This window comes from Micromonospora avicenniae, assembly GCF_900156065.1.
GTDB lineage: Bacteria > Actinomycetota > Actinomycetes > Mycobacteriales > Micromonosporaceae > Micromonospora > Micromonospora avicenniae.
Map to the genome: position 1 here is coordinate 57,672 of NZ_FTNF01000013.1, position 113,906 is coordinate 171,577.

A 113,906-nucleotide genomic window follows, 5' to 3' on the forward strand; every position below is an offset into this window, starting at 1 on the left:
GTCGGGCTGCTCGGCCTGGGACTGCTCGCCGTCCCCACCTCTGACATGCGGCTCGCCCTGCCGGACGCCGGCACGGCCGCGGGCGGCTCACCGGCCCGGGTATCGAACGACCTGATCACCGAGGGTTTCGGCCCGGGCTTCACCGGCCGGCTGGCCGTGGTGGTGGCCGGTGACACGCCGCAGGCCACGGCGGCCGCCGTACCGCAGGTCACCGCCCTGGTCCAGCGCACCGACGACGTGCTCGCGGTGGCCCCGCCGCAGCTCAGCCCCGACGGGCGCACGGCCCTGCTCGGCGTGGTACCGAAGACCGGGCCCACCGACGCCGCCACGGAGACGCTGGTGCACGACATCAGGCACGCGGTCGGCGGAATCCAGGACGTGGACGTGCTGCTGACCGGCGCCACCGCGATCGGCATCGACGTCTCGGAGAAGCTCGCCGACGCGCTCCCGATCTACCTGGTGCTGGTCGTCGGGCTCTCCGTCCTGCTGCTGATGCTGGTCTTCCGCTCGCTGCTGGTGCCGGTCAAGGCCGCGCTGGGCTTCCTGCTCACCGTAGCGGCGACCTTCGGCATCACGGTCGGGGTCTTCCAGCAGGGCCACCTCGCCGACCTGGTCGGCCTCGACACCCCGGGGCCGCTGATCAGCTTCCTGCCGATCCTGTTGATCGGCATCCTGTTCGGCCTGGCCATGGACTACGAGGTCTTCCTCGTCTCCCGCATGCGGGAGGACTTCGTGCACGGTGACACCGCGCAGCAGGCGACGATCAACGGTATGGGGCACGGCGCACGCGTGGTCACCGCGGCCGCGCTGATCATGATCTCGGTCTTCGGTGGCTTCGTCTTCTTCCTCCACGACCCGGTGATCAAATCGATCGGCTTCGCGCTCGCCGTCGGTGTGGCCATCGACGCCTTCGTGGTCCGGATGACCATCGTGCCGGCGGTGATGTCGCTGCTGGGCAGTCGCGCCTGGTGGCTGCCGAAGTGGCTCGGGCGGGCGCTGCCGAACGTCGACATCGAGGGTGAGGGTCTCCGGGCCCACCTGGCCGACCGCGAGCCCGCCTCGGTCGGCCGTCCTGGCTGAGCCCGCGGTCCAGCCGGCGTCGCGACGGCGCCGGCTGGTGTCGGCCGGTGGGCCGGTCACACCCCGGCGGGGTAGGTCTCCAGCTCGCCGGTGGTGCTGACCGCCGGCAGTGGGTGCAGCGCCGTGGTGTCGTCGCACCAGATGAAGGCGTCATACCGCTCGCCCAGCCGGGTCGGCACGTAGTTGCCCCACGACTCGAAGGTCGGGTCGTAGACCACCCCGATCGCCCGATGGTCGGCGGTGTCGGTGGCCCACCCGGGTTGGTCGCCGCCGCCGAAGACGAGCACCGCCCGCTCCGGCATCAACTCGTGCAACCGCCGCTCGATCGAACCGGGCCGGGCCGGTGGCACCACCATCGCCTCGGCCGGTGAGCCCCAGCGCGGCGCGGCGATCACGGCGCCCTGGTAACAGCCGAAGCCGACCAGGACCACCGCGTCGGCACCGTGCCGTTCCCGGGCCAACTGCCCGATGTTGACCATTCCCTCCGCCGTCATGTCGGTGGCCCGCGCGTCGCCCACGTGCGTGTTGTGCGCCCACACCACACCCCGCGCGCCCCGGCCGTACCGGTCGAGCAGTCGGTCCAGGGTGTCCTGCATGTGGATGTCCCGGATGTTCCAGGACTCCGGGCCGCCGGCCACCATCGCCCGGTAGTACCGCTCGGCGCCGGCCACCACCTCGGCGTTCTGCCAGGCCGAGAAGCGGTCCGGGCCGTCGGCGAGCGCCTGCTCCCGCGTACGGGCCAGCAACCGGACCACCTCCTCCTCGCACCGGGAGGAGACGAACCGGCTCGCGATGCCGTACTCCTCGGGGCGCCTGCCGTACGGCTCGAAACAGCGGTACGCGTCCTGTGCGACCTCCAGCCCCGCCGGGTCCTCCTCACCCAGGTAGTCGAAGATCGCCTGCATCGACTCCCACAAGCTGTAGACGTCCAGCCCGTGGAAGCCGGCCCGCTGCCCCTCCGGCCGCTGCGCGTTCCAGGCTCGCAACCAGCCGGAGAAACGCGCGACCTCGGCGTTCGCCCACATCCAGGTGGGCCAGCGCTCGAACCGCTCGAGCGCGACCAACGGCTCGAGGATCCCACCGGGCGCAGCGGTGACCGAACGGTGCACCCGGTCGCAGTCCGGCCAGTCCCCCTCGACGGCCACGAATGAGAACCCGCACTCCGCGATGAGTCGCCGGGTGAGCTGCTCCCGGAGCCGGTAGAAGTCGTGAGTTCCGTGGGTGGCTTCGCCGATCATCACTATCCGGGCGTCCCGGACGCGCTCCAGCAGGGGGTTGAAGTCGCTCGGCGCGCCGAGCCGCTGAACCAGCATGCCAGCGGCTACCCGGCGGGTCGGCGGGCAAACCGGCGGTGCGCCGAGGTACGGCGGGCGGCCGCGCGCGGCCCGCCGGCGCACCGTCCCGCTCAGCGGCCGGCACGGCGGTGTGCCGGCCCGCTGAACGGGTAGCCGCCGGACATGACCGTCACCGGGGTGCAGTGGCAGGAGCTCCTGGCCGGGCTCGACTACCCGGTCTCCCGCGAGGACCTGATCCGCTGGGGGCAGGAGAACGGGGCCAGCACGGAGATGTTGCAGATGCTGCGGGCCCTGCCGGCCGAGCAGTTCGACTCACCCGCCGAGCTGCACGAGACGCTCGGCACGCTGGCCTGACCCGCGGTGGTCGGCCCGGCCGGCGGGCGGGCGGCCTCAGCGTGCGTGCAGGAGGCGAAACAGCACCAGCCACTGCTCCGGCCAGACGTAACCGACCGGGGTGCTCGGGTCCAGCCGGGTGGCTCGCAGCGCCGCCGACACCCGACCCGGCGGGTACCGCCGTCTCAACGAGGCCGCGAGCGAGCCACCGGTGCCGCCGAACCCCAACTCCACCATCCGGCGGTACGCGGGCAGCCCGGCCGGCGCGACCAGCGGCTCCGGCCGCCGTTCGATCCGCAGGATGCCGGCGTCCACAGTGGGCACCGGACGGAACGCCGTACGCGACAGCCGCCCGGCGAGCCGCCAGGAGAACTCCGGCCAGGTCAGCACGGTGAGCCGGGACCAGCGGCCGTAGTCGCCACTGCGCCGGCGCGCGTACTCCAGTTGGGTGAGCAGCGTCGCGGCGCGCAACTGCGGGGCGGCCAGGCACCAGCGGACCACCGCCGAGGTCAGCGACCAGGGAATGTTGCCGACCACCGTGAACGGCTCGCCGGGCGGCTCGGCGGTGAGGAAGTCGGTCTGCCGGTGCCGGACGTTCGGCAGTTCGGCGCAGACGGCGGCCAGTTCGGCTCCGGCGGCGGGGTCGACCTCGTACGCCACGAGCCGCCCGCACCGGGCGGCGAGCGGACGGGTCAGCTGGCCTCGACCGGCGCCGACCTCCAGCACGAGGCCGGCCGGGTCGGGGGCGGCCGACCGGACGACCCGAGCGATGGCGGTCGGATCGGCGAGGAAGTTCTGCGAAAGTACGCGACGGTTCCGGTCGCGTTCGGTTGCTCGGGTACGGCGGGGCGCCACGTGTCGTCGTCCTGTCTGTCGCCCTTGCGGCGACGAGCGGACAGGCAGCCCGGAGCGGGGCCTGTCCGAGTGGATGGGGACTCGGACGGCCCTGGAGAGTGGCGCGGGAATGCGCCCTGCGTCAGAGGCGGGTCGCGTCCCGGCCCACCAGGGCCGGACGCCGGACTCGCGGACGGGACACCAACAGGGGGCCCCGGGCGGCCGGCGTGCCGACCACCTGGATCAGGGCGTGCGTGAACATGGCCGCACGCTAACTCGTGCGATCCCGCTCCACCACCGAATTACCGCAGGGAGCAGTGCTGTCCTGCCGGACGCGTCGCGTCCGACAAGGGCCCCGACGACTGCGCTCAGGCGGGAACGCTGACCGTACGGGACTCGGCGCGGGCGGTCTCGGCGGCGGCCAGCACGGCCACCACCTCCCGGCCGAAGCGCACGTCGCAACGGTGGTCGCGGGTACCCGCGGCGATCTCCTCGAGCAACTGGTCGATCGCCACCCCGAAGGCGACATGCGGCTCGTACTGCCCGTTCGGCACGGTTTCGATGCCGCTCTCGCCGTAGAAGACGAACTCGCGGGTCACCGCCTCGGGCGGGGCGTCCAGCGTCAGCGAGGCGCTGCTGGTCGCGCCGCCGGCGTGGGTGAGCAGCAGGTGCACGAGGCCGTCCGGCCCGTCCACCGCGGCCACCTTCTCGACCCGCCCCAGCACCGGCAGGATGATCGACAGGGCGTGCGGGCCGACGTCCCAGAGCGCGCCGTGGTCCCGCCGCCACTGGGACGCGCCGTACGGGCTGCCCGGCTGGTAGATCGAGGAGAACATGATCGTCTTCGCGTGCTGCCAGCCGCCGGCCGCGGCGGTGGACGCGACGAAGGCGGCCACGTTCGGCTGGAAGCGCTGGGTGAAGAAGACCACCGAGGCGACCCCGGCGGACTGCGCGGCCTCCACCACCCGGTCGGCGTCGGCGAGGCTCAGCGACAGCGGCTTGTCCAGCAGCAGGTGCCGTCCGGCGGCGGCCGCTCGGGTCGCGATGTCCGCCTGGATGTCCGGCGGCAGGGCGACGGCCGCCGCGTCGCACGCCTCGATCAAGGCATCGACATCGTCGAAGGCCGGTACGCCGTACCGGTCGGCCAGCGCTGCGGCCCGCTCCGGGTTCCGCCCCCACACCCCGGCCAACTCGGTGCGCGGGTGCGCGTCGAGCGCCGCCCCGTGCGTCTCCGCCGCCCAGTGACCGGTGCCGAACAAACCGAATCGCAGCACGTGAACCCCCGCCCTAGTCATCCCCGCGGCAAGGCCGCGGCCGTGATCCACGCTAGTCGCCCGATCCGGCCCGCGCGGCCGCGGGGGCAGGTCGGGGCGGGGTCGAGCAGCCGTTACTACGGCGATTAGTAGGCTGTGCCGGTGACCGAGCCATGGACCGAGGTGGTCCCGATGACCGTCGCCGCCGCGACGGGATCGCCGGTGGACGGGCTCCTCGCCACCGCGTCGATCGTGCTGTCGCTCCTGCTCGCGGTCTGGAGCCTGGTGTCCGCGACGCGCAACCGGCCGCCGGACCGCTGGCAGCTGATCGGATTGGGCGTGCTGGAGCTGCTGCTGCTCGCGCTGGCGGTGGTGGCCCTGGTCGCCATCGCCGGAGGTGACCGACCGGGCGAGCCGGGTGCCTTCTTCGGCTATCTGGTGACGCTGGTCTGCCTGCCACCACTGGCGGCGGTGCTGGCCCGGATGGAGCCGACCCGCTGGGGTTCGGCGATCGTCTGCGCGGTCTGCCTGGTGACCCCGGTCGTCGTGGTCCGGCTACAGCAGACCTGGGAGGTACTCGGTGGTTGACACGGCTACGCCGCGGCGTACCACGAACCGGGGTCCCGGCCGGCTGCTGATCGCCGTCTACATCCTCTTCGCGATCGCGGCGACCTCCCGGGCACTGCTCCAGATCATCACGAAGTTCGACGAGGCGCCGGTGGCGTACGCGCTCTCCGCGGTGGCCGCGCTGATCTACATCGTGGCGGCGATCGGGCTGGCCCGGGCCGGTCACGCCGGCCGCCGGCTGGCCCTGGTGTGCTGTTCCGTGGAGCTGGTCGGCGTGGTGGTGGTCGGCATCCTCAGCCTGGCTGACAAGGATCTTTTCCCGGACGAGACCGTCTGGTCGCAGTTCGGCAGTGGCTACGGCTACATCCCGCTGCTCCTGCCCCTACTCGGCCTCTTCTGGCTCCACCGCACCCGCCCCACCCGCTGACCCACCCCCACCCCTCGATCGGCCTCTTTCACGGAAAGAGTGGCCTTGGCGAGCGGAGTGGCCACTCTTTCACGGCAAGAGTGGCCATTCGCGTTGCGGGGTGAGGGTGGTGGGGGGTGGCGTTCAGGCTTTGGGGCCGCCGGCTACGTAGATGACCTGGCCGGAGACGAATGACGAGGCCTCGCCGACGAGGAACGAGATGGTGTGGGCGACGTCCTCGGGACGGCCCACCCGGCGTACCGGGATCTCCGCGATCGCGTGCTTCTGCAGCTCGGCGAAGTCCACCTTCATCCGGGCGGCGGTCGCCGCGGTCATGTCGGTGACGATGAACCCGGGTGCGACGGCGTTGACGGTGACGCCGAACGGGCCCAGTTCGATGGCGAGGGTCTTGGTGAGGCCCTGCAGCCCGGCCTTCGCGGCCGAGTAGTTGGCCTGGCCACGGTTGCCCAGCGCTGAGGTGCTGGAGAGGTTGACGATCCGGCCCCACCTGCGTTCGACCATGTGCCGCTGGGCGGCCTGGCTGAACAGGAAGGCACCGCGCAGGTGCACGCCCATCACCGTGTCCCAGTCGGCGTCGGACATCTTGAACAGCAGGTTGTCCCGGAGCACTCCGGCGTTGTTGACCAGCACGGTCGGCGGTCCCAGCTCGGCGGCGACCCGATCCACGGCCGCCTTAACCTGGCCCCGGTCCGCGACATCCGCACCAACGCCGAGCGCACGACCGCCGGCTGCCACGATCGCGTCGACCGTCTCCTTCGTAGCCGACTCCTCGATGTCGACCACGGCGACGGCCATGCCGTCGGTGGCGAGCCGGCGTGCGGTGGCCGCGCCGATACCACGCGCGGCTCCGGTGACGATGGCGACGCGGAGCTCCTCCGACATGCTTACCTCCCGGTAACTTGGGCTCGATCGAAGGAGCTTAACCCCCGCCCGCCCTCGGGCGTCAGGCCGAGAAACGCCGCTGCTCGTCGCCGGGACGGACCGGCGGGCGCTGGCGCTGCCGCACCGACGACCACCGACCCGCGCCGCCGCCCAGCGAGTCCCACCTATGTACTGGATGATCTTTCCCGCGTAGCGTGACCTGCCGTCCCCCGACAGAAACGCCCCGCCCTGCTGTGCCCGTACCGGCATCAAGACACTCCGCCGGCGTGCCCGCAGCGACCGGAGCGGACGACGAAGCAAGGAACGACATCACGTGACGATCTCGCGTACCCGTGGAGGCTGGCTGGCCGCCGTGGTCTCCGCGGCCCTCGCGGCGACCGGTGGCGCACCCGCCCTGGCCGCCCCCGGCTCGCCGGCCGATCCCGGCACCACATCCCCGCGCGCGGCCGACCTGCCCACCCCTCCCGGCGCCCACTCGGTCACTCTCATCACCGGTGACGTGGTGACAACCCGGCGCACCCCGAACGGCGGCACGCTCGACGTGCGGAGTCCCGACGGGGCCCGCACGCCGGTGCGCGTGGTGGAGGCCGGCGACGACCTGTACGTCTACCCGCAGTCCGTGCTCCCCTACGTGGCCGCGAACACCCTCGACAAGCGACTGTTCAACATCACCCAACTGATCGCCGACGAGTACGACGACGCGCACTCCGACCACCTGCCACTGATCGTGTCGTACGCCGACGCCGAGACCGGGCTGCGCGCCTCCGCCTCCCCGGCCGGCGCGACGCGCACCCGCACGCTGAGCAGCATCGCCGGCGCGGCCCTGCAGGAGGACCGCGACCGGGCCGACGACTTCTGGGCCGCGGTGACCGGCACCGCCCACACCGCGAAGTCCACCACGAGCGGCGGCGCCGGACGCTTCGGCGGCGGGATCGCGAAGATCTGGCTGGACGGGCGGGTGCGCGCGGACCTCGCCGACAGCACCGCGCAGATCGGCGCCCCCGACGTGTGGGCCGGCGGCGACACCGGCGAAGGCGTACGCGTGGCGGTGCTGGACACCGGCGTCGACGCCGCCCACCCGGACCTGGCCGACCGGATCACCGAGTCGGCCGTGTTCGTCCCCGGTGCGCAGATGGCCGACCGGGTCGGGCACGGCACCCACGTCGCCTCGACCATCGCCGGCACCGGCGCCGCGTCCGAGGGCGCGGAGAAGGGCGTCGCCCCCGACGCCCGGCTCGTCATCGGCAAGGTGCTCGACGACAAGGGCTCCGGGCAGGACTCCTGGATCATCGCCGGCATGGAGTGGGCTACCCGGGAAGCCCACGCACGGATCATCAACATGAGCCTCGGGGCGGGCCAGCCCAGCAACGGCGAGGAACTGCTCTGCCTCGCGGTGAACTCGCTGAGCGCCGAGACCAACGCCCTCTTCGTCGTCGCCGCCGGCAACGACGGCGGAGCGGGCACCGTCTCCGCCCCCGGCTCCGCGGACGCGGCGCTGACCGTCGGCGCGGTCGACGCCGACGACAAGCTCGCCCAATTCTCCAGCCAGGGGCCGCGGGGCGGCGACGACGCCATCAAGCCGGAGCTGACCGCGCCCGGCGTCGGCATCCTCGCCGCCCGCTCGCAGTACATGGACGGTGAGGGCCTCTACACGACCATGGACGGCACCTCGATGGCCACGCCGCACGTGGCCGGGGCCGCCGCCCTGCTCGCCGCGAAGCACCCGGACTGGACCGGCCAGCAGCTGAAGGACGCCCTGGTGAGCACCACCCGGCCCACCCCGCAGTACACCGCGTACCAGGCCGGCACCGGCCGGGTCGACATCGCCGCCGCCACGAAGGCGCCGGTCGTCGCCACCGGCACCGTCCACACCGCCATCGGCGCGGACACCGCGAGTGGGGGCGACAGCACTCATCCGGTCACCTACACCAACACCACCGCGCAGGCGATCACGCTGGACCTCGCGGTCGACGCCCCGACGGCGCCGACCGGGCTGTTCCGCCTCTCCGCGGCGCAGGTGACCGTACCCGCCAACGGCACCGCCACGGTCACCCTCACCACGGACACCACCCGCGCCGCCACCGGCAGCCGGTACACCGGGCAGATCACCGCCACCGGGCCGGACCGGGCCACGCTGACCCGCACGGCGATCTCCGTGGGCACGTACGTCCCGTACCACTGGCTGCGGCTGGAGGTGACCGACCGGGCCGGCAAGCCGGTCCCCGGGCTGATCGAGTTGGGCCGGGTGGGCAGCTACGAACCGGACTTCATCACCACCGACGACAACGGCATCGCGCAGCTCCACGTGCCCGAGGGCGTCTACTCGGCGATGAGCTTCCTGAACGTCACCGGTAGCCACGGGCCGAACTCGTTGGGCGTGGCCCTGCTCGGTGACCCCGACATCGACCTGCGCGAGGACACCGTGGTCCGGCTGGACGGCACCGCCGTCCGCCAAGTCGAGTCGCGGGTGCCGCAGCAGGCCGCCGACACGTACACCCGGTTTGACTACCAGCGGTCGCAGGGCGAGGGCCGGTGGCGCTCGTTCATCGAGGGCGACGTCTACTACGACAGCTTCTGGGCCGCACCGACCGAGGACGACGTCGAGCACGGCGACTTCTACGTCGGCGCTCGCTGGCGCAAGGAGCAGCCGGTGCTCAGCGTCGGCACCGGGACCGTCGACTTCGACGACGTGGTCCGCCAGCGGGGCACCACCCAGCTCCCGGAGGGCCGATGGAGCCTGCCCGCCGTGTACGCGGGCAACGGCGCGCCGAGCGACTACACCAAGCTCGACGCACGCGGCAAGGTGGTCGTGGTCCGGCACAACGACGACGTCCTCGACTTCGAGCAGGCCGCCGCGGCGAGCGCCGCCGGCGCGAAGATGATGCTCGTCGTCAACGACTACCCGTGGCGCGAGGTGCGCGACTACTCGATCGAGTGGAACCAGCCGGCCCCCTTCGAGGTGGCGCTGCTCGGCATGGACGAGGGCGAGGCACTGATCGAGCAGATCCAGCGCGGGGCGACGACGGTCGACGTGACCTCCAAGCCCGTCGCCGACTACGTGTACGACCTGGTCCAGGCGTACCACAACCGGATCCCGGCCGAGCTGACCCGGACTGAGACGACCCGGAGCCTGGCCCGGATCGACGTCGGCTTCGCCTTCCCGTCGACGCAGAGCCGGGGTGGCGAGTTCCGGTTCGACTGGCCGTCGTACTCGAACTGGGGCATCGGCCGGACCAGCGACCGACCGCTCGCCCCGGTCCGCACCGACTGGGTGTCCACGGGCAGCGACCTGTACGAGTGGGGCCAGGAGGCGTACATCGGCTTCGACAACTACCAGGTCGACAGCAGGACCAGCTACCGGGCGGGCAGCCGCGGGAAGGAGCAGTTCTTCGAGCCGATCGCGCGGCCGCACCTCAACAACAACTGGACCCTGCCCACCCGCTCCGGCGACACCCTCGACATCGACGTGCCCGGTTGGGGCGGCGACGACCACGTCGGCATGGCGATGAACGACGCCACCCAGGTCAACGAGCTCTACCAGGGCGACACGCGTCTCGCGGAGGAGACCACCACCTGGATCAGCGGCACGGCGCCGAGCGCGGGCGAGTTGCCGTACCGGCTGGTGGTCCGTACCACCCAGGACCCGAACGGGAGCCGGTACTCGGCGAAGACCGAGACGCAGTGGCGTTTCCGGTCGAAGGCGCCGGCCGCCGGCGTGGAGTCGAGCGTGCTGCCGCTGCTGCAGCTCGACTATGCGGTCGACACCGACACCGCCGGCACCGCGAGGCGCGACACCGCCCTGACCGTCTCCGCCGCGCACCTGCCCGGCGTCACGGGCGGCGGCGACGTCGGGGCGGTCCGGTTGGAGGTCTCGTACGACGACGGCGCGCACTGGCAGAAGCAGTCGTTGACCCGGACGAAGGACGGTTCCTGGACGGCGAAGCTGAAGGCGCCGAAGGGTGCGTCGTACGTGTCGCTGCGGGCCGGTGCCGCGGACGGCTCGGGCAACGCGGTCGACCAGACCGTCATCCGCGCCTTCGGGCTGCGCTGACCGCCTGACGGTACGAACCCGGGGGTCACGGCGTGTGCCGTGGCCCCCGTGGCTTTCCGCCGGTCGTCCCGGCCCGCAGCCCGCTGAATCCCGCCGGGCGGCGAGGGTCGGGGCCGTCCATTCCGGTGCGGACCGGCCGGGGTCAGTGGCCTCGACGCAGCCGGATCCAGCGGTAGCCGTGACCGGCCAGTTGGAGGCGCTCCAACTTTCCCACCTCGCCGTAGCCACGGTCGGTCAGCACGTCGATCGGTTGGTCCGCCTCCGGCTGGAGCAGGCTGAGGTCCACCTCGACGTCGTCGGTGCCGAGGTTGTGCAGGAAGACCATGGTGCCGGTCGGTCCGTCGGCCCGGTGGGCGAGGACACCGGGTGGCATCGGCACGTCGATGTGGGTGGTCGAGCCGGACCCGATCTCCGGGGCCTCACGCAGGGTACGGATCATCCGCTCGAACCAGGCGAGCAACGACCTCGGGTCACGACGCTGGGCGGTGACGTTGACCTTCTCGTAGCCGTACTCACCCTTGTCGATGACCGGCCGGATCAGTTTGTCCGGCTCGGCGGTGGAGAAGCCGGCGTTCTCCTTGAAGGACCACTGCATCGGGGTACGGATCGCCTGCCGGCCGGGCAGGGACAGGTCCTCCCCCATTCCGATCTCCTCGCCGTAGCGCAGCACCGGCGTGCCGCGCAGCGAGAACTGCAACGCGTACGCCAGCTCGATCCACCGCCGGTCGTTGCCGAGCATGGGCGCCAGCCGGCGACGGATGCCCCGGTTGTAGAGGCGCATGTGCTCGTCCGGCCCGAACCGCGCGTAGACCTGGTTCCGTTGCTCGGCGGTCAGCCGGGACAGGTCGATCTCGTCGTGGTTGCGCAGGAAGGTGGCCCACTGAGCGCCCGTCGGAAGCAGGGGTGTGTCGCGCAGCGCCTCGATCACCGGCTCCGGGTCCTGCCGGGCCAGGGCGAGCATCAGGCGGCCGTTGAGCATGAAGTCGAAGAGCATGTGCAGCCGGTTCGCCGAGCCGCCCCCGTCGCCGAAGTAGACCGGCAGCTGGTCCGGTTCGACGTTCGCCTCGGCCAGCAGGATCGCGTCGCCCCGGCGCCACTGGACGTGCTGACGCAGGTCGGTGAGGAAGTCCAGGTCCTTCGGCGAGTTCGGGTTGCCCGGCTCGGTGAGCTCGATGATGAACGGGACCGCATCCATCCGGAACCCGGAGACGCCGAGCTGGAGCCAGAACGACATGATCTTCTTGACCTCGGCGCGTACCGCCGGGTTCGCCATGTTGAGGTCGGGCTGGAACCGGTAGAACCGGTGGTAGTACCACGCTTTGGCCGTCCGGTCGTAGCTCCACGTCTCCTTCTGCTCACCGGGGAAGACCATGCCCTGCCGACGGTCGGGCGGCTCCTGCTCGGACCAGACGAACCAGTCCCGGTACGGCGAGTCCGGCGAGGATCGGGCGGACTGGAACCACGGGTGCTCGTCGGAGGTGTGGTTGACCACCAGGTCGATGATCACGCGAATGCCTCGGTTGCCGGCCTGGTGCAGCAGCTCGGCGAAGTCGCCGAGGGTGCCGAAGCGCGGGTCCACGTTGTAGAAGTCGGTGGCGTCGTACCCGTCGTCCCGGTTCGGTGACGGGTGGATCGGGTGCAGCCAGAGACAGGTCACGCCGAGCCGGGCGAGGTAGTCGAGCCGGCCGATGAGTCCCGGGATGTCACCGACTCCGTCGCCGTCGGAGTCCGCGTACGTGTCGATGTCGAGGCAGTAGACGACCGCCTCGGAGTACCACCTGTCGCCCATGCCCGTTCATCTTTTCCGATCCGCCGCCCGGGCAAACCGGTTCGCTCTCCCGCGGGTAGCGTGCCGATCATGCGCGACGCATCCCACACCGAACCGGTCGACTGGTCCACCGGCAGTTGGCTGCACCAGCCGGTCCGCGCGGACCGTACGCCGGAGGGTGAGCTCGTGGTGGAGCCGACCGCCGGCACCGACCTCTGGCGGCACACCAGCTACGGCTTCGTGCACGACGACGCTCCGGCGCTGCTCGCCCCGTTGCCCCCCGGCACGGCCGTCGAGGTGAGCTTCCGGTTGGAGTGGACCGAGCAGTTCGACCAGGCCGGCGTGCTGGTCCGGGTCGACGAGCGGAACTGGATCAAGGCCGGGGTGGAGGTCAGTGACGGTCAGCCACAGGTCGGCGCGGTGGTTACCCGGGAACTGTCGGACTGGTCGGTCGCTCCGGTGCCGGAGTGGGCCGGGCGCGAGGTGACCGTGCGGGCCAGCCGCGCGGGCGACGCGCTCACCGTACGGGCCCGGGTGGCCGGGGAGCCGTGGCGGCTGGTGCGGCTCGCCCCGCTCCCGCCCGAGGCCGAGGTGAGCGCCGGCCCGTTCTGCTGCTCGCCGACCCGGGGCGGGCTGGTGGTCCGGTTCACCGGTTGGCGTCAGGGGCCGGCCGACGCGGCTCTGCACCCGGAGGAGTGACGGGGCGCGGCCCCGAGGTGTGGCGCCCCCGTCGGCGGGTACAGGAAGCGATCCCCTCCCGTAGCGGAAAGGATCGACCATGGCGAGCGCCCAGGACGTCGACCCGACCCAGCTCGGCGGGTTGACCGGCTGGGTGGCCGGCGTCATCGACGCGATGGGCGTCCTCGGCGTCGCGCTGCTCGTGGCCCTGGAGAGCGTCATTCCGCCGATCCCCAGCGAGATCGTCCTGGCGATGGCCGGCTTCCTGGCCGGCGAGGGACGGTTCAACGTACTCGTGGTGACGCTCGCCGCCACCGCCGGCTCGCTGCTGGGTGCGCTGATCCTCTACTGGGTGGGCGCCGCGGTCGGCGAGGACCGGTTGAAGCGTTGGCTGGACCGGCTGCCTCTGGTCGACCTGGACGACCTGGAACGCGCCGACAGGTGGTTCGAGCGGTACGGCCGGTGGGCGGTCTTCTTCGGCCGGATGATGCCGGTGGTGCGCAGCCTCGTCTCGATCCCCGCCGGGACGAACCGGATGCCCCTGGTGCAGTTCGTCGTGCTGACCACGCTCGGCAGCGGCCTCTGGAACGGGCTCTTCGTCGGCGGCGGGTACGCACTCGGCTCGCGCTGGCAGCACGTCGAGAGCTACAGCACCTGGTTCGACTACGGCATCCTCGCGTTCTTCGCGCTCATGATCACAATCTGGGTGGTGAAGAAGGTCCGCCGCCGCAGTGGCCGCGATGACCGTCCGAAGGTCACGGCCGGAGGCTGAGCCCGTACCGGCCGAAGGAGCGCCCGGCCGACGTCGCCGGACACCGGGCGCTCCTCAGTCACTCGTCAACGTCGGGCTGTTGCGGTGTCCGCGGGGCTTGCCTGGGGCCGGCGCAGCACCGCCCGCTCCAACGCCGTCCAGGCCGTCGTGGTCACCAGGTAGAGCACCGCGGCCAGCGGGAGCACCAGCGCCACCAGCACGGTCGTGTAGGGCAGCAGCGGCAGCAGCCGGCCGAGCAGCGCCGCGCCCGGCAAGCCGGCCGCCGCGCCGTCGCCATCCCGGGCCGACCCGCCACCCGCGGGCACCGGGACCGGCGTACCGGCGCCCGTCCCGGCTGCGGCGCGGCGCATCCGCCGCGACGACAACCAGGCCAGCACCGCGAGGGCGGTCAGCAGCAGCGCGAAGAGCGGCCCGGCGGCCCCGGCCAGCCCGTCGCCGAAGTGGTGGCCGAGCGACACTCCCGCCAGCCGCTCGTCGAGCAGCCCGGTGCCGCCCTCGGCCGTGCTGAACAGCCGGTACATCACCAGCAGGAAGGGCGCCTGGAGCAGCATCGGCAGGCAGCCCGCGACCGGGTTGGCACCGGCCGACCGGTAGAGCGCGAAGATCTCGCTCTGCAGGCGGGTCGGGTCGTTCGCGTACCGCTGCTGGAGCTCGCGGACCTGGGGCGCGAGCGCCGCACGACGCCGCTCCCCGCAGACCTGCGCGACGGTCAGCGGGGAGATCAGCAGCCGGACGGCCACGGTGAAGAGCACGATCGCGGCGGCCGTGGCGGCGCCACCGGCGATCGGTTCGAGCAGGGCGGTGAGGTGGGCGAGCGCGGTGCCGGCGACGCCGACCGTGGCGTGCAGGGGCGCGAAAGCGAGCATGGCAGATCCCTCGGTCGATTCCGGGTGGTCCCGACCGGGTTGTCAGGCCCGGGCGGAACGGATGACTGCGGAATCGGCCGCGCACGCAGGGTGTCCCGGAACCGTCAGCGGTCCCGGTGGGAAGGCCGGACGGGCCGGCTGCGCTACGCGGCCGAGGGTCGGCGGCCGGGCGCGCGGGGGCGCGGTCGCCCGGGCGCGTCCGGGTCCAGCTGGCGGGGCACCCGCCGGGACCGGAACCGGGCCCGCAGGCCGGTGGCGCGCGCGCCGGCGTGCGGCGCGACGTCGAGCAGCAGCGCCCGCGCGGCGAGCAGGGTGGCCAGCAGCATCGCCGCGCCGAGCGCGGCTCCGGCGAGCAGGCCGGCCGGCTGGTCCGCGAGCATGGCGAGTTGGGTGCAGGCGTACGCCCACAACCCCAACGCGAACCCCGACCCGAGCACGGCGCCACCCTAGGACCGGGCCGCAAGCCCCGCGCTCCGGGCGCGCGCCGGCGGCCGGGGCACGTGCTCGGGCCACCGGCGGCGGGCGGCGGCGCCGACGGGCCGGGCCGGCGTCCGCACGTCGACGACACGCCGGTGCGACACGCCGCACACCCGCCGAGCCGCGTTTTCCGCCTTCGCCACCCTGGGTAACCACCGGGACGAAGCCGGCGCGGACGTACCGCGACCAGCAGGAACGGACGGTGATGGCATGACGGGCCAGTTGGCGGAGGCACCCGAACGGGCGGCGGACGGGACCGACCTGCTCACGGTGGGTGTCGAAGAGGAGTTCCTGCTCGTCGACCCGCACACCGGTGCGGCCGTGCCCGCCGTCGACCTGGTGCTCGAGCAGGTGCCGCCGGAGCTGCGTGGGCAGGTCGAGCGGGAGTTCCAGACCAGCCAGATCGAAATCGGCAGCCCGCCCGGGCTCGAGCTGCGCTCGATCCGGCACTCGCTCGGGGTACTGCGCTCCGCGCTGGCCGACGCCGCCGAGCGGGCCGGCGTACGCCTGCTGGCCATCGGCACCGGGCCGGTGGACGGCCCGGTGCCGCCCGTGGTCGACAAGCCCCGGTTCGATCGGATGATCGAGCGGTTCCGTCTGCTCGTACCCGGTCCCGGCAACAACGGCATGCACGTGCACGTCGGCGTCCCCGACCCGGAGATGGGCGTCCAGGTGCTCAACCACGTCCGGCCCTGGCTGCCCACGCTGCACGCGGTGACCACGAACTCCCCGTTCGCCCGGAGCGAGGACACCGGCTACGCGAGCTGGCGGTCGGTGGAGTGGGAGCGCTGGCCATCGGTCGCGCCCACGCCGTACCTGGATTCGCACGAGCACTACGAGCGGCTGATCCGCCAACTGATCGCCAGCGGGGTGATGCTCGACGAGGGGATGCTCTACTGGTACGCCCGGTTGTCGGCGAAGTATCCGACCGTGGAGATCCGCATCGGGGACGTCTGCCCGTCGGTCGACGACTCCGTGCTCGTCGCGGCGCTCGTCCGGGCGATGGTGGCGACCGCGATCGAGGACATCGGGGCCGGACGTCCCGCCCTCCGCACCGACCATCACCTGCTGGTGGGCGCGCACTGGCGGGCCGCCCACGACGGGCTGGAGGGCGACGGGGTGGACGTGACCACCGGCGAGCTCCGACCGGCGTGGGAGCTGCTGGACCGGTTCGTCGAGCGGATGCGCCCGGCGTTGGAACGCCACGGCGACTGGGCCGAGGTGGCCGACCTGCTCGGCGGGTTGCGCCGGCACGGCACCGGCGCGGCGCGGCAGCGGGCGGTCTTCGCGCGCACCGGGCAGCTCTCCGACGTGGTGCAGGACGTGGCGAGGCAGACCCGCGGCACGCACGTAGCGTGACAGGATGAATCCGTGGCGCAGCGGTTGATCGTGATCGGTGGGAACGCCGCCGGGATGTCGGCGGCGTCCCAGGCGCGGCGCCGCTGCGGCCGGGACGAGTTGGAGATCATCGCCTTCGAGCGGGGACACTTCACCTCGTACTCGAGCTGCGGCATCCCGTACTGGGTCAGCGGGCTGGTGGACGGGCCGGAGAAGCTGGTCGCCCGCGACCCGGAGACGTTCCGCCGGCGGTTCGAGGTCGACGTACGCATGCGACACGAGGTGGTGGGGATCGACCTGGACCGCCGCGAGGTGATCGCCCGGGACCTCGTCGGTGGCGGCGAGGTCCGCGAACGCTTCGACGATCTGATGTACGCCACCGGCGCGCTGCCGATCCGACCGGCGTGGGCGGAGACGAACGTCCATGGCGTGTTCGGGATGCAGACCCTCGACGATGGTGCGGCGCTGATCGACTGGCTGGAGGGCGAGCCGAGGCCGCGCCGGGCGGTGGTGGTCGGCGGCGGCTACATCGGGGTGGAACTCGCCGAGGCGATGCTCCAGCGCGGCCTCACGGTGACCCTGGTCGAGAAGGCCGACCAGCCGATGTCCACGGTGGACGAGGACATGGCGGAGCTGGTCGTCGATGCGATGCGCGAGTTGGGTGTGCACGTCCGCACCGGGATCGGTGTGACCGGGATCGAGGAACGGGACGGACGGGTGAGCGCGGTGGTCACCGAGGAGGGTCCGATCCCGGCCGACGTGGTGGTGCTCGGCCTGGGCGTACGCCCCGACACCGGCCTCGCCGAGGCGGCCGGCATACCGCTCGGGCCGTCCGGAGCCATCCGGGTGGACCGGCGGATGCGGGTGCCGGGGCTACCCGGGGTCTGGGCGGCCGGCGACTGCGTCGAGTGCCTGCACCGGATCAGCGGTATGCCCGTGCACGTGCCCCTCGGCACGCACGCGAACAAGCAGGGCCGGGTGGCCGGCACGAACATCGGCGGCGGCTACGCCACCTTCATGGGGATCATCGGCACGGCGGTGACCAAGGTCTGCGACCTGGAGGTGGGACGCACCGGCCTACGGGAGCGGGATGCCTCGGCGGCCGGATTCGAGTTCGTCTCCGTGGTCGCCGAGTCCACCAACCGGGCCGGCTACTACCCGGGCACCCGCCCGATGACGGTCAAGCTGATCGCCGAACGGCCGAGCGGCCGGCTGCTCGGCGCACAGATCGTGGGCTGGTCCGAGGCGGCGAAGCGGATCGACACGCTGGCTGCGGCCCTGTGGAACGGCATGACGGTGGACGACATGACGGCCCTCGACCTCGGCTACGCACCCCCGTACGCGCCGGTCTGGGACCCGGTGTTGATCGCCGCCCGCAAGGCCGTCGACGTGCTGCACCACCCCTCGCGGTAACCGGCGTGGGCCCGCGCCGACCGCCCGATCTTGTCGGGGGTGCGGGTTAGCGTGCTTCCGTTGTCGCGCCGGTGATCCGCCGGTCGCCCGCCACTTCCCCGGAGGCATCCCCCCATGGCTCAGGAGACGACCTACCTCGAACTGTCCGAAGTGGACGGTGGGGCACACAAGTTCTACGAGGTGGTGGTCGAGGACACTGCCATGACCGTCCGCTACGGCCGGATCGGCGACCAGGGGCAGGTGAAGACCACCGCCTACCCCGACAACGTCCGCGCCCGGGCGGCCGCCGCGAAGAAGATCGGCGAGAAGATCCGCAAGGGGTACGCCCCGGCGGTGCGCGGCGTACGGCAGAAGCGCTCGGTCTCCCGCCGCCAGATCGTCAGCACCCGCTCCACCGCGCGCACCGCGCCGGTGCTCTGGCGTTACGACTCGGGCGCACCCGCCTTCGGCATCTTCGTCGACGGGCAGAGCTGCATGGTGGGCAACGAGCACGGCGTGATCACCACCCTCGGTCACGACGCCCGGGTGCTGAACCAGGTCCGGCTCCCCGATGGGGTGAAGTGCATCGTCGCCGACGACGCCTGGATCTACGCCGGCTGCGACGACGGCAACGTCTACGACCTCTCCGGGAAGGTGCCCCGGGTGGCATACGCGATCGCCCCCGACATCGACATCTACTGGCTGGACATCCACGACGGCGTGCTCGGTGTCTCCGACCGCGAGGGCGGCATCGCCGCGATCGACCACGAGGACGAGTTCCTCTGGCGCCGCCCGGGCCGCGGCCGCTCCGCCTGGATGGTGCGCTGCGACACCGACGCGCTCTACCACGGCCACTCGCGGGGCGTCACCGGCTACGACTGGCGCACCGGCCGGGAGCTGTGGCACACCGACACCGGCTCGGTCCTGTTCGGTTGGCAGGAACGGGACACCGTCTTCGCCGGCACCGGCACCCGTGAGGTGGTGCGGCTACGTAAGAACGGGCGGGCCGAGCGGACGTACCGCTGCGACGCCGCGGTCTTCTCCTGCGCCACCGCCGAGGGCGGCCGCTACGTCTTCGCGGGCGACAGCGCCTCCTCGATCTACTGCTTCGACGAGGCCGGCAACCGGCTGTGGAAGCTCGGCACCGGCTGCGGCTCGGCCTACTCGATGCAATACCACGAGGAACGGCTCTACGTGGTCACCACCAGCGGTCACCTCGCCTGCATCGACGCCAGCGAGCCGGCGATCCGGGCCGCCGAGGCGGGCAGCGTGCCGGACGTCGTCGACGTGAAGGCCCCGGCCCGGCTGCCCGAGCCGGCCGCCTGGACCTCGGTCGAGGTGACCAGCGACGACCGGTCCGGCGTGGTGGTGCAGTGCGTCGAGCACGGCGGCCGGCTGCGCATCCAGGTGCTCTCCGACGGTTACCACCGCGACTGGTCGGTGCAGTTCCCCAAGGGCATCCGCGAGCCGGGGGCCCGCTACCTGGTCACCGAGGTCCGGGAGTCCGGCCGGGGCGGCTTCTACCGGGCGTACGGCGACATCCGCCGGTTGCGCTGACGGCTCCGGTCCGGGGGCGGAGCGGGACCGCCCCCGGACCGGTCTCACCGGCAGGTCCAGCGCACCGCGTGACCTCTTTTGTTCAGGTAGAGCTGCCCACCGAGCACCCGCCCGTCGTCACTGAGGCTCCTGACCCAGCCGTGGGCACTGCCGGCTCTGCCATCCGGTCCCGGCAGGGTCACCGACGTCTTGTCGGTCACCAGCGTGGGAATGAGGGACGACGGAACTCCGGCCATCCAGCCCCGACCGTTGCCGGCCCCTGTGGTCACGGCGGCCGGTAGCACGTCCACCTCCCCGGTCCGCACGTTGATCCGGACCGGGTAGCTCTTCGCCGCACTTCGGGGCTTGCCCGGCAAGTTCCGGGCAGCGCTCCCGGTCACCCAGCCACCGGCGAACGACCCGGGCCAGAACGTGGAGGCGACTCCGCCGGGCACCCGTGGTTGCGGCAGCACCTCCGGTCGGGAGGCCCCCGGCCGCCACACGGCTAGGCGCTGTGGCTGGTACGGCCCCGGCTGGCTCATGTCAGCCACGCGGCCCACGATGGTGCCGCCCTCGTCGATGCCGATCGCCGAACCCGTCCACTCCGGCCCGGGCAGCGGCAGGTCGACCGCTCGCGCCTGGTACGAGTCCCACACCACCGGCCTCTCTTCAACAAAGGGTTCCCGCGCGCTCTCCTCGAACCGCCAGCCGACGATCCGGCCAGCGTCGTTGATCGCCCTCGCGGCACCACGGTCTATCCCCAGCAGGGGGACAGCGACACCGTCATGAACCGCCCGCGGCTGCAACCCGCCGCGCATGGCCATTACCGAGCCCACCGCCAATCCGGCACGGTTTACGTCATAGAGCTGTGCATCCCTGCCGGGGAGCTCGACCTCCCGCACCTGCTCCTGGTCCCAGATCAGGAGGCGGTAGTCCATGGGGGACTGACCGCTCTGGCGGCCGACCAACCACCGGCCGTCGGGGTCGCCGCCTGTCACCTCAGTCCCTCGATCACTGTTCGGTACCGGCAGCAGCGTGGCCCTGCACTCGCCTAGAAACGGTCCGGTCGGCGACGGCGTCGACGCACTCGGCGTCGCTGCCGGTGCGGGTGCCGCCCGCTCGCTCCCGTGGAGGGCCACCGGTAGGACGGCCACCGCCAGCACGCCGAGCGCCGCGGCTCCGGCCGCCGTCACGCGGCGGTTGCGGCGGCGTCGCCGCGCCTCCCGGATCGCCACCCCAAGGTCGACCCGGGGTGGGCGGGTCGGTTCGTCGTCGAGCCGCCGCAGCAGGTCAGCGACCCGGTCCTCGTCAATCCTCATCGTCACCGCTCCTTTCCGGTACTACCGGCCAACTCACGGTCGCCGAGCAGCCGGCGCATCGCGGCCAGCCCGTGTGAGGTCTGGCTCTTCACCGTTCCGGCCGAGCAGCCCAGGGATCGGGCCACCTCGTCGACCGGCAGGTCGTACAGGAAGCGCAGCACCAGCACGGCCCGCTGGCGCGGTGGCACCTGCGCCAGCGCGTCGCGCAGCACCGTGCGCTCCTCGACACCGCGGTCCTCGCTGCGGCGCACGTCGGGCGGGGCCGCGAAGAGCCGGATCCGCCACCAGCCCCGGCGTCGGCCGTCGAGGAAGAGCCGCACCACGATCGCCCGCACGTACGCGTCGACGTCATCAGCCCTGGACGCCCGGGACCAGCGCTCGAAGAGCCGCGTCGCCGCCTCCTGCACCAGGTCGTCGGCCTGGTCGGCGTTGCCGCACAGCGAGTACGCCAGCCGGTGCAACGCCGGCAGCCGCGCACTCAGGTACGCGACGTATTCCTCATCCGATGCATCCGGCATCCAGTTACCTCCGTCGGTTCCACGGGCGTGCCCCGGACGCGTCGATTACGCCGAACCGCGTCCGCCTCCGAGGCACGCTCCTTAGACGGGAACCGGCCGGGATCGGTTGTACGGGTCCCGCACGCGGGGTCCAGGATGGTCGCATGACGGACCGCCTGGAGATTCCCGACGGACTGCGCTGGGTCGAGGGGACCGGGGCGGGGCGGGCCTGGTTGGCCGAGCTGCCGGACCGGGTCGCAGCCTGCGTCGCCCACTGGTCGCTGCGGGTCGGTCCGCCGTTCCCGTACGCCTACGCCTCGCTGGCGATGCCGGCCGAGCTGCCCGACGGTACGCCGGCGGTGCTCAAGCTCCAGTACCCGGACGCCGAGAGCGAGCACGAGGCGACCGCGCTGGCGCGATGGTCGGGTGCGGGCGCGGTCCGGCTGCTCGAACACGACCCGGCGCGGCGGGCCCTCATGGTCGAGCGGGCCGTTCCCGGCAGCCCGCTGCACGAACTTGCGGCCGACGCGGCGTTGGACACGATGGTCGCGCTCCTGCCTCGGCTCTGCGTACCGGCCGGCCCGCCGTTCGCCACGCTCGCCGAGGAGGCCGCCGGCTGGGCGGAACGGATGCCGGGCAAGTGGGAGCGGGCGAACCGGCCGTACGAGCGGCGGCTGCTGGACGCCGCTCTCGGCTTCCTCGCCGACCTGGTGCCGAGCCAGGGCGAGCAGGTGCTGGTCAACCAGGACCTGCACGCCGGCAACGTGCTGCGGGCGACCCGGGAGCCGTGGCTGGTCATCGACCCGAAGCCGCTGGTCGGCGAGCGTGAGTTCGCGGTGGCGCCGGTGGTGCGTGGCGCGGAGCTGGGGCACTCCCCCGCGGCGGTCCGGCACCGGCTCGACCGGCTCAGCGCCGAGCTGGGCCTGGACCGGGACCGGGTGCGGGGCTGGACGATCGCGCAGACGCTGGCCTGGAGTATCGGCGAGGGTGCCGTCTTCCCCGCTCAGGTGGACGTGGTCCGCTGGCTGCTCGACGACCCGCGGTGAGCCTGGACCCCCGTCACCGGCCTGGCGGGCGCGACACCGACCCCGGCTGGCGGGACACCGGCCTCACCGGCCCCGGGGGGAGCCCCGGCAGGCGGACACCGGCCTGATCGGACCTGGGCGGCGGGACCGCCCTTACCGGGCCTGGCAGGTCGAGCACCAGTAGAGGTTGCGGCCGGCGAGCTCGCCGCGGCTGACCGCCGTGCCGCAGACGTGGCAGGGCGCACCGGGACGGCGGTAGACGTACACCTCACCACCGTGCCGGTCTACTCGCGGCGCCCGGCCCATCGTTTCCGGCAGGTGCTCGTCGCGCACGGTGTCGATGCGGCCCTGCCGCACGGCGAGGGTCATCAGCGTCACCAGGTCGCCCCAGAGCCGATCCCAGCCGGCGCGGTCCAGGGCCTTGCCGGGCAGCGTCGGCGGCAGGCCGGCGCGGAACAGCGCCTCGGTCACGAAGATCAACCCCGTGCCGGCCACCACCGACTGGTCGAGCAGGAGAGCGGCGAGCGGCGTCGCGCTGCGGGAGATCCGGGCGTACGCCCGATCCGGGTCGGCGTCGGCGCGCAGCGGATCGGGCCCCAGCCGGGCCCGTAGCGCCGCCACCTCGGGCGGGGTGAGCACCTCGCAGGCGGTGGGACCGCGCAGGTCGAGCCAGTGCCGGTCGTCGGGCCTCGCCCGGGAGCCGTCGTTGCTGAGCCGCAGCCGCACCTGGCCGACCGGCTCGGGCGGCTCCCCGACGCCGTCGGTCACCTTGCCGTAGAGCCCGAGGTGCACGTGCAGGGTCAGCTCGCCCGCGTGGTGGTGCAGGAGGTGCTTGCCGTACGCCTCGGTGGCGTGGAGAACGGTTCCGGTGAGCCGGGCGGCGCCGTCGGCGAACCGGCCCTGCGGGCTGCTGGCGTGCACCGGGCGGCCGGCGAAGAGCTCGGCGTGCCGGGCCGCCAGGCGGTGGATGGTGTGTCCCTCTGGCACGGGCGCAAGGGTAGTCAGCAGGGCCCGCACCTGCCATGTGCCCTGATCGTCGGGGTCGTGTAACGCACTCGGGACCCTTGGTGGCCCCTGACCGCACGAGACGTGTCGGAAAACACCCAGCCGGGTACTTGGAGGGACGTACCGCGTGGGTGCCATCCGTTCCACGGCCGCCCCGCATTACCGAGGAGGTGTGTTGTGGTCAGAATTCCTTCGCTGTCGCGCCGCCCGACGCGCGACGACAACCTCGACGGCGGTGACGCCTCGGTCGCCACCGCCCCCGCGCCGGAGGGCGCGGACCGTCCGGACGCGACACAGGCGGCGGTGACCGACCGGACGTCGTACCGCGACGGCACCGCACCCGCCGGCGTCGCCCGCACCGAAACGCCGTCCACCGACACGCGGGTGGCCGCCCCGACCGCCGGGTCCGCGGCCGCCACGCGTGGGGCGGTCGCCCGCGCCGCCACCGCCCGGCCGACCGGCGAGCTTCGGCCCGTTCCGGCCGCCGCCCGGCCCGACCGCGACGGAGACGGAGACGGAGAGCGGACCGTACGCCCGGAGCGGGACCGTCCGGTCGACGCGGACGCGGGCCGGATCGAGCCGGACCGACCGGCGGCGCTCGGACCGAAGCCCCGGGCCAGCCTGCTCGCGACCCTCGGCCTGGTGGTCGCGGTCGCCGGAGCCCTGTTCGTGCTGACCGGAACCCTCGCCGGCTACGGGATCGGACTGGGCGCGATCGGTGCGGCCCTCTCGGTGCTGGGCCTGATCGCCACCCGGCGACGGCACGTCGCCGGCAAGACCGACGCCCTGTTCGGCATCGCCCTGGGCCTGGCCGCGGTGGTCGCCGGGGTGTTGGCGATGACCGGCCTGTTCGACTGGCCGAGCACCGACGGCGACTGGGTGCAGCGGTTCCGGGAGTGGCTCGACTCACAGTTTGTGAATCGTTTCTAGCGGGCACTGTCCGGCTCGCCGGCGGTGCGCCGGCCACCAGGGCCGGTGGTTCACCGGCCGGGCCCGACCAGTCTGGTGGTTCACCAGCCGGGCGACACAGTTTCAGGGGCGGCGGTTCGCCGCCCCTGATGTGTTTCCCGCCCGCACCCGTCCCGCCGCCCCCGGCGACGACGCGCGCGAGCTTCGTCGATGTCGTCTCGGTCCCATCCCGTCGAGGCCACCGCCCTCGTTGCGCGAGCGTGACCCCGCCCAGCTCCGTGACGGCCGCCACCCGGCGGGCGCGCCAACGCTCACACGCAACGAATCGTCGGTGGTGATGACTCAGACGCAACGAACAGACGTCCTGCGCAATCCTCTGCGGTGGATCCTGCCGGCCCGGGCCGCATAACGTTGACCAACGGCGCCAGCCCGTGGGCCGACGGTGGCCGGGCGCGCCCGACCCCTGGGAGCAGGACAATGACGATGGACGCGACGCGCCAGCGCTTCCTGATGTGCCGGCCGACGTACTTCGCCGTGGACTACGCGATCAACCCGTGGATGGACCCGACCGCGCCGGTCGACACCGACCTGGCCGTCCGGCAGTGGGAGCAGCTTCGGCAGGTCTACCGCGACCTGGGCCACACCGTCGAGGAGATCGCTCCGGTGCCCGGCCTGCCCGACATGGTCTTCGCCGCCAACGGCGGCACCGTGATCGACGGCAAGGCGATGGCGGTGCAGTTCCGCGACCCGCAGCGCGCCGACGAGGCCCCCGCCTACCGGGCCTGGTTCGAGGCCGCCGGCTTCGAGATGTACGAACCGAAGCACGTCAACGAGGGCGAGGGCGACATCCTCCTCGCCGGTGACCTGTTGCTCGCCGGCACCGGCTTCCGCACCGCGCACGCGTCGCATGCCCAGTTGCAGGAGGTCTTCGGCTACCCGGTGATCACCATGCAGCTGGTCGACCCGCGCTTCTACCACCTGGACACCGCGCTGACCGTGCTCGACGAGCGCACGGTGGCGTACCTGCCGGAGGCGTTCTCCCCCGGCAGCCAGGCCGTGTTGCGCCGGCTCTTCCCGGACGCGGTGCACGCCACGATGGCCGACGCCGAGGTCTTCGGCCTGAACTCGGTCAGCGACGGCCGGCACGTGGTGCTGCCGGCGCAGGCCACCGACCTGGCCGCGAAGCTGCGCGACCGGGGCTACGAGACCATCGGTGTCGACCTGTCCGAGCTGCGTAAGGCCGGCGGCGGACCGAAGTGCTGCACGTTGCGACTCCGACAGGGAAAGGCAGACAAGTGATCGTCGACGACATGCTGCGGACGCCGGGCGCGGTCCGCGACGCGGAGCGCTGGACCGCGCACAACTACCACCCGCTGCCGGTGGTGATCTCTTCCGCCGAGGGCGCCTGGCTGACCGACGTGGACGGCCGCCGTTACCTCGACTTCCTGGCCGGCTACTCGGCGCTGAACTTCGGCCACCGCCACCCGCAGTTGATCGCCGCGGCGCACGCGCAGCTCGACCGGCTCACCCTCACCAGCCGCGCGTTCATCCACGACCAGTTCGCGGACTTCTGCCGGGAGCTGGCGGAACTCTGCGGCAAGGACCTGGTGTTGCCGATGAACACCGGCGCCGAGGCGGTGGAGACCGGGATCAAGGTCGCCCGCAAGTGGGGCTACCAGGTCAAGGGCGTACCGGCGGGGCAGGCCAACATCGTGGTCGCCGAGGGCAACTTCCACGGACGCACGACCACGATCGTGAGCTTCTCCACCGACGAGGACGCCCGGGCTGACTTCGGGCCGTACACCCCCGGGTTCACCGTGGTTCCCTACGGCGACCTGGACGCGTTGACCGCCGCGATCGACGAGAACACCGTCGCCGTGCTGATCGAGCCGATCCAGGGCGAGCAGGGCGTCGTGGTGCCGCCGGAGGGCTACCTGCCGGGCGTACGCCAGGTCTGCACCGACCGCAACGTGCTCTTCATCGCCGACGAGATCCAGTCGGGCCTCGGCCGCACCGGGGCGACGTTCGCCTGCGACCACGAGGGCGTGGTCCCGGACATGTACCTGCTCGGCAAGGCGCTCGGCGGCGGCATCGTGCCGGTCTCCGCGGTGGTCGCGAACAACGACGTGCTCGGCGTGCTCAAGCCCGGCCAGCACGGTTCGACCTTCGGTGGCAACCCGCTGGCCTGCGCGGTGGCCGTCGAGGTGGTCCGGATGCTGGCGACCGGCGAGTTCCAGCGCCGCTCCGCCGAGCTGGGCGAGCGGCTGCACGCCGGCCTTCAGGAGCTGATCGGCAAGGGTCTGGTCGCCGTGCGGGGCCGGGGCCTCTGGGCCGGACTGGACATCGACCCGGCGCTGATGACCGGCCGCGAGGCCTGCGAGCGGCTGATGGAGCGGGGCCTCCTGGCCAAGGACACCCACGGCTCGACGATCCGCCTCGCCCCGCCCCTGGTCGTCACCGAGGAGGAGATCGACCACGCGGTCGCACAGCTGGCCGCCATCCTCACCCCCTGACCCCCACCCCACCCCAACCCTGGACCCAGTGATCAAGAGGTTTGCGTCACGAACCAGCCGCTTCCTGACGCAAACCTCTTGATCAACTGCTTCGGGTGGGTGGGTGGGTGGGCCGGGTGGGGGTGGGCCGGGTGGGGGTGGGGGTTAGGGGCGGGGGAGGCGCATGGCCATGGTGGGGGCTTCCGCCATCACGGAGGTGGGGGTGAACGGCGCGCCGGCGGGCAGTTCCTCGGCCCGGCCGATCTGCACTCCCGGGTAGAGCTCGACCATGTCGTTCTCACCGAGCACCCGCGACTGCTTCGGCGCGAGCGGGATCCGCTCCGCCTCGGTCATCGACCCGCCCGGGCGGATGCCCGAGCCGTTCGTGCTGACATCGGTCACGATCACCTCACCGACCCGCAGCTCGAGATGAAGGTGGTTGCGGCTGATCCAGCGCCGCGCCTCGTCGTTCAACCACTGGCCGAGCACGATCCCGCCCTCCCCCTCGGGGGCCCGGCCGACCAGCACCGGCTGCTCCTCACTCACCACGAACCGGCGACGCACGAGCCCGCCGATCCGCACCGCGAGGACCTCGGTACGCGGACGCGGGCCCACGTCCCGGAGCCGGGTGCCGTGCCGGGGGCAGGTCGGCACGCCGTTACGCAGCGCCGGTGGTGCCTGCTCGGCGGGGCTGCGCTGTACCCGGGCCAGGTCGGCGAAGGACCCGCCACCACCGCCGCCGAAGAGAGCGCAGCCCGACTCCGGGCACCGCCACTGCCGGGTGAGCAGCTTCGCCCCGGCCGGGGATCGGTGCCCCGCGACCGGTTTGTCGCCGCCCCCGACGTGCGCCACGAGGTTCGGCCCACCGGCACCCGGCACCGGCGCGAGGACCCGACCGGGCTCCTCCGCCACCCAGGGGAACCGCCCACGCAGCCCGTCGAGACGGGCCCGGGTGAGCACCGGAAGGCCGAGCAGGTCGGCCACCTCCAGCATCCGGTCACCGGGATTGTCGAGCACCTCGACCAGCCCGTCGTCGGCCCACCGGCGCACCACCATCCGCTCGTTGGAGGTGAGGTCGGCGTCGGAGAGCAGGGCCCGGTGTACCACGGCGTAGACCTGGACGCTGTCCTCCTCCAACTGCCGGGAGAGGGCGTCGATCACCATGCCGAGCCGGAGCAGGCTGGCCGGCCGGCCACCGTCGATGTCCTGGTAGCGGATCACCTCGGCCAGGTCGAGGACGGCCCGGGCCAGCGACGGGTCGACGCAGACCCGCCCCTCGATGGCGTCCAACACCTTGCTGATCTCGAATCTCATCGGGCGCTCCGAACGATCTCGTCAATGCGACGGGCCAGGTCGAAGTCACGGCGAGTGACCCCGCCGGCCGAGTGGGTGACGCATCGGAACGTCACGGTCCGCCACCGGATGTCGATGTCCGGGTGGTGGTCGATCTCCTCGGCCGTCACGGCGACCCGGTCCACCACCGCGATGGCGGCCGGGAAGCTGGCCAGCTCGACGCTACGGTTGATCCCGGTCGGGTCACCCGACCATCCGGACAGCCCGCCCAGCTCCTGTTCCACCGCCTCCGCGGTGAGCACGTCTGCCATGGGGTGACCCTACCGGGGCGGGAAGCCCCGGCAGGCGGAGCCCGACGGCGCGTACGGGCGGAGTGCCGAACCGGGGTGGAACCTCCCGGCCTCAGCCCCGCAGCGGACGCCCCACCTCGTGCAGGTGGGCGAGCGCCTGCCGGTACGAGTCGACGAGCCCGGTCTCGGCGTACGGGATGCCGCGTTCCGCGCAGTACGCCCGCACGATCGGCTGGGCCCGGCGCAGGTTCGCCCTCGGCATGTTCGGGAAGAGGTGGTGCTCGATCTGGTAGTTGAGCCCGCCCAGCGCCGCGTCGACGAGTGCGCCACCCCGTACGTTGCGCGAGGTGAGGACCTGCTTGCGCAGGAAGTCCAGTTCGTCGTCGGCCGTCGGCATCGGCATGCCCTTGTGGTTCGGGGCGAAGGAGCAGCCCATGTAGAGGCCAAACAGTCCCTGGTGGACGGCCGCGAAGAGCAGCGCCTTGCCCGGCGACATGGCCAGCAGCAGCGCGGCGAGATAGCCCGCCGTGTGCACGCCCAGCAGCAGCGCCTCGACCCGCCGGTGCCGCATCGGCGTCTGGTACCGGCCGTCCGGCTCCCGCCCGACGATCGCCCGGATGCTCGCGACGTGCAGGTTGAGCCCTTCCAGCAGCAGCATCGGGAAGAACAGGTACGCCTGCCGCCGGGCCAGCCAGCGCCCGAAGCCGCGAGTGTCGAGGGCCTGCTCGTACGTCCAGACCAGCGCGCCGGCACCGACGTCCGGGTCCTCGTCCTCGTGGTTCGGGTTGGCGTGGTGCCGGTTGTGCTTGTCCACCCACCAGCCGTAGCTGAGCCCCACCGCGAGGTTGCCGGCGAGCAGGCCGACCGCCTCGCTCGGGCCACGCCGGCGGAACATCTGCCGGTGCCCGGCGTCGTGGCCGAGGAACGCGACCTGCGTGGTGGCCACCGCCAGCACGACCGCGACCAGCGGCTGCCACCAGGAGTCGCCCAGCGCGAAGACCGCCACCCAGCCGGCGGCGTAGGCACCCAGCGTGAGCGCGATCCGCGCCGCGTACCAGCCCGGACGCCGCTGCAGCAAGCCCGCCTGACTGATCCGTCGGGACAACTGTGCGTAGTCACTTCCTCGCCGTACCGGCGGATCCGCCACCGCTGACAGCACCATCGCCGCTCCCGTTTCGTCGACATACGGCCGGCCATGACGGCTCGACCTCCGCCATCGAGTCTCCGGAGATCGGTAGCGTTGAGTAACCCTGTCAGCCCCCGAGTGGGGGTAGGGAGGGCCCTACCCCGCTCGTGACCCCGCTCGTGCTACGGCGCGCGCCGGGCTGCGGGAAGTCACGGGCGGGTGTGCTCGTACACCCAGGCCGCGTACCCGGGATCCCCGCTCTCCACCCGGGTCACCAGGATCTCCGGCACCTCGTACGGGTGGTTGACCCGGATCTGGTCGACCAGCGCGGCCACCCGGTCCGGGGCGGTCTTGAACTGCACCGACCACTCGGTGCTGGTCTCCACACCGGAGCGCCACCAGTACGTGCTGTCGACCTGCCCACCGACCTGCGCGCAGGCGGCGAGCCGGCCGGCCACGGCGGCCGCCGCCAACACGTCGGCGACCGAACGGGCGTCCACCACCGTCGTCACCACGCTGATCCGGTCCACGACCGCACCCTACGCGGCGGGGTCACCGTCGCTCATGACCACACCGTCCCGATTCGCCGCGATCCACTCGTCGATCCGGGCCCACCAGTCGAAGAGCCAGTCGATGCGTTCCTGCCGGGCCTGCGGAATCTCCTCGGGCGGCACCGACCAGAACCGCATCACGATCCGCTTGTCCATCGGCAGCTCACGCCAGACGTCACCGACGGTCAGCATGCGGTCCAGTCCGGTGTGCGCCACGAAGACGACCCCGGCCTCCGGGGCGGCGTCCAGCGCGGCCAGCAGCCCACCGGGTTGCGGGGCGAGCACGTGCCGCATCCGCTCGGCCCGCAGTGCCATCCGCTCCAGGCCCAGCGACCGCAGGCGGGCGATGGCGTGTAACCGCCGCCTGGGCGTGAAGTTGCCACCCTCCGGGAAGATCACGAAGGCGTCGTCGTCGTCCAGGCCGACGGCCAGGTTCCCGATCTGGCGGATCGCCACCTCAGCCCGGTCGTGGTCGGGTGAGGGCGCGATGAACCGGCTCGGCAACCGGTTGAGCAGCACGTCGATCGCTGGGTCCCACTGGAGGCTGTCCTTGAGCACGATCCGCGGCTCGCGCTTGAACCAGTTCACCAGGGCGTGGATCAGGATGAACGAGTCACCGGGCCCGGCATGCCGGCAGAGCACCAGCTCGGGGCGGCCGGGCAGGGCCGTGTCCGGGTCGGCGCCGGTCACGTCGATGCGCAGCCGCAACGTCCACCGGGCCTGCCAGAAGAGCGCCCGCAGGAACCAGCCGGCGAGCACGTAGTGGGCCCGTTGGAAGCCCGGCGAGCGGACCCGGGCACCGAAGCCGGACCCGACCCAGAGTCCGAAGAGCGCGATCAGCGCCGCCGCGTCCCAGGCCAGGTAGACGCAGCCGATCCAGAGCAGCCGTAGCGGGCGCAGCCGACCGGGAACCAGTGGTGACAGGGCCGCCGCGAGCAGGGCCCAGACCGGCAGGGTGGTGACCACCACAACGGCGAGCAGGACCACGGCGGGTGCCAGCAGCACCCGGCGCACCCACCGTGGCGGCAGCGGCATCAACGCTCCAGGTTGGCCAGGTACCGCCGGGAGGCCGTGTACGCGCGGCTGATCCGCCGTCCCACCGCCGCCACGTCCCGGTACGCCCACGGCGTGTCGTCGCGGGGGTTCAGCCCACCGGTCGGCAGCACGTGCACCTCGACCCCGTCGGGCAGCGCGGCCATCTCCCGGAAGAACCGGTGCCGCCGGGCGATCTCGAACGCGACCTGGGCGATCTCCCAGGGCCGGCGGGGCGGGGAGAGCTCCCGTTCGATCCGGCCCACCTGGAGTACGAAGATCCGGGTGGCGCCGGCCGTGACCGCCTCGCCGATCGGGATCGAGTTGACGATCCCGCCGTCGATGTAGTGCGCGCCGTCGATCTCGGTGGGCGGCAGCAGTCCGGGCACCGAGGCGGAGGCGAGCACGGCCGGCACCACCGGTCCGCTGTCGAACCAGTGTTCGGCGGCCCGCTCGATGTGCGCCGCACAGCACCGGAACGGCACCCGCAGGTCGGCGAAGGTCGTCTCGGCCCCCAACTCCGACTCGAGCAGCCGGCGCAGCGGGCGCGGTGAGTGCAGGTGCGTGCGGGCGGCGAACCGGCGCAGCTGGCGCGCCACGGAGTCGCCGTACACCTCGCTCGCCTCGGGCGACGACCACAACTTGACCAACCGGTCGGTGACCGCTTCGGACGGGTCCGCGGCGACCAGCGCGCCGTTGACCGCGCCGATGGAGGTGCCGAGCACCAGGTCCGGCTGGATGCCCGCCCGGAACAGCGCGCGGAGCATGCCCACCTCGACCGCGCCGAGCACGCCACCGCCGCCGAGCACGAACGCCACCGGTCCCGCCGCCATGCCGTTCATCCTGGCACGACCACGGGGCCCGGCCCGCCGGTCAGCCGGGTGAGCCCGGCCACCCCGGCCACCGCCGGTCCGCATCGGACGCCGGGCGTCCGGAAGCCGGCCGGCCCGGGTACGCGCGCGCCGGGACGGCGCCGCCCGGAACAGCGAGCCGGGCTACGCGCGTCGACCGCCGCGCGTCGGCGTGACCCCGCCACCGGCGGCCGAGTCAACGACCGGTGAGCCGGACCGGCTCCCGGACCGTACGCCAGGGCGCGGCCACCACGTGCCGGTAGACCGCCTCGTAGCCCAGCGCCATCCGGGTCGTGGAGAAGTTGGCCTCGACGTGCGCCACACAGTCGGCCGGGTCGAGCCACTCCACGGCCCGCAGCGCCGCCGGCAGCTCCTCCGGCCCCTCGCACACGAGGCCCGTCACTCCGGTCGTGACCAGCTCCGGCACCGCCCCCCGGGCGAGCGCGACCACCGGGGTGCCGGTGGCCATCGCCTCGACCATCACCATCCCGAACGGCTCATCCCACTGGATCGGCATGATCAGGCATCGGGCGTCGAGGAGCATCCGTAGCGTGCTCTCCCGGTCGGCGTTGAGCACCACCTCGACGTCGTCGCCGAGCATCGGCGCCACCACCTCGTCGTAGTACCGGCGCTCGGCGGGCTCGTTGCACTTGCCGGCCAGCAGCAGTGGCAGGCCGGCGGCGCGACAGGCCCGGATCGCGACGTCCGGCCCCTTGTCCGGGCTGAACCGCGCCAGCCACAGCACCGGGCCCGGAGCGGACACCGATTTGCGTGGCAGGTCCCGCAGGTCCAGGCCGTTGTGCACCGTCCCGACCCAGGGCAGCCCCGGGTTCAGCCCGCGCTGCGTGTGCGAGATGGCGACCAGCCCGACGCCGTGGTCGGTGTCGCTGAGCACGCTGCCGTACTCGCCGACCGGATTGCCGTGCACGGTCGCCACCGTGGGCACGCTGCGCCGCCCCGCGACGAGCGGGCCGATCGTGGTGTGGTCGTGGATGACGTCGAAGTCCGCACGATCGATCAACTGGCGTACCCGGGCCAGGTGGGCCAGTTCGGGAAGGGACTCACCGAGCCGCGCGTACTGCAGCTGCGACCCGGTGGAGACGAAGGCCTGCGCGCTGGTCCCGTGCCACTCGCCGGCGCCGAAGAGGGTCACCGCGTGGCCCCGGCGCACGAGGGCGTCCACCAGACCCGCCACGACCTGTTCCAGCCCGCCGTAACCGGGCGGCGGTACGGATAGCCACGGCGGCACGACCATCGCGATCCGCAGCGGCCGGCCGGCCGGCCGCTCGCTCGTCAGATGGGTCGCGCCCAAGGGTCCTCCCGTCGGTTCCCGGTGCGCGCGGTACGCCGGTGCACGGCCCGCTTTCCCGCGCCGGGCGCGGATAAACCGGACAACCGGGACGCTCCACTCGTCCGCCCCTGCGACGTCTCACTCCCCGACGAGCAGTTGGGTTTCCACCTCCCGTACGCCCGGCGCCGACCAGGCCACCCGTTCGGCCTGGTCCCGTTCCCACCAGGACCGCACCACGCCGCTGAGCACCAGCGTGTCCCCGTCCACCGCCACCGACACCTGCCGGGTGCCGAGAGCGCGCCCGAGCGCCCGCCGGACGTCGCGGAGCATCCGGTCGGTGTCCGTCGGCGCGGGCGGGCGTACCTCGATGAGGTTCGTGATGCCGCGTACGCCCCGCAGCCGGCGCAGCTCGCGCTCGGCGCTGCGGCGCTGCCAGCCGAACTCCACCTCGCCCCGGAGCATCACCCAGCCGTTGGCGACTGTCACATCCAGCCGCTCGGCGGGGACGAAGCTGTCCCATTCCAGCGCCCGGCTGGCGGCGATGGCGATCTCCGCATCGGTGACTCCGGGACTGCCGGGGAGGCGTACCTCGATGTCGTCGGCGACCGCGCGCACCCCGCGTACGCGCTGCGCGCACCGGGTCGCGGCCCACCGCCGGGCGGAGCTGTCGACCCAGCCGGTCAGGTTGACCACCCCCTGCTCGACGCTCACCCCGATCTCGTTCGGCTGCACCTCGGCGTCCCAGGCCAGCTCGGCCAGGACGTCCTGCTGGATCCGCTGGTCCTCGCGGGCGGCGGCTGCCGTGCTCATCGCGTCCCTCCCCTCGCCGGTGCTGCCGAGACTGCCCCCGATACGGGTGACGGCGGTTCACCCGTACCGGGTGAACCGCCGTCTTCAGCGGAGGCGGCGGCGGGCGACGGAGCAACCCCCTTGTCTCCGTCACCCGCCGCCTGGAGGAGGAGGCAGGTTCAGTTGTCGGTCAGGACGTCTCGGTGAGCGTGACGGTCGCGGTGGCCTCGGCGCCGTTGCGCTTGTAGTGCACCTCGACCCGGTCACCCACCTTGCCGCCCTGGACCGCGCCGACCAGGTCGTCCGAGTCGTTGATCACCTTGTCGCCGAAGCGGGTGATGACGTCGCCCCGCTGGAGGCCGGCCTTCTCGGCCGCGCTGCCCGGGGTGACGTCGCGGACCATCGCGCCGCCGCCCTCGGCCATGCTCACGCTGACCCCGAGCGACGGGTGGCTGACCTTCTCGCCGCGCTGGAGCTTCCCGGCGACGTCCTTGGCCTTGTTGCTCGGGATGGCGAAGCCCACGCCGATGTTGCCGGTGCTCTGCCCGGAGGTGGCGATCGCGGTGTTGATGCCGATCACCTCACCCCGGGTGTTGACCAGCGCACCACCGGAGTTACCGGGGTTGATCGGGGCGTCGGTCTGGAGCAGCCCGGCGATCGAGGAGGCCGTCTGGCGCGGGTCCTGCTGCTGGCCGTCACCGGCCTGGATCGTACGGTCGCGGGCGCTCAGGATGCCGGCGGTGACGGAGCCCTGCAGCCCCAACGGGCTACCCAGGGCGAGCACCTGGTCGCCGACCTGCATTCCGTCGCTGTCGCCGAACTTGGCCGCCTTCAGGTTGCTCACCCCGTTGGCCTTCACCACGGCGAGGTCGGTCTTCGGGTCGGTACCGACGATCTTGGCTTCGGCGTTCGTACCGTCGGCGAAGACCACCCGCACGGTGTCGCCGTCGGCCGAGGCCACCACGTGGTTGTTGGTGAGCACGTAGCCGTCGGCGGTCAGGATCACGCCGGAGCCCTCGCCGTTCTCGGTGGCGATGGAGACGACGCTGTCCTGCACCGAGGCGGCGATCTTCGGCAGGTCCGCGCTGTTGATCACCGGCGCGGCCGAGTAGGTGCGCGTCACGCCGCCACCGTCACCGTCCAGGGCGAGCGCGAGCGCACCGCCGCCGACACCGGAGCCGAGCATCAGCGCGAGCATCACGACTCCAGCGCCGGCGAACTTGGCGATCCGGCCCATCCGCGGCGCACCGGGATTGGCGTCGGGCTGGGTGTTGACCGCCCACGGCGGCAGGGGCTGGCCCGGCTGCTGCCCGTACGGCTGGGTTCCGGCACCCGGCTGGCCCCCGCCCGCCCAGCCGGAGTGCTGGTTCGGGTACCAGTGGCCGCCCGGGTAGCCGGCGGCCGGCTGCGGGTACCCGTGCTGGCCCGGCACGTGGTGGCCAGGCTGGCCCGGCATGTGCTGGCCCGGCATGTGCTGGCCCGGAGCCGGGTGGCCGGCATATGTGGGCGTACCGGCGTACGGCTGGTAGCCGCTCCCGGCGGTCGTGGTCGCCGCCTGGGTCGCGTCGGCGTCCGCGTTCGCGCCGGACGGCGTCGCCACCGGCTGGGTCGCGTCGGCGTCCGCGTTCGCGCCGGACGTCGTAGCCATCGAAACGGTCGCGTCGGCGTCCCGGGCGGCGTCGGTTCCGGTGCCGGCCAGGGCGGCGGGCTCCGGGGTGACGGCGGCGGGAGCCGCGGACTGATCTGTGTCCCGGGCCGCCGGATCGGCACCCGGGTCGGTGGTCGGGGAGTCGGACTGCGCGCGCTCCACGCGCGGCAGCTCGGCGGTGAGGTGCGACGGCTCGGCGTCTGCGGGGGCCGGCCGGCGCTGCGGGTCGGACTCGTACTCGGTCATGACCTAACCTTCTCCCGTTGCTCTGCGATCAAGCTGGAACCGACCTGGAAGTTGCCTGAAAGTCACTCGCCGTCCGCGTCTGTCGCCGGCACCAGGGGCAGCCGGACCCGGAAGGTGGCCCCACCGCCCGGCGTCTCAGCGACCTCCACGTTCCCGTGGTGGGCGCTGACCAGGGCCGCCACGATGGCCAGGCCGAGGCCCGTACCGGTGTTTCCGCCGGCCCGGCGGGTACGGGCCGCGTCGACCCGGTAGAACCGCTCGAAGACGCGTTCGGCCTGCTCCGGGGTCAACCCGGGGCCGGTGTCGGCCACCTCCACCACGGCCAGGTTCCCCCGCTCGGCGCGCAGCCGGAGGGTCACGGAGGCGTCCGGCGGGGTGTGGCTGAGCGCGTTGGTCATGAGGTTGCCGATGATCTGACGCAGCCGGGCGTCGTCGCCGAGCACCACCAGCGGACCGGCGCCGGGTTCGATCTCCAGCTCGATCCTCCGGTCCGGGGCGACCGCCCGGGCGGCCTGGACCGCGTCACCGGCGAGCACCGGCAGCTCCACCGGGGCCAGGGTGATCGGCCGTTCCCGGTCCAGCCGGGCGAGCAGCAGCAGGTCCTCCACGAGCAGGCCCATCCGGGCCGCCTCGTCCTCGATGCGGCGCAGCAGCCCGGCCGTCTGCTCCGGGTCGCGGGCGGCGCCCTGCCGGTACAGCTCGGCGAAGCCGCGGATGGTGGTCAACGGGGTACGCAGCTCGTGCGAGGCGTCCGCCACGAACTGCCGCATCCGCTCCTCCGAGCGGCGCGCCCGGGCCTCGGACGCCTGGGCGGCGACGGCCGCGTCCCGGGCGGCCACCTCGGCCGAGCGGGCGGCGCTCTCCGAGGCGGCCCGGGCCGTGAAGGCGGCCTCGATCTGGCTCAGCATCGCGTTCAGCGCGCGGGAGAGCCGGCCCAGCTCCGACGTGGGGTACTCCTGCCCCTGCTCCGGATCGGGCACCCGCTGGGTGAGGTCGCCGCCGGCGATGGCGGCAGCCGTCCGCTCGATCTCGACAAGCGGCTTCAGGCTGGTCCGCACGATCGCCGCGCCGACGGAGGCGAGCAGGATCAGCACCGCCCCGCCGACCAGCACGTCGATCCAGAGCAGCTGCCGCACAGCGACGTCGACGTCCGCGAGGTTCTGACCGACGACTGTGAACTGGTCGTCGCCCACCTGGCGCACATTGATCCGCCAACGGACGCGCTTGTCGGCCCCGTCCGTGGTGAAGGCTTCCCGGCCGGCGTGCCGCTCGTACCAGCCAGGGTCGTTCAGGCCCGCAGGCAGGTCGTTCTCGGCGAGTGACGGATCCCGCAGCACGAAACGAAGGCGGAGATTACGGTCGAAGTTGACCACCAGGTAGTCGGTCGGCAAGTTGTTCGCGGTGGTCTCGTTGGCCACGATGCCGCGATCCAGCTGCGTGGTGAGCTGACCGTCGATCCGACCGACCAGATAGCTGTGCAGGAAATAGGCCGTCGCCACGCTGATCACCACGAGTGCGAGGGTGACCAGCGTGAGGACAGCGGTGACCAGCTTCACCCGCAACGGAACGCTGCGCAGCCGTCCCTTCGCCTGTCCGACCGCGTTCACGCCGCCGGCTTGCGCAGCACGTACCCCACGCCGCGGAGCGTGTGGATCAACCGGGGCTGGGTGGTGTCGACCTTGCGCCGCAGGTACGAGATGTACGACTCGACGATGTTGTCGTCGCCGCGGAAGTCGTAGTTCCACACGTGGTCGAGGATCTGCGCCTTGGACAGCACGCGGTTGGCGTTCAACATCAGGTAGCGCAGCAGCTTGAACTCGGTCGGCGAGAGCTGCACCCGCTGGCCGGCCCGGTAGACCTCGTGGGTCTCCTCGTCCAGTTCGAGGTCGGCGAAGGTCAGCCGGGAGGGCGGCTGCTCCCCGCTGCTCGTACGGCGCAGCACCGCCCGGATCCGCGCGGTCAACTCCTCCAGGCTGAACGGCTTGGTGACGTAGTCGTCCCCGCCCAGGGTGAGGCCGCGGATCTTGTCGTCGGTGGCGTCCCGTGCGGTCAGGAAGACCACTGGCGTACGGGTGCCGGCCTCCCTGAGCATCCGGATGACCTCGAAGCCGTCGAGGTCGGGGAGCATCACGTCGAGTACGACGAGGTCCGGCCGGTGGTCCTTGGCGGCGGTCAGCGCGGTGCTGCCGCTGGTCGCGGTGGCCACGTCGAAACCCGCGAACCGCAGGCTCGCGGAGAGCAGTTCGAGGATGTTGGGGTCGTCCTCGACGACGAGCAGTCGCGCCTCGGTCTGGGTAGCGGGCATGTGCCCCATCATCCGCGAAGTGACTGCGCCCGCGCTGGACGCTTCCTGCAAAGAACCTGTGAGCGGGGAGAGCGGCGTTCGGGCCGGGTACCGCGCCCGGACGCGTCCACCGGCCGGTCAGCGCAGCAGCCGGCGGAGCCCGTCCAGGGCGCCGTCGAGCAGCCGGATCGCGGTGCCCAGCTGCGAGTCGGTGAACCGGCGGGCGCGTACCAGCCGGCCCACCTCGGCGGTGAACTCGGCCAACCGCTTGTCGAACTCGGCAAGCGCGGCCGGAGCGGGCTCCGCCCCCCGCGGCGGACCGGGCGGGAACGGCGGCGGCCCGGAGGTGAACGAGGGCGGTTCCCACCTTGCGCGCCGCTCCTGCCGGGTTTGCCGCGTGGCCTCCCGCAGCTCCCGCTTGAGGTCACGGACGGAGCCACGTACCTCGTTGCGGATCTCGCCGGCGAGCGCGGAGAGATCCTCGACCGAGGCCGCGATGTCCGACTCCAGCGCGGCCAGTTCGTCGGCACGTTGCCGCAGCTCGGCCCGGCCGGCGTCGGTGATCTCGTACGTCTTCCGGCCACCGGCGGCGGTGTGCGTGACCAGCCCCTCCGCCTCCAACCGCTGGAGGCGGGGGTAGATGGTGCCGGCGCTGGGTGCGTAGAGGCCGAGGAAGCGGTCCTCGAGCAACCGGATCAGCTCGTAGCCGTGCTTCGGGCCGTCGTCCAGGAGCCTGAGCAGGTACAGCCGGAGCCGCCCGTGACTGAAGACAGCCGTCACGGCAGCTCATCCTCCTCGTCGTCCACCGGGCGGGCGAGCAGCGCGATGCTGCCGGACGTGGCGGACGCCCAGAGCTTACCGTCGCCGGTGCCGAGCACTCCCTCGCTGTTGGCCACCGAGCCGATCGTGGACTCGGTGCGCACCTGCTGGAAGCCGCTGGTGATCCGGCCGGAGGTGGTGTGCAGGCGTACGGCGAGGTCGCTGTCCTCGCGGACCCGGACGGTGATGCTGCCGGAGATGGTGTGCAGCCGGATCTCGCTGCTGCGCGGATTGTCGAGATCGCAGGTGATCGCACCCGACACCGTCTGCGCCCGTACCTGCGCGGCGGCGCTGTCGGCCAGGATGACCTCGCCGGAGACGGTCTCCATGTGCAGGTCGCCGCCGACGCCGAGCGCCTCGACCGGCCCGGAGACGATCTTCGCCATGGTGCTGCCGCGCAGGCCCATCAGGGTGATCTGCCCGGAGGTGACGTCGGCGCGGGTCTGCCGGCGCAGCCCGGAGGCGACCAGCGAGCCGTCGACCAGGCGCAGGTCGGCCCAGACGTCGGCGGGTACCGCGATGGAGACGTCCACCCGGGCCCAGTGCCCGAACGGCCCGCTCCACCGGAAGAGGTCCCGCCAGCTCCAGTTCCGTTCCTGCCGGACGGAGAGCCGCCCGTCGTGGTGGTCGACCAGGATCGGCCGGCGGCCCACCCGGGTGATGTCGACCCGGGCCGGCCCGTCGGTGGCCACCACGTTCAGCCGCCCGCTGAACAGGCGCACGTCCAGCCGGTTCACCGGCCCGTCCAGGCTCAGCCGCTGTGGGCTGTCGACCGTCCAACCGGCCATGGCATCCTCCCCCTCCGACGACACGCCGGCGGCGCGTCGATGAGGGAGAGAGTAACGCGATACATCGCGACAGCACAAGACTGTCGCGTTTCCCTCAGGCCGCCAGGTCGAGCCCTCCGGCGCCGATCCGGTCCGAGCGGTCCACCACGCGGCCGGAGAGCGGCGAGGCCGGGCCGAAGTCGCCCGACCGACGTGCCGGGACGGCGACAGCCGGCACGAGATGCACGGCGGACTCGGCCGCCCGGGCCAGCAACCGACGGTCCGCGTCCCCGCTCGGGTGCAGCGCGGCGGTGATAGTCACCGTGACCTCGAGTCCCCGGGCCGCGAGCACCCGGCGTACCGAGCGCAGCAGGCTCTCCTCGCCCAGGAAGGCGGCCGCCGTGGTGCCCGCCCCGGTCGCCGCCGAGCGGTAGACGATCCGCAGCGGGACGATCGGGGCGCCGGCGTCGATCGCCGCCTGGAACATGGCCGGCCGGAAACCGCCGCCGGGGCGGCAGTCGACCGCACCGTCCCCCGCGCACCAGGTCGTACCCTCCGGGAAGACGGCGACCGCCCGACCGCCACGCAGCGCGTCGGCGACCCGGCGCACGGCGACCGGTAGCTCGCGGGGCCGGGACCGGTCCACGAAGAGGGTGCCCGCCGCGGCGGCCAGCAGGCCGATCAGCGGCCAGGATCGGACCTCCCGCTTCGCCATCATCCGGCTCGGGGCGGCGGCCAGCACGACCAGGATGTCGAACCAGGACATGTGGTTCGCGACCAGCAACGACCGCCGCCGGGGTGGCCGACCGCGCACCACCAGGCGCACCCCGAAGGCTCGGGCGGTCCACCGGGCCCAGGCACGCACCGCCGCCTGCCCGTCCCGGCCCGGGAGCATCGGCAGTACCGCGGCCAGTCCGGCGCCGAGCAGCAGCATCCCGACCCCGGCGAGCAGCCTTCCCACCTGCTGGACCACCGGTACACCCGGCGTCTCCCCCGCAGCCGGCAGGCACTGCTCACCACAGCCGGAGGTGGGGCGCCACAGGTCGTTCGTCATAGCGGTCACTGCTCCGACCCACCGAGGAAGTGCCGCAGGTAGCGCGGGTTCATCCGGTCCAGGGAGAGGAGTACGTAGAAGTCGGCGACGCCGAAGTCCGGGTCGTACGACGGCTCGCCGCAGATCCACGCGCCGAGCCGCAGGTAGCCGCGGAGCAGCGGTGGCACCAGACTCGAATCGTCCGGCCCACCGGTCGGTGCGGCCGGCGCCTCGGCGAACCAGGGCCGTCGCGGACGTACCCGCAGCGGCGGCGGAGCCAGGTGCCGGGCCTGCGCCCGCGACCACACCTCCGCCACGGCCCGGCCACCGTCGTCCACCGGCACCGAGGCACAGCCACCCAGCCAGCGGGATCCGCGCAGGTGCAGGTAGCGAGTGATACCGGCCCACATCAAATTGATCACCGCGCCGGTGCGGTGGTCCGGGTGCACGCAGGAGCGGCCCGCCTCGACCAGGTCGTCGCACATCGGGGCGAGCGCGGACAGGTCGAACTCGTCCTCGGCGTACCGGCGGTCGGTCCGGCCGGGCGGCAGCAGCCGGTACGTACCGACCACCGCCCCGGTGCTCTCCTGCCGGACGATCAGATGGTCGCAGTACGCGTCGAACGGGTCCACGTCCAGCCCGGTGACGTCCGGGCGGAGGTTGGCACCGAGCTCGGTGGCGAACACCTCGTGACGCAGGCGTTGCGCGGCCGCGACCTGAGTCGGGTCGTCGGCGATCAGCAGGGTGTAACCGCTGGTCGTCAGGGAGGTCCCAGCGGCATGCAGAACAGCCATGTGATCTGTGTAGGCGTCCCGGGTTGCCGGCCCGGGTGGCGAGGAGTGTCGATCCGGTGAACGCCGGTCGGCCACCGGTGTGCGTCGCGCTCACCGGTCGTGCGAGGCTGCCGGACGGGACCCGGCGGCGGTGCCGGGTCGTGCCCCCACGGAGGTCAGCCGGTGCGCATCGAGTCCCGCTACAACGGCCCGCCCGGCTCCGGCAACGGTGGCTGGAGCGCCGGGATCCTCGCCGCCGAGGCCGGTCCGGGGCCGGTCGAGGTGACACTGCGCCGGCCGCCGCCGCTGGAGACGCCCCTGGCCCTCGTCGACGGCGAGGTCCGCGACCCGACCGGGCTGGTGGTCGCCGAGATACGCCCGACCCCACCCGTCGACGCGGTGGTGCCGCCGGTGGACCGGGCCACCGCCGTCGACGCCGCCGCCAGGTACCCCGGACTGGTCGATCATCCGTTTCCCGGCTGCTACGTCTGCGGGCCACAGCGGGCGGACGGGCTACGGATCTTTCCCGGCCGGCTGCCGGACGGCCGGACCGCCGCGCCGTTCCGCGCTCCCGAGCAGGTCACGGGAGCGACCGTCTGGGCGGCGCTGGACTGCCCCGGAGGCTGGTCGGTCATCGCGCCCGGCCGCCCGTACGTCCTGGGGCGGATCGCCGCGCGCGTGGACGCGCTGCCCGAGCCGGGCGACGAGTGCGTGGTGACCGGTGTGACGGTCGCCGTCGAGGGGCGCAAGGCACTGGTGCACAGCAGCCTGTACGGGCCGGACGGCGGCCTGCTCGCCTGCGCCCGAGCCACCTGGATCGCCCTGCCGACCGGCCCGGACCGGGCCTGACCCGACCGCGGCCGATCGACGGGGCGTAGTCCTCGCGGATGACCGGACTCCTGCCCGAGGCGGAGGCGTGGGTACGGATCGCGCCTGATTGACCTTGCCGCGCGTGCCCGCCACGCTGTGCAACGGCGTACCTCGACGCCATCGCACGGGAGGAGAACGATGTCTGACGGGCAGCGAAGCCCCACCAGCGGTCAGATCGTGGTGTCCGGCCTGACGAAGCAGTACCGCAACGTCCGGGCGGTCAACAACCTGTCCTTCACGGTCGAGCCGGGTCGGGTGACCGGCTTCCTCGGCCCGAACGGCGCGGGCAAGACCACCACCCTGCGCATGCTGCTGAACCTGGTGACCCCGACCAGCGGCACGGCGACCATCGGCGGCCAGCGGTACGCCGACCTCGTCGAGCCGCTGCGGCACGTGGGCGCCGTGCTGGAGGCGTCCAGTGCGCACAAGGGCCGGACCGGGATCAACCACCTGCGGGTGCTCTGCGCGGCGGCGGGGCTGCCGAGGCAACGCGCCGACGAGGCGCTCGCCCTGGTCGGGCTGACTCCGGCGGCGAAACGGAAGTTCAAGGGCTACTCGCTCGGCATGAAGCAGCGGCTCGGCATCGCCGCGGCGATGCTCGGCGACCCCCGGGTCCTGGTCCTCGACGAGCCGGCGAACGGGCTCGACCCGGAGGGCATCCGGTGGATGCGCGGGTTGCTCAAGGGCCTGGCCCACGAGGGACGCACCGTCCTGGTCTCCAGCCACCTGCTGTCGGAGATGCAACTGCTCGCGGACGACGTGGTGATCATCGCGGCCGGTCACCTGGTCCGTCAGGGGCCGGTCGACCAGGTGATCGGATCCATGACACAGGGCGTGCGGGTCCGCGTCCGCACTCCGCAGGCCGAGGCGCTCGTCGCGGCCTTGAAGAGCCAGAACGCGACAGTCGACGGCGACGGGCAGGGCGCCCTGCTGGTCGCCGGTGTGGACGCGGCCACGGTCGGCCGGGTCGCTCTCGGGGCCGGCGTCGAGCTGCACGAACTCACCACGGAACGACCCGACCTGGAAGGGGTCTTCCTGGAGTTGACGGCCGGAAAGGCGGGCATCCGATGAACCTGGTCAGAGCCGAGCTCCTCAAGATCCGCACCACCAGCACCTGGTGGTGGCTGGCCATCGGCGCCTTCGTCTCGATCGTCCTGGCGTTCGCCTTCAACGCGTGGGTCGCGAGCACCGTGCTCGGCGGCGACGCCGACACCGTCGGGTTGAGCGGGGAGCAGTCGACGCCGGCGGCGCAGGCGGCGAACATCTACACCTCGGGCCAGTACCTCGGGCTGATGTTCGTGATGCTCATCGGCATCCTGATGGTCACCAACGAGTTCTTCCACCAGACGGCGACCACGACGTTCCTGGCGACCCCGCGGCGGACGTCGGTGATCATCGGAAAGCTCGTCGCGGCCAGCCTGCTGGGCTTCCTCTTCTGGCTGGCGACCACCGTGATCGACCTGGTGGCCGGCGCGGCGTTCCTCACCATCACCGACCACGGCACCCAGCTCGGTGAGTGGCCGGTGCAGCGGGCCCTGCTGTTCAACCTGCTCGCGTACGCGATCTGGACGATCCTCGGGGTGGGCATCGGCACGCTGATCACCAACCAGCTCGGCGCGGTGATCACGGCCGCCGTGCTCTACCTGATCGGCACTCAGGTGGTCGGTCTGCTGTTCCTCCTGCTCTCGAGCCTGCTCGACACGCAGGCGGTCGTGAAGTGGCAGGTGATCTGGCCCGCCGTGGCCTCCCAGGTAATGATCAGCGAAGGCCAGTCGCCGTTGACCCCCGCCTGGTGGGTCGGCGCGCTGGTGCTGGCCGGATACGCGCTCGTGAGCGGTGTCGCCGGTGTCCTGATCACCCGTCGGCGCGACATCTCCTGACCCGCGTCCGTCCGCCGTTCCGACGACCCCGGCCGACTGGCGACCAGCCACCGGACCGGGGTCGTCGCGGGCGGGGTTCCCCGCGGTCACCTGGACTCTTCGGCCATAGCAGGAGTCAATGGGACGCGCAGCGCTTCTTGAACTTCTGGCATCTTCTGTGAAACCGACCACGCGATGGAGGCGGAAATGCCGTAGGGATCCGCACGGCGTAGCCTTGTAGCGTCCCGAGCAGACCCGTGATAACAGGGGTCCAGCGGGCGCCGCGTGACACACCAAACCCGCGTGAAAGAGGCGATTACCGGCCGTGTCGACCCAGCAGACTTCGCAGGAGAACCCACTGGCGGGTTTCGGCCCGAACGAGTGGATCGTCGAGGAGATGTACCAGCGTTATCTCGCCGATCCCAAGAGTGTCGACTCGGCCTGGCACGACTTCTTCGCCGACTACCGCCCGGCTCCGGGTGCCGCGACCCCGCGCCCCGAGGCGAAGCCGGCGCCGACCACCACGCCGGAGCCGGCCGAGCAGCAGGAGCCGGTCGCCGCGGTCGCCCAGCCCGCCACCAAGCCCGCCGAGGCCAAGCCGAGCCCGGCCGCGCCCGCCAAGGCGGCGGCCCCGGCGAAGCCGGCGGCCACCTCCGCCGCCAAGCCGGCGGCCAAGCCGGCCGCGTCCGCCCCGACGGCGACCGGCCCGCAGACCACCCCGCTGCGCGGCGTCGCCGCGAAGATCGTCCAGAACATGGACGCCTCGCTCAGCGTGCCGACCGCGACAAGCGTGCGTGCCGTCCCGGCCAAGCTGCTGGTCGACAACCGCATCGTGATCAACAACCACCTCGCCCGGGGCCGCGGCGGCAAGGTCAGCTTCACCCACCTCATCGGGTACGCGCTGGTCCGGGCGCTGGCCCAGCACCCGGAGATGAACAACTCCTACGCCGCGGTCGACGGCAAGCCGACGCTGGTCCGTCCCGAGCACGTCAACCTGGGCATCGCGATCGACATGACCCGGCCCGACGGCAGCCGCAACCTGGTGGTCCCGTCCATCAAGTCCTGCGAGCAGATGGACTTCCGGCAGTTCTGGCAGGCGTACGAGGACGTGGTCCGGCGGGCCCGCCGTAACGAGCTGACCATGGAGGACTACGGCGGCACCACCATCTCGCTGACCAACCCGGGCGGCATCGGCACCGTCCACTCGATGCCGCGACTCATGCAGGGGCAGAGCGCGATCATCGGCGTCGGCGCCATGGAGTACCCGGCGCCGTACCAGGGCATGTCCGAGGCCACCCTCGCCGAGCTGGCGGTCAGCAAGGTCATCACGCTGACCAGCACGTACGACCACCGGGTCATCCAGGGCGCGCAGTCCGGCGAGTTCCTCAAGGCCATGCACGAGCTGGTCCTCGGCGAGCACGGCTTCTACGACGAGATCTTCACCTCGCTGCGCATCCCGTACGAGCCGGTGCGCTGGATGCGCGACGTCGCGGTCGACAGCGAGGGCCAGATCAACAAGACCGCCCGGGTGCACGAGCTGATCCACGCCTACCGGGTGCGGGGCCACCTCATGGCCGACACCGACCCGCTGGAGTTCGAGATCCGCAAGCACCCCGACCTGGACGTGCTCCAGCACGGGCTGACGCTGTGGGACCTGGACCGCACCTTCCCGGTCAACGGCTTCGCGGGCAAGCAGCGGATGAAGCTGCGCGAGATCCTCGGGGTGCTGCGCGACTCGTACTGCCGCCGGGTCGGCATCGAGTACATGCACATCCAGGACCCGGAGGAGCGGCGCTGGCTCCAGGAGCGGATCGAGCGCAAGTACGAGAAGCCCGTTCCGGACGAGCAGAAGCATGTGCTGAACCGGCTCAACGCCGCCGAGGCGTTCGAGACGTTCCTGCAGACCAAGTACGTCGGCCAGAAGCGTTTCTCGCTGGAGGGCGGCGAGTCCCTGATCCCGCTGCTGGGCGAGGTGCTGGAGTCCGCCGCCGAGGGGGGCCTGGACGAGGTCGTCATCGGCATGGCGCACCGGGGCCGGCTCAACGTGCTGGCCAACATCGTCGGCAAGCCGTACGAGAAGATCTTCTCGGAGTTCGAGGGACACCTCGACCCGCGTTCGACGCAGGGCTCCGGCGACGTGAAGTACCACCTCGGCCAGAACGGCAAGTTCACCACCCCGGACGGGGCGAACTCGGTCAAGGTCTCGGTGGTGGCCAACCCGTCGCACCTGGAGGCCGTCGACCCGGTGCTGGAGGGCATCGTCCGGGCCAAGCAGGACCGGATCGACCTGAAGCTGGAGGGCTACACCGTGCTGCCGCTGGCGGTGCACGGTGACGCGGCCTTCGCCGGCCAGGGTGTGGTGGCCGAGACCCTGAACCTGTCCCAGCTACGCGGGTACCGCACCGGCGGCACCGTGCACGTGGTGGTCAACAACCAGGTCGGCTTCACGACCGCGCCCGAGTACTCCCGGTCCAGCCTCTACAGCACCGACGTGGCCCGGATGATCCAGGCGCCGATCTTCCACGTCAACGGCGACGACCCCGAGGCCGTGGTCCGGGTCGCCCGGCTGGCCTTCGAGTACCGGCAGGCGTTCAACAAGGACGTCGTGATCGACATGGTCTGCTACCGCCGGCGTGGCCACAACGAGGGCGACGACCCCTCGATGACCAACCCGCAGATGTACAAGATCATCGACTCGAAGCGCTCGGTGCGGAAGCTCTACACCGAGGAGCTGATCGGTCGCGGCGACATCACCGTGGAGGACGCGGAGGAGCTGCTGCGCGACTACCAGGCGCAGCTCGAACGGGTCTTCAAGGCCACCCGGGACGCCGCCACGATGCCGCGGCAGCTCAGCCGGCCCCGCCGCGAGGAGGAGCCGGAGCCGCAGGTGGACACCGCGATCGACGCGTCGGTCGTGCGGGCCGTCGGCGACGCGCACGTCAACCTGCCGGACGGCTTCACCCCGCACAAGCGGATCCAGCAGCTGCTCGACCGGCGGGCCAAGATGTCCGTCGAGGGCAATATCGACTGGGGCTTCGGCGAGATCATCGCGTTCGGCTCGCTGCTGAACGACGGGGTGACGGTCCGGCTGGCCGGGCAGGACTCCCGTCGTGGCACCTTCGTGCAGCGGCACGCCTCGATCGTGGACGCGCGCACCGGCGAGGACTACCTCCCGCTGAAGTCGCTGACCGGCGACGGCGAACGCTCCCGGTTCTTCGTGCACGACTCGCTGCTCAGCGAGTACGCGGCGATGGGCTTCGAGTACGGCTACTCGGTGGAGAACATCAACGCGCTGGTCTGCTGGGAGGCCCAGTTCGGCGACTTCGTCAACGGCGCCCAGTCGGTGATCGACGAGTTCATCTCCTCCGGCGAGGTCAAGTGGGGCCAGCGCTCGGCGGTGACCCTGCTGCTGCCGCACGGCCACGAGGGCCAGGGCCCGGACCACACCTCCGGCCGTCCCGAGCGGTTCCTGCAGCTCTGCGCCGAGGACAACATGCGCGTCGCCATCCCGACGACCCCGGCGAACTACTTCCACCTGCTGCGCCGCCAGGCGCTGTCGCCGAAGCGCAAGCCGCTGGTGGTGTTCACGCCGAAGTCGCTGCTGCGGCACAAGCTCTGCGTCTCCGACGTCGAGGAGTTCACCACCGGCACCTTCCAGCCGGTGCTGGCCGACTCGGCCGCCCCGGCACCGGAGTCGGTGAAGCGGGTGCTGCTCTGCTCGGGCAAGGTCTACTACGACCTGTTCCAGGCCCGGCAGGAGCGCGGCATCACCGACACCGCGATCATCCGGATCGAGCAGCTCTACCCGATGCCGGTGGAGGAGATCCGGGCCGCGCTGGCGCAGTACCCGAACGCCGAGGACTTCGCCTGGGTGCAGGAGGAGCCGGCCAACCAGGGCGCCTGGTCGTTCGTCGCGCTCAACCTGCTCGAGCACCTCGCGGACGTACGGCTGCGCCGGATCTCCCGGCCCGCCGCCGCCGCCCCGTCGGTCGGCTCGGCCAAGATGCACGAGGTCGAGCAGAACGCCCTGATCGAGGCGGCTCTCCCCCGCCCGTGATCTGATCGCGTCGCAAGCCGGGGCAGGACCGTCATGGACGGCCTGCCCCGGCTGCGTCGGTAGCAGAACCGCCCGGCGCGCGTCGGGCCTAGAAAGAGGACGTACGCATGTACTTCACCGACCGAGGCATCGAGGAACTCGTCGAGCGCCGGGGCGACGAACAGATCAGCGTCGAGTGGCTCGCCGAACGCCTGCGCGACTTCGTCGACCTGAACCCGGAGTTCGAGACGCCCGTCGAACGTTTCGCCACCTGGCTGGCCCGCCTCGACGACGAGGACGAGGACTGACGACCGTCCGCCCCCGACGAACGGACCCCGCGTGTTGCCGCCCCGCCCCCTGCTCGCCCGTCAGTCGGCCGTGACGGTCGGCGCCGCACTCGCCCTCCTCCTGTCCGGCTGCGGTGCCGAACCGAAGCCTCCGGCGCCCACGGCCCCGGTCGGCCCCCAGGTCTCCGCACCGCCCCTGCCGCCGGTCTTCTACGTCGATCCCGACAACCCGGCCGCTCAGGAGGCGGCACGCCGGTCGCAGCAGGGCCGGGCCGAGGACGCCGCCCTGCTGAACGAGATCGCCACACGGCCGACGGCGAAGTGGCTGACCGGCGAAGAGGACCCGGTGCGCGACGAGGTGGACGGGTTCCTCCAAGAGGCGTACCTGGCCGGGCAGACGCCCGTACTCGTCGCGCACAACGTGCCGGATCGCAACTGCGGGCGGGAGGAGACCGGAGGCGCGGCGAGCGCCGTGGAATACCAGCGCTGGATCCGGGACGTGGCGTCCGGCGTGAACGGCCGGCCGGTCATCGTGATCCTCGAACCCGGCGCGGTGCCGGACGCCGTCGACGGCTGCCCGCGGGATGTCGGTGGGAGGTTCGCGCTGCTGCGGGACGCGGTGGCGGTGCTGCGGAGCACCGGCAGCGCCCGGGTCTACATCGACGCCGGCCACCCCGCCTGGATACGTGACGTCGGCGCCCTGGCGGCGGCGCTGCGCAAGGCGGGCGTGACGGAAGCGGACGGGTTCGCGCTCAACGTGGCGAACTTCGTCGGCACGGACGAGAACGTCCGCTACGGGCAGCAGATCTCCGACAAACTCGGCGGCAAGAGCCGCTTCGTCATCGACACCAGCCGCAACGGCAACGGCGCGTACCCGGCGGCCACCGTGAACGGCGCGCCGAGTTGGTGCAATCCGCCCGGCCGGGCGCTCGGCGAGGAGCCGACGGCCGACCCGGGGCCGGATCGGGTGGACGCGCTGCTGTGGATCAAGTACCCGGGAGAGTCGGACAGCGACTGCCGCCCCGGCGAGCCGGAGAGCGGCGAATGGTGGCCGGAGTACGCCCTCGGACTGGCCCGGAAGGCACGCTGACCAGGTCCGGGGCGGCCAGCCGTCAGCGGTTCGCGTTCGTCAGGGTCGGCTCCAGGCCGGTACGCCGCAGCTTCTGCCAGCCCAGCCGGCCCCCGGTCAGCGCGGTGACGACCGACTGGACCATCACCAGGTACATCAGCTGCCGGTAGACGAACTGCTGCAACGGGAGGACCCAGAGCACGCCGAGCTTCTCCCGGTCGAGCCGGAACGCCACGGCCGCCGTCACCGTCTGCACCACCAGCATGATCAGCCAGGCCACCACCGTCTCGGTCCGGTCGAGGAAGAACAGGCCGTAGAGCGCCAGCAGGTCGATCACCGGCGCCACCAGCGGCAGCAGCACCCCGAACAGGCTCAGGAAGAGCAGGCAGCGCCGGGTGTACCGGCCGGAGGCGCCACGGTCGAACAGCGAGCGGCGGTGCTTCCACATCGCCTGCATGGTGCCGTAGCTCCACCGGTAACGCTGCTTCCAGAGCTGACCCATGGTGGCGGGCGCCTCGGTCCACGCCCGGGCGTCCTCCTCGTACACCACCTTCCAGCCGGCCCGGCCCATCGCCATCGTGATGTCGGTGTCCTCGGCCAGCGTGTCGTCGCTCATCCCGCCGGCGTAGCGCAACGCCTGCCGCCGGAAGGCGCCGATGGCTCCGGGGACGGTGGACATGCAGCGCAGGGTCTCGTAGAGGCGGCGGTCGAGGTTGAACCCGATGACGTACTCGATGTGCTGCCACTTGGCGATCAGGCTCTTGCGGTTGCCGACCTTGACGTTCCCGGCGACGGCGCCCACCTGTGGGTCGGCGAACGGCTGCACCAGCCGCCGCACCGCGTCCCGCTCGAGGATCGTGTCACCGTCGACCATCACGATCAGCTCGTGCCGGGCGAGCGCGACCCCGGTGTTCAAGGCGCTGGCCTTGCCGCCGTTCGGCTTCCGGACCACCCTGACGTTCGGCAGACCCAGGCCGTCGGCGATGTCGGCCGTCCCGTCGGTCGACCCGTCGTCGACCACGATGACCTCGATGCCGCCCGGGTGGTCGCCGCCGGCCAACGACCGGACCGCCGCGGCGATCCCCTCCTTCTCGTTGTAGGCGGGGACGATCACCGACACCGGGTCCGTCACCGGTGACCCCCAGGCCCAGTCCGGGGAGCGACGGCGGCGGGCGTGCCGGACGGCGAGCACGAACAGCATGACGGTACGTCCGATGGTGAGCACACCGACGACGACGAAGAGGAACCCGAAGAGACCCAGCATGCCGTCGGCGCCCTGCACCGCCCAGACGAGGAACCTGCCGCGCCACCGGTCCGCCTGCGAGGCCGCCGAGTTCCCGACCACCCGCTGGTCGATCCCGGCCGCCGCCAGCGCCAGGTTCATGCCCTCCGACACGGTGGTGAACCGGTAGCCACGCTCCTTCATCAGCGGGATGTAGCGGTCCAGCGCGGCGACCGTCTGGCTACGATCACCGCCGGCGTCGTGCCAGAGGGTGATCGCGCCGGAGTAGCCGGGTGGGATGGCGTTCGCGATCGCCTTGTCCGCACCGGGCCGCTCCCAGTCCAGGCTGTCGGTGTCGTTGAGCACCGTCAGATAGCCCAGCTGTCCCGCCTCCGTCACCAACGGCCAGTCCCGGTCGTCGATCGCGTTGGCGAAGGAAGAGTACGGAAAGCGGATCAGCGAGGTCTCGACTCCGGCGGCGCTCGCCATCGCCAGCTGGGTCTGGGCGTACTCCAGCCGTCGCCGCCAGCTGGGCAGGTTGGCCAGGTCGGGGTGGGTGAAGGTGTGCACCCCGAGCTCGTGCCCCTCGTCGGACATCTGGCGGACCAGCGCGGGATGCCGGGCGACCTGTGAACCCATCACGAAGAAGGTGGCCTTGACGTCGTACTTCGCCAGTACCTGCAGGATCTCCGGGGTCCACGTCGGGTCGGGCCCGTCGTCGAAGGTGAGCGCGATGGTCCGGGCCGGCAGACGGTAGGAGCGGACCTTGCCGTCAGCGGCGCCGATGATGGGACCGCCGTCCACGACGGCGGCGGGGACCTGGGTCTGGTCGTGGTCGGTGTGCTCGGTGTCGGGCACGAAGGCGGCGTTCGCGTACGCCGCCACGAAGAGAACGCCGGCCAGAACCACGAGCAGCACGCCCAGCACGGCCCAGCTCGGCGACGGCACGACCCGCCGGACCCGCCGGACGGCTGCGGAAGGCGCGACGGCGGAGAGCCGGTCAGCCATGGTGAAGTTCGGTGCCCGGGGCCGCGCCGAGGGCGAGCGGCTCCCGACCGCCGGCCGACGACGATCCGTCGGAGGGCTCCACGGCGGGGTCCGAGGTGACGGTGGTGCCCTCGGAAGCCGGAGCGGAACTCGTGGGGGTCGGGTCCGGGATGATCGCCGGGATCGGTGGCGGCTGCCAGGGCCGCTCCGTCGACTCCACGAAGGGGAGGATGGAGCCGGGACTCACCGACGCCCCGGCGAAGCTCGCCCCGACGAGCGCCGTGTAGGCCAACCCCAGCGCCCCGAGGGCGTACGCGACCAGCCGCAGCCGCGACCGTCGCCGGCCGGTGGGGTCGACGAAGACGGGTGGGAGTCGCGGCACCACCGCCATCAGCATGGTCGGACTGTCGGCCCGTCTGGCGGCGGGCGTGATGATGATCGTCGTGTCGTCGGAGACCGGCGGCGCGGCCACCGGAGTCCGCACCGACCGCGACACCACGGGCTTGATGATGACTGTGTCGTCCGTCGAACTCTCCGGCGTACCCGGCACCACCTCTGGATCCTCGGCAGTGGCCGCGATCGGATTCCGGGTCACGGCCTGGACGAGGGCGGGGCGGTCGGTCACAGGTCGCGAGTCTAGCGAGGGGCCTTCACGTCTCTGCCGCCGTACCGCCCCTGTTCGTCGATCCCGCCGCCGCGGCTCCGCGGCCCGCACCGGATCGGCCTGCCGCCGGCCCCCGGTGGTGACCGTAGGGCCGGATGGCTCCGCTCCGACCAGCGCGGATGCGGATGCGTCCGCCGGAGCGGACCCGGGACACGAACCGACGAGCGACACCGCGATCTTGTAGCGTGAGGTCGTGGCGCAGAGCGTGTATTTGACCAGCGTGGGGTCCGGCGGTGGGAAGTCGACCATCGCACTCGGGCTGGCCGAGCTGCTCTCCCGCCAGGTCGGCCGGATCGGCGTGTTCCGACCGTTGATCGCCGGCACCGGCCCGGACCCGATCCTCGCTCTGCTCAGCGAGCGCTACCGCGTCGACCTGCCGCTGGCGGACCTGGCCGGAGCGACGTACGCCGAGGCCACCGCCCTGGTCTCCGACGGCCGCCGCGAGGAGCTGATCTCCCTCATCGTGGAGCGGTACCGAGCCGTCGAGCGGCACTGCTCGGCGATGGTCGTGGTGGGCAGTGACTTCGACGACACGGGGGACCCGGCCCGCCCCCGCGAGTTGGCGTTCAACGCCCGGCTGGCCACCGAGTTCGGCAGCGTCGTGGTGCCCGTGGTGGACGGGTTCGGCCAGGAACCCGCCGCGATCGCCGCGGCCGCCCGTGGCGCGTACCACGACCTCGCCGACCTGGGCGCCACCGTGCTCGCCGTGATCGCCAACCGGGTGCCCGAGCCGATGCCGCTGCCCGAGTTGCCCGTGCCCGCGTACGCCATCCCGGAGGTGCCGAGCGTCTCGGCGCCGACGGTGGCCGAGGTGGCGGCGGCGCTCGACGGCACCGTGCTCGCCGGTGACGAGGCCGCGCTCAGCCGGGACGTGCTCGACTTCGTGGTGGGAGCGGCGCAGGTGCCGATCCTTCTCGACCACCTGACCCCCGGAGCCCTGATGATCACCCCGGGTGATCGGGCCGACCTGCTCGTCGCGGCGAGCGCCGCGCACGTGGCCGGGCAGGTCTCCCTGGCCGGCCTGGTGCTCACCCTCGGCGAGCGGCCGGACCCACGGGCGATGCGGTTGGTGGAGCAGCTGAACACCGGCCTCGCCGTGCTCTCGGTACGGACGGACAGTTACGACACGGTCGCCGCGTCGAGCCGGATCGAGGGGCGGCCGAGCGCCGACAACCCGCGAAAGGTCGAGGCGGCGCTCGGCGCGTTCGAGGCGAACGTGGACACCGCCGACCTGGCCAGCCGGCTACGGGTCAGCCGGTCCGAGCGGGTCACCCCGCTGATGTTCGAGAACGAGCTGATCGACCGGGCCCGCACCCGGCGCCGTCACCTGGTACTGCCCGAGGGCAGCGAGGAACGCATCCTGCGCGCGGCGGAGATCCTGCTGCGCCGGGGCGTCGCCGAGCTGACCCTGCTGGGCCGCCCGGACGAGATCGCCCGGCGTGCCCGGGAACTGGGCGTCGACGTCGGCGACGCGCACGTCGTGGACCCGACCGCGAGCGAATGGCGGGACGAGTTCGCCACCGAGTACGCGCGGCTGCGCGCCCACCGGGGGGTGACCGCGGAGCTGGCGCACGACATCGTGGCCCAGCCCAACTACTTCGGCACGCTCATGGTGCGGGCCGGCTTCGCCGACGGCATGGTTTCCGGTGCGACCCACACCACCGCCGCCACCATCCGTCCCGCCTTCGAGATCATCCGGGCCGTGCCCGGCGTCTCGGTCGCCTCAAGCGTGTTCTTCATGCTGCTCGCCGACCGGGTGCTGGTCTACGGCGACTGCGCGGTGAACCGCGATCCGGACGCCGCTCAGCTCGCCGACATCGCGATCTCGTCGGCGGACACCGCGGCCCGGTTCGGCATCGAGCCCCGGGTGGCCATGCTGTCCTACTCGACCGGCAGCTCGGGCGCCGGCGCGGACGTGGAGAAGGTCGCCACAGCCACCGAACTGGTCCGCGCCCGCCGGCCGGAGCTGCTGGTGGAGGGCCCCATCCAGTACGACGCGGCCATCGATCCGGCGGTGGCCGCCACGAAGCTGCCGGGCAGCCCGGTCGCCGGTCGGGCGACGGTGTTCATCTTCCCCGACCTGAACACCGGCAACAACACGTACAAGGCGGTGCAGCGCTCCGCAGGTGCGGTGGCGGTAGGGCCGGTCATGCAGGGGCTGCGCCGCCCCGTCAACGACCTTTCCCGGGGAGCCACCGTGCCGGACATCGTCAACACGGTGGCGATCACCGCGATCCAGGCCGCCGCGCCGGCCGAGGAGGCCGAATGAGTCGGGTGCTGGTGCTCAACTGCGGGTCGTCGTCGGTGAAGTACCGGCTCTACGACGGCGACGAGGTGCGGGACAACGGCACGGTCGAGCGGATCGGCGAGCCGGGCGGTGGCCCCGCCGACCACGAGACCGCCGTCCGGCAGATCCTCGCCGGCCTGGACCTGACCGGGCTGGCCGCCGTGGGGCACCGGGTGGTGCACGGCGGCACGCGCTTCGGCGAACCCGTGCGGATCGACGAGGCGGTACTCGCCGCGATCCGTGACCTGGTGCCGTTGGCGCCGCTGCACAATCCGCCGAACCTGGCCGGCATCGAGGTGGCCCGCCAGGCGCTACCGGGCGTGCCGCAGGTCGCGGTCTTCGACACGGCGTTCCACCGCACGATGCCGGAGGCCGCCGCGACGTACGCCGTCGAACGCGACACCGCGAAGCGGTACGGCATACGCCGGTACGGCTTCCACGGCACCTCGCACGCGTACGTGTCCCGGCGCACCGCCGAACTGCTCGGCCGCCCGTACGACGAACTGAACACGATCACCCTGCACCTGGGCAACGGGGCGAGCGCCTGCGCGGTCGCCGGGGGCCGTAGCGTGGCGACCTCGATGGGCATGTCACCGCTGGAGGGCCTGGTCATGGGCACCCGCAGCGGCGACCTCGACCCGGCGGTCATCTTCCACCTGCGACGCGAGGGCGGGCTCTCGGTGGACGAGATCGACGACCTGCTCAACCACCGCAGCGGCCTGCTGGGGCTGGCCGGCGCCAACGACATCCGGGAGGTGCTGGCGCGCCGGGCAGAAGGCGACGAGGCCGCGGCCCTCGCCTTCGACGTCTACTGCCGCCGTATCACCAGCTACGTCGGGGCGTACTACGCGCTGCTCGGCCGGCTCGACGCGATCACCTTCACCGCCGGCGTCGGTGAGCACGCCGCACCGGTGCGGGAGTCGGCCCTGGCCGGCCTGGACCGGCTCGGCATCGCCGTCGACCCGGCACGGAACGCGGGGAAGGGCGACCGGGTCATCTCACCGGACGGGGCCGAGGTCACGGTCTGCGTGGTCACCACCGACGAGGAGCGCGAGATCGCTCGCGCTGCCCGTGAGGTGGCGGAGGCGGCCTGACCGCTCAGGCGACCGCGAGCCAGACGGCCACCGCGACCAGCACCACAACGACCACGGCCGCGCCGACGATCATCGGCAGCCGACTGGGGGCCGCCGCCGGCGCCGACGGCTCGGGCGTGTGGGCGAAGGCGCGGAAGGCTTCGGTGTTGCCGCTCGGATCGGTGTAGTTCTCAGGCATGCGGTGACCCTAGCGAAGCCGGTCCAGGCCGGCCGGTCCGCCACGGCCGCCGCCCGCGACCCGACCGTGCGGTGGACGTCATCCGGCCGGGGGTTGTCCGGCGGGAGCCGGACGGCGGGGACAACGGCCGCGCCCGGCCCCCTACCGTGGAACCGTGGGGACGAGGCGGCTGTTGGCAGCAGCGGTGGTGACGATGCTGCTCGCCGGCTGCGCGCCGGCCGGTGCCGTGACCGGGGCACCGGCTCCGACCGGCCGGGCGCCCGAGGGCACGTACGCCGTCGGCGTGCGTACGTTCACCCTCGACGCGGGCTCGGCGCGTCCCCTGCCGGTGACCGTCTGGTACCCGGCGAAGGGCGGGGCGGTGGCCGTCGGGCGGTTCCCGGTGGTGATCTACAGCCACGGGCTGGACAGCCTGCCCGAGCTCCACGCCGGGCTGACGAGCCGCTGGGCCGCCGCGGGCTTCGTGGTGGCCGCGCCCGCCTTCCCGAACACGCGGCGCGGCGCGGCCCGCTTCAACCGGGCGGACGTACGAAACCAGCCGGCCGACTGCTGGCGGCTGATCCGGCACCTGGTCCGGCTGGACGCGCGCCAGGACGACCCGCTCGCCGGGCACCTCGACGTCGCCCGGTTCGCGGCGGCGGGCCATTCGGCGGGCGGCTACACCACCGCTAGAATGTTCACCTCGGACCACCCATCCCGGCTGCGCGCAGGTGTGATCGTCGCGGGCGGCGGGATGGCGGGCGGCCTCGCGGGGCAGCCCGCCCCGCTGCTCTTCGTGCACGGCACCGCCGATCCGATCGTGCCGCTGGCAGTGGGCCGCGCGGCGTACGACCGGGCTCCCGGCCCGGCCGCTTTCGTCAGCGTGCTCGGGCAGGGCCACGGCGAGTACCTGATTCCCGGGGAGCCCGGCTTCGAGCAGGTCTTCGCCACCATGACGGACTTCCTGCGGTGGACGCTCTACGGTGACCGGGAGGCCAGGGAGAGGCTTCGTACCGATGCACGATCGCCGCTGACCCGCTATGAGTCCCGCTAGGCCCGCGCCGGGGCGGGACGGCCGGGTACGGTCGGCGAGTGGACGGGCTCGCGGAGCGGCAGTTGCAGAGCGTGGACGAGGTGGTCGCAACGGCCGGTGCAGCCGGCATCGAGGTGTGGCTGCGCGGCGGCTGGGCGATGGACTTCCACCTCGGGCGGGTGACCCGGCCGCACGTCGACGTCGACTGGTACTGCTGGCGCGCGGACGTGGACCGCCTGGCCGCGTCGTTGACCGGTCGTGGCTGGCAACCCGACCCCCGGATGCCGGCCGAGGTACAGCTGGACCTGTTCTGGGACGACGTCGAGGTGAGCTTCGCCTACCTGGCGCAGGACGCCGGCGGCAAGGTCACGGTGGGCGCGGGCCCGTGGGCGGGCACGCAGCTGCCCACGGGAATGCTCGACGGCCCGCCCGGAAGGATCGGCTCGCACACCGCACCGGTCATCTCGGTGGCCGCACAGATCGAGTTCAAGGAGATGTTCCCGGTCTGGATGCCGGAGCGCCCCCGCCGACCTAAGGACGCCGACGATCTCGCCCGGCTGCGCGCGTCCTTCATCGCCTAGCGAACCGACCGGCGACGAGCCGTCGCGGATCAGGTCTTCCGTAGCGCGGCCGGGCGGCGCGGTCGGGCGGCACCGCGAGGGCGGCGCGGTCGGCCAGCGCGGCTGGGCAGCGCGGTCGGAAGGCGCGGCCAGCAAGGTTTCAACCGAGCTTGATGACTGTGAGGCATTTTTATACCTCAGAGTCATCAAGCTCGGCGCCGTCGGCTGCCGCCCCCGCAGGCAGTGCCGACGTTGTCCTCGTCGGGGCAGGTCTGTCCGCCGGACCGTACAAGATCGATGACCGTGTCGAGCCGGACCGAACCGATGGCGACCGCGACGGCGGACGGCGACGGCGACGGTGGTCGGTCCGTTGGCCGGCCCGCACCCCAGCGGTCGGGCACAATCGGATTCATGTCCCGTCGTCGGCGCGCCGCCCTGCTCGCCGCCGTTCTGTTCGCGGCCGGCTCGGCGGGCTGTTCCGGCAAGGCGCCCACTCCCGAGCGGCCGACCGCCCCGGCCGACCGTCCGGCGAGCGCCACGCCGGCACCCCGGGTACCCGAGGGCACGGCGCCCGCGCGGGACTTCGGGGTCGGCGTACGACAGCTGAAGCTGAACCGCGACGGCGGCCGCCCCCTCCCGGTGACCGTCTGGTACCCGGCGGCCGGGCCGCCCGGGGGCGAGCCGGAACACGCGGCCGCGGCGGCCGACGGAAGGTTTCCGGTCGTGATGTTCAGCCACGGCCTGGGTGGCCGGCCGGACGACTACGAGGCTCTGTTGACCCGCTGGGCGGCGGCGGGCTTCGTGGTGGCCGCGCCGACCTTCCCGCACACCTCGCGGAACGCCGATGCGAACGTGCTCGACGTGCTCAACCAGCCGGCCGACGTGTCGTACGCGCTGACCCAGGTGCTCGCGCTCGACCACAGGGCCGGTGACCAGCTACGCGGCCGGCTCGCCACCGATCGGGTGGCGGCAGCCGGGCACTCGGCGGGCGGAGTCACCACCATCGGCCTCTTCACCGCCGGGCGAGACGAGCGGTTGGACGCGGGCGTGGTCTTCGCCGGCACGGCGCTCGGCGTGGGCACGGCGTTCGCCGGCACGGCCGCCCCGCAGTTCTTCGTGCACGGTGAGCTGGACGAGGTGGTCGAGTACGCGGCGGGCAAGGCCGTCTACGACGCGGTGCCCTGGCCTAAGGCGATGCTCAGCCTCACCAGGGGCGACCACGGGAGGGCGTTGCTCTCCGACGGGGCGGCGATGCGGGTCGTCGCGGACACCACTGTCGAGTTCCTCCGCTGGACCCTGTACGGCGACCCGGCGGCCAAGAAGCGCATCCCCACCGACGCCACCCGCGGCAACCTAGCCACCCTGGACAACCGCCTCTAACTCCCGCGCCACCCTCCGAGGGGGTCAGGCGGTGTGGTCGATGACGATCTTGCCGAAGGCTTCGCCGGAATGTAGGCGGGCGAAGGCCTCCTCGACCTTGCTGAATGGCACCACGCTGTCCACCACCGGGCGGACCTGCCGTTCGGCGCAGAACGCCAGCAGGTCGTAGAGCTCCCCCGGGGTACCCATCGAGGTGCCGAGGATCTCCAGCTGCATGGCGAAGACCCGGCGCAGGTTGACCTTCGGCTCGTGCCCGGCGGTGGCCCCGGAGACCACGATCCGGGCACCCGGCGCCGCGGACTTCAGCGAGTGGTCGAAGGTGGCCGCGCCGACCGTCTCGATCACCACGTTCACCCGCTCCGGCAGCCGGGCCCCCGGCTCGACCCCGGTCGCGCCCAGCGCCGCGATCCGCTCGCGCTTGCCGGCGTCCCGACTGGTCGCGTACACCCGCTTGCCCATCGCAGCGGCGAGCACGACGGCCGCCGTCGACACCCCGCCGCCGGCGCCCTGCACCAGCACGGAGTCGGCCTCGTCCAACCGGCCCTTGGTGGTCAGCATCCGCCACGCGGTGAGCCAGGCCGTGGGCAGGCAGGCCGCGTCGGCCGGCGACAGCCCGTCGGGCAGTGGCACCAGGTTCGCCCGCGGTACGGCCACCCGCTCGGCGAGGGTGCCCGGGAAGTACTCGGAGAGGATGGAGGATCCGCGCGGGTCGCCCGGGGTGGGCACGATCGGGTAGACGACCACCTCCCTACCCTCCGGGTCCACGCCCGCCGCGTCGCAGCCGAGCACCATCGGCAGCTGCGCCTCGGTGAGGCCGACACCGCGCAGCGACCAGAGGTCGTGGTGGTTGAGCGAGCTGGCCCGCACCTCGACGGTCACCCAGTCGTCGGCCGGGTGGGTCGGCTCCGGCCGCTCCCCGACGGCGAGCGCGGCGAGCGGGTCGGTGTCATCGAAACGGGAGGCGAAGGCGGCACGCATGGTCGGCACCGTAACAAGCTGAGCGGCCGTTAAGAAGGCCCATTTCTGTGCCGAACGCGACAGAATGGGCCGCTATCGGCCTGGGCGGCGAGTTCAGGCGCGGGCGACGCCGTCCCGGCGGGCCGCCTCGGCGACCGCTTCCGCCACCGCGGGCGCGACCCGCGGGTCCAGCGGTGACGGCACGATCGCGTCGGCGGTGAGCGTCTCGGCGACCACTCCGGCGATGGCGTCGGCGGCGGCCACCTTCATCCCGTCGGTGATCCGGGTCGCCCGGGCGTCGAGCGCCCCCCGGAACACTCCGGGGAAGGCGAGCACGTTGTTGATCTGGTTCGGGTAGTCGCTGCGTCCGGTGGCGACCACGGCGACGTGCCGGGCAGCCACCTCCGGGTGCACCTCGGGGGTGGGGTTGGCCAGGGCGAAGACGATGCCGTCCGCCGCCATGCCGGCCACCGCCGCCTCCGGGATCTGCCCGCCGGAGACGCCGATCAGCACGTCCGCGTCACGCAGCGCCTCGGTGATGTCGCCGGTACGACCATCGGCGTTGGTCGTCGCGGCCAGCTCGGCCTTCGTACCGCTCAGGTCGGTGCGGTGCCGGCCGATGATCCCCTTGGAGTCGCAGACCACCACCTGGTCGGGGTCCACCCCGCCCGCGATCAGCATCCTGGTCACGGCGACACCGGCCGCGCCGGCGCCGCTCACGGCCACCCGCAGGTCGCCGAGCTTGCGGGTGAGCAGCGTCGCCGCGTTGCGCAGCGCGGCCAGCACCACGATGGCGGTGCCGTGCTGGTCGTCGTGGAAGACCGGGATGTCCAGCGCCTCGTCGAGCCGACGCTCCACCTCGAAGCAGCGCGGCGCGCTGATGTCCTCCAGGTTGATTCCGCCGAACGAGGGCGCGAGCGCCCGCACGGTCGCGACGATCTCGTCCACGTCCTGGGTGTCCAGGCAGACGGGGACCGCGTCCACGCCGGCGAACTGCTTGAACAGCACCGCCTTGCCCTCCATCACGGGCAGCGCCGCTCGTGGACCGATGTTGCCGAGCCCGAGCACCGCCGAGCCGTCGGTGACCACCGCGACGGTGTGCGCGGTCCAGGTGTAGTCGGCGGCCAGGCCCGGGTCGGCGGCGATCGCCTCGCACACCCGGGCGACCCCCGGGGTGTACGCCAGGGAGAGATCCTCCCGGCTGGTGAGCGGCACCGTCGAGGCGATGGCCATCTTCCCGCCGCGGTGCAGCTGGAAGACGGGGTCAGCGGGGTCCACGGAGGACGAAGGCATTGGTGACTCCAGAACTCTGTCGAGCAGACGGGGCGGCCCGCTCGGTGCGCGAGGTGGGCGGCGAGCGGCGGCGCGCGGTGCGGGGGTCACCCGGGCACTTTCCGAGCATAGTGTCGGAGGCGCCCTCCGGACGTGCGCAGGGTCATAACGGTCGCGCGCCGACCCGGCCGGGCCGGGGCCAGTAACGAACCAGGACCCGGCCCCGCACGTCGGCCACGCCGTACGCGCGGGAGTCGTCGGTGATCAGGTCGTTGTCCCCGCGCAGCCACCAGCCGCCGTCCTGCGGCCGTACCGCGCGCTTGACCACCAGGAGGTCCGGGCGGCTGCGGAAGACCGCCACCACCACGTCTCCGGGGCGTACCGGTCGACCGCCCCGGCGCACCAGCAGCGCGTCGCCGTGGCGCAGGGTCGGCGCCATGGACGGGCCGGTCACCAGGACCGCGGTCAGCGGCCAGCGGAGCCGGTGCGGCTCCGCCGGGTGACTGGGCGGCATGGTTTCACCTCCACCGGGTCGGGGAGCCGGTCCAGGAGTAATGTCGTCTTGGATCATCGCAAACTTCCCATGGAGGATCCCGATGCGACTTCCGCGCATCCTTACGCCCCGCGTCACGGCGAGCGCCCACTGCGACCTGCCGTGCGGCGTCTACGACCCGGCCCAGGCCCGCATCGAGGCCGAGTCGGTGAAAATGATCTGCGAGAAGTACCAGGCGAACACCGACCCGGAGTTCCGTACCCGCGCGGTCATCATCAAGGAGCAGCGCGCCGAGCTGGTCAAGCACCACCTCTGGGTGCTCTGGACGGACTACTTCAAGGCCACCCACTTCGAGAAGTACCCGCAGCTGCACCAGCTCTTCAACGAGGCCACCAAGCTCGCCGGTTCCGGCGGCGTCAAGGGCAGCCTCGACCCGGCCACCGCCGACCAGCTGCTGCAGAAGATCGACGAGATCGCCAAGATCTTCTGGGAGACCAAGAAGGCGTGACCCTCGGGGCTCAGGCACCGACGATCCGGCCGGTACGTCCCGAGGACGTGCCGGCCGTCGTCGCGATGGTGCACGAACTAGCGGCGTACGAACGCGCTCCCGACCAGTGCCACCTCACCGACGAGCAGCTGACCACCGCGCTGTTCGGTCCGGCGCCCGCGCTCTTCGGTCACGTTGCCGTGGACGCGCGGGACGAGCCGATCGGGTTCGCGCTCTGGTTCCTCAACTTCTCCACCTGGGCCGGCGTGCACGGCATCTACCTGGAGGACCTCTACGTGCGTCCGGCGGCCCGGGGCAGCGGCGCGGGCCGGCTCCTGCTGGCCACCCTCGCATCGATCTGCGTCGAGCGGGGCTACCGCCGGCTCGAATGGTGGATGATCAACTGGAACCCGGCGGCCGGCTTCTACGCGGCGATCGGCGCGGAGAAGATGGACGAGTGGGTTCCCTACCGGCTCAGCGGCGAGGCTCTGCACGGACTGGCCGCCCAGGCGGTGACGGCCCCCACGCGCACGACCGTCTGAGCGGGTAGAGTCCCCGACCGGGGGGATGAGTGGTGACTCAACTGACCGGCCAGGCGGCCACCGGCGACGATGTCGTGCACCTCACCGTGCCCGCTGACGGCGGCTACCTGGGTGTGCTCCGCACCGCCACCGCCGGCCTCGCGGCCCGGCTGCAGTTCGCCCTCGACGAGATCGAGGATCTGCGGATCGCCGTCGACGAGGCCTGCGCGATGCTGTTGGCCGTCGCCACGTCCGACGCCGAGTTGGAGTGTCGGTTCTCGGTGACCGAGGACGCCCTGACCGTCGAGGTGACCGTCCCGACCGTCCGCGGCGCGGCGCTCCCCGCCGAGTCGTCCTTCGCGTGGAAGGTGCTCACCGCGCTGACCACGTCGGCCCGCGCCACCGCCAGTGACGGGCGGGCCACCATCTCGCTGCTCACGCGACGGTCCACCGGCTACTGAGCCGCCGCCGGCCTGGTCAGGAGAAGCCCAGGGCCCGGTTGCTCGCGGGCGCGACAAGCAGCACGCTCACCCCGACGCCGAGCGCCATCAGCGGTACGCCTAGCCAGCCCATCCCGCCCTGGATCATGTACCAGCCGATCGGCAGGAGCATCAACTGGAGCACGATCGCCGGGGCGCGCGCGCCGGCGCGGCGGCGGTGCAGCGCCGCGCCGAGCACCCAGAGGGCGACAGCTCCGGCGACCGCGAACGCCGTCACCAGCAGTGCCGAGGTCAGGCCGACGGTGGTGTCCGCGGTCAGGTCGGCCCACACCAGCCAGAGGGCGATCAGTCCCACGGCGACCGCTTCGCCGCGCAGCAGCCACACGGCCCAGCGGAGCGTGACGGGAATCGGGTCGGAGTCGGTGGTCACGGGCGCCACGATACCCGGGCTACCGGGAGGTACAGTGCCGCCCATGCGGGCCGTCCTGGTGGTCAATCCGAAGGCCACCACCACCAGCGAACGCAGCCGGGACGTCCTGGTCCGGGCACTGCGCAGCGAGGTCCACCTCACCGTGCGCTACACCCGCCGGCGGGGACACGCGACCACGTTGGCTCGGGAGGCCGCCGAGGAGGGCGTCGACGTCGTCGTCACGCTGGGTGGCGACGGCACCGTGAACGAGATGGTCAACGGCCTCATGACGGCCCAGCCGCCGACCGTGCCGGGCGCGGTGTCGTCGGCCGAGCGGCTGCCCGCGCTGGCCACCGTGCCGGGCGGATCGACGAACGTCTTCGCGCGGGCACTGGGCCTGCCCCGGGAGTGGCCGGAGGGGACCAGCATGATCCTCGAAGGGCTGCGCCTCGGCCGCTACCGGACCATCGGTCTGGGCCGGGCCGACGACCGCTACTTCACCTTCTGCGCCGGTTTCGGCCTGGACGCCGCGGTCATCCACCGGGTGGAGCAGGCGCGTCGCCGGGGACGGGTCTCCAGCCCCAGCCTCTACCTGCGCGCGATCCTGAGCCAGTACTTCTTCGCCTCGGACCGCCGGCGTCCGGCCATCCGCCTGGAGCGGCCGGGCGAACTGGTGGAAGCTGGCCTGTCGACGGCGATCATCCAGAACACGGCTCCGTGGACGTACCTGGGCGACCGGGAGATCAACCCTAATCCGAAGGCCTCCTTCGACCTCGACCTCGACGTGCTCGCGCTGCGTCAACTGCGGGTGCCCAGTACTACACGGACGGTTACCCAGTTTTTCTCCTCGCGGCCCGATCCGACCGGGCGGCAGGTGCTGCGCCTGCACGACGTGGCGGAGTTCACGCTGGTCTCCAGCCGTCCGCAGGCCTTCCAGCTCGATGGCGACTACCTGGGTGAACGGGAGAAAGTCAGATTCACATCCGTTCCCGCCGCACTGAGAGTAATCTGCTAGGTCTCGGGTACCACCGAAGGTCGACGCGGCGCTCACGCCAGGACGAGCAGCCGCCACGCCGACGGAAGGGTGCCGGAAATGTCAGCGTTGACACAAGATCCGTACTATATTGATCCTCGACTGTGGCACTCCGGGTAACCAGAGGGCTTAAGAATACGGACAAATGGGTTGTGGGCTTGCTCACCGCGCGGAGTTTTTCCGAGCGTCACCCTTGACATTGCGTGAGTTCGTGAAAGTATTCACAAGCGAACTTGAGTTACCGGGACATCGCCTGGACACGCTCACCACGCTGAGCCGTTCCAGCAGGTCCGCGGGGCCAGCAGCCTGCTCACGCAGTGCCGAATAGTCGAACGCGAACCGTTACGACCGGCAGTGCGGACGCATATAGGAAAAGCACCAAAAGCGTTATCTGCCACCCATCCAGAATGAGGAGTGTTGCCGCCATGGACTGGCGTCACCATGCTGTCTGCCGCGACGAGGACCCGGAGCTGTTCTTCCCGATCGGGACGTCTGGCCCGGCTCTCCTGCAGGTCGAGCAGGCCAAGGCCGTCTGCCGGCGCTGCTCCGTGACCGACCAGTGCCTGCAGTGGGCGCTCGAGTCCGGTCAGGACGCCGGCGTCTGGGGCGGGATGAGCGAGGAGGAGCGGCGCGCCCTCAAGCGTCGCGGTGGCCTCCGGGTGCTGCGCGCCCACTCCGCCTGACCAACGACACAGTAGAACGCCCCGCGGGTCACCCCGCGGGGCGTTCTGCCGTCCGGGCCCGCGCGCCCGGGCGTCGTCACGCAACGGCGTCGTCCGGCCCGCCGCTCCTGTCGGAGAGTGACGGCGAGCGCCATCACGCAGCGTCAACTCGCGGCCCCGGGGCGGCGGGCACGGCCGGACCGCCGTTCAGGCGCCGGGTCGACCCGGCGCACGCGGCGTCGACCCGACGCAACACCAGACCCGCCAGCTCCGGCGCGTCGGTGAGCGGGGCCGAGATCGTCGCCGCTCCCGCATCACGCGCGGCCGCCGTGACCGCGTCGTGGAAGAGCCCCGGTGCCAGGAAGTACGCCGACACCGCGACCCGGCGAGCCCCCGCCGCGCGCAGCCGGGCCACCGCCGCACCGACCGACGGCGGGGCCGCCGAGGCGTACGCCACCCGGACCGGCACACCCAGTTCACGGCCGAGCGCAGCCGCGACGCGACCCACCGAGCCACGGGCCCGCGCGTCACGGGTGCCCGCCGCCGCCAGCACCAGCGCGTCGAGCCGCCCCGGATCCGCCTCGGCCAGCCGGCGCAGCAGAGCGGCCAGGAGCGCCCCGTCCACCTCCGCACCGGTCGGCCCCAGCACGTCGGTCACCCGTACCGCGAGTTCCGGCTCGGCGGCCCGGGCGGCGGCCACCGCCGCCGGAATGTCGACCCGACGGTGGTACGCGGCGGTGAGCAGCAGCGGTACCAGCACCGCCCGGTGCCGCCCGGCACCGGCCAGCGCCCGCAGCACCTCGGTCGGGCCCGGCTCCGTGTGGTCCAGCCAGCTCGCCGAGACCGGAACACCGGGCCGGGCGGCACGCACCGCCCGGACCAGTGCCCGGGTCGCCGCGCCGGCTCGCGGATCACGGCTGCCGTGCGCGACCAGGACCACGGGGTCGGGTCGCGTCGCCACCGCCCGGGCCGGCCGGGTCAGGTGTGCAGCCCGCATTCGGTCTTCTCGAACATCGCCCACCGGCCGGCGCGCGGGTCCTCCCCCGCCCTCGTCCGGCGGGTGCACGGCCAGCAGCCGATCGAGCCGTACCCCTGCTTGAACAGTTCGTTGACCGGCACGTTCCAGCGGGCGATGTAGTTGTCCACATCCGCCTGTGTCCAGGTGGCGATCGGGTTCACCTTCACCTTGCCGCGGCGGGCGTCGAACGCGACCACCGGCGTGTTCGCCCGGGTCGGCGACTCGTCCCGGCGCAGCCCTGCGGCCCACGCGTCGTACCCGCTGAGCGCGCGCTCCAACGGCTCGACCTTGCGGAGCTGGCAGCAGTCGTCCGGGGACCTGTTGAACAGCCGCGGACCGTACTGGCCGTCCTGCTGGCCCACAGTCAGCCGGGGCCGGACCGAGCGGACGTTCACCGGCAGCGTCCGGGCCACCTCGTCGCGTACCCGCAGCGTCTCCGGGAAGTGCAGGCCGGTGTCGAGGAAGACCACGTCCACGCCCGGCGCGGCCCGGGACACCAGGTGGGCCAGCACCGCGTCGGCCATCGAGCTGGTGACGCAGAACCGGTCGCCGAAGGTCTCCGCGGCCCAGCGGGCGATCTCCAGCGCCGGGGCGCCCTCCAGCTCCCGACCGGCCGCCTCGGCGAGCGCACGCAACTCCTCCGGGCCGCGCCGGGCGGGGTCCGCCGGCACGGACGCGCCGACACCCACCAGGGCGAGGTCCACCGCCGACACGAGAGCCGTCGCGGCCGGCGCGACCTCGGCGCTCACCGGGTCACCGCCCGGCCGAGCAGGCCGGTGAACCTGACCGTGAAGACCCGGGCGCAGGCGTGGCACTCCCACGCGCCGTGGCTCGCCTCGTTCGGCCGCAGGTCCTCCTCGCCGCAGTACGGGCAGTACAGAGGTGCCGCTCGGTTCTCGCTGCTCATCGCAGTTCCTCCTCGTCGACTCTGATCACCCACTGGGCGAACGCCTCGCCCTCGCGCCGGCCGGCCAGGTAGCGGCGCGCCAGCCGCTCGACGTACGCCGGAAGCTCCTCGGCGGTGGTCTTCAGGCCGCGCAGCTTGCGGCCGAAGCCGGCGGTCTGCCCCGCCGCCATGCCGAGCCCGCCGCCGAGGTGGACCTGGAAGCCCTCCACCTGGCGGCCGTCCGGGCCGAGCACCAGCTGGCCCTTGAGCCCGATGTCGGCCACCTGGGTGCGGGCGCAGGCGTTCGGGCAGCCGTTGAGGTGGATGGAGATGTCCGCGTCGAAGTCGCGCAGCCGCTGCTCGAGGCGGGTCACCAGTTCCTCGCCGCGGGCCTTGGTCTCGACGATGGCGAGCTTGCAGTACTCGATGCCGGTACAGGCCATCGTGCCGCGCCGCCAGGCCGAGGGCCGGGCCTCCAGACCGATCCCGCGCAGGGCGGCGACCAGGGACTCCACCCGATCCGGCGCCACGTCCAGCACCAGCAGCTTCTGGTACGGGGTGAGTCGTACCCGGCCGCTGCCGTGCGACTCGACCACGTCGGCGAGACGGGCGAGCTGCCCGCCGGAGACCCGGCCCACGATCGGGGCGGCGCCCACGTAGCTGAGCCCGTCCCGCTGGCGGTGTACGCCGATGTGGTCGATCGGCTTCTCGGGCAGCTCCGGGGCGGGGCCGTCGAGCAGCGTCCGGCCCAGGTACTCCTTCTCCAACACCTCCCGGAAGCGCGCCGGGCCCCAGTCGGCGACGAGGAACTTCAGCCGGGCCCGGTTGCGCAGCCGACGGTAGCCGTAGTCGCGGAAGATCCCGACCACGCCGGCCCAGACGTCGGGCACCTCGGCCAGCGGCACCCAGACGCCCAGCCGCTGCGCCAGCATCGGGTTGGTGGAGAGGCCGCCACCGACCCAGAGGTCGAAGCCGGGGCCGAGCTCGGGGTGCTCCACGCCGAGGAACGCGACGTCGTTGGCCTCGTACGGGGTGTCCACCAGCCACGAGATCGACGACTTGAACTTGCGCGGCAGGTTGGAGAACTCGGGGTTGCCCACGTACCGGCGGACGATCTCGTCGATCGCCGGGGTCGGGTCGACCACCTCGGCCTCGGCCACCCCGGCGACCGGGCTGCCCAACACGATCCGTGGACAGTCTCCGCACGCCTCGGTGGTCTGCAGGCCGACCGACTCCAGCCGCCGCCAGATCTCCGGCACGTCCTCGATCCGGATCCAGTGGAACTGCACGTTCTGCCGGTCGGTGATGTCGGCGGTGTCCCGGGCGAACTCCTGCGAGATGGTGGCGATCGTCCGCAGCTGAGCCAGGGAGAGCTGGCCGCCGTCGATCCGCACCCGGAGCATGAAGTGCTCGTCCTCGAGCTCGTGCGGTTCCAGCACGGCCGTACGCCCGCCGTCGATGCCGGGCTTGCGCTGGGTGTAGAGACCCCACCAGCGCAACCGCCCGCGCAGGTCGGCGGGGTCGATGGAGGCGAAGCCGCGGTGCGCGTAGATGTTCTCGATCCGCGCGCGGACGTTCAGCGGATCGTCGTCCTTCTTGGTCCGTTCGTTGGCGTTGAGCGGCTCGCGGTGACCGAGCGCCCACTGCCCCTCCCCGCGCGGGCGGCGCGGGGCTCGGGCGGGGCGGGCCGGCGGATCCTCGGGCCGGGTGGAGATGCTGCTGACCGCCATCGCGGCCTCCTCCGTCGTCTGCTGGACTTCGGTGCGAGCGCGTACGCGACGGCGGCCCGTCAGGACGGGTTGAGGACAGCGATGTCAGGAGAGCCGGCGCGGAACGCGCCCGAGATGAATGAGTCGGGCGTCGTCAGTGGGCCGGACAGATCGCGCTGCGCACGCGGCCGTAGTCGACGTGGCGGCGGGCCACGAATCGACGCACGACGGCGGCAGTCATGCCCGTCATGCTGCCATACCTGAGCGGCCCCGGCCACCGAGCGCGTGCCTGATCCCACATGACGGGCCGACCCCGTCGATAGGCTCGACCCGTGGGCGAAAAGTCCGATAAGCGGCATCGGGCGACCCCGGCGGCGAGCGACACGGTGACGCCCGCGGCCCGGCGTGGCCTGCCCGGAACCGCGATCTGGCTGGCGCCGGCGCTGCTGACCCTCGCGGTGACCCTCTCCGGGCTCACCGGCGCACAGCTGTGGCGCGACGAGCTGGCGACGTGGAGCGCCGCCACCCGCTCGGTACGGGACCTGGTGCGGCTGGCGGGCACCATCGATGCGGCGACCGGGCCGTACTACCTGCTCATGCACGGCTGGGTCGCTCTCGCCGGCGACTCGATCGTCGCACTGCGGCTTCCGTCGGTGCTGGCGATGACCGGGGCGGCGGCGCTGACCGCGCTGCTCGGCCGGCGCCTCGCCGGAGCCCGGGCCGGGCTGCTCGCCGGGCTGCTCTTCGCGCTCCTGCCCAGCACGTCCCGGTACGCCCAGGAGGCTCGCCCCTACGCGCTGGCCACCCTGCTCGCCGTACTCGCCTCGCTACTCCTGGTCGACGCGCTGCGCCGGCCGGGCTGGGGACGTTGGACCGGGTACGCGGCCGCCCTCGCCGCGCTCGGGCTGACCCACCTGATCGCGCTCACCCTGCTCGCCGCGCACGCGGTCGCCGTGCTCGTCGCCCACCGTGTCGGGCTCACCGACGGCGGCAGGGGCCACCCGGACCGGCGGCGCTGGTTCTGGCTGCCGGCCGTGCTGCCGGCGGTGCTGCTGGTGGCCCCACTCGCACTGGTCGCCCGCAACCAGCGCGGACGCCAGTTGCAGTGGGTGGACATCGTCCGGCCGGCCGATCTCACCACGTTGCCCGGTGGGGTCGCGCAGAGCAGCGTGGTGGGCGGGCTGCTGGTGGGGCTCGCCGTACTCGGTGCCGCCCGGCTCGGCCGGCGTGCCCTGCTGCCCGGCGCCGCGGTGCTGCTGCCGGTGTCGCTGCTCTTCGTCGCCGGGTTGGCCGTACCGCTCTGGGTGCCCCGCTACCTGGTCTTCGTCGTACCGTTCGCGTGCCTGCTGGCCGGCGCGGCGCTGGCCGCGGTGGCGCTGCCCGGCGGGCTCGCCGTGGTGGTGCTGGCCGGGCTGCTCGGCCTGCCGGACCAGACCGCGCTGCGGCACACGCACGAGTGGCCGCGCAGCGCGCCGATCGACTACCAGGGGGTGGCCGAGGTGATCCAGGCCGATCAGCGCCCCGGCGACGCCATCGTGTACTCGCCCCGGCGTAGCTGGCTCTTCCTCGACTTCGGGATCGAGTACCAGCTCGGTGATCGGCGTCCCCGGGACGCGCTGCTCACCGAGAGCGCGGCGCAGCGCGGCGACCTCTGGGCCGCCGAGTGCGGCCGGCCCGCCGACTGCCTGGCCGGAGTTCCCCGGGTCTGGCTGGTGCTCTCCGGCCGGCACACCGATCCGCTCGCCGCGGTGTCCGGCGCCAAGGGCGCCGCCCTGCGGGACGGCTTCACCGTCACGCAGGTCTGGCAGCGGCCGGGCCTCACGCTCACCCTGCTCACCCGGTGACCGGCGGCCCGGGCAGCGCGGTGACACGGGCGGCCCGCGCAGCGCAGCTGGCCCGGGCAGCGCAGGTGGCGCGGCGGCGCGGCGGCGCGGGTGGAATTGGTGGCCGGGAGCGCGACCGTCAGGCGGAACGGCCGTCCGCGCCACCGCGCGCCAGCGGCACGACCAGCACGGCCTCCGTGCCCCCACCGGAGGCGTCGCGCAGCTCGATGCTGCCCCGCAGCTCGCCGGTGACCAGGGCCCGGACGATCTGCAGCCCGAGGTTGCCCCCGCTGTCGGCGTCGAACCCGGCGGGCAGCCCCCGCCCGTTGTCGGTCACCGTGACGTGCAGCTGCTTGCGGAACCGGTGCGCCGACACCACCACCTCCGGCATCGCCGACAGGTCACCATCGCCGGTCGAGGCGCTCACCAACGCCGGCGCGGTGAGTCCGGCCCCGTCGGTGTCCTCGTCCCCGTCGGCCGAGGGGAAGCCGTGCTCGACGGCGTTGAGGAGCAGCTCGTTGAGGACCATCACCAGGGACGTGGCGATCTCGGCGGGCAACACGCCGAAGCTTCCCGTGCGACGCATGCCGACCGGCACCTCGGTCGCCGCCACCTCGGTCGCCGCGCTGGCGACCCGGTCGACGATCGTGTCGAACTCGACCGCCTCGTCGCTGGACATGGAGAGCGTCTCGTGCACCAACGCGATCGAGGCGACCCGGCGTACCGAGTCCTCCAGGGCGACCCGCGCCTCCGGCATGGCGACCCGGCGGGCCTGCAGGCGCAGCAGCGCGGCGACGGTCTGCAGGTTGTTCTTCACCCGGTGGTGGATCTCCCGGATGGTCGCGTCCTTCGTGATCAGGGCGCGGTCCCGGCGACGTACCTCGGTGATGTCGCGGACGAGGACCAGCGCGCCGATCGGCACGCCGGCGGGCATCAGCGGCAGCGCCCGGGTCAGCACGGTGGCGCCACGGGCGTCGATCTCCCGGCGCGGTGGCGCATCACCCCGCAGCGCGGCCAGCACCGCGTTGGCCGCGTCGGTTCCCTCCAGCGGGTCGTTGGCGAGCCGGCGGTGCAGCGCCGCCAGGTCCTCGCCCACCAGGTGCGAGGCGTAACCCAGCCGCCGGTACGCGGACTGGGCGTTCGGGCTCGCATAGGTGACCTTGCCGTTCGCGTCCAACCGGACCAGGCCATCGCCGACGCGGGGCGCGGAGGTCGTCTCGCCCGGGTGCCGGGGCGGCGGGAAGGTGCCGTCGGCGATCATCTGGGCCAGGTCGTCGGCGGTGGTCAGGTAGTTGAGCTCCAGTTGGCTGGGCGTACGCGCGGTGGAGAGGTTGGTGTCCCGGCCGACCACGGCCACCACCTCACCCGCCTCGCCGTCGGAGGTACGCAGCCGGACCGGAATCGCCTCGTGCCGGGCGGGCACGTCGCCGTACCAGACCGGGTCGCCCTCCCGCCAGATCCGGCCCTGCCGGTAGGCGACCTCCAGGTGCGCCACCTCCGGCCCGCCGACGATCCGGCCCACCTGGTCGTCCTGGTACGCGGTGGGCGCGGTGGTCGGGCGTACCTGGGCGACGCAGAGGAACGTGCCGTCGGCGTCCACCGGCGCCCAGAGCAGCAGGTCGGCGAAGGACATGTCGGAGAGCAGCTGCCAGTCTCCGGCGATCCGGTGCAGGTGGTCGATGTCCGCCGGGCGGAGCTGGGTGTGCTCCTCGGCGAGGTCGCGCAGCGTGGACACGCTCACCAGCGTGCCACGCGCGTCCTCACATCGTCGCGGTGACCTTCTTGAGTCCGCGCGGGGCGTCCGGATCCTCACCCCGGGTGAGGGCCAGCGCCAGGGCGAGCCGCTGCAACGGCAGGATGTCCAGCAGCGGGGCGTACCGCTCGTCGACCTCGGGGACGGCGATCCGGGTGGCCCCCTCGACGTCGGCCGAGCCGACGACGACCACGTCCGCGCGGCGCTCACCGAGCCGGGGCAGCACCTTGCCCATCGAACGACCGCCGGGCCCGGAACCGACCACGGCGAGCACCGGGACGTCCGGGTTGGTCATCGCGAGCGGGCCGTGCAGCAGGTCGGCGCCGGAGAAGGCGAGCGCCGGCAGGTAAGACGTCTCCATCAGCTTGAGCGCGGCCTCCCGCGCGGTCGGGTAGGCGTACCCGCGGCCGGTGGTGACGAGTTGGGCGGCGAACCGGTAGCGCGGTGCCAACTGCGCCGGGGTGGGATCGGCGAGGGTACGGGCGGCCAGCTCCGGCAGCGCCGCGACGGCGGCCCGCTCCTCGGCCGGCAACACCCCGTCGCCGGCCCGGATCCCCTCGACGAGCAGGAGGAGGGCGAGCAGTTCGGCGGTGTACGTCTTGGTGGCCGCCACCGCTCGCTCGTGACCCGCGGCGATGTCCACGCTGAGCTCCGCGACGTCGGCGAGCGGCGAGTCGGGCGCGTTGGTGACCGCGAGGGTGAGCGCACCGGCGGCCCGGGCCTCCCGCAGCACCTCGGTGAGGTCCGGCGAGCCGCCGCTCTGGCTCACCCCGACCACCAGCGCGTCGGAGAGGTCCGGTCGGCCGCCGTAGAGCGTGACGACGCTGGGTGAGGCGAGCCCGGCCGGCAGGCCGAGCCGGATCTCGGTGAGGTACGCCCCGTAGAGCGCCGCGTGGTCCGAGGTGCCCCGTGCGGTGAAGACGACGTGCCGTGGCCGGCTCTCGGCGATCACGGCCGCGACCCGGGCGATCGCCCCGGCGTGCTCGGCGGAGAGCAACCGCTCGTAGCCGGCCGGCTGCTCGTCGATGTCGGCCGCCATGCCGGCCCCTGCACGCGTCACGGAAACTCCTCCCACTGCGCGATTGCCGCGCGTTTCCTGCTCAGTCTTGCATCTTTGATCTGACACGAGCAATTGAACGAGCAGTAGTGCGCAGATGATCACCATGTCGCTCCAACATCACCTAGGCTGTCCCGGCTCTGTTCCGCCACCGGACGACGAGAGGACGACGTGCCCGAGGACGACGCCGCGCTCTCCGCCGCGGAGGAACTCGCCCTGGCCCGGCTGGCGTTGGCGGAGGGCGACCTGCAGCACGCGGCCGGGCACGTGGCCGGCGCGCTCGCGCAGGCGCCGACCCTGCCCGAGGCGCACGAGACACTGGCCCGACTCGCCGCGGTGAGCGGCGGCGGCGTGGACCTCTTCCCCCTCGACCAGCACACCTACGTCGGCGCCGCGGTCGCCCGCGCCCACCTGCTCGCCGCCACCGGGCACCCGGGCGACGGGCTGGACCTGCTCGCCGCGGCGACCGGCTACGCACCGCAGACCGACTGGGCCGGGGTGCCCTGGGTGACCGCGCCCGAACTGATCGCGCGGATCACGCCGGAGCACGTCGCACGGATCCTCATGCAGGTCTGCGCGGCGGTTCCCGACCCGGTGCCGCGCGCCGGGCGGCCGGCACTGGCCGCGTACCTCACGCTGGCCCGCAACGCGGTCACCGCTCATCCCGGGCACGCGTTGCTGCTCGGCGCGGCGTCCGCGCTGGCCCGCCGCCTCGGTGAGGTCGCGCTGGCGATCGACTGGGCCGGGCGAGGCGTACGCGCCGAGCCGACGAAACTCGGTGAGGTCTGGCTCGGGTACGCGTACCGCAGCGCCGGCCGTACCCGGGAGGCGCTGGCGGCGCTCGGCCGGGCGGTCGAGCACGATCCCGACGACCTCGCCGTCTACGCCGACATCGCCGGGACCCTGGCCGACACCGGCCGGCTCGACGAGGCGCTGGACTGGATCGATCGGGCCCTGGACCGGGACCCGACCTTCGACTGCGCGGTGCACACCGCGCATCGGCTGCGCTACCTGCGGGACGGCGACGTCGCGCACCTGGTCGCGCTCGCCGACTTCGCCCGGGACCACCCCGACGACACGCACGAGCACGGCGACCTGGCCGAGTGCTGCCGCAGCCGGCCCTGGCTCGGGCAGTTGACCCCGGCCGGCGGGCCGGTGGCCGACGCGTTGCGCCAAGCGGTCGCGGCGGAGCATCCCGGTATCGGTGCCACCGTACGGTCGCCGACGCCTCCCCCGCCCAGCGCGCTGCGGGCGGGCACGGCGGTGGGAATGCGGGTCGAGGTGACCGGAAACGGCTCGCCGGACGCCCGCGAGCCCCGGCGGGCGGGCACCCGACGGCTCTGGCGCTACGAGGGCACGATCCCGGTGCCCGCGGTGCCGGCCCCCTCGGTGGGGGCCGCCGACCGGCTGCGCCAGCTCGCGCACCCGGCCTGGCCGCACCCGCCGGCCGCGTACGACGCGGCGGTGGGCCTGGCCACCCTGGAGCTGGCGGACCTGGTCGGGCTGCTGGTCCACCCGCCGGAACCGCCGGCCACCGCGATCGGTCGGGTGCTGGCCGGCCAGGACCCGACGATGTGGGTGCGCTGCGTGCAGGTCTGGGCCTGCCTGGGGATGCTGCACCATCGCACCGACGAGCCGTGGGCCGCCTCCACCCGCCGCCAGGTGCTGCTCGACCTGGTGTGGGGCGTAGAGGACTGGATCACCGAGGCGGCCCTGTTCGCGATGGTCACCGCCGCCTGGGTCGATCCGGCCGTACGCCCCGACGTGGCCCGGGTGGTCGCCGAGCGGCTCGCCGACGCGGCGGCCGTGGCTCGGACGCGTCCGGTGCCCATCGCCACGTCACTGGCTCACCTGGCGCTGGCCACCCCGGGGGTGGACGCGGAGACTCGCGAGCTCGCCACCGCCCTGCTCGGCGCCGCCGCTGCGGTCCCCCGCCCCCGCAACCCGCTGACCCGCCTCTGGCAGCGCCTCACGGCCACCCTCCGCCGCCGCTGACCCCACCCCACCAGAGGGTTGATCATGAAGTCGTTGCCGCTCGCCCCGGCGCGGCAACAGCTTCATGATCACCGGGAGGGTGTGGCTCAGGCGACGGAGGCTGGCTCGGTCTCCGCACCGGTGGCCTGCGCCGGCTGCTCGTTGGCCGTCCGCAGCGGGATCTCCTTGATGAACCAGGCGAGCACCGGCACGGCGACGGTGAAGAGCACCGCCCACCAGAACACGTGCGAGATGGCGTCCGCGAGGCCGGCGAGCACCAACTCACGCGCCTGGGCGGGCAGCTCCTTCAACTGCTCGAGGTCCATCCGTCCGCCGCTCTCGCCGCCGCCGCTGAACGCGCCCCCCGCGGCCGAACCGGCGAGTCGGTTGGCGAAGATGGCGCCGAACAGCGAGATGCCGAACGATCCGCCGATCGACCGGAAGAAGGTGGCGGCGCCGCTCGTCGCGCCCAGGTCCTTCTGCGCCACGCTGTTCTGCGCGATGAGCATCGAGGTCTGCATGAGGAAGCCCATGCCGACGCCGAGCACGATCATGAACAGCGAGGACTCGACCTTGCTGGTGCCCACGTCCAGCATGGTCAGCAGGCCCATGCCCGCGGTCATCACGACGCCGCCGATGATCGGGTACGCGCGGTAGCGCCCGGTCCGGGTGATCGCCCGGCCGATGGCGAGCGAGACCACCAGCATGCCGAACATGAGCGGGAGCAGCAGCAGGCCGCTGTTGGTGGCCGAGGCGCCCTGCACCGTCTGCTGGTAGAGCGGCAGGAAGTTCATGGCGCCGAACATCGCGAAGCCGAGCAGGAAACCGATCACCGAGATCAGCGCGAAGTTCCGGTTGGCGAAGAGCCCCAACGGCAGGATCGGCTCGGGCGCCCGCCGTTCGACGAATCCGAAGGCGACCAGCGCCACCAGGGCGAGCGCGGCCAGACCGAGGATCTGCCCGGAGAACCAGGCGTACTCGTTGCCGCCCCAGGTCGTGACCAGCACGATCGCGGTGATGCCGACGGAGAGCAGCGCCGCGCCCAGCCAGTCGATCCGGTGCTCGGTGCGGTACTTGGGCAGGTGCATGGTCGTGATCAGCAACGCGAGCGCGATGCCGCCGAGTGGCAGGTTGACGTAGAAGGCCCAGCGCCACGAGAGGTGGTCGGTGATGAAGCCACCCACCAGCGGGCCGGCCACCATGGCGATGGCCATGATGCCGGCGATCATGCCCTGGTAGCGGCCCCGCTCACGCGGCGGGACGAGGTCACCGATGATCGCCATCACACCGACCATCAGGCCACCCGCGCCGAGGCCCTGCACCGCCCGGAAGGCGATCAATTGGACCATGCCGTCGCCCGGGCCGCCCAGGAAGCCGGAGCCGGACATGCCGCAGAGCGCCGACCCGACGAGGAAGATGGCGACCGAGGTCAGGAAGACGGACTTGCGTCCATAGAGGTCGCCCAGCTTGCCCCAGATGGGCGTGGAGACCGTGGTGCCCAGGACGTACGCGGTGACCACCCAGGTGAAGTGGTCCAAGCCGCCGAACTCGCCGACGATCCGCGGCAACGCGGTGCTGACGATCATGTTGTCGAGCATCGCGAGCATCATCGCGATCATCAGGCCGAAGAGGACGACCCGTACGTTGGGTCGCACGGCAGCCTGGGCTGGTTGAGTCATCGGTAAGCTCCCCCGGAAGGCGGTACGGCCTATTTACTTGCCGGCCGGCTAGTTCCCTTACTAGCCGCACGGTAAGTTAACGACGGACCGGGGTCAAGCGAGTTGGGTGGGTGAAGGTGCGAGAGAGCACGGGCGGCACGCGGGACCGGATCAAGGCCGTGGCCCTGGAACTCTTCACCGAGCAGGGGTACGAGAAGACCTCGCTACGGGAGATCGCCGAGCGGCTGAATGTGACGAAGGCCGCGCTCTACTACCACTTCAAGAGCAAGGACGAGATCGTCAGCAGCTTCGTCGAGGACCGGCTGCAGCAGATCGACGCCATCGTCACCTGGGCCGAGACTCAGCCGACCAACCGGGAGACGCGGCGTGAGCTGATCGCGCGGTACGCCGACGCGATGTTCACCGGCGACCACCCCTCGGTGATGCGCTTCTTCGAGCAGAACCAGACGGTGCTCAAGAGCCTGGTGGCCGGGCAGCAGATGCGCGGCCGGATGATGCAGCTGGCCAGCGCCCTCTGCCACGGTGACGACTCTCCGGCGGCGCAGCTGCGCGCCGCGCTCTCACTCTTCGCCGTGCACAGCAGCTGGTTCGCCGTACGGACGCCACACATCACGGACGCCGAACGCCGGAAGATCGCCCTCGAGGTGGCCGACGAGCTGCTCGACCGGATCGGCCAGCCGGACCGCGCGGACGGCGAGGTCTAGCCGACAAGGGGCCGGCGGGCGCGCGAACCCGGCGACCCGGTGCCCACCCGCACGGTCCGGCTCAAGCTCCACCGGCTCGGGCCTCGCCCGGTCGAGCCTCGACCGGTCACCTCAGGGCCGGTCACCTCAACGCCAGGCAGCTCAACGCCGGACGGCTCAAGGCCGGCGCGTCAGGGCTGGGACAGCTCGAGGCGAAGGGCCAGCAGCTTCACCCCGGGCAACGGCGACCAGTCCTTCTCCGGCGTGCGGGCGAAGCCGAGCCGCTCGTAGAGACGCTGCGCCTTGTCGGCCATCCCGTCGCGGACGCAGATCACCACGGCCGAGCAGCCGAGTTCACCGGCACGGTCGATGCACGCCCGGGCCAACGCGACTCCGGCCCCGAGCCCCTGCGCCGCGGGGTCGACGGCCAGCATCCGGAACTCCGCCTCGCCGGGATCGGCGAGTTCGGCGTACCGGGTGCCGGGCAGCACGAAGGTGACCGAGCCGAGCACCCGGCCGGCCGCGTCCTCGGCGACCAGCACCGTGCCGTTCTCCGCCCGGGTCGGTACGTCCGCCAGCACCACGCCGTAGCCGTTCTCCCCCTTGAGCTGCCCGTCCGCCTCGTAGGCGGCCACCGTCAGCCGGGCGATCGCGGGGAAATCGGCAGGCGTGGCCGGCCGGACGTGCAGCCCGATCAAGCGATCACGGCGATCAGGTCGCCGTCCTGCACCACGTCTCCCTCGTTCACGGCGAGCTGCTGCAGGATCCCGTCGGACTCGGCGACGACGGGGATCTCCATCTTCATCGACTCGAGGATCACCAGGGTGTCCCCCTCCGACACCGAGTCGCCCTGCGTCGCGACGACCTTCCAGACGTTCGCCACCATCTCGGCGCGGATCTCCTCGGCCATCTCCAGGGCCCTCCCTCTCGCGGTTGCCTGACGACGTATCCAATCATGCGGCCGCGCGGGCGTGAGCGCCGAGCGGCCGGGTAGGCACCGCCACGCGGACGGTCACCACGGACTCACCGGGTGGCCGACGCCCCGGCGCGGCGTGGCCGACGTGGGCCGCACTAGCATCAGCGGGTCGGACCCGGTGCCGGGCGGCCGGTGACTGCACCGGCGCCGAGGTCGTCAAGCCGGATCCGACCATCACAAGGAGGCACCATGGCGAAGAAGGCCCGTAAGAAGAAGGCCCGTAAGAAGAGCGGCGCCAACCACGGCAAGCGCCCCAACTCCTGACCTCGCGGCGGGTGACCCCGCCGACGACCAGTCAGCTGACCCGGCCCCGGCCGGGACGCCGGTGGCCCGGGTCGATTCTCGACCCGGGCCACCGTGCGTATCGGTTCTCAGTCGGCCAGTTCGCGTGACTCGCTGCTCTCGAAGACGACCAGCTCGGTGAGCTTGAGGCGGAGCCGCTCGCGCAGCTGCTCCGGCGCGGTCTCGTTGCCGCAGCAACGGGCCACCAGCGCCTTGACCTCCTGCTCGATGCCGTACTCCTGCAGGCAGTGCCCGCATTCGTCGAGATGGTGCCGGATCAGCGTGCGCCGCTCATCGGCGCACTCGAGGTCCAGGTAGAGGTACACCTCCGCGAGGACCTCACGGCAGTCCGTTTCGTGCGGCTCTCCACAGCTCACGTCACACCTCCCGGCCGGCGGGAGCGGTCGAGCCCTTGGTGGCGGCGGTGAAGCCGCGCTCCTTGGCGTACTGCTCCAACAGCTTGCGCAGATTACGCCGACCGCGGTGCAGGCGCGACATCACCGTGCCGATCGGCGTACCCATGATGTCGGCGACCTCCTTGTAGGAGAAGCCCTCGACATCGGTCAGGTAGACGGCCAGGCGGAACTCCTCCGGCAACTGCTGGAGGGCCTCCTTGACGTCGCTGTCCGGCAGCCGGTCCAGCGCCTCCGTCTCCGCCGAACGCAACCCACTGGAGGTGTGCGACTCGGCCTCGGCAAGCTGCCAGTCGGTGATCTCATCGGTCGGCGCCTGCACCGGCTGGCGCTGCCGCCGCCGGTAGGAGTTGATGTAGGTGTTCGTCAGGATCCGGTAGAGCCAAGCCTTGAGGTTTGTGCCCTGCTCGAACTGGTGGAAGGCGGCGTACGCCTTCAGGTAGGTCTCCTGGACCAGATCCTCGGCATCCGCCGGGTTACGCGTCATCCGCAACCCAGCAGCGTAGAGCTGATCGACGAATGGCATCGCGTCCCGCTCGAAGCGGGCCCTGCGCTCGTCCGTCTTCTCGGTGGTCAACCGCACATCCCCTCGCGTCGGATGCTTTCCCGCCGAGGATACGCGTACGGACCTGCCCGCAGATTCACTTCGGGCCGGTGTGCTCGTGCTCACCACTGCCGTTGCGCCCGATGTGACGGGCCACTCGGGTCCGGCGAGCAACTGCCGTAGCTGCCGCACGTCCCGGTCGTCCCGCTCCCGGCTCCGTGTCTCGATCGGCACCCGGTCCCCCCTCCGCGAAGAAAAGTCGTCCCGGGGGTAGTAACGCGGGTGTGCGGTGGGGCATTCCGAGAGTCTCGGCTGATCGACTCGGGTCCAGCGGAATCCGGCTGTCCCGGCGGGTCGGCACCGCGACCCGTTGAGGTCGAGCCGGTGATCGTTCGCCGCCCGCCCCCCTTTCCTGGTCCCGGCGTCGGCGCGACCGGCGCTGGGACCAGGAAGGGCCTGGGAGGATGGTTCCGCCGCCCGAACCGGGCGTCGGCACCATCCGATGCAACGACCCTCCTCCACCGCCGGAAACGGCTCCTTCCGGACACCGCACCGTCTTCGCGCCCCGCCCCGGGTGGCCGGACAGCCGGTCCGACCCCACTGATCCGCGGTGCCGGCAGGCGGCCGACATCCCGTCGTGGCCGCGGGCTCTCCCGGGCGACGCCGCCCCGGCGGCGCCCCGTCAGTTGTTCGCCCAACCCTGCCCGCGCAGCCAGTCCCGCACCACGGCGGCCACGCCGGACGGGTCCTTCCGCAGGTCGTGCACCTCGCCGGAGCGCGTCACCACGGTCACCCCCGGGCTCGCCTCGGGCACGCCGAACGGGTCCCGGTCGCCGTTGACCACCAAGGTTGGCAGGCCGGTCAGCAGCTCCGCCGCCCGGGACCGCTCCGGCCGACCCGGTGGGTGCAGTGGAAAGGCCAGGGCCACGATCCCGGCCGCGCCGACCGTACCGGCCGTCCGGCAGGCCACCCGGGCACCACTGGACCGCCCGCCGACGAGCACGGGCACGCCCTGGTGCCGCTCCCGCAGTACGGCGAGCACCGCCGTCCAGGCCTCGTCGAGGTGCCCGGCGGGCGCGGGCGCGCGCCGACCGGCCACCCGGTACGGCTGGGTCACCCGGACCACCGTCACGCCGGCGGCCACCGCCTCGTCCCGTACCGCGAGCAGGTCCGGGGCGTCGACGTCGCCACCCGCGCCGTGCCCGAGTACGAGCAGGGACGCGACGGGCCCTGCGGGCAGGTCGGTGTCGACCCGGGCCGGCCCGCGGGGGGTGGTGATCTCGTCGTGCTGTGTCACTGGCCCATTCTCGTCCCCGGCGACCGGTGTGACGCCCGGACCCGACCGGACGGAGCCGACGATTCGGTTCGACTTCACCGGGGGCCCGGAGGTCTGCGCGCGGTCACCTCGACGGCGGGGTGCCCGATCCGATCACGGCGAGAGGCCTACCCGGCGGCTCAGCTGAGCGGGACGAGGGTGAGCAGGCGGTCGCGGACCGGCGGCCCGGCCTCCTCGGCGGCATCCGGATCCGGTTGGACCTCGCCACGCCAGGCGACCAGCATGGCTCGGCGTTCCCGGGGCGTCGTCCCGCCCCACACGCCGTGGCAGTCGCCCACCTCGAGCGCCCAGGCGAGGCACGAACCCTGTACCTCGCAGCTGCGGCAGAGCGCGACCGCCGCGTCGGCGGGCTCGTTCGGCGCGGGAAAGAACGTCTCCGGATCGACAGTCTGGCAGGCACCTCTGGTCCGCCACGCCTCGTCCTCACGTCGTTCGCGCAGCGCGCGGAGCAGACGCGGATCTCGTCGTGCGGCAGCAACCTCGTGCGGGCGGGGCATACGCGCCCGGGTCATCCACCCACCTCCCCCGTGGGACCGGCAAGATCGATGGGTGTCGTCCGCCCCCTGCGGATCGACACTCACCACCGGCGCTGTGTTCTACCGCACTTGTGGAGGGGGTCACAAGGGGCTATCGGGAAGATGGCTGAACGGCCGGGAGACGTTTCGCCCGGAATACCGGCAAATCGGTACGCGACAATGCGCGAGCCGCTATCAGAACAGGGTCGGCTCCGCCACGTCGACGCCGCGGGCGAGCGGCACCCGCGCGGTCAACTGCGGGCCGTCGTTGCGTACGTCGCCCACCGCGGGGCCGACCGGACGGATCTCCAGCCCGGCGAGCCACTCGGGCTGCGGTGGGGCGAGCAGCTCGGTCGGATCCTCCGCGGAGGCCAGCCACGACGCCCAGCGCTCCCGCGGCAGCAGCAGCGGCATCCGGTCGTGCACCTCGGCCAGCTCGCCGAGCGCGGCGGTGGTGAGCATGCTGAACGTGAGCCGCTCCCCGTCACCGGCACCCCAGGTCGACCAGATGCCGGCGAAGGCCAGCACCGAGCCGTCCGCCGGAGTCATGTAGTAGGCCTGCCGGCCCTCGGGCGAGCGCACCCACTCGTACCACCCGTCGGCCGGCACCAGGCAGCGGCGCCGGGCGAAGGCGCCGGCGTACGCCCGGCTGGTCGCCACCGTCTCCGCACGGGCGTTGATCATCCGTGCGGCCCCGGCGGCGTCGCGGGACCAGTGCGGCAGAAAGCCCCAGCGGCCCACGCAGAGGGCGCGATGCCCCTCCGGGCTCAACCGCACCAGCGGGACCGGGTCGGTGGGCGCCACGTTGTAATCCGGGCCCACCTCGCCGGCGGTGTCGTCGGACGACTCGAAGATGGCGCTCAGCTCGCCGGAGCTCCGAGTCGTCGCGTACCTGCCGCACATGTCGCACACGCTAACCCGCCGGACACCCCTCCGGCTGTCCCGACTGCCGGGCGGCCCGCGTCACCGGCCGGCGGACACGGCAGAATGTAACCGTGGGGAATCTGACCGCGACCCGGCCGCCGCAGCCGTGGACCGCACCGACCGCCTCCGACCCGGTCGCGGCCATGCTGCGCCTGCCCGGATCCAAGTCGATGACCGCCCGCGCGCTGGTGCTCAGCGCGCTGGCCGGCGGTCCGTCGACGCTGGCCGGGCCGCTGCGGGCGCGGGACACCGAACTGATGGCCGCCGGCCTGCGCGGCATGGGCGCGCACGTGTCGATCAGCGACGACGAGCGCTGGCTCGTCCGACCGCACCGGCTCGTCGGCCCCGCGCACGTCGACGTCGGCCTGGCCGGCACGGTGATGCGCTTCGCGCCGCCGGTCGCCGGGCTGGCCGACGGGCGGATCACCTTCGACGGCGACCCGCACGCCCGGACCCGCCCGCTCGGCCCGCTGATCGGGGCGCTGCGCTCGCTCGGCGTCCGGATCGACGTCGAAGGCCCCGGGAGCCTCCCGCTCACCGTGCTCGGCGCAGGTCGGGTCGCCGGCGGCGAGGTCGTCATCGACGCCTCCGCCTCCAGCCAGCTGGTCTCCGGCCTGCTGCTGGCCGCGCCCCGATTCGACCGCGGGGTGGTGGTCCGGCACGTCGGCCCGCCGGTGCCCTCCGCGCCGCACCTCCGGATGACCGTGCAGATGCTGCGCGCCGCCGGCGCCGCGGTCGACGACACCGTCGCCGACGTCTGGGTGGTCGAGCCGGGGCCGATCGCCGGTCGTGGCTGGCAGATCGAGCCCGACCTGTCCGGTGCAGTGCCGTTCTTCGCCGCCGCACTGGTCACCGGCGGTGAGGTCACCCTCCAGGGGTGGCCGCACAGCAGCGCCCAACCGGTCGAGCGGCTACGGGAGCTGCTGCAGCGGATGGGCGGCGAGGTGACCCTCACCACCGACGGGCTGACCGTACGCGGCACCGGCTCGGTGCACGGTCTGGAGGCGGATCTCTCCGACGTCAGCGAGCTGACCCCGGCGCTGACCGCGCTGGCCATGCTGGCCGACTCGCCGTCCCGGTTCACCGGGGTGGCGCACATCCGCGGTCACGAGACCGACCGGATCGCCGCGCTGGCGCGGGAGTTCACCGCGCTCGGCGCCGACCTCACCGAGTCCCACGACGGGCTGCAGATCCGGCCCCGCCCGCTGCGCGGCGGCACGTTCCGCACCTACGCCGACCACCGGATGGCGCACGCCGCCGCGGTGGCCGGGCTCGCCGTGCCCGGCATCGAAGTCGACGACGTCGCCTGTACCTCGAAGACCATGCCCGAATTCCCGGCACTATGGTCAGCGATGGTGACGGGCAAGAGCTGACGCGACGGAGGGGCGGTCCTGGCGACCAGACGGCGGGAGTACGACGAGGACGACGTACGGGTCCGACCCGGCAGGTCCTCGCGCCCGCGTACCCGCACCCGTCCCCGGCACGCCGACGCGGTGGAGGGCTTCGTCGTCGCCGTGGACCGGGGGCGCTACACCTGCGTGCTCGACGGCACCGAGCGGGTTGCGGCCATGGTCACCGCGATGCGCGCCCGCGAGCTGGGCCGCAAGTCGGTAGTGGTCGGCGACCGGGTGGCCCTGGTCGGCGACACCTCCGGCGCGCCGGGCGCACTTGCCCGGATCGTCCGGATCGCCGAGCGGTCGTCCGTGCTGCGGCGCACCGCCGACGACGACGAGACCACCGCCGAGGGACGGCTGGAACGGGTGGTGGTGGCCAACGCCGACCAGTTGGTGATCGTCAGCGCGCTGGCCGACCCACCGCCACGCACCGGGTTCATCGACCGCTGCCTGGTGGCCGCGTACGACGCGGACATCGAGCCACTGCTCTGCCTCACCAAGGCCGACCTGGCCGGGCCGGAGGCGGTGCTCGGCTACTACGCCGAGCTGGAGCTGCCGTACGTGCTGATCCGGCCCGATTCGGAGCTGGACGCACTGCGCGCGCTGCTCGCCGGGCGGGTGTCGGTCATGGTCGGGCACTCCGGGGTGGGCAAGTCGACGCTGGTCAACCGGCTGGTCCCGGAGGCGGCCCGGGCGGTCGGCACGGTCAGCGCGATCGGCCGCGGCCGGCACACCTCGACCAGCGCCGTGGCGCTGCGGCTGCCGCGGGCGCCCGGCGGGGACGGCGACGGCTGGATCATCGACACGCCGGGGGTACGCAGCTTCGGGCTGGCGCACGTCTCCGCCGACAGCCTGCTGCACGGCTTCCCCGACCTGGTCGAGGGGACGGTCGACTGCCCGGCCAACTGCCCGCACACGGCTGAAGCGCCGGAGTGCGGGCTGGACGCGTGGGTGGCCGCCGGCAAGGCCGATCCGCGCCGGCTCGCGTCGTACCGCCGGCTCCTCGCCTCCCGGGCCGGCGACGGCGACGCGCGCGGTGAACCGGAGCCCCGCGGCGAGCCGCCCACCCTCGGATGATCCGCACCTGGTCCGCTAGGTTGCCGGCATGACCGGGTACGCCGACGATCTCGTCCTCGCCCACCGCCTCGCCGACGCGGCGGACGCCATCTCGACCGCCCGGTTCCGGGCGCTCGACCTGCGAGTCGAGTCGAAGCCGGACCTGACGCCGGTCTCCGACGCGGACACCGCCGTCGAACGGGAGATCCGCGCCCTGCTGGCCGAGCACCGCCCGGCCGACGGGTTGCTCGGCGAGGAGTACGGCGACACCCCGCCCGCCGGGCCGGGTGAGCGGCGCTGGGTGATCGACCCGATCGACGGCACCAAGAACTTCGTCCGGGGCGTGCCGATCTGGGGCACCCTGATCGGCCTGCTCGAGCGGGACCGGCCGGTGCTCGGGCTGGTCTCCGCCCCGGCCTTGGGACGCCGCTGGTGGGCTGCGGCCGGCGCGGGCGCCTGGGCCGGACCGGACCGGGACAGCGGCGAGCCGATCCGCGTCTCCGCGGTGCGGAAACTGGCCGACGCCAGCTTCTGCTACTCCTCGTTGACGGGGTGGGAGGCCGCCGGACGGCTGGACGCGATGCTCGACCTCATGCGTGACTGCTGGCGCAGCCGTGCGTACGGCGACTTCTACGGCTACGTGCTGCTGGCCGAGGGGGCGCTGGACGTGATGGTGGAGCCGGAACTGTCGCTCTGGGACGTCGCGGCGCTGGTGCCGATCGTGCTCGAGGCGGGCGGCGCCATCACCGACCTGGCGGGCGCGCCGGCCCCCGCGGGTGGTCCCGGCACCGAGCACAGCGTGGTGGCGAGCAACGGCGACCTGCACCCCGACATCCTCGCCCGGCTCGGTCGACCAGCCGAGCGCTGACCCTCGTCAGCCTCTATCCTCGCCAGGTGGTCTCCTCCGGCTGGTGCTTCCTCGCCGCCATGATCGTCGCGTACGGCGTAGCCAACCTGCTCCAGTCGGTGGCCGCGGCACGTACGACCGTGCACCACACCTTCGATCCCGGGCTGCTGTTGCGACTGGCCGGGCACCGCACCTACCTGGTCGGCGTGACCTGTCAGCTCGGCGGGTTCCTGCTGGCCTTCCTGGCCCGCCGCGACCTGCCGCTCTTCCTGGTGCAGTCGAGCGTGGCCGCCGGGCTCGGCGTGACCGCCCTCCTCGGCGTGGTGGTGCTGAAATGGCGACTACCGGTCGCCGAGGTGGTGCTGCTGGCGCTGCTCTTCGCCGGGATCAGCGCACTGGTGCTGGCGGCGCGCCCGGCGCCGTCGCGGCAGCTCGGCCCCGGGGCCCTGCTCGGCCTGCTGCTGGTGCTCGGGCTCATCGCCGTCCTCGGCTTCTTCGCGGTCCGGCTGCACGGGTCGCCCGGCTCGGTGGCCCTCGGGTCGCTGGCCGGGCTGGCGTTCTCCGCCGCCGCGGTGGCCGCCCGGCCGCTCGCCTCCACACCGTCGGCCGAGGCGTTCGCCCGCAACCCGCTGCTCTACCTCTTGGTCGCGCACTCGATCGTCGGGCAACTGCTGCTCGGCCTGGCGATGCAGCGCGGCTCCACGACGGCGGCGGTGGCGGCGATGGACGCGGCCGGCGCGGTACCCGCGGCGGTGGTCGGGTTGTTGCTGCTCAACGACAAGATCTGGCCGGGCCGGGAGTGGCTGGCCGGCGCCGGTTTCCTGATCACCCTCGCGGCGGTGATCGGCCTGACCCGGTACGCCGAGCCGCAGCACCACCCCGCGTCGGGCCGGGCCGACGAGCCCGCCATGGTCGGCGTCGCGGGTCCCCGCTGAGGCCACCGGCCGCGGAGCCCACCCCGACCGGCCGCAGCCGCCGCGGGGCTGCTCAGGCCTCGACCGGCTTGCGCCGGCTCATCACCCGCTCGTAGAGGCGCTCCAGCGCGGCGGCGGTCCGCTCCCAGGTGTAGCTGCACCGCACCCGGTCCACTGCCGCGTGACCGTACGCGAACCGGCCCGCATTGTCCGCGAGCAGCCGCCGGAGCGTCACCCCGAGCGTGCGTACGTCGCCCGGTGGCACGAGCCGCCCGGTCACCTCGTCGACCACCGCGTCGGCGATCCCGCCCATCGCGTAGCCGACCACGGGCACACCGCAGGCCATCGCCTCCAGCGAGACCCGCCCGGCCGAGGAGTAGTGCGGGGTGCAGGCCACCACGTCCGCCGACCGGTACCAGGTGGCCATCTGGTCGTGCGGCACCGCCCCCACCAGGCGTACCTGCTCGCCCACTCCCGTGCGCTCCGCGAGTTCGCGCAGCCGGCGCGCCTCGGCGTGGTTGTCCAACTGTTCGAGCGGCGGCCCGCCGGCGATCACCAGCTCGGCGTCCCCGACCAGCCGCATGGCCTGGATCAGGTCGTCCTGGCCGTGTCCGGGGGCGAGCCCGCCGACGGAGAGGATCCGAGACCGCTGGTCGCGGGGGGCCGCCTCGCCGTCGGGATGGAACTGTTCGACGTCCACCCCGGTCGGCACCATCGCGACCGCGGTGCGTTGCAGTCCCATCCGGGTCAGCTCGTCGACCTCGTCGTTGCACTGGGCGACCGCCACGTCCACCGCCCGGGTCAGCGCCCGCTCCAGGGGGATCCGTTCCCCCGGGCCGTCGTACGCCCGGCCGAGGTGGCGCAGCTGCTCGATGCCGAGCGAGTGGAAGGTCTGCACGACCGGAATGTCCGTCTCGCGCACCGCGTGCGCCGCGGCCAGCCCACCGACCCAGTAGTGACCGTGCACCACCTCCGGCGATCGTTCGCCGGTCCAACGGTCGGCCAGCCAGCCGCCGAACTCCGCCACGTGGCGGATCAGTTCGGCCGTGGGCAGCGGTTCGGCCGGACCGACGGGGACGCGCTCCACCTGGTAGCCGTCGACGTCGAGGGTCGCCGGCAGCGCGGGGTCCTCCCGGCGTTCGTAGACCCGGACCTCATGGCCTCGTTTGGCGAGTTCGGCGGCGACCCGTGCGATGTGTTGATGGGTGCCGACGGTCGGGCCGTCGGTCGTCCTGGACGGGCCGGCGTGCGCGCAGACGAGGCCGACGCGCATGGGTCACCTCCATGCGATGTGTCCAACGGTGGTCCTCCCGGTCAGAGGGTCCCATTAACCACGGCCCCAGAGGCCGAAACCTGGCAGATCAGGAAGAGCCCGGCGAGTCACCCGGACACTTGCGCCACGAGACCACCAAACATCCCGGTCATCGTCCTGTTGATCACTTTCCGTGGTGATCCGGCGGCCTTCGTCGGCATGACCCGCCCCGGGTGGGGGTACCGGCGGGGAATGCCACTCACGCGCAGCCTCGACGCCGCCACCGTCGTGATAACTGGCGCCTCCAGCGGCATCGGCACCGCCACCGCGTACGCGCTGGCTCGCCAGCGGGCCGCCGTGGTGCTGGCGGCACGGAGCGAGGCCGCCCTGGTCCGGGTCGCCGAGCGGTGCCGGGAACTCGGTGGCCGGGCGCTGGTCGTACCGACCGACGTCACCGACGCGGCCTCGGTCGAGCGGTTGGCCGACCGGGCGGCGGCGGAGTTCGGTCGGATCGACGCGTGGATCAACAACGCGGCGGTGAGTGCCGTCGGTCTCTTCGACGAGATCCCGGTGGCCGAGTTCCGGCGGGTGCTGGAGGTCAACCTGCTCGGTGCGGTGCACGGCATCCGGGCCGCGCTGCCGCACCTGGACGCGGCCGGGGGTGGGGTGGTGGTCAACAACGCGTCCGTGCTGGCGGAGGTGGCGATGCCCTACCAGTCGGCGTACAACGCCACCAAGCACGGCCTGCGCGGCCTGGCCGACACGGTCCGCCAGGAGCTGCGGGTCACCGGACGGGCCGCCATCTCGATCTGCACGGTCCTGCCGGCCAGCATCGACACCCCGTTCTTCCGGCACGTCGCCAACCACAGCGGGCGGGAGGTGACACCGCCGCCGCCGGTCTATCCACCGGAGATGGTGGCGACGACGATCGTGCGTCTGCTGCGCCGGCCGCGCCGCGAGGTGTACGCCGGCGGCGCGGCACGGCTGATCGGCCTCCAGTGGCGGCTGGCGCCGGCGCTCGCCGAGCGCACGCTCGGCTGGTACGCGCACAAGACGCAGTTCGGGCCGGGTGTCCGGCCGGAGACCGTGGGGAACGTGTTCCGGGCCGACGCGGACGGCCGACGCGACGGCGGCTGGCACGGCCGGCGCCGGCAACTGATCCGGATGACCGCCGCCTTCGGCCTCGCGGCGGCGGGTACGGCCGTCGGCACGATGGCCGCCCGGACCCGGCGAGCGCGGACGGACCGCTCATGACGCGGATCGAGCGGCCGGCGGCCGGGCACGAGACGACGATCGACTCGGCCGGAGCGCCCTGGCGCCTGGCGGCCGACGAGTCCTCGGCGGTGGTCCGGCTCACCGGAGTGCTCGAACCGGCCGGCGTCCCCGCCGTACGCGACGCGCTGCTCATCCGGCTCTGCCAGCGTCCCGGCCCGGTGGTGGCGGACCTAACCGACCTGCGGGTCGCCGATCCGGCCACCCGTTCCGTCTTCGCCGACGTGCAGCGCGAGGTCGCCGACTGGCCCGCGGCGGGGCTGCTGGTCTGCGACCCCGGGGCCGACCGGCTGGATCCGGCCCTGGCCGGGGTGCCGGTCCTGCCCGACCTGGACGCGGCCATGGACGCGCTGGCCCGGTCGCCGATGGCGGCGGTGCTCAGCGCCGACCTCGCCCCGGCGGTCGGCTCGGCCCGGCAGGCTCGGGAACTGGTCACCGACGGCTGCGTGCGGTGGGGCGTGCCGGCACTCGCCGAGGCCGGTGGCATCGCGATCACCGAACTGGTGAACAACGTGGTCGCGCACGCCGGCACGCCGATGACGGTGCGGGTCGCCCCGGACGGCGACGCGCTGCACCTGGCCGTACGCGACCACTCGACGCACCCGCCCGCCTTCGCCGGGCCGGCCTCGCCGACCTCGATCGGCGGCCGAGGTCTACTGCTGGTGGACGCCCTCGCAGACCGTTGGGGGAGCACTCCCCTCCCCGACGGCAAGCTGGTCTGGTGCGTCCTCGCACCCTCGGCCTGAGCCCGTCGCGCGGCGGTTCCCGGTGGGCGCTATAGCCGGTTACGCGGCCTTTGAGGGGCAGCCCAACTGCATGATCGACGGATCGAGTGGGTAGAGATCCGTCATGCGCGACGACGAGTACCCGACCCCCGTGTCCGACCCGGAGGCGAACGGCCTGCCGGGGACCGCCGACGACGACTCGACCGCGAACGACGACGTGCTGACCGGTCGCGAGGCGGACGGCCCGGACCCGGCCCAGTTGCCCGCCGACCGGACCCCCGTCGCCGTGGACCACTACGGGACCACCGCCGACGAGCAGCTCGACGGCGAGTCGCTGGACTACAAGCTCCAGCGTGAGCAGTACGAACGCCCCACCGACGACCCGCTGGCCGGTCCGGTGGACCCGGACATCGCGGCCGAGGCGGACAGCGAGGAGGCCGCGGCACAGGCCCAGCTCGACGCCGACGTGATGGATCCGGGCCCGAGCTCGGACCCGAAGTCGCCGGTCTCGCTCTACGACCACGGCCAGCTCGGCACCGTCGCCGACGCGCAGGTGGGCCGGATCGTCGAACCGGACGAGGGGTCGCACGCCGACCAGGAGACCGACAACGTGGCGTACGACGCGGGCTCGGCCGGCGGCGGGGCTACCGCCGAGGAACTGGCCGTGCACGAGACACGACCACCGCACTCGGTCTGACGGACCCGGATCGACACGGCACTCGCAGCCGGTCGCCCGGGCCCACGACGCTCACCGAGGCCACCCGGAGGAACGCGACGGCGGGCCACGGCGGCACCACGAACTTCCCGGCGACGACAGACCCGGCCGCCTACGGAGCCACGGCCGTCACACCGCGCACGGGTGCTGATGCACGTCAGCAAACCCTAACGTACGGTGGAAATGCCGCGAAAACTCCGAGATCCGCTGCCGGGACGGGCCATGACGAACGTCGACCCTCGCGTACCGCGTACCGTTGCGCCCATCGAACCTGCACTTCTCATCGCCGAAGCCTTCGACCGGGGCCGGGTGACCGAGTTGCGTCACTCGGTCACGTCCTGTGCCCACGAGGCGGGCCTGCGCGGCCAGCGGCTCGACGACTTCACTCTCGCGGTCAACGAGCTGATCACGAACGCGGTGCGGCACGGCGGTGGCCACGGCTCGCTCCGGATGTGGCGACGTGACAGAAGGCTGATCTGCGAGGTCGCCGATCAGGGGCTCGGCATCAGCACCCAGCGGCTGGACGACCGGAGCCGCCCCGCGCCGGACACCGCCGGCGGCTGGGGTCTCTGGCTCGCCCGCAAACTCAGCGACAGCATGGAAGTGGTCAGCGGCGAGACCGGCACGGTCGTCCGGATCACCACCGCCGTCCCGGCGCACACCCCGACCAGCCGGCCCGACTGAGCGTACGGCGCAGCTCAACCGAAGAGCGCGCTGACCGACTCGCCGTTGTGGATCCGCCGCATCGCCTCGGCCAGCGCCGGCGCCACCGACAGCACCTTCAGCTTCGGCCCCCGTTTCCCGGCCGGGATCGGCACCGTGTTGGTGCAGACGATCTCCAACACCCCCGGCTGCTCGCTGAGCCGGGCCAGCGCGTCACCCGAGAAGAGCCCGTGCGTGCACGCCAGCCTGATCGACCCGACCTCCAGCTCGCGCAGGTGGTCCATCAGCTCGATCATCGTGCTGCCCTTGGCGATCTCGTCGTCCAGCACGATCACGTCCCGGCCCGCCACGTCACCGATCACCGCGCTGATGGTGACCTTGTCGTCGCTGAAGCGCTGCTTCGCGCCCGCCGCGACCGGCGTGCCGAGCATCCGGGCGAAGGCCGCCGCCTGCTTGGCGTTGCCCAGGTCTGGTGAGACCACCACGGTGTTGGTCAGGTCGTAGCGCTTGAAGTGACCGGCCAGCTCGCGCAACGCGTGCAGGTGGTCGACGGGGACGCTGAAGAAGCCGTGCACCTGCGGCGAGTGCAGCGTCATCGCCAGTACCCGGTGCGCCCCGGCGGAGGTGAGCAGGTCGGCGACGAGCCGACCACCTATCGAGATACGCGGGGCGTCCTTCTTGTCCGACCGGGCGTACGCGTAGTGCGGCAGCACCACGGTGATCCGGCCGGCCGAGGCGCCCCGGGCGGCGTCGATCATCAGCAGCAGCTCGACCAGGTGCTCCTGCACCGGAGGCACCAACGGCTGGATCAGGAAGACGTCCCGCTCCCGGCAGTTCGCCTGCAGCTGCACCTCGAGGCAGTCGTTCGCGAACCGGGACACCCGCGCCGGGCGCAGCGGCACGCTCAGCTGGGCACAGATCTCGGCGGCGAGTTCCGGATGGGCGGATCCGCTGAAGACGGCGATGTCACGCACGTCTGCACATCGTACGGCCGTGCCGGGGACGTGGGGTGCGACGGGCCGTGGCGGGTCGTCGGACCCGTGGCACCGGAGCTGACGGCGGTCGGCGCGACCGCGCCGCTGCGGGTACGGTGCTGCCGTGACCGGAGAGTACGTCGCCGCCATCGATCAGGGCACCACCTCCTCGAGGTGCATCGTCTTCGACCGGGCCGGGGAGATCGTCTCCGTGGCACAGCGCGAGCACCGGCAGATCCTTCCGCGCCCCGGCTGGGTCGAACACGATGCCGAGGAGATCTGGGCGAACGTCGAGCACGTCGTCCGCGAGGCCCTGCGAAAAGCCGGCACGGAACCGACCGATCTAGCCGCCGTCGGCATCACCAACCAGCGGGAGACCACAGTCGTCTGGGACCGGGTCACCGGCCGCCCGGTGGCGAACGCGATCGTCTGGCAGGACACCAGGACCGCCCCGCTGCTGCGCGAGCTCGACCAGGCGTACGGCGAGCAGCGATTCCGGGAGCGCACCGGGCTGCCGCTGGCGACCTACTTCGCCGGGCCGAAGCTGCGCTGGCTGCTGGAGAACGTGGACGGGCTGCGTACCCGCGCCGAGGCCGGCGAGGTGCTCTTCGGCACCATGGACAGTTGGCTGATCTGGAAACTCACCGACCGCCACGTCACCGACGTGACCAACGCGAGCCGCACCATGCTGATGAACCTCTCCACTCTCGACTGGGATCCCGAGCTGCTCGCCGCGATGGGCGTACCGGCGGCGATGCTGCCGGAGATCCGCAGCTCCGCCGAGGTCTACGGAACGGCCACCGGGGTGCTCGCCGGGGTGCCGGTGGCCAGTGCGCTCGGCGACCAGCAGGCCGCACTGTTCGGACAGACCTGCTTCCAGCCGGGCGAGGCCAAGTGCACGTACGGCACCGGCAGCTTCCTGCTGATGAACACCGGTGCGAACGCGGTCGCCTCGGCACACGGTCTGCTCACCACTGTCGCCTACCGGATCGACGGGCAGCCGGCCGCGTACGCCCTGGAGGGGGCGATCGCGGTGACCGGGTCACTGGTCCAGTGGCTGCGGGACAACCTGGGCCTGATCTCCACCGCGGCGGAGGTGGAGGAGTTGGCCGGCACGGTCGAGGACAACGGCGGCTGTTACGTGGTGCCGGCCTTCTCCGGGCTCTTCGCCCCGCACTGGCGCAGCGACGCGCGCGGGGTGATCGCCGGGCTGACCGGCTACGTCACCAAGGGGCACCTGGCCCGGGCGGTGCTGGAGGCCACCGCCTGGCAGACCCGCGAGGTGGTCGACGCGATGAACGCCGACTCGGACGTGGCCCTGCGACGGCTGCGCGTGGACGGCGGCATGACCGCCAACACCCTGCTCATGCAGTTCCTCGCCGACGTGCTCGACGTCCCGGTGGTCCGTTCCCGGATCACCGAGACCACCTGCCTCGGCGCCGCGTACGCGGCTGGACTCGCGGTCGGTTTCTGGCCGGATCCGGCCGCGCTGCGGGCCCACTGGCGCTCCGACGCCGAGTGGGCGCCTCGGATGGATCCGGCGCACCGCGACCGCGAGCTGCGCAACTGGCGCAAGGCCGTGCAGCGCACTCTCGACTGGGTCGACTGACCGGTAGTCTTCGAGCCGGACGCCCCAGGGGCGTTCCGGTCCGTCCCTTCCACGACCGAGCGGGGCCATCGTGCGCGTGCTGACTGTCTCCCCTGATCGACCTGGCGCCTGTCCGACCATCTCGGACGCACTCGAGATCGCGCCGGACGGCGCGGTCGTCTCGATCGAACCCGGCGTCTACCGCGAGGCGCTACGCCTCGATGGCCGGCGGATAACGCTGTCCGCCGCCGGCGAGGCCGGATCGGTGACGGTGGACGGCGAGGCCGCCGGTCAACCGACGATCGGCTTCGCCGGCGGCGAGGTGACCCTCCAGGGGCTCGTCGTCAAGGGCGCCGACCACCCGGCCGTCCAGGCGACACGTGGCCGGCTCCGGATGGAGAAGTGCACGGTCGCCGCGGGCTACGCCGCGGCGGTGTCGGTGGGCGACGGCGCGCGGCTGGACGCCGTCGAGGTGACCGTCACCGGCGGGCAACACGGCATGGTGATCTCCGACGCCGGCGGCACCATCGAACAGTGCGAGATCCGGGACGTCGCCGAGGACGGCCTCATCATCCGGCTCGGGGCCGACCCGACCGTGCGCAACTGCACGGTGGTGAACAGCGGCTACCGCGGCGTGTACGTCTACCAGGCCGCCCGTCCCACCATCGAGCGCTGCGAGGTGTCCGCCACCGGCGACGCGGGCATCGTGGTGGCGCTGCAGAGCGGACCCACCATCGTGGACTGCTGGGTGCACGACACACCCGGCGTCGGCATCGACGTGGGGCGTGGCTGCGGCGGTGTGGTGGAGGGCTGCCGGACCGAGCACACCGCCGAGCCGGGCGTACGGATCGCCGAGGGCGCGACCACCGTGCTCCGCGAGAGCGAGCCGGCCGCGGGGCGGCCGAAGGCCGGCGTCAGCTCGGGCGGTTCGGCCGGGCAGGACGAGCAGAAGGTCGACGAACTTCTCGCCGAGCTCGACTCGATGATCGGCCTGGAGGGGGTGAAGGCGGAGGTCCGCTCGCTGATCGACGAGATCCAGGTCAACGAGTGGCGGCGCAACGCCGGCCTGTCGGTCGGCGCGGTCAGTCACCACCTCATCTTCACGGGCGCTCCGGGTACCGGTAAGACGACGGTGGCCCGCCTCTACGGTCAGCTGCTCAAGGCCCTCGGCGTGCTGCCGAACGGCCTGTTCCGCGAGGTCGCCCGGCGCGACCTGGTCGGCCAGTACATCGGCCACACCGCGGAGAAGACCTCCTCGGTGTTCAACGAGGCGCTGGGCGGGGTGCTCTTCATCGACGAGGCGTACACCCTCTCCCGCGCCGGGAGCACCGGCGGCGACTTCGGCCAGGAAGCGATCGACACGCTGGTCAAGCTGATGGAGGACCACCGGGACCAGGTCGCCGTCATCGTGGCCGGTTACACCGCCGAGATGGCGGCCTTTCTGGACGCCAACTCCGGTCTGGCCTCCCGGTTCGCCAAGACCCTGGAGTTCGAGAACTACAGCCCGGAGCAGCTGGTCGAGATCGTCGGCCGGATCGCCCGCAACGACGACTACGTGCTGCTCGACGGCCTGACCGACGGGCTGCTGGAGTGGTTCAGCCAGATCGACCGGGATCAGAACTTCGGCAATGCGCGTGAGGCCCGCAAGCTGCTGGAGGGGATGCGGAAGGCGCAGTCCGGACGGCTGCGCGCGCTGGGCCGGATGCCGAACCGCGACGACCTGCGCACCCTGGTCCTGGACGACCTGCTCGTCGCCACCCGATGACGGGGATCGGCCCGGTTCGGTGGCGCACGGCCCCCGGGCGAAGCACCGGAGTTCCTATGATGAGCACAGCCCGTGGGCGGACCACACAAGTCAATGCGTCTGGAGGTAGCAGCCGGAGATGACCGGAGCACCGCGACCAGCACGCCCCGACGCACGACCCGACGGCTCCGCCGAAGCCCCGCGACTTCGAGCCCGCCGCCGCCCGGGCCGGGTCGGCGAGGTGCACGTACTGCAACTGTTCGTTCTCGAGGCGGTCGTGCTGGGCGTCCTGGCCAGCGGGCTGATCGGGACGCCGGCACTGATCGGCGTCGGCGTGCTCGGGGTCCTCGTGCTGACCGTGACCTTCCTCCGGTCCCGGGGGCGCTGGTGGCTGGAGCGCCAGGCCATGGCCCGCCAGCACCGACGCCGCCGGGCGGCCGGGCCGCCGGTCGTGTCCGATCCGCGCCTCGGCGTCCTGCACCGCCTCGCCCCCAGCCTGTCGGTGGAGAACGTGGCGATGTCCGACGGGAGCGTCGTCGGTGTGGCCCGCGACGACGCCGGGTGGTTCGCCGTGGCCGCCGTCGTCCCGCCGGAGTCCGGCGCCGGGCCGGCGCCCGGGCTGCCGCTGAACCTGCTGGCCACCGCGCTCACCGAAACCGGCCAGCAGGGCGCGGTGCTCCAGGTGGTCACCAGCACCGTGCCTCCGGACGGTGCGGAGGCCACGCCCGTCACGCCGGCCAGGGAGTCCTACCGCCGGCTGCTGGCCGGTCTGGACACCCCGGTCGTACCGGCGGAACGGACGACCTGGATCGCGGTCCGGCTGGACGCCCGCTCCCTCGCCGAGGCGCTCTCGGACTACGCGGTCGACCTGAGCCTCGCCCCCTCCGTGGTGGCGGCGCTGGCCCGCCGGGTGAGTAAGTCACTGCGCCGGGTCGGAGTCGTCCACCGGCTACTGGACGCCGAGGCGCTGGTCGCGGCCCTCGCCGGTTCCTGCGGGTTCAACCCGGAGACCCGCGTCGGTGCCGAGCAGGTCCGCGAGGAGTGGTCCGCCTGGCAGTACGGCCACCTGGCGCATCGCTGCTTCTGGCTGCGCCAGTGGCCGGCGGTGGACCGGGCCGCCGCGCTGTTCGGCTGGCTGGACACCGTCCCCGCGTCGATGGTGACGGTGTCGCTGACCCTCACCGCGAAGGGCGCGGACGAGGACTTCGACCTGCGCGGGCTGGTCCGGTTGACCGGCCCGGCGCAGGCCCTTCCCCAACTCTCCGGCGCGGTCGCCGACGGGGTGGGCAAGGCGGGCGGGGAACTCTTCCCGCTCGACGGCGAGCACGGCCCGGCGGTGTACGCGTCGGCGCCGACGGGAGGTGGCGCGGGATGAGCCGATCCGGAGACCAGGGACGCGCGAGGGTACCGGCCACCTTCGGCGGATCGCCCGGCAACCCGGCATATCCGGGCGGCGCCGCGGCGGTGGCCCCGCCGTCCACGGCCGCCCACCAAGTGCCCGCGCAGGCTGCGCCCGCCGAGAACGCGGCACTGGTCGCGGCGCCGTCGACCGGTGCCGAGACCGCGTCCACAGCCGCAGCCACGGCCCTTGCGACGGCTCGTGGCGACCGGCTCGCCCGGAGTGTGGCCAGCCCGCTCGCCGCTCCGTACGGAGATCCACGCCGACCGCGCACCCCGCCGACCCATCCGTTCATGGCCGAGCCCGGCACCGCGCGGGGCCCCGCCGGACGGATGCCCCGGCTGCGGATCGGCAGCCACGCCGTCTCGCCGGCCGCCCTGGCCCGGCTCAGCCCGGCCCGGTACGCTGCCGGCCTCGTCCTGGGAGCCGACCGTCGGCGCGTACCGGTCACCCTCCGGATGTTCCACCCCGAGCCCAGCCGGATCACCCTGGTCGGTGGAGTCTGGGCGGCACAGCTCGTCGCCTTCCGCGTTCTGGCCCTGGGCGCACGGGTCACCGTGGTGACCACCGAACCGGCAGTGTGGAACGCCCTCGGCCCGGCCGCACTGGGCCGGGCCGACGACCGGGTGGAGATCCGTACCGCCCCGGGCGAGGTCCGGCCGGCCAACGCCCAGCGACCGATGCTGCTGATCCACGACGTGCCGCCGGCCGCCCTGGGCAACGCGCTGCCGGAGCAGCCGTGGCAGACCCGCCTCACGATCGTGCGGCGGCTCGAGCCGGCCGCCGCGCGGGCACTCAAGGAAAGTGGGCTCTGTCTGCTGCAACGACTGACGGCAGCCGAGTCCGCGCTGGCCCAGCACGCTCTGCGGCTGCCTCGGGACAGCGCCCGGTTCCTTCAGGTGATGGCAGACGACATGATCACCCTGGTCGGTGCCGCCGGCGACCGCCACCTCTGGCTGCACCAGACCGATGTGGAGCATCAGGTGCTGGGGCCGCCCCGCCGCTGACCGCTGGTGGGCCGGGCCGGCGTCGCGCCGGCCCGGCACCAGCCGAGTTCACTGCGTGGGCGGCAGCCAGGGCAGCTGGACCAGCTGAGCGCCGCCCCGGCGGGTGAACAGCCACCCCCGACCGGCGGGAAGACGCTGCGGCTTCATGTTGCCGAACAACGCACCCTCCTCGCGCGGACCGGACATCATGATGGCCGGCGAGGCCAGCTCCCTGATCCGGCCGATGACCGGATCGAACATCGCCCGGCTCGCGCCACCGATCCGGCGGGTCAGGATCAGGTGCAGGCCGATGTCCCGTGCCTGGGGCAGGAACTCCAGCAGCGGGCCGAGCGGGTTGACCGAGGCGCCGGCCACCAGGTCGTAGTCGTCGACCAGCACGTACAGCTCCGGCCCCTTCCACCAGGAGCGGTTGCGCAGCTGCTCCTGGGTCACCTCGCGGCCGGGAAGCCGTTCCTTCATCACCGTGACGACCTGCTTCACCAGGTCGGCGGTGACCTGCTGGGAGGTGCCGTAGCCGATCAGGTGCTCGCTGTCCACCGCGCCCAGCAGGCTGCGCCGGAAGTCCACCAGGATGAGCCGCGCCTTCGCCGGATCGTTGCCCGACACGATGCTGCGGGCCATCGTCCGCAGGAAGGTGCTCTTGCCGCACTCGACGTCACCGAAGAGCAGCAGGTGCGGCTCAGCGGTGAAGTCCAGGTGGACCGGCTGAAGGTTGGTCTCGGCGATGCCGACCGGAATGACGCCGCCTTGCGCGGCGGGCAACGAGTCGTACGGCAGCTCGGCGGGGAGCAGTCGTACCGGCGGGGCACCTGCGGCCGTCCAGTTCTGCTGGATCAGTTTCACCAGGTCGCCGAGGGCGTCCGGCAGGTCGTCGGTCTCCTGCCGGCCATCCACCCTGGGCAGGCCGGCGAGGAAGTGGAGTCCGTCCGGGGTGAGACCGTGGCCGTGCTGCTCGGGCACGTTGACGGCGGCTCGGCGGTTGATGACCGAGTCGGCCGGCTCGCCGAGCCGCAGTTCCACCTTGGTGCCGAACATGTCGCGCACCGCGGGCCGGACGTCCATCCACCGGTTCGTCGTCGCGAGGATGTGGATGCCGTACCCGAGACCCCGGTTGGTCAGCTCGGTGACCATGGGCTCCAGGTCCTCGAAGTCGGCCCGCAGCGTCGACCAGCCGTCCACCACCAGGAAGACGTCCCCGAACGGATCCTGCCGGAACCGCCCCTCGCGGCGGGCCCGGCGGTAGCCCGCCGCACCCTCGATGCCCTCCGTGGCGAACATGGCGTCCCGAGCCTGCATCAGGCCGTGCAGCTCGGCGATGGTCCGGCGGACCTTGTCCACCTCACGTTTGTTGGCCACGCCACCGACGTGCGGCAGCCCGCTCAGCGCGGCGAGCGTGCCGCCACCGAAGTCGAGGCAGTAGAACTGCGCCTCGCGCGGCGTGTGGGTGAGGGCGAGGCTGGTCACCAGCGTGCGCAGCAGGTTGCTCTTGCCGGTCTGCTGCGCACCCACCACCATCACGTTGCCGGCCGCTCCGGACAGGTCGATCCAGAACGGGTCGCGGCTCTGCTCGAGCGGCTTGTCCACGATCCCGGCGACGCCCTGCAGGGCCCCGTGCCGGGCCTCCTCGGCAACCGTGAGGCCCCGCTGCGGGATCGGCGCGATCGGACCGAGAAGCTGGTCGAGGGTGGGCGGCTCGTCCAGCGGGGGGAGCCACACCTGGTGCGCCGCCGGCCCGCGCCCCTCCATCCGCTCCACCAGGACGTCGAGCAGGCTCTCCCCGACGAACTCCTCGTTCGGCGTCTCGACGGCCTCGTCCGGCTCCTCGTCGGCGACCACCGGCACGTAGTCGGTGCTGTAGTCGCGTACCGGGTCGATCTGCCGCCCACCTACCGTCGGAACACCGCTCTGGTGCCGTACCGCGCCGGAGACGTACGCGGCCTTGAACCGGATCAGGCCCTCCGTACCCGCCTTCAGGTAACCGTGCCCGGGTGAGCGGGGCAGCTCGTACGCGTCCGCCACACCGAGCACCGCGCGGCTCTCCATCGAGGAGAAGGTCCGCAGGCCGAGCCGGTACGACAGGTGCGTCTCCAGCCCGCGCAGCCGCCCCTCCTCCAGCCGCTGCGAGGCGAGCAGCAGGTGCATTCCGAGGGACCGGCCGACCCGGCCGATCTGCACGAACATGTCGATGAAGTCGGGGCGGGCGCTGAGCAGCTCGCTGAACTCGTCGACCACGATGAGCAGGCTCGGTAACGGCTCGAGCGGCACGCCCGCGGCCCGGGCCCGCTCGTAGTCCCGCTGCGACGCGTAGTTCCCGGCCCGGCGCAGCAGTTCCTGCCGGCGGGTGATCTCACCCTGGATGGCACCGAGCATCCGGTCCACCAGGAAGAGTTCCTCGGACAGGTTGGTGATTACCGCGCTGGTGTGCGGCAGGCGGTCCATCGCCGCGAACGTGGCACCACCCTTGAAGTCGACAAGTACCAGGTTGAGGATCTCCGGGCTGTGGGTCACCGCGAGCGCGAGCACGAGCGTACGGAGCAGCTCACTCTTGCCGGAACCGGTGGCACCGACCAGCAGGCCGTGCGGGCCCATGCCCTCCTGGGCCGACTCCTTGAGGTCCAGTTCGATCGGGCGTCCGCTCTCGTTGACGCCGATCGGCACCCGGAGCCGGTTGCGCGTGGGCCGGTTCACCCAGGACTCGGTGAGGTCCAGCTCGTACGGGTCGCCGAGGCCGAGCAGCTCGGCCAGGCCAAGGTCGACGTTGACCGCCTGCTGCTCCTGGTAGGACACGGCGGACAAGCGCAGCGGGGCCAGTTCCCGGGACAGCACCTCGATCGCGTCCCGGCCGAGGGCGTCGGCCTGGCCGACCCGGGTGGTGCCGTCGGCCGTGGTGCCGGAGACGCTGCCGTCCTCGGCGACATCCAGCACCACCGACGTCTCGTCGAGCAGCCGGGGCGGACGGCTGGTGAGATCCAGGACCGTGACCCCGGCCAGGCCACCCTCGGTCATCAGATGGTCGGCGCCTCCGACGTGCCCGCCGTCGATAACCACCAGCACGTACGGCAGCGTCGACTGGGTCACGGCGGGGTCGAAGCGGGGCCGGTTGCTCAGCACGTCGACGAGCATCGCCTCCAGTGCGACCACCGTCGGCGCGAACAACCTGATCGGCCCGACGGCGTCGAGCTTGTCCGGGTGTTGCGCGTGCGGGAGCCACTTCGCCCACTCCCACTCGGCCCGCCGGTCCTCGGCGACGCAGAAGGCGACGAGCAGGTCCTCGGGGGCGTGGAAGGACGTCATCTGCGCCAGAATCGCGCGGACCAGGCCCGACACGGCGTCGCCTTCGCCCCGGAGGTAGACGTGCGAGAAGTCGCGCAGCGCGATCGCCACCGGCAGGTCTGGCACCACCGAGTAGGTCGAGACGAAGCGGCGCAGTGCCAGCGCGCAGAGCGGCTCCAGCTCGTCCACCGGTCGGGCCTGCGGCGGCACCAGAGGCGTCGCCACCTCCTGCGGCCCGAGCGCGATCCGCACCACGCCGAAGTCCGCGTCGCCTCGGCGGCGCTCCCACAACCGTCCGCTGCTCGCGGTGGACCAGAGGGCGTCCGGGTCGGGGTGCCGGTAGTGGAGGGCCTCCCGCTGCTGGCGGATGGTGGCCCGCACCTGCGCCCGGAGCTGGGCGAGTCGGCGCATGTACTGGCGCCGGGACTCGATCATCTCCTTCTTGCCCGGGCCGGACTGGTTCACCACCATCACGGCGATCATGCCGAGGATGGAGACGCCGTACATCCCACCGACCACGTAGGTCATCACTCCGCCGCGCTGCATGCCCATCATCAGGCCCATCGCGGCAGCGCCCGCCGCCATGGGCAGGATCATCAGCATGCGGGTCCAGCCACGGCCACCCGCCGGGGGCACCTCCGGCGGGGGATCGAGCAACACCTCGCCGGTCGGCAGCATGGGCGCCGGCCGACGGGGCGGCCGTTTGACGACCACCAACGACGACATCTGCCAGTCCCTCCCACCACATTGGCCGACAGCGGCGCCAATCCTATAGACCGATGGTCCCGCGCACGGACCGCTGCCCGCCGATGGACGGACGCCGGGCTCGATCCGGCCGTGTTACGTTGACCGGCGCGGAGGCCGAGGAGCGACCGCGCGCAGACGCATGCACGGGAGGTGACCAGCGTGACGGCCCCCGGCGGTCTCAGTCTGGCCAGGGTGACTATCGCCGCCCCCAAGCGGCGGATGGACGTGGCGTTACCGAACGCCATGCTCGTTGCGGAATTGTTGCCGCACCTGATCCGGCACGCCGGTGAAGGGCTCGGCGACGTCGGTGAGCAGCAGGGCGGCTGGGTGCTCCGGCGGGCCACCGGCACACTGCTGGAGGCCAACCGGAACCTGTCCGCGCAGGGCGTACGCGACGGCGAGCTGCTGCACCTGAGGCCCGGCCGGGACGAGTGGCCGGAGCTGGCGTACGACGACGTGGTCGAGGTGATCGCGAGCAGTGCGCGGCGAGCCGGTCGGGCCTGGAGCGACAACGCCACTCGACGATGCGCGCTGGCGGTCACCGCGGCGCTGCTCGGCGTCGGCCTGATCGCGTTGCTGGCGGTCGGTTCGCCGTGGCTCGTACCGGCGCTGGTGGCGCTCGGTGTCGCGCTGCTGCTGGCGGTCGCCGGGCCGGTGCTCTCCCGGGCCATGGGCGACGCCACCACCGGCGCGGTGGTGGCCGCTGCGGGCCTGCCCTACGGCTTCTTCGGCGGGGCGCTGCTGGCCACCCCGGACGGCACACCGGTCACCGGCATCGGCGCCCCGGGGCTGCTGCTCGGCTCGGCCACGCTGCTGGTCTTCAGCCTGATCGGGTACGCGGCGGTCGCGGGCGTGCAGCGACTCTTCATGGCCGGGCTCGCGGCCAGCGTGACGGGCCTGCTCGCCGCCCTGCTCAGCTACGGAGGGGTCTCCACGGCCGGCTCGGCCGCCGTCACGTTGACCGCCGTCATCGGTCTGCTGCCGGGCTACCCGCTGATCGCGAGTTGGCTGGGCAAGCTGCCCGTGCCGGAGCTGCCCGACCGGCCGGAGGAGATCCTCAAGGACCGGCCGGTGCCCGAGCGCGCGAAGGTCTTCGTGACCGTCGCCCGGGCCACCGAACTGCTCTCCGGAATGCTGCTGTCCGTCTCGGTCTGCGGCGCGCTGGCCATCGCGTTCCTCCTCAACCACGACCACACACCGGCGGGCGCGCTGCTCGCTCTCTGTGGGTCCGGCGCGATGCTGCTGCGCGCCCGGCTGTTCCCCACCGCCGAGCAGCGGGTGCCGCTGCTGGCGGGCGGCCTGCTCGGGCTGGTGGCCCTCGCGCTGGGCGAGATGTCCGGCGCCGAAGCCAGCGGGGGGCGACTGCTGGTCCTGCTCGGCGTGCTCGCCGCGTCCGCGCTGGTGCTGGCGGCCGGGCTGCGGTTCAGCCGCCGGCGGCCGACGCCGCATCTCGGCCGGGCCGCCGACATCGCGGACGTGGTCGCCATCATGGCGCTCATTCCGCTGGCCTGCGCGGTGATCGGCCTGTTCGGGGCGATCCAGGGAATGTTCGCCTCGATCGGCGGGTGAGGCACGGATGGCGACCCGGCGGGATCAGCTCCAGTCGTACCAGTTCATGACCCAGCGGGTCATCTCCGCCTTCGTGACGCGGGAGACCGATCCGCAACAGTCGCCGCTGCGGCGCGGCATCGGCGCGCTCTTCGGCGGGCTGATGGTGGCCGTGCTCGTCGCCGCCGGCGTCGGCATCTACGGCCTGCTGACCAAGGTGGGCGGCGAGAGCTGGCGCAAGCCCGGCTCGGTGGTGGTCGAGAAGGAGAACGGGGCCACCTACGTCTACCTGGACGGCAGGTTGCACCCGACGCTCAACTACACCTCGGCGCTGCTGGCCGTGGGCCGGCCCGGTGCTCCGGTCGCGCGCGTCTCCAGCGCGACCCTCGCCGGTGTGCCACGGGGCGTCCCGATGGGCATCCCGAACGCGCCCGACTCGCTGCCCGGAGTGAAGGAGCGGGCGGGCTTGCCATGGTCGGTCTGTTCCATGTCGAACCCGGACGGCAGCGGGCAGGCGGCGACCAGGGTGACCCTCGCGCTCTCCGTCACGCCGTCCGCGGCGACCGGGATCGGCGACGGCGGGCTGCTCGTCAAGGATGCCGCGCTCGGCATGGAGTACCTGGTGTGGCGCGGTCGCCGGCACCTTGTGCAGGAACCACGAGTCCTGGTGCCCGCGCTCTTCGGCGCCGTCACCCCCGCCCCGGTCGGCACCTCCTGGCTCAACGCGCTACCGGCCGGCGTGGATCTCGCCGCGCTGCCGATCACGAACCGGGAAAAGCGGTCGGACGCGGTGCCCGGGCGGCGCAACGGCGATCTGCTGGTCGCGCAGACCGGCTCCGGCCCCCAGCACTACCTGGTGCTCGCCGACGGCGTCGCACCGATCACCCCGGTGCAGCAGGTGATCCTGAGTGGACGATTCGGTCACCAGCCGATCGAGGTGCCGGTCTCCGAGGTGACCTCGCTACCGACGAGCGAGCAGTTGCCCCAGGCCGCGTCGAACGGTCAGGCACCGGCGACGCCACCGCATCTCGTCACGGTCGACCGAGGCCAGCAAATCTGTGCCGTGACCCGGGAATCCGGTAGCCCGCCGGAGCTGACGGTGGGCGGCGCGGTGCCCGGCGCGGAACGGGCCACGCCGACCGGCTCCGTCTCACCCGACGGCATCCCGCTCGCGGACCAGATCCTCGCGCCGGCCGGCCGGGTCACCGTGCTGAAGGCGCTGGGCAGCCCCGGCTCGTACAGCATCGTCACCGACCTGGGCATCCGATACCCGGTCCCGTCGGCGGCGGCGCTCGCGCTGCTCGGCTACCCGGCCGAAGCGGCGCTGGACGTGCCGCCCAGCCTGATCCTGCTCATCCCGACCGGGCCGTCGCTCGATCCCCGCGCCGCCACGATGCCCGCCACAGCCGCTGCGGCAGCCGGTGCGGCCGGCACCGGGAGCTGACCCCCGGCTCGACCGGCCGCGTCCGGGACGGCCACGCATCCCTGCCCAGCCGCCACGCATCCCGACCCACCGGCCACGCATCCCGGCCCACCGGACGGGCGCCGACGCCCGGCTGATTACCGCCCCCGTGCGGCCGACAGCGTGGCGGGTGGAGGGACGCGCAGCGGGCGTCCTGTGGAGCTGATGTCGTTGCCGCATCAGTCGAGCGGCGCCGACCACGGCCTGCCCGACGCGATGACGCAAACGACTCAGTTCCACAGCATTCCCGGTGAACCGAGCCGAGGCCACCCGAAGCTCAGCGGGCCGGGCCGGTGGGGACCTCGTCGAAGAGTTGAATGGGCGGGCCCGGCTCGTCGGGCTCCGGGGGCGTCACCGGTCGGGACGCCACCGCCGCTCGCCAACGCCGCCGCCGGGCCCGGGGCAACATGATCGCGACGATGGACACCACCAGAACCACGATCAGCGCGGCCAGCGCGCCGGTGAGAGCGGTACGGCGGCTCGCCGCCTCGTCCGGGTCGGAACGGTCCAGGCCGGCGGTGAACCCGGGCATCGGCGCCGGCCGCTCGTCCGGCAGCAGGTGACCGTTGAGCGCGCCGTACGGGTTCACCACGCCATGCCCGTACTGGTAGGGATCGGCTCCGGACACCGCGGTCGCGGTGAGCAGCTGGATCAGCTCCTCGCGCGTGACCCCGTCCCGCTTGGCCAAGGTGAGCGCCACCGAGGCCGCGACGAAACCGCAGGCCAGCGCGGTGCCATCGGCCGCTTCGGTCAGCCCGCCGCCACGTTGGGTGGTGGTGATGCCCACCCCCGGGGCGACGAGGTCGAGGTAGGGGCCGAACTGCGACCGGCCCCAACGTTGACCCTCCTGGTCGATCGCCCCGACCGCGAGCACCTCCGGGTAGCCCGCCGGGTACGACTGCGGATTACCGTCGTCGCCGTGGTCGCCGCTGGCCGCCACCACGACACTCCCCCGGTCGACCGCCTTGCGTACCGCCGCCCGCAGCGCCGGATGGTCCTTGTCCGAGTCGACGGCGACCGCGATCACCTGAGCGCCCCGGTCGACCGCCCAGGAGATGCCGTTGGCCAGCACCTGCGGATCGGCCGGCGCGTCGTCGGGGCCGGCGTCGTCGCGCACCCGGACCGGCAGGACGCGGGCCGCCGGGGCAAGGCCGGTGAACCGGGCCCCGTCGGCCTGACGGGCGACGATCAGTCCTGCTACCCGGGTGCCTGCCCCGTTGCAGTCGCTGTCCGCGCCACCGAACCCACGGACCGCGTCGTATCCGTCCATCACCCGGCCGCGCAACTGCGGATGTGACGCGTCCACACCGGAACTGAGGACCGCGACGGTCATCCCGGCGCCCTGGCTGAACGGCCACACCTCATCGGGGTTGAGCACCTGCTGCGCCCAGGGCATCGCGGTGACCGGACCGCCCGGCCGCGCGCATTCCGGTGCCGCCTGAGCCGGCGCCGCCGGCCCGACCAGACCGGCGGCCATGGTGACGGCGACGGCCGCCCCGGCCGTCCAGCGTCGTACCGTCCATGCCGCACGACGGTTCGCCATCCCGACCTGTACCTCCGTCATCTCGCGCCGGCCCGCCGGGCGGCCGGCAGAGCCGTACCGATCCGGTCGTCATCGACCCGCACCGACCGGCCCTCGGCGACGGCCGTGGCGGCGGCCTCCCACAGCGTGGCGGGGACCGCGCGCAGCGCGTGCCAGAAGGAGCCGAAGCCTTCCGCGCACCGGTGCAGCAACCGGTCGCCGACCTCCGCGGGGCTGTCACCGTCGCGGGCCCGTGGGTCGTCATCGTCCCAGTACCAGATCGACCCCGAGTCTTCGCCCCGGATCTTCACCAGGAGCAGCCCGCCCTGCACGTGGCCGATGGCCAGCCAGTCCGAGGGGAAGCGGTCCGCCCACCAGGTGTTGGCGTAGTTCAGGTCTTGGAGCCCGTCGGTGCGGGCGAGGCCGAGAAACGGCTGGTCGACCACGAAGCCGAAACGGGGGTGCACGGCGGGCCATCCGGGCCGACCACCGTTGGTCCGGGTGAGGAAGTCCCGGTAACCGGCGGGCAGTGGGCCACCGATGCGTTCCTCGACCAGGGCCACCACCTCCGGCGACAGTCGCTCGGTGACCTCGATCGGCGGCGGATCGACGCTGTCCACCGGCAACCCCCGCCGCCCGTGGTCGGCGTCGCCGGTGCTGATCCCGCCCAGGTGCCGGAAGGCGGCGTGCAGTTCGGCGGGGACCAGCGCCACCCGGCGGGCCCCGGGCAGGTGCGCCCAGGTCCAGCCCACCGGGGTACGGGCGTCGGGGTCCGCCGGGTCGGCCAGCACCAGGTTGGCGGTGACCACGGCCAGCACCCGGGCGACGTCCACCCCGGTGCCGGTCGGCAGCGGCGGCAGCTCGACCACCTCCCGGGCGTACGGGATCCAGTCGGGAAAGCCGTGTGGGTCGACGGCCACGCCCTGGCGGTAGCGGATCCGCAGCATCGGGGAGGCCGGGTGGAACACGCTGAAGGCGTACCGCGCCCCGGGGACACGCACCGCCCCGCTCACCTCGGCCACCCGTCGGCGGTGTCCTCGCCGGAGGCCGCGGCGTCCTCGTCGGCGGCGGGCCAGAGCAGCAGGAACTGCACCTGCTCGGGGGGCAGGGTGATACCCGCCGGCGAATCCGGGTCGACGGCGAGGGCGTGCCCCTGCGGCCAGACCGTGAGCAGCGAGACGAGGGTGGCGCGCAGGCTCGGCGTACCGTCCGGGTAGGCCCGCTGGAAGCGCTCGGGCGTGGTGAACACCTCGATCATCGGCGCCTCCGGCGGCCCGACGGGACGCCACGGGAAGTCGAGGTCGACCACCTGGGCCGGATCGTCCACCGGGCGGGCCGTCGGGAGCACCACCATCGCGTCCAGCAGGGCGTCCAGGTAGCCGGCCACGTCGCCGCTCTCCCCGGCGGCGAGCAGCAACTCGGCGGTGTCCGGCTCCGGGCCGGGCACGGCCCGCGCCATCGCGGCCTCGAACTCCGCCATCAGGTCGCCGTCGTCGCCGTCGGTGACCGCGGCGGTGATCTCCTCACCGGCGGTCGTCTCGGCCACCTCGGCAAGGACCTCCAACCCGGCGGGTACGGTCAGCTCGCCGTCGGCCGCCGCCTGCAACGCCTCCACCGGCAGGTACACGTCCAGCGGAGTGCCCGGGTTGACCGCCAGCTTCCAGTCGGCCACCGGCCACCGCTCACGCAGCTCGTCGTACCCGGTCACGGTGTAGGCGTCGGCCACTCCGGCGACCCGGGGCGCCATCGTCTGCACCGAGGTGAACACGGGCAGGAACGGCTGCCCGAAGAGGTCCATGGTGATGAACCGCTGGCCGCTGGCGTCGGTGTCGCCGCTGTGCTGCGGCAGGTAGAGCTCGGCCCGGGTCAGGATCCGGAAGAACTCCACCCGGTCGTCGGCCTGCGCCGCGCGTAGCAACGCCCGTTCGGTGTCGTTGGCCGGCTGCCAAGACTCGTCCACGACGGGTCTCCTCCCCACGCGCCGTCGAGCTTCCGCGCTGTCGGGTCCGAGCCTAGCGATCCGGTGTCGATGGGCGGGACCCCGCCGACGATGCACGCTAGGCTACGGGCCGGTCGCCGTCGATCGACGTCCCCTGAGGAGGATCCATGCGACGCCTCGCCACGGTCGCTGCGTTGACCGCCCTGCTGGCCGGCTGCTCGCCCGACACGTCGGCCCTGGACGCACAGAAGCCGGTGCAGCAGAAGGTCACCCTCGAGGTGGCGCTGATCGGTCCGATCGAGTTCTTCGACATGGTGGTGCAGTGGGGCCACAACAACGTCGAGACCCAGGAGGAACGCACGCCGGCACCGAACTGGGTCAAGGATCTGACGCTGACCTGGCCCGACGACAAGTACGTCTACGTCACCGCGTCCGCCCAGAAGAAGCCCAGCGTGGACGATCGACTCGCCTTCGTCAACGGGCAGCCGTCGGTCGAGTGCCGGCTGCGCATCAACGGGCAGGTGGTCGAGACGGACACCAGCGCCGCCCCGCAGTGCGACTTCAACCTCTCCGCCACCCCGCCGCCCGGCCCGAGCGCCAGTGCCGGCTGACGTCCGCTCCGGGCATCAGCCCAGACGCCGCAACACGGTGTCGTAAGCCGAACGGACGGCGGTGAGGCGGTTGGCCCGGAACCGGCCCGGTTCCCGCTGGTAGACGGATCGGCCCAACGGGCTCCAGACGGCGGTGAACGGCACCCGGCTGCCCCCTGGCGGCACGAACTTCAGCGCCTCGTCCACCGCCGCGACCGCCGCCACCAGCCGCGTACGGCACCGCCGCCGATCCGCCTCCGGCAACCGCTCCGCACCGGCCGGTACGCCCCGGGCGTGCCCCTCGGCCACCCACAGCCACTCCCCCGCGTCGATCAACGCGGACGGTTCGGCGGCTCCGTAGTGGAAGCCCACCTCGCCGTTCTCCGGCTCGGCCGGCAGCCGGAAGAGGAACTCCCGGGTGGTGCCGCAGCGTTCGCAGGGACCCGCGTACCGGCGTGCCAGGGCGCCGTCGGGCAGCGTGAGGATCGCGGAGGCACGGGGGAAACGGCCGTCCCCACAGCCACACGGGTGCAGGTCCATGTAGAGGTGCGCCTCGTTGGCGGTACGGGCCGCGAGCGCGGTCACGACGGGCTCCAAGGCATGTCGTTCAGGTAGAAGTCGCGGATCACTTCGAGCCGTCGCCGCCGGAAGCGGCCCGGGTCACGCTGGTAGACCGTGCGCCCCCGGGTCGACCAGAATGCCGACTCGGGGATCACGTCGCCCCCGGCCGGGACGAACTTGCGGACCTCCTCCATGGCCGCCACCGCGGTCCAGCGCAGGTCCGCCGCCTCGGCGTCGTCGCCCTGCCGTTCGGCCACCTCCGAGGCCTCCCCGCACCAGTCGGCGACCAGCAGCCACTCGCCCGGGTCGAGCAGCGCCGAGGGCTGCGGCCCGCCGAAGCGGGTGGTGGGATGCGGGCCGGGGGCGGCGGGGGCGGGCTGCCCCTCCGGCAGCGCGAAGACGAACTCGCGCCGATCACCGCAGTCCGCGCAGTGACCGCTGTACCGGTATGCGGGCCGGGTCCCCTGCGCGGTGGGCGCCTCCTCCCAGGTGGCCTCCATCGACCCGCACCGCGGGCACGGATGCAGCTCCAGGTAGAGGTCCGCCTCGTCCCGGCTGCGTACGGCGGGCAGCAGCGTCATCACACCTCCCGGTAGTGCCCGGTGTCCGGGTCGAGTCCCATGATCTCCCGTGCCCGGCGCATGTACTCACGCTCGGCCTCCGGCGACGGTGGTCGACGGTTCGCCGAGTCGGCACCCTCGGGGGTGAAGTCCGCGTCGTCCACCCGATGCTCCGCCTGCCACCGATTGTGCAGCTCGGCCAGCTCCCGTAGTCGCCGCTGCCGCTCCGGATCGGTCTTCATCGCCGCACCGTCTTCCTTTCCACCGTGGTCGTCGTAGCAGGGTCCAGGCTCCCGGTCAGCCGCCTTCGGTTTCCCGCCGGCCGGTCACACCGGCAGCGGCAGCCGTTCCGCGAGGGGCTTCCGCTCCCAGGCGGCCGGCCGGTCCGGACCGCCGGTCACCGTCCACGCGTAGACATCCACCGCCGTGACGATTTCCGAGACGAAGTAGTAGTTGTGCGAGAAGAATGTCAACGTCCACTCCCCGCCGATGCCCTGCTCGAACGCGGGCGGGGCCACCGCAGGAGCGTCGGGCGCGACCATGACCCGCGCGAAGTGATCGGCCTCACGCACCAGCCAACCCGCCGGGGTGCCCTCCGTCGCTGCGAACGGATGCACGACCGGGCGATCGATCCTTCGCGTCGAGTACAACTCGCCGATGAGCTCCGCATAGGCCAGTGGGCTCAATCCGGCGCCCACCCGGCGACCGAGCTCCGCCATCACCTCCGGTTCGTTCAGGTGCAGCGGCTCGCCCTGCACCGGAAACAGCAGGCCGTGGGTGACGAATACCGGTTGCCCCGAGGCCACGACCCGGACCGCATCGGATACCCAGTCCTGCCCGGCCACCGCCCAGTCGGCGGGGGTCGCCCGGTAGCCGTAATGGCGCGTTCGGAGGGAAACCCAGTTGGGTGTCGTCCAAGTCTTCTCGACGGTTTCCCCGGGGCTCAGCACGTAATGCTGAATCGCCTCGACGGTCCGCTCCGTATCCACCCGGGCACCCTCCCCGTCCCAACCGGCGGCGGCCCAATCCTGCCACAGTGACCCACGAGGCCGCGGCCGCCGAGCGTCCGAGGGGCAGGGCCCAGGGTGCCGATGCCGCTGTCACCCGCGCCCGGAATCCGTCCGGTCGGGCCAGGTGCGCCGGGCTTCCGCCAGCTTCTGATGAACTTCCGGGGCGAACCCGAGACGCCGCAACGGCCCGCGCCGGATCCGGAAGGAGTCCCGGAACTCGAGCGAGGCGTCCCGGTGCGCCGCGTACAGGAAGACGGTGCGCTCCGCCGGGCCGAGCAGCGCGCCCAGCAGCGGACCGGACAACGGTTTGTTCATGCGATTGTTGGCGATCATCGCGGCGCACCGTGCCCCGGCCTCGGTCATCCGTGACCGCACCGCCGACATCACCCAGCGCGAGAACTCGTCGGGATAGCCGTTGCGGCGATACAACTCGGTGAGATCGACCGGTTCCGTCCGCACGACGCTCCCGGTCGTTCCGAGCGTCAGCCACAGCGAGTTCACGAAGAACCTCGACGACAATCGAGCGGGCAGCTCGGCCAGCACCCACTCCACTATCCTCAGGTAGTCGTCGCGTACGTGGTCCGGCAGCCGATCCAGATGCGCGAGGCTCGCGTCGTACATGGGCCAACGTTCGCCCGTCGGCCCATCGTCGTCAAGCCGGGAGTGGGCGCAGCACCCGCTCGGCGATGGTCTTCCGCACCCAGGTAGCCGCCCGGTCCGGACCACCGGAAACCGTCCAGGCATAGACATCTACCGCGGTCTGGATCTCCAACGAGTAGAAGTTGTGTGAGAAGAAGGTCAACGTCCACTGCCCGTCCGTCCCCTGCTCGAACGTCGGCGGAGCCACCGCAGGAGCGTCGGGCACGGCCACAACCCGAGCGAAGTGGTCAGCCTCGCGCACCAACCATCCCGGTCGAGCAGTTCGGGTCACACCGAACGGGTGCACCACCGGCCCGTCGATCTCCCAAGCCGAGTACAACTCGCCGAACAGCTCCGCATACGACAAGGGACTCAACCCGGCGCCCACCCGGCGACCGAGGTCTGCCATCACCTCCGGGCGGTTCAAGTGCAGCGGCTCGCCCCCTGTCGGAAAAAGCAGGCCGTGGGTGGTGAATATCGGCTGGCGCGAGGCCACCACCCGGATCGCCGCATCCACCCAGTCCGCACCGGCAACGGCCCAGTCCACGGGCTTGGTCGAATACATGGCTACCGACGTACTCACGAAGACCGCGTCCGGGAGGATCGACATGCTGTCGATGGTCTCGCCGGGCGTCAGCACCTGTCGCTGGATCGCCTCGGCAATCCGCTCCGTGTTCACTCCGGCACCTCTCCGTCGTAGCGAGCGGCCGCCCTCATCCTGCCGCAGCAGCCCACTGCGCCGGTTCCGCCGAACACATCCCCGGACGCCCTCCTCGCCGCGTGGGCAGTTGGCGTCAACCGCGGCCGGAACCCGTCCGGTCGGGCCAGGTCCGCCCGGCGTCCGCCAGCTTCTGATGGACCTTCGAGACGAACCCGTGACTCCGCAACGGCTCGCGCCGCATCCGGAGGCCGTGAGCGCACCGCCGCGCCGCCGCGGGCACGAATGATGAGCGGTGGTCGGTCGGCCCCTGCTCCGCTAGGGAAGCGGAAGCAGTACCCGCTTGGCGAGGGTCTTTCGTTCCCAGGTAGCCGGCCGGTCCGGACCACCGGTCACCGTCCAGGCATAGACGTCCACCGCCGTGTCGATCTCCAGCAGGTAGTAGTTGTGCGTGAAGAATGTCAAGGTCCACTCCCCGCCCGTGCCCTGTTCGAACGCCGGAGGTGCCACCGGCGGCGCGTCAGGCGCGACCATCACGCGGGCGAAATGGTCGGCCTCGCGCACCAGCCAACCCGCCGGAACGGTCTGCGTGGCAGAGAACGGGCGCACCACCGGACCGTCGATCTTCCAGCCCGAGTAGAGCTCGCCGAACAGCTCCGCGTACGCCAGCGGGCTCAACCCGTCCCCCACCCGGCGACCGAGCGCCGCCATCACCTCCGGGCGATTCAGGTGCAAGGGTTCACCCTCGAGAGGAAGAAGCAGTCCGTGGGTGACGAATATCGGTTGGCGAGCGGCCACGACCCGGACCGCGTCGGCCACCCATTTCTCCCCGGCCACAATCCAGTCGGCAGGACGCGCCCAGTACATGGCGGTCGAGGTGTCCAGGGTGACTGATTCGGAGTCGGTC

Annotated in this window: 107 protein-coding genes and 1 pseudogene (2 of these 108 cut by a window edge); 49 read left to right on the top strand and 59 right to left on the bottom strand. The window is 72.5% G+C overall.

From position 1 onward, the window contains the following. On the top strand, positions 1 to 1,080 hold the 3' portion of the coding sequence (locus BXA10_RS19995; RefSeq protein WP_076471998.1) for an MMPL family transporter. It extends 1,110 nt beyond the left edge of the window; only the last 1,080 of its 2,190 coding nucleotides appear in the window; the start codon falls outside the window, past its left edge; the stop codon is at positions 1,078 to 1,080. A 56-nt stretch (positions 1,081 to 1,136) separates the two neighbouring features. Here BXA10_RS19995 and BXA10_RS20000 read toward each other — a convergent pair whose 3' ends face one another. Further along, positions 1,137 to 2,393: an erythromycin esterase family protein gene (locus tag BXA10_RS20000; protein WP_076472000.1), complete on the bottom strand. Its 1,257-nt coding sequence runs from the start codon at positions 2,391 to 2,393 to the stop codon at positions 1,137 to 1,139. A gap of 144 nt (positions 2,394 to 2,537) precedes the next feature. On the opposite strand from BXA10_RS20000, the gene BXA10_RS20005 reads away from it, so the two are divergent. Beyond that, entirely contained in the window at positions 2,538 to 2,729 is a 192-nt protein-coding gene (locus BXA10_RS20005) for a DUF2795 domain-containing protein (RefSeq protein WP_076472001.1), read from the top strand. 36 nt (positions 2,730 to 2,765) lie between these two features. Here the strand turns inward: BXA10_RS20005 and erm are convergent, their stop codons facing one another. Together erm and BXA10_RS20015 are read right to left on the bottom strand one after the other, a co-directional pair. Next, positions 2,766 to 3,563, bottom strand: coding sequence for an ErmE/ErmH/ErmO/ErmR family 23S rRNA (adenine(2058)-N(6))-methyltransferase (erm, locus tag BXA10_RS20010; protein ID WP_076472002.1), 798 nt, complete (start codon positions 3,561 to 3,563; stop codon positions 2,766 to 2,768). Between the two features lie 347 nt (positions 3,564 to 3,910). After that, a complete protein-coding gene (locus BXA10_RS20015; RefSeq protein WP_175649251.1) occupies positions 3,911 to 4,816 on the bottom strand; it encodes a Gfo/Idh/MocA family protein in 906 nt (301 codons plus the stop codon). Between the two features lie 171 nt (positions 4,817 to 4,987). Between BXA10_RS20015 and BXA10_RS20020 the strand changes: the two genes are divergently transcribed. Beyond that, a complete protein-coding gene (locus BXA10_RS20020) occupies positions 4,988 to 5,383 on the top strand; it encodes a hypothetical protein (protein ID WP_076472257.1) in 396 nt (131 codons plus the stop codon). Further along, complete coding sequence (locus BXA10_RS20025) at positions 5,376 to 5,789, top strand: hypothetical protein (protein ID WP_076472007.1); 414 nt, start codon at positions 5,376 to 5,378, stop codon at positions 5,787 to 5,789. The genes BXA10_RS20020 and BXA10_RS20025 overlap by 8 nt, the downstream gene beginning before the upstream one ends. 123 nt (positions 5,790 to 5,912) lie before the next feature. On the opposite strand, the gene fabG is transcribed toward BXA10_RS20025, so the two are convergent. Then, positions 5,913 to 6,671, bottom strand: a complete 759-nt coding sequence (fabG, locus tag BXA10_RS20030) for a 3-oxoacyl-ACP reductase FabG (RefSeq protein WP_076472009.1) — start codon at positions 6,669 to 6,671, stop codon at positions 5,913 to 5,915. Between the two features lie 313 nt (positions 6,672 to 6,984). Here fabG and BXA10_RS20035 point away from each other — a divergent pair, with 313 nt between their 5' ends. Next, positions 6,985 to 10,722, top strand: a complete 3,738-nt coding sequence (locus BXA10_RS20035) for a S8 family serine peptidase (RefSeq protein WP_217696816.1) — start codon at positions 6,985 to 6,987, stop codon at positions 10,720 to 10,722. Between the two features lie 142 nt (positions 10,723 to 10,864). Here BXA10_RS20035 and BXA10_RS20040 read toward each other — a convergent pair whose 3' ends face one another. Further along, positions 10,865 to 12,511 (bottom strand): alpha-amylase family protein, encoded by a 1,647-nt coding sequence (locus BXA10_RS20040; protein WP_076472011.1) that lies wholly within the window; start codon positions 12,509 to 12,511, stop codon positions 10,865 to 10,867. Positions 12,512 to 12,580: 69 nt separating this feature from the next. Here BXA10_RS20040 and BXA10_RS20045 point away from each other — a divergent pair, with 69 nt between their 5' ends. Both BXA10_RS20045 and BXA10_RS20050 read left to right on the top strand, forming a co-directional pair. Then, entirely contained in the window at positions 12,581 to 13,189 is a 609-nt protein-coding gene (locus BXA10_RS20045) for a DUF1349 domain-containing protein (protein WP_076472013.1), read from the top strand. Positions 13,190 to 13,268: 79 nt separating this feature from the next. Then, on the top strand, positions 13,269 to 13,940 hold the full coding sequence (locus BXA10_RS20050) for a DedA family protein (RefSeq protein ID WP_076472016.1): 672 nt from the start codon (positions 13,269 to 13,271) through the stop codon (positions 13,938 to 13,940). A gap of 65 nt (positions 13,941 to 14,005) precedes the next feature. Here the strand turns inward: BXA10_RS20050 and BXA10_RS20055 are convergent, their stop codons facing one another. Both BXA10_RS20055 and BXA10_RS20060 read right to left on the bottom strand, forming a co-directional pair. Beyond that, on the bottom strand, positions 14,006 to 14,806 hold the full coding sequence (locus BXA10_RS20055; RefSeq protein ID WP_076472018.1) for a YidC/Oxa1 family membrane protein insertase: 801 nt from the start codon (positions 14,804 to 14,806) through the stop codon (positions 14,006 to 14,008). Between the two features lie 143 nt (positions 14,807 to 14,949). Next, entirely contained in the window at positions 14,950 to 15,243 is a 294-nt protein-coding gene (locus BXA10_RS20060) for a DUF6412 domain-containing protein (RefSeq protein ID WP_245828324.1), read from the bottom strand. A gap of 250 nt (positions 15,244 to 15,493) precedes the next feature. Between BXA10_RS20060 and BXA10_RS20065 the strand changes: the two genes are divergently transcribed. From BXA10_RS20065 to BXA10_RS20075, 3 genes are all read left to right on the top strand, one after another. Then, the gene (locus tag BXA10_RS20065) at positions 15,494 to 16,642 is read left to right on the top strand and encodes a carboxylate-amine ligase (protein ID WP_076472020.1); all 1,149 of its coding nucleotides are present in this window, start codon (positions 15,494 to 15,496) and stop codon (positions 16,640 to 16,642) included. 12 nt (positions 16,643 to 16,654) lie between these two features. After that, positions 16,655 to 18,034 (top strand): FAD-dependent oxidoreductase, encoded by a 1,380-nt coding sequence (locus BXA10_RS20070; protein ID WP_076472022.1) that lies wholly within the window; start codon positions 16,655 to 16,657, stop codon positions 18,032 to 18,034. A 114-nt stretch (positions 18,035 to 18,148) separates the two neighbouring features. Beyond that, positions 18,149 to 19,570, top strand: coding sequence for a WGR domain-containing protein (locus BXA10_RS20075; RefSeq protein WP_076472024.1), 1,422 nt, complete (start codon positions 18,149 to 18,151; stop codon positions 19,568 to 19,570). Between the two features lie 44 nt (positions 19,571 to 19,614). Here BXA10_RS20075 and BXA10_RS20080 read toward each other — a convergent pair whose 3' ends face one another. Both BXA10_RS20080 and BXA10_RS20085 read right to left on the bottom strand, forming a co-directional pair. After that, positions 19,615 to 20,868, bottom strand: a complete 1,254-nt coding sequence (locus tag BXA10_RS20080) for a hypothetical protein (protein ID WP_076472026.1) — start codon at positions 20,866 to 20,868, stop codon at positions 19,615 to 19,617. 2 nt (positions 20,869 to 20,870) lie between these two features. Continuing rightward, entirely contained in the window at positions 20,871 to 21,386 is a 516-nt protein-coding gene (locus BXA10_RS20085; protein ID WP_076472029.1) for a SigE family RNA polymerase sigma factor, read from the bottom strand. Positions 21,387 to 21,529: 143 nt separating this feature from the next. On the opposite strand from BXA10_RS20085, the gene BXA10_RS20090 reads away from it, so the two are divergent. Then, positions 21,530 to 22,411 (top strand): aminoglycoside phosphotransferase family protein, encoded by an 882-nt coding sequence (locus BXA10_RS20090; RefSeq protein WP_076472031.1) that lies wholly within the window; start codon positions 21,530 to 21,532, stop codon positions 22,409 to 22,411. Between the two features lie 132 nt (positions 22,412 to 22,543). Here the strand turns inward: BXA10_RS20090 and BXA10_RS20095 are convergent, their stop codons facing one another. Further along, the gene (locus tag BXA10_RS20095) at positions 22,544 to 23,377 is read right to left on the bottom strand and encodes an Fpg/Nei family DNA glycosylase (RefSeq protein ID WP_084753058.1); all 834 of its coding nucleotides are present in this window, start codon (positions 23,375 to 23,377) and stop codon (positions 22,544 to 22,546) included. Between the two features lie 195 nt (positions 23,378 to 23,572). On the opposite strand from BXA10_RS20095, the gene BXA10_RS20100 reads away from it, so the two are divergent. The 3 genes from BXA10_RS20100 to rocD all read left to right on the top strand — a co-directional run bounded on the left by BXA10_RS20100 (position 23,573) and on the right by rocD (position 26,817). After that, entirely contained in the window at positions 23,573 to 24,325 is a 753-nt protein-coding gene (locus BXA10_RS20100; protein WP_076472034.1) for a DUF308 domain-containing protein, read from the top strand. A 462-nt stretch (positions 24,326 to 24,787) separates the two neighbouring features. Next, the gene (gene ddaH, locus BXA10_RS20105; protein ID WP_175649258.1) at positions 24,788 to 25,603 is read left to right on the top strand and encodes a dimethylargininase; all 816 of its coding nucleotides are present in this window, start codon (positions 24,788 to 24,790) and stop codon (positions 25,601 to 25,603) included. Next, positions 25,603 to 26,817: an ornithine--oxo-acid transaminase gene (rocD, locus tag BXA10_RS20110; RefSeq protein WP_175649257.1), complete on the top strand. Its 1,215-nt coding sequence runs from the start codon at positions 25,603 to 25,605 to the stop codon at positions 26,815 to 26,817. The genes ddaH and rocD overlap by 1 nt, the downstream gene beginning before the upstream one ends. 144 nt (positions 26,818 to 26,961) lie before the next feature. Here rocD and BXA10_RS20115 read toward each other — a convergent pair whose 3' ends face one another. The 15 genes from BXA10_RS20115 to BXA10_RS20185 all read right to left on the bottom strand — a co-directional run bounded on the left by BXA10_RS20115 (position 26,962) and on the right by BXA10_RS20185 (position 41,610). Then, positions 26,962 to 28,110 carry an FHA domain-containing protein gene (locus BXA10_RS20115; RefSeq protein ID WP_076472039.1) on the bottom strand — a complete coding sequence of 383 codons (1,149 nt, stop codon included), beginning with the start codon at positions 28,108 to 28,110 and terminating at the stop codon, positions 26,962 to 26,964. Further along, positions 28,107 to 28,400 (bottom strand): 4a-hydroxytetrahydrobiopterin dehydratase, encoded by a 294-nt coding sequence (locus tag BXA10_RS20120; RefSeq protein ID WP_076472040.1) that lies wholly within the window; start codon positions 28,398 to 28,400, stop codon positions 28,107 to 28,109. The genes BXA10_RS20115 and BXA10_RS20120 overlap by 4 nt, the downstream gene beginning before the upstream one ends. Before the next feature lie 91 nt (positions 28,401 to 28,491). Further along, positions 28,492 to 29,541: a fatty acid desaturase family protein gene (locus BXA10_RS20125; RefSeq protein WP_076472041.1), complete on the bottom strand. Its 1,050-nt coding sequence runs from the start codon at positions 29,539 to 29,541 to the stop codon at positions 28,492 to 28,494. A 173-nt stretch (positions 29,542 to 29,714) separates the two neighbouring features. Continuing rightward, on the bottom strand, positions 29,715 to 30,035 hold the full coding sequence (gene cutA, locus BXA10_RS20130; protein WP_076472042.1) for a divalent-cation tolerance protein CutA: 321 nt from the start codon (positions 30,033 to 30,035) through the stop codon (positions 29,715 to 29,717). Between the two features lie 9 nt (positions 30,036 to 30,044). Continuing rightward, positions 30,045 to 31,091 (bottom strand): 1-acyl-sn-glycerol-3-phosphate acyltransferase, encoded by a 1,047-nt coding sequence (locus BXA10_RS20135; protein ID WP_076472044.1) that lies wholly within the window; start codon positions 31,089 to 31,091, stop codon positions 30,045 to 30,047. Further along, positions 31,091 to 31,921, bottom strand: a complete 831-nt coding sequence (locus BXA10_RS20140) for a patatin-like phospholipase family protein (protein WP_076472269.1) — start codon at positions 31,919 to 31,921, stop codon at positions 31,091 to 31,093. The genes BXA10_RS20135 and BXA10_RS20140 overlap by 1 nt, the downstream gene beginning before the upstream one ends. Before the next feature lie 214 nt (positions 31,922 to 32,135). Beyond that, on the bottom strand, positions 32,136 to 33,194 hold the full coding sequence (locus BXA10_RS20145) for a glycosyltransferase family 4 protein (RefSeq protein WP_076472272.1): 1,059 nt from the start codon (positions 33,192 to 33,194) through the stop codon (positions 32,136 to 32,138). A 174-nt stretch (positions 33,195 to 33,368) separates the two neighbouring features. Continuing rightward, positions 33,369 to 34,040, bottom strand: coding sequence for a BON domain-containing protein (locus BXA10_RS20150; RefSeq protein WP_076472046.1), 672 nt, complete (start codon positions 34,038 to 34,040; stop codon positions 33,369 to 33,371). A 169-nt stretch (positions 34,041 to 34,209) separates the two neighbouring features. Beyond that, the gene (locus tag BXA10_RS20155) at positions 34,210 to 35,913 is read right to left on the bottom strand and encodes a trypsin-like peptidase domain-containing protein (RefSeq protein WP_076472048.1); all 1,704 of its coding nucleotides are present in this window, start codon (positions 35,911 to 35,913) and stop codon (positions 34,210 to 34,212) included. Between the two features lie 62 nt (positions 35,914 to 35,975). After that, positions 35,976 to 37,520 (bottom strand): sensor histidine kinase, encoded by a 1,545-nt coding sequence (locus BXA10_RS20160; protein ID WP_076472050.1) that lies wholly within the window; start codon positions 37,518 to 37,520, stop codon positions 35,976 to 35,978. Then, on the bottom strand, positions 37,517 to 38,218 hold the full coding sequence (locus tag BXA10_RS20165; protein ID WP_076472053.1) for a response regulator transcription factor: 702 nt from the start codon (positions 38,216 to 38,218) through the stop codon (positions 37,517 to 37,519). The genes BXA10_RS20160 and BXA10_RS20165 overlap by 4 nt, the downstream gene beginning before the upstream one ends. A 117-nt stretch (positions 38,219 to 38,335) precedes the next feature. Continuing rightward, the gene (locus tag BXA10_RS20170; RefSeq protein WP_076472055.1) at positions 38,336 to 38,977 is read right to left on the bottom strand and encodes a PadR family transcriptional regulator; all 642 of its coding nucleotides are present in this window, start codon (positions 38,975 to 38,977) and stop codon (positions 38,336 to 38,338) included. Next, on the bottom strand, positions 38,974 to 39,804 hold the full coding sequence (locus BXA10_RS20175; protein ID WP_076472056.1) for a DUF4097 family beta strand repeat-containing protein: 831 nt from the start codon (positions 39,802 to 39,804) through the stop codon (positions 38,974 to 38,976). The genes BXA10_RS20170 and BXA10_RS20175 overlap by 4 nt, the downstream gene beginning before the upstream one ends. A 94-nt stretch (positions 39,805 to 39,898) precedes the next feature. Next, a complete protein-coding gene (locus tag BXA10_RS20180; RefSeq protein WP_175649252.1) occupies positions 39,899 to 40,846 on the bottom strand; it encodes a lysophospholipid acyltransferase family protein in 948 nt (315 codons plus the stop codon). Then, a complete protein-coding gene (locus BXA10_RS20185) occupies positions 40,843 to 41,610 on the bottom strand; it encodes a GNAT family N-acetyltransferase (protein WP_076472059.1) in 768 nt (255 codons plus the stop codon). Before BXA10_RS20185 ends, BXA10_RS20180 begins: the two co-directional genes overlap by 4 nt. 162 nt (positions 41,611 to 41,772) lie before the next feature. On the opposite strand from BXA10_RS20185, the gene BXA10_RS20190 reads away from it, so the two are divergent. The 6 genes from BXA10_RS20190 (at position 41,773) to BXA10_RS20215 (ending at position 49,731) form a co-directional block, all read left to right on the top strand. Next, positions 41,773 to 42,438: a hypothetical protein gene (locus tag BXA10_RS20190; protein ID WP_076472061.1), complete on the top strand. Its 666-nt coding sequence runs from the start codon at positions 41,773 to 41,775 to the stop codon at positions 42,436 to 42,438. 159 nt (positions 42,439 to 42,597) lie between these two features. Further along, entirely contained in the window at positions 42,598 to 43,530 is a 933-nt protein-coding gene (locus tag BXA10_RS20195) for an ABC transporter ATP-binding protein (RefSeq protein ID WP_076472063.1), read from the top strand. Continuing rightward, the gene (locus BXA10_RS20200; protein ID WP_076472064.1) at positions 43,527 to 44,339 is read left to right on the top strand and encodes an ABC transporter permease; all 813 of its coding nucleotides are present in this window, start codon (positions 43,527 to 43,529) and stop codon (positions 44,337 to 44,339) included. Before BXA10_RS20195 ends, BXA10_RS20200 begins: the two co-directional genes overlap by 4 nt. Before the next feature lie 304 nt (positions 44,340 to 44,643). Then, on the top strand, positions 44,644 to 48,375 hold the full coding sequence (locus BXA10_RS20205; RefSeq protein WP_076472066.1) for a multifunctional oxoglutarate decarboxylase/oxoglutarate dehydrogenase thiamine pyrophosphate-binding subunit/dihydrolipoyllysine-residue succinyltransferase subunit: 3,732 nt from the start codon (positions 44,644 to 44,646) through the stop codon (positions 48,373 to 48,375). 107 nt (positions 48,376 to 48,482) lie between these two features. Further along, the gene (locus BXA10_RS20210; protein ID WP_076472068.1) at positions 48,483 to 48,662 is read left to right on the top strand and encodes a DUF6104 family protein; all 180 of its coding nucleotides are present in this window, start codon (positions 48,483 to 48,485) and stop codon (positions 48,660 to 48,662) included. 31 nt (positions 48,663 to 48,693) lie between these two features. Beyond that, positions 48,694 to 49,731 (top strand): glycoside hydrolase family 6 protein, encoded by a 1,038-nt coding sequence (locus tag BXA10_RS20215; RefSeq protein WP_245828325.1) that lies wholly within the window; start codon positions 48,694 to 48,696, stop codon positions 49,729 to 49,731. 22 nt (positions 49,732 to 49,753) lie between these two features. Here BXA10_RS20215 and BXA10_RS20220 read toward each other — a convergent pair whose 3' ends face one another. Together BXA10_RS20220 and BXA10_RS20225 are read right to left on the bottom strand one after the other, a co-directional pair. Further along, on the bottom strand, positions 49,754 to 51,940 hold the full coding sequence (locus BXA10_RS20220; protein WP_084753038.1) for a bifunctional polysaccharide deacetylase/glycosyltransferase family 2 protein: 2,187 nt from the start codon (positions 51,938 to 51,940) through the stop codon (positions 49,754 to 49,756). After that, on the bottom strand, positions 51,933 to 52,544 hold the full coding sequence (locus BXA10_RS20225) for a hypothetical protein (RefSeq protein ID WP_076472070.1): 612 nt from the start codon (positions 52,542 to 52,544) through the stop codon (positions 51,933 to 51,935). The genes BXA10_RS20220 and BXA10_RS20225 overlap by 8 nt, the downstream gene beginning before the upstream one ends. A gap of 232 nt (positions 52,545 to 52,776) precedes the next feature. Here BXA10_RS20225 and pta point away from each other — a divergent pair, with 232 nt between their 5' ends. Together pta and BXA10_RS20235 are read left to right on the top strand one after the other, a co-directional pair. Further along, positions 52,777 to 54,852: a phosphate acetyltransferase gene (pta, locus tag BXA10_RS20230; protein WP_076472072.1), complete on the top strand. Its 2,076-nt coding sequence runs from the start codon at positions 52,777 to 52,779 to the stop codon at positions 54,850 to 54,852. Then, positions 54,849 to 55,964 (top strand): acetate/propionate family kinase, encoded by a 1,116-nt coding sequence (locus tag BXA10_RS20235; protein ID WP_076472073.1) that lies wholly within the window; start codon positions 54,849 to 54,851, stop codon positions 55,962 to 55,964. The genes pta and BXA10_RS20235 overlap by 4 nt, the downstream gene beginning before the upstream one ends. 4 nt (positions 55,965 to 55,968) lie before the next feature. Here the strand turns inward: BXA10_RS20235 and BXA10_RS31565 are convergent, their stop codons facing one another. Next, the gene (locus BXA10_RS31565) at positions 55,969 to 56,142 is read right to left on the bottom strand and encodes a hypothetical protein (protein ID WP_175649253.1); all 174 of its coding nucleotides are present in this window, start codon (positions 56,140 to 56,142) and stop codon (positions 55,969 to 55,971) included. Between the two features lie 193 nt (positions 56,143 to 56,335). On the opposite strand from BXA10_RS31565, the gene BXA10_RS20240 reads away from it, so the two are divergent. The 3 genes from BXA10_RS20240 to BXA10_RS20250 all read left to right on the top strand — a co-directional run bounded on the left by BXA10_RS20240 (position 56,336) and on the right by BXA10_RS20250 (position 59,094). Then, positions 56,336 to 57,175 (top strand): alpha/beta hydrolase family protein, encoded by an 840-nt coding sequence (locus BXA10_RS20240; protein WP_076472278.1) that lies wholly within the window; start codon positions 56,336 to 56,338, stop codon positions 57,173 to 57,175. A gap of 38 nt (positions 57,176 to 57,213) precedes the next feature. Next, positions 57,214 to 57,735, top strand: coding sequence for a nucleotidyltransferase domain-containing protein (locus BXA10_RS20245; RefSeq protein ID WP_076472076.1), 522 nt, complete (start codon positions 57,214 to 57,216; stop codon positions 57,733 to 57,735). A gap of 390 nt (positions 57,736 to 58,125) precedes the next feature. Further along, positions 58,126 to 59,094, top strand: a complete 969-nt coding sequence (locus BXA10_RS20250) for an alpha/beta hydrolase family protein (RefSeq protein WP_076472280.1) — start codon at positions 58,126 to 58,128, stop codon at positions 59,092 to 59,094. A 24-nt stretch (positions 59,095 to 59,118) separates the two neighbouring features. Here BXA10_RS20250 and BXA10_RS20255 read toward each other — a convergent pair whose 3' ends face one another. The 3 genes from BXA10_RS20255 to BXA10_RS20265 all read right to left on the bottom strand — a co-directional run bounded on the left by BXA10_RS20255 (position 59,119) and on the right by BXA10_RS20265 (position 61,894). Further along, positions 59,119 to 60,081, bottom strand: coding sequence for a zinc-binding dehydrogenase (locus BXA10_RS20255; protein ID WP_076472078.1), 963 nt, complete (start codon positions 60,079 to 60,081; stop codon positions 59,119 to 59,121). 84 nt (positions 60,082 to 60,165) lie between these two features. Beyond that, positions 60,166 to 61,344, bottom strand: a complete 1,179-nt coding sequence (locus tag BXA10_RS20260) for an NAD(P)-dependent malic enzyme (RefSeq protein WP_076472080.1) — start codon at positions 61,342 to 61,344, stop codon at positions 60,166 to 60,168. 142 nt (positions 61,345 to 61,486) lie between these two features. Continuing rightward, positions 61,487 to 61,894, bottom strand: coding sequence for a S24/S26 family peptidase (locus tag BXA10_RS20265; RefSeq protein WP_425436098.1), 408 nt, complete (start codon positions 61,892 to 61,894; stop codon positions 61,487 to 61,489). Positions 61,895 to 61,919: 25 nt separating this feature from the next. Here BXA10_RS20265 and sodN point away from each other — a divergent pair, with 25 nt between their 5' ends. From sodN to BXA10_RS20280, 3 genes are all read left to right on the top strand, one after another. Continuing rightward, positions 61,920 to 62,324, top strand: a complete 405-nt coding sequence (sodN, locus tag BXA10_RS20270; protein WP_076472083.1) for a superoxide dismutase, Ni — start codon at positions 61,920 to 61,922, stop codon at positions 62,322 to 62,324. A 65-nt stretch (positions 62,325 to 62,389) separates the two neighbouring features. Then, complete coding sequence (locus tag BXA10_RS20275; protein WP_084753062.1) at positions 62,390 to 62,845, top strand: GNAT family N-acetyltransferase; 456 nt, start codon at positions 62,390 to 62,392, stop codon at positions 62,843 to 62,845. Between the two features lie 32 nt (positions 62,846 to 62,877). Continuing rightward, positions 62,878 to 63,285, top strand: a complete 408-nt coding sequence (locus BXA10_RS20280) for an ATP-binding protein (protein WP_076472087.1) — start codon at positions 62,878 to 62,880, stop codon at positions 63,283 to 63,285. A gap of 16 nt (positions 63,286 to 63,301) precedes the next feature. Here BXA10_RS20280 and BXA10_RS20285 read toward each other — a convergent pair whose 3' ends face one another. Next, positions 63,302 to 63,694, bottom strand: a complete 393-nt coding sequence (locus tag BXA10_RS20285) for a hypothetical protein (RefSeq protein WP_076472090.1) — start codon at positions 63,692 to 63,694, stop codon at positions 63,302 to 63,304. Positions 63,695 to 63,737: 43 nt separating this feature from the next. Between BXA10_RS20285 and BXA10_RS20290 the strand changes: the two genes are divergently transcribed. Next, positions 63,738 to 64,688 carry a diacylglycerol/lipid kinase family protein gene (locus BXA10_RS20290; protein WP_076472092.1) on the top strand — a complete coding sequence of 317 codons (951 nt, stop codon included), beginning with the start codon at positions 63,738 to 63,740 and terminating at the stop codon, positions 64,686 to 64,688. Between the two features lie 443 nt (positions 64,689 to 65,131). After that, a complete protein-coding gene (locus BXA10_RS20295) occupies positions 65,132 to 65,389 on the top strand; it encodes a WhiB family transcriptional regulator (protein WP_076472094.1) in 258 nt (85 codons plus the stop codon). Positions 65,390 to 65,522: 133 nt separating this feature from the next. Here the strand turns inward: BXA10_RS20295 and BXA10_RS20300 are convergent, their stop codons facing one another. Genes BXA10_RS20300 through BXA10_RS20310 form a run of 4 tightly spaced genes read right to left on the bottom strand, consistent with a single transcriptional unit; the run spans position 65,523 to position 69,002 of the window. After that, positions 65,523 to 66,365, bottom strand: coding sequence for a sirohydrochlorin chelatase (locus BXA10_RS20300; RefSeq protein ID WP_084753040.1), 843 nt, complete (start codon positions 66,363 to 66,365; stop codon positions 65,523 to 65,525). Next, entirely contained in the window at positions 66,347 to 67,135 is a 789-nt protein-coding gene (locus tag BXA10_RS20305; protein WP_076472096.1) for a phosphoadenylyl-sulfate reductase, read from the bottom strand. Before BXA10_RS20305 ends, BXA10_RS20300 begins: the two co-directional genes overlap by 19 nt. Continuing rightward, complete coding sequence (locus BXA10_RS31570; protein WP_175649254.1) at positions 67,132 to 67,293, bottom strand: hypothetical protein; 162 nt, start codon at positions 67,291 to 67,293, stop codon at positions 67,132 to 67,134. The genes BXA10_RS20305 and BXA10_RS31570 overlap by 4 nt, the downstream gene beginning before the upstream one ends. Beyond that, entirely contained in the window at positions 67,290 to 69,002 is a 1,713-nt protein-coding gene (locus BXA10_RS20310; RefSeq protein ID WP_076472098.1) for a nitrite/sulfite reductase, read from the bottom strand. The genes BXA10_RS31570 and BXA10_RS20310 overlap by 4 nt, the downstream gene beginning before the upstream one ends. A gap of 365 nt (positions 69,003 to 69,367) precedes the next feature. On the opposite strand from BXA10_RS20310, the gene BXA10_RS20315 reads away from it, so the two are divergent. Further along, positions 69,368 to 70,825, top strand: a complete 1,458-nt coding sequence (locus BXA10_RS20315) for a glycosyltransferase family 39 protein (RefSeq protein WP_076472282.1) — start codon at positions 69,368 to 69,370, stop codon at positions 70,823 to 70,825. A 118-nt stretch (positions 70,826 to 70,943) separates the two neighbouring features. Here the strand turns inward: BXA10_RS20315 and BXA10_RS20320 are convergent, their stop codons facing one another. After that, positions 70,944 to 72,539 carry a sensor histidine kinase gene (locus BXA10_RS20320; protein ID WP_076472100.1) on the bottom strand — a complete coding sequence of 532 codons (1,596 nt, stop codon included), beginning with the start codon at positions 72,537 to 72,539 and terminating at the stop codon, positions 70,944 to 70,946. Positions 72,540 to 72,564: 25 nt separating this feature from the next. Next, positions 72,565 to 73,596, bottom strand: a complete 1,032-nt coding sequence (locus BXA10_RS20325) for an SIS domain-containing protein (protein ID WP_076472102.1) — start codon at positions 73,594 to 73,596, stop codon at positions 72,565 to 72,567. 189 nt (positions 73,597 to 73,785) lie between these two features. Here BXA10_RS20325 and BXA10_RS20330 point away from each other — a divergent pair, with 189 nt between their 5' ends. Further along, positions 73,786 to 75,609: a tetratricopeptide repeat protein gene (locus BXA10_RS20330; protein ID WP_076472104.1), complete on the top strand. Its 1,824-nt coding sequence runs from the start codon at positions 73,786 to 73,788 to the stop codon at positions 75,607 to 75,609. 86 nt (positions 75,610 to 75,695) lie between these two features. Here the strand turns inward: BXA10_RS20330 and BXA10_RS20335 are convergent, their stop codons facing one another. Continuing rightward, positions 75,696 to 77,267, bottom strand: coding sequence for an MDR family MFS transporter (locus tag BXA10_RS20335; RefSeq protein ID WP_076472107.1), 1,572 nt, complete (start codon positions 77,265 to 77,267; stop codon positions 75,696 to 75,698). A 116-nt stretch (positions 77,268 to 77,383) separates the two neighbouring features. On the opposite strand from BXA10_RS20335, the gene BXA10_RS20340 reads away from it, so the two are divergent. After that, the gene (locus BXA10_RS20340; protein WP_076472285.1) at positions 77,384 to 77,971 is read left to right on the top strand and encodes a TetR/AcrR family transcriptional regulator; all 588 of its coding nucleotides are present in this window, start codon (positions 77,384 to 77,386) and stop codon (positions 77,969 to 77,971) included. Positions 77,972 to 78,141: 170 nt separating this feature from the next. Here BXA10_RS20340 and BXA10_RS20345 read toward each other — a convergent pair whose 3' ends face one another. Both BXA10_RS20345 and BXA10_RS20350 read right to left on the bottom strand, forming a co-directional pair. Beyond that, the gene (locus tag BXA10_RS20345; RefSeq protein ID WP_076472287.1) at positions 78,142 to 78,645 is read right to left on the bottom strand and encodes a GNAT family N-acetyltransferase; all 504 of its coding nucleotides are present in this window, start codon (positions 78,643 to 78,645) and stop codon (positions 78,142 to 78,144) included. Next, positions 78,645 to 78,866: a biotin/lipoyl-binding carrier protein gene (locus tag BXA10_RS20350; protein WP_175649259.1), complete on the bottom strand. Its 222-nt coding sequence runs from the start codon at positions 78,864 to 78,866 to the stop codon at positions 78,645 to 78,647. Before BXA10_RS20350 ends, BXA10_RS20345 begins: the two co-directional genes overlap by 1 nt. Positions 78,867 to 79,115: 249 nt before the next feature. Here BXA10_RS20350 and BXA10_RS32735 point away from each other — a divergent pair, with 249 nt between their 5' ends. Then, complete coding sequence (locus tag BXA10_RS32735; protein ID WP_369700219.1) at positions 79,116 to 79,190, top strand: 50S ribosomal protein bL37; 75 nt, start codon at positions 79,116 to 79,118, stop codon at positions 79,188 to 79,190. A 107-nt stretch (positions 79,191 to 79,297) separates the two neighbouring features. Here the strand turns inward: BXA10_RS32735 and rsrA are convergent, their stop codons facing one another. The 5 genes from rsrA to BXA10_RS20375 form a co-directional block, all read right to left on the bottom strand. After that, positions 79,298 to 79,585: a mycothiol system anti-sigma-R factor gene (rsrA, locus tag BXA10_RS20355; protein ID WP_076472111.1), complete on the bottom strand. Its 288-nt coding sequence runs from the start codon at positions 79,583 to 79,585 to the stop codon at positions 79,298 to 79,300. A 1-nt stretch (position 79,586) separates the two neighbouring features. After that, positions 79,587 to 80,399: a sigma-70 family RNA polymerase sigma factor gene (locus BXA10_RS20360; RefSeq protein ID WP_076472114.1), complete on the bottom strand. Its 813-nt coding sequence runs from the start codon at positions 80,397 to 80,399 to the stop codon at positions 79,587 to 79,589. A gap of 448 nt (positions 80,400 to 80,847) precedes the next feature. Next, positions 80,848 to 81,462 carry an alpha/beta hydrolase family protein gene (locus tag BXA10_RS20365; RefSeq protein ID WP_076472290.1) on the bottom strand — a complete coding sequence of 205 codons (615 nt, stop codon included), beginning with the start codon at positions 81,460 to 81,462 and terminating at the stop codon, positions 80,848 to 80,850. Between the two features lie 158 nt (positions 81,463 to 81,620). Continuing rightward, positions 81,621 to 82,013, bottom strand: a complete 393-nt coding sequence (locus BXA10_RS20370; RefSeq protein ID WP_076472117.1) for a WhiB family transcriptional regulator — start codon at positions 82,011 to 82,013, stop codon at positions 81,621 to 81,623. Between the two features lie 198 nt (positions 82,014 to 82,211). Beyond that, a complete protein-coding gene (locus tag BXA10_RS20375) occupies positions 82,212 to 82,919 on the bottom strand; it encodes an SOS response-associated peptidase (protein WP_076472119.1) in 708 nt (235 codons plus the stop codon). A gap of 92 nt (positions 82,920 to 83,011) precedes the next feature. On the opposite strand from BXA10_RS20375, the gene aroA reads away from it, so the two are divergent. The 4 genes and pseudogenes from aroA to BXA10_RS20395 all read left to right on the top strand — a co-directional run bounded on the left by aroA (position 83,012) and on the right by BXA10_RS20395 (position 87,267). After that, complete coding sequence (gene aroA / locus BXA10_RS20380) at positions 83,012 to 84,313, top strand: 3-phosphoshikimate 1-carboxyvinyltransferase (protein WP_076472122.1); 1,302 nt, start codon at positions 83,012 to 83,014, stop codon at positions 84,311 to 84,313. A 120-nt stretch (positions 84,314 to 84,433) separates the two neighbouring features. After that, complete coding sequence (rsgA, locus tag BXA10_RS20385) at positions 84,434 to 85,411, top strand: ribosome small subunit-dependent GTPase A (protein WP_076472124.1); 978 nt, start codon at positions 84,434 to 84,436, stop codon at positions 85,409 to 85,411. A 28-nt stretch (positions 85,412 to 85,439) separates the two neighbouring features. Then, a complete protein-coding gene (gene hisN / locus BXA10_RS20390; RefSeq protein WP_076472126.1) occupies positions 85,440 to 86,258 on the top strand; it encodes a histidinol-phosphatase in 819 nt (272 codons plus the stop codon). A 59-nt stretch (positions 86,259 to 86,317) separates the two neighbouring features. Beyond that, positions 86,318 to 87,267 (top strand): annotated as a pseudogene (locus tag BXA10_RS20395) (hypothetical protein). Here BXA10_RS20395 and BXA10_RS20400 read toward each other — a convergent pair. Next, a complete protein-coding gene (locus BXA10_RS20400; RefSeq protein WP_076472131.1) occupies positions 87,225 to 88,424 on the bottom strand; it encodes a glycosyltransferase in 1,200 nt (399 codons plus the stop codon). The pseudogene BXA10_RS20395 and the gene BXA10_RS20400 overlap by 43 nt on opposite strands. A 231-nt stretch (positions 88,425 to 88,655) precedes the next feature. Here BXA10_RS20400 and BXA10_RS20405 point away from each other — a divergent pair, with 231 nt between their 5' ends. The 4 genes from BXA10_RS20405 (at position 88,656) to BXA10_RS20420 (ending at position 91,799) form a co-directional block, all read left to right on the top strand. After that, positions 88,656 to 89,657, top strand: a complete 1,002-nt coding sequence (locus BXA10_RS20405) for an SDR family oxidoreductase (protein WP_076472133.1) — start codon at positions 88,656 to 88,658, stop codon at positions 89,655 to 89,657. Next, a complete protein-coding gene (locus BXA10_RS20410; RefSeq protein WP_084753042.1) occupies positions 89,654 to 90,421 on the top strand; it encodes an ATP-binding protein in 768 nt (255 codons plus the stop codon). Before BXA10_RS20405 ends, BXA10_RS20410 begins: the two co-directional genes overlap by 4 nt. Positions 90,422 to 90,524: 103 nt before the next feature. Further along, positions 90,525 to 91,097 carry a DUF5709 domain-containing protein gene (locus tag BXA10_RS20415; RefSeq protein WP_076472136.1) on the top strand — a complete coding sequence of 191 codons (573 nt, stop codon included), beginning with the start codon at positions 90,525 to 90,527 and terminating at the stop codon, positions 91,095 to 91,097. Positions 91,098 to 91,337: 240 nt separating this feature from the next. Further along, positions 91,338 to 91,799 carry an ATP-binding protein gene (locus BXA10_RS20420; protein ID WP_076472138.1) on the top strand — a complete coding sequence of 154 codons (462 nt, stop codon included), beginning with the start codon at positions 91,338 to 91,340 and terminating at the stop codon, positions 91,797 to 91,799. Positions 91,800 to 91,813: 14 nt separating this feature from the next. On the opposite strand, the gene BXA10_RS20425 is transcribed toward BXA10_RS20420, so the two are convergent. Next, positions 91,814 to 92,752 (bottom strand): ribose-phosphate diphosphokinase, encoded by a 939-nt coding sequence (locus BXA10_RS20425; RefSeq protein ID WP_076472141.1) that lies wholly within the window; start codon positions 92,750 to 92,752, stop codon positions 91,814 to 91,816. A gap of 124 nt (positions 92,753 to 92,876) precedes the next feature. Here BXA10_RS20425 and glpK point away from each other — a divergent pair, with 124 nt between their 5' ends. The 4 genes from glpK to BXA10_RS20445 all read left to right on the top strand — a co-directional run bounded on the left by glpK (position 92,877) and on the right by BXA10_RS20445 (position 98,490). Then, positions 92,877 to 94,361 carry a glycerol kinase GlpK gene (gene glpK, locus BXA10_RS20430; RefSeq protein ID WP_076472143.1) on the top strand — a complete coding sequence of 495 codons (1,485 nt, stop codon included), beginning with the start codon at positions 92,877 to 92,879 and terminating at the stop codon, positions 94,359 to 94,361. A gap of 67 nt (positions 94,362 to 94,428) precedes the next feature. Beyond that, the gene (locus BXA10_RS20435; RefSeq protein ID WP_076472145.1) at positions 94,429 to 96,105 is read left to right on the top strand and encodes a right-handed parallel beta-helix repeat-containing protein; all 1,677 of its coding nucleotides are present in this window, start codon (positions 94,429 to 94,431) and stop codon (positions 96,103 to 96,105) included. Positions 96,106 to 96,223: 118 nt separating this feature from the next. Then, positions 96,224 to 97,459, top strand: coding sequence for a type VII secretion protein EccE (locus tag BXA10_RS20440; protein WP_084753044.1), 1,236 nt, complete (start codon positions 96,224 to 96,226; stop codon positions 97,457 to 97,459). Next, positions 97,456 to 98,490 carry a hypothetical protein gene (locus BXA10_RS20445; protein ID WP_084753046.1) on the top strand — a complete coding sequence of 345 codons (1,035 nt, stop codon included), beginning with the start codon at positions 97,456 to 97,458 and terminating at the stop codon, positions 98,488 to 98,490. The genes BXA10_RS20440 and BXA10_RS20445 overlap by 4 nt, the downstream gene beginning before the upstream one ends. A gap of 48 nt (positions 98,491 to 98,538) precedes the next feature. Here the strand turns inward: BXA10_RS20445 and eccCa are convergent, their stop codons facing one another. Further along, positions 98,539 to 102,489 carry a type VII secretion protein EccCa gene (gene eccCa, locus BXA10_RS20450; protein ID WP_076472147.1) on the bottom strand — a complete coding sequence of 1,317 codons (3,951 nt, stop codon included), beginning with the start codon at positions 102,487 to 102,489 and terminating at the stop codon, positions 98,539 to 98,541. Positions 102,490 to 102,669: 180 nt separating this feature from the next. Between eccCa and eccD the strand changes: the two genes are divergently transcribed. Both eccD and eccB read left to right on the top strand, forming a co-directional pair. Continuing rightward, on the top strand, positions 102,670 to 104,079 hold the full coding sequence (gene eccD, locus BXA10_RS20455; RefSeq protein WP_076472299.1) for a type VII secretion integral membrane protein EccD: 1,410 nt from the start codon (positions 102,670 to 102,672) through the stop codon (positions 104,077 to 104,079). Between the two features lie 7 nt (positions 104,080 to 104,086). Next, positions 104,087 to 105,502 carry a type VII secretion protein EccB gene (gene eccB, locus BXA10_RS20460; RefSeq protein WP_076472150.1) on the top strand — a complete coding sequence of 472 codons (1,416 nt, stop codon included), beginning with the start codon at positions 104,087 to 104,089 and terminating at the stop codon, positions 105,500 to 105,502. A 295-nt stretch (positions 105,503 to 105,797) separates the two neighbouring features. On the opposite strand, the gene BXA10_RS20465 is transcribed toward eccB, so the two are convergent. Genes BXA10_RS20465 through BXA10_RS20475 form a run of 3 tightly spaced genes read right to left on the bottom strand, consistent with a single transcriptional unit; the run spans position 105,798 to position 109,002 of the window. Then, positions 105,798 to 107,063, bottom strand: coding sequence for a S8 family serine peptidase (locus BXA10_RS20465; protein WP_076472152.1), 1,266 nt, complete (start codon positions 107,061 to 107,063; stop codon positions 105,798 to 105,800). 17 nt (positions 107,064 to 107,080) lie between these two features. Beyond that, positions 107,081 to 108,043 (bottom strand): SMI1/KNR4 family protein, encoded by a 963-nt coding sequence (locus tag BXA10_RS20470; protein WP_217696817.1) that lies wholly within the window; start codon positions 108,041 to 108,043, stop codon positions 107,081 to 107,083. Positions 108,044 to 108,051: 8 nt separating this feature from the next. Then, positions 108,052 to 109,002, bottom strand: coding sequence for an SseB family protein (locus BXA10_RS20475; protein ID WP_076472157.1), 951 nt, complete (start codon positions 109,000 to 109,002; stop codon positions 108,052 to 108,054). 146 nt (positions 109,003 to 109,148) lie between these two features. Between BXA10_RS20475 and BXA10_RS20480 the strand changes: the two genes are divergently transcribed. Beyond that, entirely contained in the window at positions 109,149 to 109,592 is a 444-nt protein-coding gene (locus tag BXA10_RS20480; RefSeq protein WP_076472159.1) for a hypothetical protein, read from the top strand. Between the two features lie 15 nt (positions 109,593 to 109,607). Here the strand turns inward: BXA10_RS20480 and BXA10_RS20485 are convergent, their stop codons facing one another. From BXA10_RS20485 to BXA10_RS20515, 7 genes are all read right to left on the bottom strand, one after another. Beyond that, positions 109,608 to 110,156 carry a hypothetical protein gene (locus BXA10_RS20485; RefSeq protein WP_139338055.1) on the bottom strand — a complete coding sequence of 183 codons (549 nt, stop codon included), beginning with the start codon at positions 110,154 to 110,156 and terminating at the stop codon, positions 109,608 to 109,610. Next, positions 110,153 to 110,713 (bottom strand): hypothetical protein, encoded by a 561-nt coding sequence (locus tag BXA10_RS20490; RefSeq protein ID WP_076472161.1) that lies wholly within the window; start codon positions 110,711 to 110,713, stop codon positions 110,153 to 110,155. The genes BXA10_RS20485 and BXA10_RS20490 overlap by 4 nt, the downstream gene beginning before the upstream one ends. After that, positions 110,713 to 110,934 carry a hypothetical protein gene (locus BXA10_RS20495; RefSeq protein WP_076472163.1) on the bottom strand — a complete coding sequence of 74 codons (222 nt, stop codon included), beginning with the start codon at positions 110,932 to 110,934 and terminating at the stop codon, positions 110,713 to 110,715. Before BXA10_RS20495 ends, BXA10_RS20490 begins: the two co-directional genes overlap by 1 nt. Before the next feature lie 84 nt (positions 110,935 to 111,018). Next, positions 111,019 to 111,681: a hypothetical protein gene (locus BXA10_RS20500; RefSeq protein WP_139338056.1), complete on the bottom strand. Its 663-nt coding sequence runs from the start codon at positions 111,679 to 111,681 to the stop codon at positions 111,019 to 111,021. 111 nt (positions 111,682 to 111,792) lie between these two features. Beyond that, positions 111,793 to 112,245, bottom strand: coding sequence for a hypothetical protein (locus BXA10_RS20505; protein ID WP_139338057.1), 453 nt, complete (start codon positions 112,243 to 112,245; stop codon positions 111,793 to 111,795). A 109-nt stretch (positions 112,246 to 112,354) separates the two neighbouring features. After that, entirely contained in the window at positions 112,355 to 113,020 is a 666-nt protein-coding gene (locus BXA10_RS20510; protein ID WP_076472172.1) for a hypothetical protein, read from the bottom strand. Between the two features lie 297 nt (positions 113,021 to 113,317). Further along, positions 113,318 to 113,906 carry the 3' portion of a hypothetical protein gene (locus BXA10_RS20515; RefSeq protein ID WP_076472174.1) on the bottom strand. Its footprint extends 74 nt past the window's final position, so only the last 589 of its 663 coding nucleotides appear in the window; its start codon lies beyond the right edge, outside the window — the gene reads right to left on this strand; its stop codon occupies positions 113,318 to 113,320.

Coding starts and splice junctions, on each gene's coding strand:
- BXA10_RS20295 (WP_076472094.1), top strand. CDS start 65,132: ATGGACTGGCGTCACCATGCTGTCTGCCGCGACGAGGACCCGGAGCTG.
- BXA10_RS20235 (WP_076472073.1), top strand. CDS start 54,849: ATGAGTCGGGTGCTGGTGCTCAACTGCGGGTCGTCGTCGGTGAAGTAC.
- BXA10_RS20115 (WP_076472039.1), bottom strand. CDS start 28,110: ATGAGATTCGAGATCAGCAAGGTGTTGGACGCCATCGAGGGGCGGGTC.
- BXA10_RS20440 (WP_084753044.1), top strand. CDS start 96,224: ATGACCGGAGCACCGCGACCAGCACGCCCCGACGCACGACCCGACGGC.
- BXA10_RS20005 (WP_076472001.1), top strand. CDS start 2,538: ATGACCGTCACCGGGGTGCAGTGGCAGGAGCTCCTGGCCGGGCTCGAC.
- BXA10_RS20410 (WP_084753042.1), top strand. CDS start 89,654: ATGACGCGGATCGAGCGGCCGGCGGCCGGGCACGAGACGACGATCGAC.
- BXA10_RS20055 (WP_076472018.1), bottom strand. CDS start 14,806: ATGCTCGCTTTCGCGCCCCTGCACGCCACGGTCGGCGTCGCCGGCACC.
- BXA10_RS20045 (WP_076472013.1), top strand. CDS start 12,581: ATGCGCGACGCATCCCACACCGAACCGGTCGACTGGTCCACCGGCAGT.
- BXA10_RS20145 (WP_076472272.1), bottom strand. CDS start 33,194: ATGGTCGTGCCGCCGTGGCTATCCGTACCGCCGCCCGGTTACGGCGGG.
- sodN (WP_076472083.1), top strand. CDS start 61,920: ATGCGACTTCCGCGCATCCTTACGCCCCGCGTCACGGCGAGCGCCCAC.
- BXA10_RS20405 (WP_076472133.1), top strand. CDS start 88,656: ATGCCACTCACGCGCAGCCTCGACGCCGCCACCGTCGTGATAACTGGC.
- BXA10_RS20300 (WP_084753040.1), bottom strand. CDS start 66,365: ATGCGGGCTGCACACCTGACCCGGCCGGCCCGGGCGGTGGCGACGCGA.
- BXA10_RS20090 (WP_076472031.1), top strand. CDS start 21,530: ATGACGGACCGCCTGGAGATTCCCGACGGACTGCGCTGGGTCGAGGGG.
- BXA10_RS20310 (WP_076472098.1), bottom strand. CDS start 69,002: ATGGCGGTCAGCAGCATCTCCACCCGGCCCGAGGATCCGCCGGCCCGC.
- BXA10_RS20495 (WP_076472163.1), bottom strand. CDS start 110,934: ATGAAGACCGATCCGGAGCGGCAGCGGCGACTACGGGAGCTGGCCGAG.
- BXA10_RS20085 (WP_076472029.1), bottom strand. CDS start 21,386: ATGCCGGATGCATCGGATGAGGAATACGTCGCGTACCTGAGTGCGCGG.
- BXA10_RS20220 (WP_084753038.1), bottom strand. CDS start 51,940: ATGGCTGACCGGCTCTCCGCCGTCGCGCCTTCCGCAGCCGTCCGGCGG.
- BXA10_RS20075 (WP_076472024.1), top strand. CDS start 18,149: ATGGCTCAGGAGACGACCTACCTCGAACTGTCCGAAGTGGACGGTGGG.
- BXA10_RS20415 (WP_076472136.1), top strand. CDS start 90,525: ATGCGCGACGACGAGTACCCGACCCCCGTGTCCGACCCGGAGGCGAAC.
- BXA10_RS31570 (WP_175649254.1), bottom strand. CDS start 67,293: ATGAGCAGCGAGAACCGAGCGGCACCTCTGTACTGCCCGTACTGCGGC.
- BXA10_RS20335 (WP_076472107.1), bottom strand. CDS start 77,267: ATGACTCAACCAGCCCAGGCTGCCGTGCGACCCAACGTACGGGTCGTC.
- BXA10_RS20195 (WP_076472063.1), top strand. CDS start 42,598: ATGTCTGACGGGCAGCGAAGCCCCACCAGCGGTCAGATCGTGGTGTCC.
- BXA10_RS20490 (WP_076472161.1), bottom strand. CDS start 110,713: ATGACGCTGCTGCCCGCCGTACGCAGCCGGGACGAGGCGGACCTCTAC.
- BXA10_RS20420 (WP_076472138.1), top strand. CDS start 91,338: ATGACGAACGTCGACCCTCGCGTACCGCGTACCGTTGCGCCCATCGAA.
- BXA10_RS20125 (WP_076472041.1), bottom strand. CDS start 29,541: ATGGTGCTGTCAGCGGTGGCGGATCCGCCGGTACGGCGAGGAAGTGAC.
- BXA10_RS20175 (WP_076472056.1), bottom strand. CDS start 39,804: ATGGCCGGTTGGACGGTCGACAGCCCACAGCGGCTGAGCCTGGACGGG.
- BXA10_RS20185 (WP_076472059.1), bottom strand. CDS start 41,610: ATGGCTGTTCTGCATGCCGCTGGGACCTCCCTGACGACCAGCGGTTAC.
- BXA10_RS20000 (WP_076472000.1), bottom strand. CDS start 2,393: ATGCTGGTTCAGCGGCTCGGCGCGCCGAGCGACTTCAACCCCCTGCTG.
- BXA10_RS20240 (WP_076472278.1), top strand. CDS start 56,336: ATGCTGCTCGCCGGCTGCGCGCCGGCCGGTGCCGTGACCGGGGCACCG.
- BXA10_RS20275 (WP_084753062.1), top strand. CDS start 62,390: ATGGTGCACGAACTAGCGGCGTACGAACGCGCTCCCGACCAGTGCCAC.
- BXA10_RS20050 (WP_076472016.1), top strand. CDS start 13,269: ATGGCGAGCGCCCAGGACGTCGACCCGACCCAGCTCGGCGGGTTGACC.
- BXA10_RS20375 (WP_076472119.1), bottom strand. CDS start 82,919: ATGTGCGGCAGGTACGCGACGACTCGGAGCTCCGGCGAGCTGAGCGCC.
- BXA10_RS20210 (WP_076472068.1), top strand. CDS start 48,483: ATGTACTTCACCGACCGAGGCATCGAGGAACTCGTCGAGCGCCGGGGC.
- BXA10_RS31565 (WP_175649253.1), bottom strand. CDS start 56,142: ATGCCTGAGAACTACACCGATCCGAGCGGCAACACCGAAGCCTTCCGC.
- BXA10_RS20150 (WP_076472046.1), bottom strand. CDS start 34,040: ATGAGCACGGCAGCCGCCGCCCGCGAGGACCAGCGGATCCAGCAGGAC.
- BXA10_RS20400 (WP_076472131.1), bottom strand. CDS start 88,424: ATGCGCGTCGGCCTCGTCTGCGCGCACGCCGGCCCGTCCAGGACGACC.
- BXA10_RS20250 (WP_076472280.1), top strand. CDS start 58,126: ATGTCCCGTCGTCGGCGCGCCGCCCTGCTCGCCGCCGTTCTGTTCGCG.
- BXA10_RS20445 (WP_084753046.1), top strand. CDS start 97,456: ATGAGCCGATCCGGAGACCAGGGACGCGCGAGGGTACCGGCCACCTTC.
- BXA10_RS20465 (WP_076472152.1), bottom strand. CDS start 107,063: ATGGCGAACCGTCGTGCGGCATGGACGGTACGACGCTGGACGGCCGGG.
- eccCa (WP_076472147.1), bottom strand. CDS start 102,489: ATGTCGTCGTTGGTGGTCGTCAAACGGCCGCCCCGTCGGCCGGCGCCC.
- BXA10_RS20480 (WP_076472159.1), top strand. CDS start 109,149: ATGCGACGCCTCGCCACGGTCGCTGCGTTGACCGCCCTGCTGGCCGGC.
- BXA10_RS20080 (WP_076472026.1), bottom strand. CDS start 20,868: ATGAGGATTGACGAGGACCGGGTCGCTGACCTGCTGCGGCGGCTCGAC.
- BXA10_RS20260 (WP_076472080.1), bottom strand. CDS start 61,344: ATGCCTTCGTCCTCCGTGGACCCCGCTGACCCCGTCTTCCAGCTGCAC.
- eccB (WP_076472150.1), top strand. CDS start 104,087: ATGGCGACCCGGCGGGATCAGCTCCAGTCGTACCAGTTCATGACCCAG.
- BXA10_RS20290 (WP_076472092.1), top strand. CDS start 63,738: ATGCGGGCCGTCCTGGTGGTCAATCCGAAGGCCACCACCACCAGCGAA.
- BXA10_RS20020 (WP_076472257.1), top strand. CDS start 4,988: ATGACCGTCGCCGCCGCGACGGGATCGCCGGTGGACGGGCTCCTCGCC.
- BXA10_RS20135 (WP_076472044.1), bottom strand. CDS start 31,091: ATGCCGCTGCCGCCACGGTGGGTGCGCCGGGTGCTGCTGGCACCCGCC.
- BXA10_RS20265 (WP_425436098.1), bottom strand. CDS start 61,894: ATGATCCAAGACGACATTACTCCTGGACCGGCTCCCCGACCCGGTGGA.
- fabG (WP_076472009.1), bottom strand. CDS start 6,671: ATGTCGGAGGAGCTCCGCGTCGCCATCGTCACCGGAGCCGCGCGTGGT.
- BXA10_RS20040 (WP_076472011.1), bottom strand. CDS start 12,511: ATGGGCGACAGGTGGTACTCCGAGGCGGTCGTCTACTGCCTCGACATC.
- BXA10_RS20120 (WP_076472040.1), bottom strand. CDS start 28,400: ATGGCAGACGTGCTCACCGCGGAGGCGGTGGAACAGGAGCTGGGCGGG.
- BXA10_RS20165 (WP_076472053.1), bottom strand. CDS start 38,218: ATGCCCGCTACCCAGACCGAGGCGCGACTGCTCGTCGTCGAGGACGAC.
- BXA10_RS20370 (WP_076472117.1), bottom strand. CDS start 82,013: ATGACCCGGGCGCGTATGCCCCGCCCGCACGAGGTTGCTGCCGCACGA.
- BXA10_RS20200 (WP_076472064.1), top strand. CDS start 43,527: ATGAACCTGGTCAGAGCCGAGCTCCTCAAGATCCGCACCACCAGCACC.
- BXA10_RS20065 (WP_076472020.1), top strand. CDS start 15,494: ATGACGGGCCAGTTGGCGGAGGCACCCGAACGGGCGGCGGACGGGACC.
- BXA10_RS20140 (WP_076472269.1), bottom strand. CDS start 31,921: ATGGCGGCGGGACCGGTGGCGTTCGTGCTCGGCGGCGGTGGCGTGCTC.
- BXA10_RS20155 (WP_076472048.1), bottom strand. CDS start 35,913: ATGACCGAGTACGAGTCCGACCCGCAGCGCCGGCCGGCCCCCGCAGAC.
- ddaH (WP_175649258.1), top strand. CDS start 24,788: ATGGACGCGACGCGCCAGCGCTTCCTGATGTGCCGGCCGACGTACTTC.
- hisN (WP_076472126.1), top strand. CDS start 85,440: ATGACCGGGTACGCCGACGATCTCGTCCTCGCCCACCGCCTCGCCGAC.
- BXA10_RS20325 (WP_076472102.1), bottom strand. CDS start 73,596: ATGGCGGCCGACATCGACGAGCAGCCGGCCGGCTACGAGCGGTTGCTC.